We start from the raw sequence: 114,136 nt of genomic DNA on the forward strand, positions 1-114,136 counted from the left end.
CCGTTATGCCATGTTTTGTCACACGGGTTGTCTTCCTCACCATGCCGCCGCGATCAAGGATGACAGCGGCATGGCGTTCTTCCCATGCCATCCACTGTGCTATTCCCTTCGCATCGACCGCATCCTGCTCCGCTTTTGACAGGCGTCGAAAGGATGCGAGGTCTTCAGGCTTCATCGTATACACGGCAAGAAATTTCGGCACCGGTATTCCTCCCTGAACTTTAAACGCCTTCAGTCTAGCTTTGATGCGCGGGAAATAACACCGCGTCGATCCTGACGAAGCCATGCCGCACCGCGTGCCTTCGCATTGGGGCTCCGGCTTGATCGAGCGACGAACAACAAATTCCAGCAGTAATTCCCGGATCGGGCAAAGGCCTTGAGGACTTCAGACAGGGAAGCAGCTGCCCCATTCGCCGTCGGAAACTCCCGCCTCCCCTCGCCGGTCCGCCTTGGCGGTGCGATGATCTGTTGACAAGCTGACGCCGCCATTTCGCTCGACGCGCACCCTGCTATTCTTCCGGCGTGCCATCAGAGCGGCCTGTATGAGATTCCGATCCGCAAACGCAGCGCAGTTCTGGTTCGGCAGAGCCTTTCGGTGGCTCCGATTGGAATTTGTAACCGGGGCATATTTGTTGGCAGTTCTTTTGATTTTGAGTCGAAGTCAGAAATATCAAACACTGTGCATATCGCGAGTTTCGCATCGATATTTCATGCCTATGGGATTCCTGATTTTGGCAAATCATGATTCTCTGTTGAGATGCCGAAGAGAACGCTTCCCTCGCCCAAGCATGCTGATACGCTTTCACTGAATGCGTTGCGCAGTCTGGTCACAGGTCTGGTTGAGAAAGCAGAACATGCAGAGGCTCGGCTTGAGAGACTGGAAGCTGAGAATGCAGCACTCCGTAAGGAGAATGCCGAGCTTCGTCTGGAAAACACCCAGCTTAAAGTCGAGAATCAACTGCTTCGCGATGAAATTGCGCGGCTGAAAAACCTGCCACCACGACCACCGTTCAAACCGTCAGGCATGGACAAGGCCACAGACGCGAAGGCGCAGGATAAACAGCCAAGCAAAAAGAAACCACGTGGACCAAAACGGGATGTCGAACGCGTTGACCGTGATGTTGTTCTTCATGCCAATGCTCCGGCTGGATCACGCTTTAAAGGTTACAAAAGCTGTTACGTTCGGGATGTGGTTTTGCGCGCTGAGATTATTCATTACCGGCGCGAATGTTGGGTGACACCGGACGGTAAAACAATTCTTGCGCCGCTGCCTACAGGAATCGTCGGAGGTTACGGACCTAATCTGCGGCGGCTCTGTTTCATGCTGCACGCACAGGGCCAGGTGACGATGGAACGACTATCGACGCTGTTGAACGATATCGGCGTGGACATCTCGAAACGACAGGTTGTTCGTCTGCTGACAAAGAAGATGGATGGGTTTGTGGCTGAAGATGCGGCAGTTCTATATGCTGGTCTGGTGTCAGCCGCCTATGTGACGGTCGACGACACCGGTGCCCGACATGCCCGCGATAGCTTCTATACTACTCATATCGGCAACGCGCATTTTAGCGTCTTTCGAACCACAAAGACGAAATCACGGCTGAACTTTCTCGCTCTGCTACGCGGTAATTACCGGGATTATGTTCTCAACGATGCGGCTTTTGATTATTTGCTGGCCCGTAACACCGATCCTGCAATCATAGCGCTCTTGCGAACCCGCAAACCACAGCACTTTCCCAATCAGGTGCCGTTTCTTGAGCATCTGCTCAGCAACGGCGTTGATATCTTCGACAAAGATGTACTTCGAATTGTCAGCGAAGCTGGTCTATGGGGAGCTATCCGATATCACGGGCTTATGGGCAATACGGTGATTGTCTCTGACGATGCGGGGCAGTTCCGGGTGGGAGACCATGCCCTGTGCTGGGTGCATGCTGAACGCTTGTTGCACAAGCTGATGCCAGCAAAACCACAGCAGATGGAACATGTCGAAATGCTGCGCAAACTCATCTGGCTCTTTTACAAGCTTTTGAAAGACTTTGCCCGAAGTCCCAGCCGACGTGCAGCTCAGGCCCTTGAAGTCAGGTTCGATCGGATCTTTTCCATCCGCACCGGATATACTGATCTGGATAAGCTTCTGGCACGCTTACTGCGTCGTAAACAGGAATTGCTGAAAGTTCTCGAACGACCAGAAATCCCGTTGCACACCAATGCTTCCGAGAATGATCTGCGCAGCTGCGTCACTAAACGAAAAATCTCCGGCGGCACCATGAGCCGGGATGGACGTATCGCCCGCGATACCATGCTGGGTCTTATGAAGACCTGCAAGAAACTCGGGCTTTCCTTCTGGCACTACCTCGGCGACCGGCTTGGCGTGCCCACTCAACGGCCAACGACCCCGGAGCTTGCAGCTCTCATTATCGCAAAAGCCTGATCCTACTTACTTACGACGGCCAGGCTTTGAGAATGGGACCACCTGCCCTGCTCTTGTTGGTGCTTTACCATAATATGACCGCCCGTTAAGCTCAGTAACGACGGTGAAACATTCCACTGTTTGTCGTCATCCGTGTGCACCGTCACTGTCTTGCGATTGCGACGAATAACAAAGCCTCGAACCATCGTACCATCTGGCCCTTCAAACATCACGCCACTGCCGAGCTTGATCTCCTGCAGCACAGCGGCTGTCTTTTGTTGATGGAGAAACTGCAATCGCTCAACGATGCGACGGTTCAGTGCCGTCAACATGTCTTCATCCAAACTATCAATATCGAGCTCTATCATCCGCGCCTTCTTCAAAATGCAATTGTAAGCAATCTTCTGTCAAAGACCGGATTATGATAGATTGCGATACTGCGTGCAATTGCCCGGTAAAATGGCACTGCCACCATACCTGCCCCGCTTACCTGGAATTTCTATCGGCATTGGAAGGCTTTTCAAAAGCTAACCTATTTAATATATTATACAAATATCGATATACGAAACCGAATATAGCTCTTGCTTTCGTTACTGTGACGTTAACCATACGGGTTTCTAACATCTGATAAGTACAGCTTATCGGAGGTTATTTGTACGAGGCACTTGTACGCGCTGTAAAACAATGGTATCAATGGCGTACGACCAATTTCGGAGGTCCCGATGCCCCAGACAAGCTACAAGATCAGCGAAGCCCGCAAGAATTTCGCCGAAGTCCTCGATCGCGCCAACCAGGGCGAAGAGATCGTCATCATGCGTGGCAACGAAGTTTACGCCCGCATCGGTCCAGCAGCGGACGGTGGCAAGCGCCCTTTTGGCCTGTTGCGCCATCGTGGCCTGCCCGACAACCTGTTCGATACAGTTGATGCAGAGCAGGCGGCGATCGATGCCGGAGACTGGAATGATGATACCGGCGTCTGGCAAGGCAAATCCAACAATAGCGAAAACACGCAATGAAAATCCTGCTCGACAGCCACGCCGTCTACTGGTGGACAATCGGTAGTGATCGCCTGTCCACGAAGGCACGATCGCTGATCGAGGACAAGGCAAATGCTATCCTCGTCAGTGCGGTCACGTTCTATGAGCTGGACAACAAGATGCGCCTGAACAAGCTTGATCTCAAGCCCCAGGAACTGCGGGCAGCCGTCACGGAAAGCGGCCTGCAAACACTAGCCATCACCGATCTGCATGCCGAACTTGCAGCAAATTTTGATTGGGAACATCGCGATCCGTGGGACCGGATTCTTGCCGCTCAGGCGCGGCTTGAGCACTGCACTTTCATCTCGACGGATCTGGCGTTCGACGCGATTCTGCATGAGCGCGTCTGGTAAGGGCAGTGGTGGTGAAGGTATTCGTGGACATTGCCGAGGCAGCGGAGCGATTTGACGAACTGATTGACTTCGTTTTGCGCGATGACGAGGTTGTCATCTGTCGAGCTGACGATCCTATTGCCGCGATCGTGCCAATTTCGCAGAACGGCCAGGGCACATGGGATGAAGTCTGGGCGCTGGCGCTTAAGGGAAGGCCTGCAAACACGCACCAGACTTCGAACCACGATGAACTATATGACGAGAACGGACTGCCGAAATGAGCAGCTCGTCGTCAGGTTCGATTGAAAAACGCACCGAGACTTTAGATACGATAGGGCGTCACGACACGAAAGTGTTGGATCTGTCCGACTTTTGAGAACGTATGGTGATCACGCTGCGAGGATAGATGTTTCGCGCCGCAATGGCCTGAGATCAACGCCGTCTGTTGGGGTCCAGATGTAATCGCCGGTGAGACTGATGTGCTGCCAGCCGAGTGGGGTAATGTGTTTGATGATGTCAAGCGGCGTGGGAATGCCCTCGCGGTTGAGCTCGGCGAACGCCGGTTCGAGATAGAGTGTGTTCCAGTAGACGATGGCGTTGATTAGCAGGTTCAGTCCAGATGCTCGGTAGAACTGGCTCTCGAAAGTCCGGTCGCGCAATTCTCCGAGGCGATTGAAGAACAGTGCGCGGGCCAAGGTGTTCTGGGATTCGCTCTTGTTGAGGCCGGCCGTCGCGTTCCTGCGCATTTCGGGGTTCTGCCACCACTGGGGCAGAAAGATGGACCGATTGATGCGACCGAGATCGCGTAGCGCCAACGCCAGTCCGTTCTGGCGTGGGAATGCGGACAGCTTTGCCAACAGGGTCGAAGGCCGAACCTGCCCGGAACGGATCGTCGTGACCAGCCGCAGGATGTCGTTCCAGTTTGCCTTGATCCGCTCGACGTTGATGTGCTCGCCAACGAGCGGCGCCAGGTTTTCGGGAGGCGCGTCGCCCGGGAAGAGATAGAGCTTGCGATCCTTGAGACCGCGCAGCCGAGGCACAATCTGGAAACCAACGAGATGGCAAAGGGCGAAGCTCATATCGCTTACCCCCCGGTATCGACATAGTGGGTTTCGATGGCGAGATCGCTGCCATGATAGAGCAGTCCATCGAGGACATAGATGGCTTCGCTCGCATTGGCATTCATGGCGATGATGTAGAAAGCGCCGTACTGGTCAGAGGTGAACCGGTAGAATTTGGCGCCGGGGTTGGGACCATAGCGGCCGTTGAGGTCGCCGATCGCCTCGGCGTGTCCGCCCGCCGGAAAATACTGGCCATCGGAGGATGACGTTGTTCCATCGCCCCACAAGCTTGCCAGAGGCAATTGCCTCTGGGCGTTGACGAGAATGGCGTGCGCGGCCGTGTAACCTTCCTCGCGAATATGCCAGTCGTGCGCCCAGGCGAGTTGGCGCATCGTAATGCCGGGGGAAACGTCCGCCATTCTCGTGAGACCGAGATTGATGCCGTCCGCCAGGATGGCGGTGAGGAGCGCAAGCTTGTTGTCGGCCGTCCGACCGCTGCGCAAATGGGTAAAGGCGTTCGAAAATTCCGTTCGGGCGTCAACCTCGAGCAAAAGGTCAGTGATGCGGATCGCAGGCAGACGGCTTTCCACCTTTAGCTTCAGCGACTTGGCGATATCCGGAAACATAGCCTTGTGCGGCGTGACGCTAAACCCCGCCCCGGTCAGTTCTACATCGTCGAGCTCGCCGGCTGCGGCCAGACGCGAGAGGTCAGCCAGTCCATCGTTCAGCAGCTGGCGCTGTTGGCGAAGATAAGTCTCGACATCGGTATCAACGGCGATTGGAAGCGCTCCTTCCTCACGCATCAGCTCGAATGTCGGCGTGGGAATGAGAAAGCTTTCGAAAGACTGGAAGCGTTTGGCTCCTTCCACCCAGATATCGCCCGCATCGAGCCGGCGCTTCAATTCGCTGAAAAGGCAAAGCTCATAAGCCCTGCGATCAATCTTTCCATCTTTGAGTATGAGAGGCATCCAGCCCTTCGGCGCAAAGGAGATCGGTGCCTTGTCGGGTATGGTCCTTTTGCCCGTACGATATAGACCCGCGACCACGGATAGCGCCCGCAAGAGGTTCGCCGCCACTGCGTGACCGCGGAACACGAGAGTGGAGAGAAACTGTGGCGCCAGTTTCCTGATCGTCGGATAGCGCTGGAGCATTTCGATTTTACCGTCGATAACATCCGGCGCGATCAGCGTATCAACCGCCTGGACACTGGTTGCAAAAGCTGGCCATTGGATGACCAGATCAAGCGCTTTGGCCATGTCCTCACCCTTCTCTCTGGCCTTGATGATCGCATGGCAGACTTTTGAAACGTCCTTCAACGGCGTCTGCACTTCCCGAACGGATCGGGTGACGCGAGCAGCCGCCTGGTTATTGGCTCGCCGCGTCAGGATGCCCATGAGTTTCTTGAACATGTCGATCGCGCAATCGGTGAGATGGCGGGAAAGGTGGAGCACTGTTGCAGCCAGGACAGCATGTCGGCGTTCGGTGTTAAGGTCGCGCAGATGCTGCGCGCTCATTCGCGTCCCCTCTGCAGCAAATTCGTCAAAGACCTTGGCCGGAATTCGATCCATCAACGTCGTCGGCAGGTTCAGAGACCGGAGAAAACGAATGCGCTCGGCAATTCTGTCGAGGTTGACGGCGGCTGGCGACAATGCCGGCGTTCTCGCCCAGGCAAGAATGGTCACGCTTGTCCCCTCACGCGGATCGAGAAGCTTGTCCAGATCGAGCTTTTGGCCTTCTGAGATCCCGCCGGCCAAGGCCCGATGAGCAATACGAATGCCGCGCCTGATTGCCACATGAATGATGGCTTCGAGCGCTGGCCGCGCTGGCAAAAGAATTCTCCTGCTGCGTCGCAGTTCTTCCACGACCATATCCGCCAATACATCGGCCTGGCGCAGGGTTTGCGCGGCAGGTGTCAGCCAGCCTGTGAGTGCCCGCACGTCCGAAGGCACAAACGGACGCATCTGCATTCTGTAGAAAAGCAGGGCCAGATGCTCGCGCCGCGTCTGTGGGCGCTCGAAATAACGATCGATCTCATGGTGATCGACGCCGATCTGCCGCGCCAGAAATCGTAAGACGCCAGCCGGCAGGACCTCGCCATCCGCAAGCGGTCGGCCAGGGTATCGTAGCGTGGCCAGAACACAGGCGAGGCCCAGTCTGTTCGAGGCCTTGTTCTGTCGCATGATCAGGTCGAGATCCGATCGATCCAGCGTGTAATGTTTGGCGATCTCCCTTTCGTTATCCGGGATGATCGTCGCCTGTTGCCACCATGCCTCGCTCAGTAATGCTCTTCGCGCCATTCTCTGATCTTCCCGTTTCGCCGCGGAGAGTGCAGCGAAACGGAAAATGCGTGTCCGACAAACGAACGTTTCGCGGCATCCACAGTTCTTGTCCGCAAACCTTGTCATGAAACGGCAAATCGGACAATGTCCGAATTCAACGGAAAAACGGACAAACCACGTCTCATGACCTCTATCGGCTATGCAAGGGTCTCCACCGGCGAGCAGGACACCGCCCTGCAACTCGACGCTTTGCGCAAAGCAGGTTGTGAAAGGCTGTTCGAGGATAAGGCATCCGGCGTGAAGACTGACCGCCCCGGATTGGCTGAGGCGATCCGCTACGTTCGCGACGGCGACACGCTCACAGTCTGGAAGCTCGACCGCCTCGGCCGGTCGATGAAGCACCTCATCGAGATCATCACCGAACTGGAGGCCAAAGGCGTCGGCTTCCGATCCATCACCGAAAACATCGACACCACGACATCCGGCGGTCGCCTGGTCTTCCACCTGTTCGGCGCGCTGGCACAGTTCGAGCGCGATCTGATCCGGGAACGAACACGTGCCGGTCTGCAAGCCGCAGAGGAACGCGGCCGACGCGGTGGCCGACAAGTCGTCGTAACCCCGGACAAACTTGCCAAAGCCCGCCAGCATCTGGCGGCCGGTTTGAACGTCCGGGAAGCCGCGGCCCGCGTGAAAATAGGGAAAACCGCCCTCTACGAAGCTCTCAAGGCCGAAAAAGCAACGACAACCACGGTCAAACCAACCTGAGTTCCGGATACGTTCTTAAAAGTCGGACAGATTCGCCACTTTCGTGTCGTGACGCCTTGCTGTGAACAGCGATTTTTCCGAAACATTGCGTAACTTCCGCAAGGAAGGCGAATATCTGGTCGTGGATGGCACGGCAACTCAATACACCCTCCGCGACGGTGATCAGTGGATCTGCATCTTCAACCTTAGAAAGCTGGATTTTGGCGCACCCGATCCCGACATCATGGGTCCTGCGCCTGATCAAGTGGCAACCAAGCGGAGAAGGAGCGGCAACTGATGAAACAGTCTCCCGAACTGGAAGCACTGGCGTCTGCAGATGACGCCGGAGTCAGCAACAAGAATGCAAAGCGGAATCAGACGGCTGCGATGGCGGTATTTCTGCTTGCAGGTGTAGCTATGGCTTATTTTGTTCTCAAACAACCTTCGCAGAAGCCGCGCGATCTCGTGCGCGGTGACGAGGAGTTCAGCACCACGTCGTTCAGACCGCCGTCTTTCGTGCGCGACCAGGATCAGCCTCCTGCTGCGCCCGAACCCAACATCATCAATATCCCGCCGCCTCCACCGCCACCGGAGCCGGAGAAAGTCGACACCACGACATTTAATGTCCCTCCCCCGCCCCCGCCGACAGTCGCGGTGAAGGAACCCGATCAGGCACCCACGCCGGAGATCGTTGAAGAATTTCCAGACCGGTTCAAATCCAAACTTATTCAGATGGATCAAGCGCGATCAGGCGGAGCAAATGGGGGACTTGGTGGCGATAGTGGCGAAGGAACACCGACTGTTGCTGGCGAAGACAGAAACAGCAAGTTTCTGGCGACGGCCTCGGCAATGGCCGACCGTAATGCCAAGGCTACGAAAATCAAGCGCATCGATGCAGTTGTGCCGGAAGGAACGATGATACCCGGTATCCTCGAAACATCGATCGTAAGCGATCTGCCGGGCCAGGTTCGCGCAATCACCTCTGAAGACGTCTACAGTTTTGATGGTCGTCGCATTCTGATTCCGACCGGCACCCGCCTCATTGGTGAATATCAAAGCGACGTCATGACAGGCCAGACCCGCGTTTTCGTAGTCTGGACCCGCTTGCTTAGGGATGATGGTGTAAGCGTACGACTGAATTCCATGGGAACTGACAGCCTTGGCCGATCGGGTCTGACCGGTATCGTCGATAAAAAATGGCGTGAACGGTTCGGGGCTTCCATCATGTTGTCCATGGTCGGCGCCGGCGCAAGCTATCTGACAGGTTTCGGCAGCGGTGAAGCCTTCGGTCGTAACAACGATGATGCGAAACGGAGTGAAGAACTAGCCCGCGAGACGATCGCCGACACTTTCTCCCAAATGGCAAATACCGCACTGAGCGAGAACTTGCGCATCAAGCCGACAATCAGCGTCCATCAAGGCGAACGCATTTTCATATTTGTGCGTCAGGACCTCGATTTTTCGGCCATGTACGACGATCCCGTAACAGAAGCGATGAAGGAAATTCAACGTGAACGCAGGGGCAAATAGTGCGGCAGCAGCCACACAAAGCAGATATTACTTTTTAGATCGAGCACTTGAGCCACTGCGGCCATTTCTCAACGATCCAAAGGTCGTGGAAATAGCCGTCAACAAACCAGGTCACGTCTATATCGAGCGACTTGGTGCCGATCACATGGAGTTCCGCGAGGTTCATGCGCTTTCATCGGCGGAGATTCAGAATATCGGTGAGCGCGTTGCGGGTGCGACTGATCAGTTTATCAGTAAATCCGCGCCAATCCTGAGCGCAGCGCTTCCGACTGGCGAGCGCATTCAGGTGGTTCTTCCACCTGCTGCACCGGATGGCGGCTCGATATCGATCCGCAAGCAGGTCGTTAGCAATTTCAGCTTGGAAGAATACAGGGATAGCGGTTCGCTGGACAAGGTTTCCGTGGCTGTTGGTGGGCTTAGTGATATTGACCGACTGCTGATCGAGCATCTGAAGCAAAACAGAATTTTCGATTTTCTCAACACGGCCATTACGCAACGGGTTTCGATCCTGATTAGCGGCGGTACATCATCGGGAAAGACTACCTTTCTGAATGCCTGCCTGAAATCTGTCCATCCAAAGGAACGAATTATCACGCTGGAAGACACCCGCGAGCTGTTACCGCCCCAGGAGAACCGCGTTCATCTGGTAGCCTCGAAAGGCGGACAGGGCACGGCTGACGTTACAATTCAGCACTTGCTTGAATCGTCCCTTCGTATGCGTCCTGACCGGTTATTCGTTGGCGAGATCCGTGGTGCTGAAGCGTTTTCATTTCTTCGCGCCATCAACACCGGTCATCCAGGTTCTATGTCGACCGTTCATGCCGATACTCCGCAAGGAGCATACGAACAGCTCGCCATGATGATGCAACAAGCCGGGCTATCGGGCGGCTACTCGAAGCATGACCTCATGTCGTACATTCGAATGGTCATCCCCATTGTCATCCAGTTGCGCCGAGACGGCGGAAAACGAGGCGTATCGGAGATATTTTTTGCGCGAAACGAGGAGCCATGAGCAAGGGATACAAAGCGGTTTATCTAATATTCTGTGCTGGCATCGCATTCTTGGTCTGGACCTCGGCTTACGGAGTCGTACTCGGAGTCATTTATCAAGACAGCCGAATTTTGAATATTACCATCACCGAGAATCCTTTTGCTCCGCTTCAGCAAGTCTGGGCCTATGCGTCCAACTCAACTCTGCAGCGCATTGCCATCGGGGCCCTATTGCCTGCCATCGCAGCCGCGGTCTTTGCGGGCTATCTTGGTCTCAGAAGCTACGAAAACCCCTTGGGCGATGCAGCTTTTCAAGACGTCATGGGCCTTCGTCGCGGCAAGTGGTTCCGCAAGAAAGGGCATATATTCGGTCGGTTCGGCCGAAATGTGCTGCGAGCGGCCGACAGTCGCCATCATCTGATTATCGGCCCTACACGATCGGGAAAAGGAGCGGGTTATGTCATTCCAAACGCTCTCATGCATGAAGGGTCAATGATCGTATCCGACTTGAAGGGCGAAATTTTCAAAGCGACAGCAGGGTATCGCAAGAAGAACGGTAGCCAGGTTTTCCTCTTCGCCCCCGGCTCTGAAACGACAAATCGATATAACCCTCTCGATTTTGTGCGCCCCGAGCGCGGTAATCGCACCACGGATATACAAAATATCGCCAGCATTCTCGTGCCTGAGAATCTAGGCTCTGAAAATTCAGTCTGGCAGGGCTTGGCACAACAAGTCGTAGCCGGGATTATCAGCTATGTTCTGGAGAGCCCCTATTATCACGGACGGCGCAACCTCGGCGAAGTCGTTTCCTTCGTGAACAGTGGTGTTGATCTTCAGGCGCAGATCAAGTTCATCAAGGAAAAAGAGCCTAACCTTTCAAAATATACGGTCGAAAGCTTTAACGCATTTCTTGCTTTGTCAGAGCGGGCGGCAGCATCTGCGCTACTGGATATCCAGAACGCGTTTAGACCCTTCCGAAATGAACGTATTGTAGCCGCGACAGAAATAACCGACATGGATATTAGCGCCATGAAACGGCGGTCTATCTCGATTTATCTCGCACCAAATATTACCGATATAACGATCCTGCGCCCACTTCTCACTTTGTTCGTGCAGCAGGTCATGAACATTCTGACACTCGAACACGATCCCAATTCCCTTCCCGTTTATTTTTTGCTGGATGAATTTCGACAGCTTAAAAAGATGGATGAGATTATGACGAAGCTTCCCTATGTTGCTGGTTATAATATCAAGCTAGCTATCATTATTCAGGATCTCAAAAATCTAGACGAGATTTATGGGGAAACTTCGCGACACTCCCTTCTCGGCAACTGTGGTTATCAACTTGTGCTAGGTGCCAACGATCAGGCCACAGCGGAATATGCATCGCGTGCACTTGGAAAAAGAACTATCCGCTACAAGTCGGAATCCCGCACGATCGAGATTCTGGGTTTACCTCGGCGAACAAAAGTTGAGCAAATCCGCGAACGCGATCTAATGATGGCCCAAGAGGTGCGGCAAATGCCAGAAAACAAGATGATCTTGCTCGTTGAAGGACAACGACCGATCTATGGCGACAAGCTGCGATTTTTCAACACCATGCCCTTCAAGGCCGCTGAAGCTTATTCGCAATCGCATGTTCCTGATGTGCCGACGATTGAATATCTACCTCATAGGGCAGTTCCAGCACTGACGAGCGAATACGCGAGTGATGGGCAACAGGCCGTTGAGCAGACAATTAGCCCCCTGCCCGCCCGTCCTGAAAAGCATGAGGAACCTCTGCATAAATCGGGCCCAAACAATTCTCCGTCAATTCCTAACGCTGATGACAGGAAAAAAACAAATAGCAGGACGGTCAATCTGAACGTCAAATTAGCTTCAACAGGGAGTGACACGAAGTCGGCAGCTCCTCCCACTGACATCCATGATCGGATTGAAGAAGTCGAAGCGCAGCTTAAACCGAGCGCAGAACGATTATTGAAGGCTGTGAACGAAAAAGTCGAAGCCTCGGGCGCATCGCCTCGAAAGCGGAAAAGTTATCTAGACATATTCAATGCTACTGTGCCAGACCCGGAAGATATTGGGCTGATAACCAATGTCACATTGTGAAAATAACTGCGGCACTCGAAAGAGGTGTTGAGTGAGACTCAGCAATCGCGCCGAGCTCAGCAGCACAATTGGGTATAACTTGCCTCGACGCTTCTGACCGGCCAAATTGAAAAAGCTGCCACTCAATAGGTCGCCGAATTCCGGCAGCTTTGCGCCTTCATTGCAGCCGTTTACGCAAACCTTATCCTAGTTCGAAAGTAGACGTTGCCGACCTTCTCGGTGCTTGTCGGCTTGCGTTCTCAAGTCGATTTGTTGCACTTTGCGCTTGTGCTCGCCGAATTCGGGTTCTTGCTTAGGTGTGCCGACGAGGGAGGTCGGTGTGTACGTTTAACTGCACAAGATCTGCGTACCCGCCGCTCCGCACGCAATGAGAAACTGTTTCCAGCTCCTACATTCGTCGACTTCCCTACCGACGAAACTTAGGCTTCCAGCTGTCGATCAGATCCGCTTCTTCCTGTTCGTCAGAAGGCTCGTCTTCCCGGCCGATATGCGGCGAACTGAGAATGGTGAGCACCTTTCCATAATTACCCAGACCGATGGATTCGGCAGAAACAAAAGCCTTCTGCGTGCCACCAAACCAATCGCGGATATCGATCTCATCTTCGATCACCCCACCCGCACGAACGCGACCGACATCGGCCGCGAGACGTGAAGTGGGTGTTCCAACCGGCACAGGTGAATCCTTATGCACCCAGTCGAGCTTAGGCAGCGATTTCATCGCGTCAGATCGGAAGCAATAGTCAACTGTGGTCCCCGTACTCAGGATCACTGCCACGGCGGCATCACTCAACTCTGCGACGCGAATTGCAGTGGCTGTGAGGGACGTGTCACACAGCTCGGCCATCTCTCTGATAACAGAAAGGTCTGGAACGCGATCGGCAAGCGCCTTCTTAAATGGTTTCCGCGGCATCAACAGGCCGGCTGCGAAATGGTCGGCTTCCAGCTCGTAGGAATTCTCCGTGACGAATCCTGCTCGCGAGACATGCACGCCATCGACCGGCAAGACATGATCGATATGTCCGGGCAAAAAGTAGTGGCCCAGCTCGTGGCTGACGGAAAAGCGCTGAAAGCCTGGCGACGCGATACTGGTGGCATACATGATGCCAAAGGTGTTGCCGTAGCGGTGCAGCATGCCGGACACGCCTTCAACTTCTGGCGGCTTCCCCTGAACAATGATGTCGCGGCTCTCGGCAATGGCGAATGGGTCGACCGGCAACGTGTCGATTCCTTCGTCGGTCAGAAACTGTTCCGCACCCTGCTTTGCCAACAAAAGGCGGAATTTACCCACCGCTATTCCCCTTTTTAGCGTTGCGATCGGCAAGCACTTTCAGGAAATCGCGCGCGATCTCGCGATCGTTTGCACTTAGCTTACCGACATCCCGGAAAAGCGGATCGCCGGCTTCTGCAAGGCCGGGCTCCTCAACGCGGCCGAGCAGAAAATCAGTGGTCATATCGAGCGCGTTCGCCAGCCTGCGCAGCGTATCGAAGGACGGCTTGCGCGTGCCCGTCTCGAAATGCGCGATCGAACTGGGCGGCATGCCGGCTTCGGTGGCGAGGTCACTCTGGCTCCAGCCGCGGATTTCGCGCGCACGGCGCAATCGCTGTTGAAATATCACTGAGGGCGGCTGTGCATCGGCCATGTCGACTCCGGCATGTTGTACTTGACGATCTTTTATTGATCGCTTATATCTCGACATATATAACATGGCGAACTCGACATGGAAAGGAAAACTGACAAATGAGCCTGCTCCACGTCGATCACGCCGACCTGGTCCGCTTCGCTGCCGAGAAGGTGAATCTACCGAAAGAGCAGGCGGACGAGTATCGCGCCCAAGCGCGCCGACTACGCGAAAAGCTGGAAGGCTACTTACAAGAACACCCGGATTTCACGCTACGGAAAATGCTGCTTTCCGGCAGTCTTGCCAAAGGAACCGCCCTGCGGTCACTAAACGACATTGACGTGGCCTGCTATATCAGTGGCGCCAACGCGCCGCAGGATGTGCAGGCGCTGCTTCAATATCTCGCCGAACGCCTGCGTAAGGCGTTTCCGAATTTCAGTCCCGATCAGGTTCAGCCACAGACCTACAGTGTGACAGTTTCGTTTCGCGGCTCAGGCCTCGACGTCGATGTCGTACCGATCCTCTACGACGGCGACCTGCGATGGTATGGGAATCTCGTTAGTCAGGAAGATGGCAGCTTCCTGAAAACGAGCATCCCACTGCATCTGGAATTTGCACGCAAACGGAAGGCAGCCCAACAAACACATTTTGCCCAGGTGGTGCGGCTCGTCAAATTCTGGACTCGCGTTATGAAGCGCGAGCGCGACGGCTTCCGCTTCAAGTCCTTTATGGTCGAGTTAATCCTCGCCCACCTGCAGGATAAAGGTGCGGATTTCTCAAACTACCCAGAGGCACTGCAGCAATTTTTCACCTACATTGCGACCAGCAACTTCCGCGAACAGATCCTATTTTCTGACTACTATCCTGCATATACCGTCGGCACATTTTCTGAGCCGATGAAAATCATCGACCCCGTTAACGCGCAGAACAATGTCAGCCGCCTCTACACGGTGAAGAATATCGAGATGATCGTCGAGGCCGCACTGGACGCGGGCGACGCCATTGATGCGGCGCTGGCAGCGCCGACCAAGGGCGAGACGGTCTACTACTGGCAAAAAGTCTTCGGCACAGCTTTTCAGGTATGATCTAATGACTCAGAGCTTTACCTACACCGACACCACCATCTTTACCGTTACCCACGCGCAGCATATCGCTGCCAAGGTCGCGACCGATTTGAAGCGCGTGCAGCGCTTCTACAATCACCCGACCGACGAACGGATCGGCAATTATGAGCGCGAATTGATCGCGATGCTGAAAGGCAAATACGTCGAAACTGTCACCTACGGTTTCCGGCGTAACGAGCAGTGGATCGAACCGACCCTGCGCTACACTGCGCAGGAATTGTCCGGCACAGGCCATAGCGATGATGATCCCGGAAAGATCAAGCCTGGCGCGAGTGTAGTCGGGGCGAGCTTCTATTCGTATATGACCTATACTCCCGCCTATTACGCGCTGACCCAAGCTGAGCGTGATACGCTCGGCAAGACGCTGCCCTTCACGCGCGGTGACGCGCCGGAGCCCGGCGTATCGGGCTATTTCAGTAGCGACCAAATGTACTCAGCCGGTGGCCGCGCGCTGAACCGGTCTACTGTGAGGTCCTGACATGAACGCGATGAAACCGACCGAAAGCGTTTTCGAGCGCCGCATCAGCTACCCGGATTTTGCCGCACGCGATCGACTGGCTCGGTTGGTCGGTCTCGACGATCAGATCTCTCGGATAACGAAGGTACTGGGTTTGCTGGTCAACCCTACCAGCCTTGAGACATGGGCGAAAAAGAATCATCCGCAGATGAAGACGCTGCTGACCTCCGTCTTGCGGAGGCCGCCGCTCGTCGTGCTTGCCGGTGACGTCGGCTCGGGGAAGACCGAACTCGCCGAGACGGTTGGTGATGCTGTCGCGAGACAGGAGGATATCGAGATATCGCTGTTGCCACTCAGCTTGTCGGCGCGAGGGCAGGGGCGCGTGGGTGAAATGACGCAGCTGGTGACGACCGCCTTCGACTACACGATTTCTGAGGCAACTAAGCTGAAGGGCGCAAATGGGCGGGCGCGTGGAGGTGTCATCTTGCTGGTCGACGAAGCCGATGCGCTCGCGCAGTCGCGCGAGAACGCCCAGATGCACCATGAAGATCGCGCCGGCGTAAATGCGTTCATTCGTGGTATCGATCGGATCGCAAACGCTGCGCTCCCCGCCGCCGTCATCATGTGCACTAATCGCCTCAGTGCGCTCGATCCGGCGATTAAGCGCCGCGCCGCGGATATCCTGTCTTTCGCGCGCCCAAACCCTGAGCAGCGTCAGGCGCTGCTCAGTCATGCCCTGTCGGAGATAGGCTTCTCCGCTTCGGATATCGGCAAATTGGTGCAGGCGACCGGACCAAGGAAGGACAGCCCCCACGGCTTTACCTTCTCGGACATCATGCAGCGTCTGTTGCCGACGATTGTTCTCGACGCCTATCCGCGACACGCAATCGCACCAGCCCGCGCCATCGAGATCGCAATGCACATGGTCGAGACACCACCTTTTCAAGATGGAGCAACGTCATGACAGAATGGTCATTGCCCCGTCTTCTCGAAGGTCTACATACCGACATGCAGGAACGCTTAAACAAAGCGCGAAATCTGATGGGGCACCCCGTTGCTAAGGGTGACGCTAGTGAGACAGCCTGGCTGACGATGCTCCAAAACTATCTACCGAAGCGGTATCAAGCCGAGACGGCTTTCGTCGTCGATAGCACAGATCACTTCAGCCAGCAGATCGACATTGTTATTTTTGACCGCCAGTACTCGCCTTTCATCTTCCTATTTGAGGGAAGCAAGATCGTTCCAGCAGAGGCGGTTTATGCTGTCTTCGAAGCGAAGCAATCGATCAATGCGGATCAGGTCGAATATGCTCAAACAAAGGTCGAATCGGTCCGCAAGTTGCATCGTACCAGCCTGCCGATCCCGCACGCAGGCGGAGTGTATCCGCCAAAGCCACCGGTGCCCATCATCGGCGGGCTGCTGACCTTCGAGTCCGATTGGAAACCTCCGCTCGGCGAACCTCTTCAGGCAGCCTTGTATAAAGGCGCGGGAAACCGGCGGCTCAATATGGGTTGCGTCGCTGCACACGGCAATTTCGTCTATCAGCCAACACCCGGCGAATACGAAATTCAGCCGGAGAACCGGCCGGCGACGGCATTCCTGTTCGAATTGATCGCGCAGCTGCAGTTTAGCGGTACCGTACCCATGATTGACATTCGGGCATATGCTGAGTGGCTCGCCAAGTAGTCGCCGAAGTTTAGCATCATCCCAACCATTTCATCGATCAAGCGATTTGGTCGGACGGAGAACGTCACCTTACCGCCTGACGATCGCCAGAATCAGACAGGCCGTTCTCGGCCCCGACTCCGTCGTGCATCTCATCCAGAATGAACGGCGAGTTGCGGGTGGGAACGGAGCCCTTCGTAACGACCTCTAGAGGGCCGAAAGCACTCATTCGAAACGTGGTGAAATTGCAGAATTAGAGAATGTCGCTCGACTTTGGCCGGTCCATGCGTTTTCCGTGACCGTCTAGAACCTACGTCGATATGCGACAGCGATCTGACCTTTGAACTTCTCGCTTGTAATTGTGTACCACTATAACTTACCAAGTCACACGCGAGGAAGGATGACATGGCATCATACTCATTCTTATGGTTAAGAGTATGCGGCATTCTAACTTGTCAATTGACAATTTAATATGGCGGAGTATATATTTTGCCTAGAAAGAGGCACACGTCGAAGGAAATAGAAGGCGTCCTCCAGGAGCTCGAAAAGCTCGGGTGGAACCTGATCGAGGGAAAAGGGCATTGTTGGGGTATCCTGCGTTGCCCTGCCAATGATCAGGATTGTCGCTGTGGCGAGTTTTGCCAGATGTCGGTCTGGTCGACACCCAAAAACCCTCAGCAACATGCTAAGAAGCTCCGCCAGAAAGCCCTTGCTTGCGTGCAACTAAAGAAAAATGACGAAGGAAATGTCGATGGCTGAGGAATTCGAATTCGAATTAGTTTTCGCGCTCCCTGACGGGGAACACGATCCATTTGTGTTGTCCGATGCCATCTTCGAAGCTGGCTTCGAAGACGCCCTGGTGGGCACTGGTACACCCGGCTTGCTCGGTGTCGAGTTAGAAGCGGAAGGCGATGACGCTGAGAACGTAATTCTTAATGCAGCACGGGCGCTGATCAAAGCGCTTCCCGAAGGCACGACCCTTCACGAGGTTCGACCTGACCTGGTAAGCCTGGCTGACGTCGCTGAGAAGCTTGAAGTGCAGCGGCAGGCGCTCCAGCAACGAAAAATGCCTCTTCCTGTCGCAGGCGGACTCTACCGGATCGATGAGATCGTTAAGGTTGTGACAGAAGCATCTAAGCCTCAGGAGGGCCGTCGGCGCCCGCGTTTCAATATAGCCGCCGCATCAAAGTGGTTTCGCGCTGGCGACGCGGCGCGGCGGGTGAATGCCCTCCTGACTATGAAAGAGATCGACCCTTTAACGATCGAGTTGAGGCCACGTCAGGAACGCTAGGGGAGCTCCACAGTCCACCGCCTACAGCGGCCAGCTATAGGGTCGTCATTTATGCATTAGATATATTAAAGACATTGAGTTTTACACTCGGGCATCGGATTCGACTTAGCCCGTTTATTCCCGCCCCATAATGTAGTTTGCTCCTGTAACTGACCCCATACCCGTTTAAATCTCAATCCCACTTCAAACTTTCCGAGCAGCAAAAGCGCCCGACAGATATTTAATATATATTGCCTTCAAAACGGCAAAAAGCTCGCAATGTAAGCGATCACATCCGTTGCCCATGCGACGGCCGCGTTGAACCAGTCCCGAATGATAGTCGCGATGTACACGATCGCAACCAGTCCCAGGACGAGCCAGAACAGAACCGCAAAGAATTTTGCAAAAGCATCGTCGGCCTTCGGATCGGGAGGTGAATTATAGATGTAATCGTGTCGCATCGTCATCTAACGCTCGTGTTCGTCGCGTTCCTTCTTTTGTTCTTGCTCTAGTTCCTGCAATCGTGGAACCTGTTGTTGAGGAGGATCTGTACGGGCAGTCTCTCCGTCCCGAACGACGGCCTTTGTTTCCATATTCGCCCGATTATCGAGTTGTTTGGAACCTTCAACTTTCTCGTCGGTCCGATCCCGTTCTTCAAGCAAGTTCGCTTCCCATGCCCGGCGATCAACCATTTGATCGACGCGATGCTTCTGTCCGTCGATCTCCTGTATGACGGTTTTCATGACGCGTTCCGTACCAGTGGACCGCAAATGAATTTCATCGCCGATATCAGCGCCGGCGCGATGCAACGCATCGGGTAATCCGACACCCCAGACCGTGCGATTGCCATTGGCGGTTTCAATAACGACGAACGGCGAAGGCTCGTTCTTTTCATTATCCTGATAGGGTTTCTCGCCTGTCTCGACGAGGATACCCTGAACACCCTCCTTATAGTCGACGGTTTTGATGTGCGGCGTTCCGGAATTATCTGCATTCTGTTGCTCTTTATCGACCTTGCTCGACTGATCCGAACCTGCAGATTGCTCCTGATCCCGGTGAACCGCATCAAGTGCCCTTCCCTCGATCGGAACAATTTCATTACGCAAATAGGACTGCTCCCGGCGAGCCAAATCTTGCCAATCCAGTTCAGTCGGCTGATAGCCCTTGACCGAAATTCCGTGCGCCTGGCCCTCCAGCCAAGTTTCACGGCGGAACTCCTTGCTCCCCGTTATCTCGATGCTCGTCCAGCCTCGATGCGCTGCTGTTTCGATCATCAATCGAACGCCCTGAGCATCGAACGATTTTGCGCGCAGCTTCTCTCCATTGTCCTGGAACACTTCGCGCTCACCCTTTGAATCGGCAAAGACTCGCTGCGTCCCCCCGTGATCCTCACGAATATAATATCGGCTCGTGATTTCACTCGGGAATGAACGATCCATTTCGGCCTGATAAGATGCTGCCGCCGCTTTCTCCTCGTCATCCATGCTCGAACGAGGTTCGTTGGCAAAATCTGCAGATGGCCGACCCGGCTCTGCTTCCGCGACAACATGCGCTGGCTTTGCAATTTCGGAATCGGGTTCCCGAGCAATCTGCATCGACGAGCTATCCTGCTCGCTTTCACGCGATGGGGTTTCGACGCTCAATCCACGCTGTTCCGTCAATTCCATATGCTCGCGCATTAGATTGACATGCTCGCGCGTATACTGCGCTACCTGATCCAGATCGGCTTTCTCCTCCGGTCCGAGATTGCGGCCAAGCCGGAACAAAGCTGTTTCAACTTCTTTCTCATATGCCTCAAAATCGCTTCTCGACATTTCGCGCACTTTGTCACCCTCCAATATGATGTTTTGCAACTTTACCAAATTGATGCGGTAATGTGACCCGAAATCTGCATGAACGATGTTAGAAGTTTTAGCTTCAGATTGAAGCGAACTGGTTGATATAACTATATCTCTTTGTTGCATGGCATACGCCGCAATCTGACGATCGCCGCTCGCCATTGCTACTTTCTCCCATCCCTGTGTTACCTTTATGGTATATTCACGGCTTCGGATGCTTCGAGCCATGCTACGCCGACCTGAGCGCTTTGCGTCATAGCGCGACTGAGCCGCCTCGCTTGTCCCTTCATGTTGCGTTCTTCCATCCCGACTAACCGGCCGAACCTGATTGCGCGTGTAGGCTGGAGCATTTGCGAACTCGCGCCTGTCGGTCATTTCCATTGCGATACCGTGTTCGCGCGCCTTTTCGGCCATAAGCTCGCGCCACTGACGAAAAACCTGTGGCGAGGTTTCCACCCGATCACCGGCATCCGAACGCATAGCGATAATGGCATGAGCATGTATATGCGGTCGCTTTCCGCCCTGCCCCATCTCCTTCGGGTCGCTGAACGGATCATGCATCGCAAATATGTAGCGATGCCCTTCGAACTGCGCGGCCAGAAAATCCCGAACAGCGCATTCGAAAGCCTGAACATTGGTGCCAGCTTTGGCAGACATGATGAGATGCATCACATCCCTGCCCTTACGGCTATGCAATTCCCGACGCCACTGCTTTTGCACCAGGTCGCCGGCGGAACGCGCATCTGAGACAACGCGCCCCTTATGATCACGAACGTCGCCCTTATGATCCTCGACCAGACTTCTCAGCTTGGCGGCGCCATATTCAACGCCATTTCCATACCCGGTAAAACGGAACCGCGCCCTCTCGAGCTCGGACGCTGCGCTTTCGTTGTAACGCCTCTGAATAATGTCCGCCGCCTTCGTGTCGCCGGTCAACCGCTCCCCTTCCATGCTGCGCAACACCAACACCCCGTCAACGTCTAAAACGCCATGCGATGGCTGCGAAACAGCATAAGCAAAGCTGCGATGACCGAATGCGCTTGCCAGACTATCCCGCACGAGTTGGTGCAAAGCTTCTTCTGTTGCGAAACCGACAGCTTCGATCGTCACCCGGAACGTTCCAATATCCCTGCTCTCGGCACGATTTTGAAACAATGGTTCCCAATCTCCACGCAACTGGGCAAGTTCCTCGCGACCCTGAAGGCGCTCACCGTTTTCCTTTTCGACGCGTATTTCCCCGCTTCGCGAAACGTAATTGACCATCGCACCGAACCGCGCACCGCCACCGTACGACGCCATTTTCACCACCGCCGGTTGACTACCCGCTGCGACTGCGGCCAAACGTGTTTCCATCGGTCTGGGGGCGGCAATCGGCTTGTTTGCCGCACTATGAACGCTCGCCAGCGCTCTTGATGTTCGCGCCCGCGTTTTGGGCACTGAGACACCGCTTGCTGCTGCGCCACCGCCTGCGATCTGTAATTCGCGCAACCTCCGGCGCATTTCTTCCTCGGCGCTTCCTGCAGCACTCGAACCAAGTGAAAGCTCATGCAGCAACGCCGCTCGGCGATGCTCCCACTCACTCTCAAAAGCCCCGAGAAAAAATTCCATGGTCGCTAGTCCTTGCTGCGGTTCCTATACCCTGACCGCTTGGTAACGCGTCTCAGTTCACTGAGAACCGCAACCTGCATCTTTTGTACGTCACCCACCACCATGCAGATTTCGCCATCTGAAACCGATTTGCCGCTATTCAGCGCTCGAGCGACCTGATTGAGATTGATGCCAATCATGCGCATATCCTCAAGCAGGAGAGACAAAAGCGCCCTGTCTTCGTCGTTGAAGATCGGTTTTATCCCGGCGCCTTGCAGCAAAACGGCCTTGAAAAATGCGCTCATCGTCATGTCGGCCGCCTTTGCGGCTGCGTCGATCGCGTCATATTCGTCCGCCGAAACACGGCTATGAATGGTTTGCGGCTTGGGTTTTGCGACCCTTATATCCTCTGAAATTGCTTCATTCATAGGCGTTGTTAGCTCCAATTCAGCGCAGCAATCGACAATCACGGACGTGTTTCGCGATTGGTCAGAAAAAAATGTAGCACATTTTTCCGTATCCTGCCTAACCAATTACGAGCAGAACCATTTAATATTCGTCTAATATGGCCTCGCTCCGCTCACCCCTTACGCCGAGGCTACGCCCCGGCGCTTCAAAGGAACTACGCTCACCAGGGTTCACCTCCAGACCGCCTTAATCGCCTTTTTGTACCCCTCGTACTCGCCAGCAAGGGACGCTACGCTCTTCGCCCTTGCCGGACTGCGTGCGAGCGGTACAGACGGCTCTTGCGCGGCTCCGGGGTTCACACTCGATTGGGAGAAACATGTTCCCAAACTCTAGTCATTGAGTGATGTGATTATTTGATGTGAACACATGGTGTGTCACATGCTTCAATGAGTGTTGTCACATCGTGTGAAACTACCTTAACTTGACATATACTCTCGCGCCGTGTGGGCAGCATTTGCCGACGCTTCGGGCAATAAATCGACACAAAGAAAACCAGCATTATCCAGGTACAGGAGGGCCAACGTGACACTTCGAATATCTTCGGTAAGCGGCAAAGGTGGAGCGGGGAAAACGACCGCAGTCATTTTGACTGCCGGTGAACTCGCACTGCAGAATCGACGGGTATTGCTAATTGATGCCGATCCACGACAAAACTTGGCCGAGTGGTGGAAGCGGTGCGAGGCAAAGGATAATGTACCGGGGTCGATTTCACTGGCGACGGCACTTCGTCAAAACAATATAGAGAAGTTAATGGCGTCTCAGGAGAAAAACTATGACGCCATACTAATCGACGCCCCGGGCGTCGATAGTGTAGTGATGGATACGATAATCGACCATTCAGATATCGTCATCACACCCATTCAGCCCGCCCAAGACGAGATTAAAGCAGTTGGTGAAGCAGCGGAGGCAATTGCGACACGAACGGACCTTCTTGATCGTACTATCCCTCAAGCAGTTCTGCGAACACGCATCACTATCGTTCGGCACCTCGAAGAATACCGGATCATTCGCCCTTTCGTCCAAAATTTGAGCGAACATGGCTACAATTCCGTGCTGCTCGATACCGAGCTGATCGAGCGAAACTGCTATCGTGAAATCCGCAGCGGCCTCGGGACACTACAAATGCTGGAACCGAGTGAACCGGTTCTCAAGGCCAGAGCGGAGGTTAATGCATTCGTCGAGGAGTTGGAGCAACTTAAAAAGACGAATGAAGCGGGGAGTATCAATGGCTAAGGCAAAAATCTCTCTTTCTGATTTCCCTGTCGCAGAACGTCGAAAACGTTCTGTTGATCCGGATAAAGTCACGACCTCTCCCCCGCCGATTTCCCGCGCGCAAGAAGACGACGCTGGAAAAGTTGGAATTGAATCGGCGTCCGCGACATCAAGTCAGAAAAAGCAGGATAGACCTCTCGAGACAACACCGGAACAACACCGGGCGAGTGCTGTTGAAAATGCGAACCGTCGGGAAGACTCCCGTAACCGGCTGCGTGAGCTTCGCAAAGCCCGTGAACGTGAAAGCAAGCATTTCGTCAACGTCTCGCTTGATTATGAAACGAAACGTCGTCTTGAGAACGCAGCACACGACAACGGTCTCAAAATGACAGTCATACTCCGCGATGCGATTGATCAATATCTTAAAGATAACGGATACTGAGCGTGATCAGTCAAAGTTTTCTCGTTGGGATAGCGGTCGGAATTGCCATTGGAATCTATATCGCATCATCGCTAAACACCAAACCAGATGTTCACAATGACGAACAGACGGTCGCTCGCGTGGCAAAACAAAGCGACGATGCCATTTGGCCTGATGACGAAACAGCCAGGACGGAGTTATTTCGATTGTCGAACTGGAATTACGCCGATTACGGCCGTTCTTCCAAAGTGTCAGTCCTGCGTTGCATTCCAATCAAAGAGCAGACTGTTGCATGCGAATTGTCTGCATCGCTAAGCTGGCTGAATGAGCCCAAAGCTATCGAAGCCGTCTTCGAGGGGGTGGCCAATGATTGGCGCCTTGTGGCGGTGAAATCCAGATAACCGATGTGACGACGATCGGCATTGGAATCCCAAACGCTAGCGCCGAATGCGCCCTCCTCCTTCATTTCAATATAAAACGCGCGCTGAAAACAGGCGAACACGAACTCTGAAGTGCTGCTATTTCTGAAAAATATGGTAATGATCGCCGTTGTGGCACGGCAGGTAAAAGGGGTTTCCGCGTGAGTAGTGAGGCATTGGATTTCGCTAGTGAACATTCTTTGGAAAAAACCAATGATCCTGAGATTGATAAGCCGGTCTTTAGGCGTCCGGGCTTCAGCGGAATAAGCACGTTTGAAGAAATCGATCAGCGGCTTGCGAAATACCTTCGCGACGCACGTGAAAAAGCGGGCCTCAAACAAGCCGATTTTGCACCACTCATGGGACTGTCTACGCCAGTTTATGGTCGTTATGAGCGGGCGTTTTCAAAACTCCACGTCACTCGCATGGTGCATATTTGCGAAGTGCTGAACGTCATGCCCATCGACATGCTTTACGAGGCAGCGCCTCATTTGTGGGGCAAAAGTGAGGAGGAAGCCAAGGATCGCGTAGAACTTGCGAAACTCGTGGCAAATCTCCCGCACAGCACTACGCGTGACTTGCTTTCGTTGGTTAAAAAAATGGCAGAATTACAAAGCCAGGTCGACGCCAAACCGCAAAGCACGGATCCAGTTAAATAGTCGAAGCTATCAATGGCAATTGCGAATAGCCGCCAATTGCTCGAATTGCGCGATCTAAATTCCAATCGTGCTCCTCGGTTCGGTATTGTATTTCAATACTTAATATGGCACTATTTATCGCACCAAATTGGATACGGAATTTGTTATGCAACGTGTAGAAGCAAATATAGCAGTCAGTGTTTCGGACCTCAAAAAGAGTCCGTCCGCAGTAATGGACGAGGCTAAGGGGGAGGCTGTCGCCGTTCTTAATCATAATCGAATTATGGCTTCTGACGTCTATGAAGACATGCTCGAGAAGCTGGACGATATTCGCCTTACTGAGATAATCAGGAAACGAGCCGACGAAAAAGGAATTTCGGTCGATATCGATGCCTTATAAGCTTGAATTCTTGCCCTCGGCACTCAAAGAATGGAATAAACTCGGCTCAACAATCCAAGAGCAATTAAAGAAAAAACTGCGTGAACGTTTGGAAACGCCGCGGGTCGTTAGCGCCTCACTTCACGGTATGCCTGACCATTACAAGATAAAATTACGTCAATTAGGCTATCGGCTGGTTTATTCCGTCAACGACGACACTGTAACGGTGTTGGTCGTGGCAGTTGGAAAACGTGAGCGTGGAGATGTTTATAATACCGCTCGCTCCAGAACACAGTAGTATCTCATAATCTTGTTATTTCTGTCAGATCCGATGCGGCAGAAAAGGCCTGTTTGACATGGAGGTCGCTTACGCGACCTCCGATCCGTGTATCGATGTAAGCCCATGCAGATAATCGGCAACCGCCTGAGCTTTGGCTGCAGCGGTGATAATGACGCGTTTATCAGCCTTCAGGACGGCCAGTTATCCGCAGCAACCCATAATGCGAAGGAAGGCGGCCAGATTGCCTAAAGTTCGGGGTTTCGGGCCACCTTCCTCCGCATTATTTCAGAGCGTGTCGAGCCAGGCGAGAACGCTCGTATCGCGTTTCCACGAGGGCTGGCGGGTGGGTGTTTCGGGAGCACCGACCTTTTCCAATGCCTTGCGCTTTGTTTCGAGGTTGGCTCTGGCGTAGTGGTTGGTTGTGTCGAGGCTCACATGACCGAGCCAGCTACGGATGACCGTGACGTCGACGCCCGCCGATATGAGATGCACGGCGGTTGCATGCCGGAAGGCGTGGGGCGTCACATGCTTGTCGCGCAGGGTTGGTGAGGTTTCGGCCGCTGCCTTCACATAGGCGGCAAGCTTGAACCGGACCCCCGATGCGCTGAGCGGTTCGCCATAGCGGTTAACGAACAGCCTCTGGTTTGGCGCCCGTGGTTGCCGTTCGAGCAGCTTCTGCAACAATATCACGGTTTCCGGCCAGAGCGGGCAGATGCGTTCTTTTCGACCCTTTCCGGTGAGGCGCACGCAGCTCGGACTGTCGAACCGGACCGCATCGGGGCACAGATCGAGCGCTTCCTGTATTCGCGCGCCGCTGTTGTAGAGGAACGAGAGCAAGGCGTGGTCGCGCATACCTTCGAGTGTCGAACGATCAGGCTGAGCCAGGATAGCCGTCACTTCCGCCGGGTCCAGATAGCAGGGTTCCGACACCGGACCGCGCTTAATCGGGATGTTGAGGATTTCGACGCACTGGGCGATCGATCCGGGATCCTTGGTTGCAACGAAGTTGAAGAAGCTGCGTATCGCTGCAAGCCGGCAGTTTCGCGTGCCGATCTTGCCGCCGCGTTCGTGTTCGGCGTGACCGAGGAACGCAATGACCTCTCCGGCGGTTAGATCCGCCAGCGTGATCATCGCCACCTTCTTGCCTGAGCGCTTTGCGACGAACCGGAGGAAGAGTCGCCAGGCATCGCGATACGACCGGACCGTATGGATGGAGGCATTGCGCTGCTCGACCAGCCACTCGTAGAAGAACGCGCGCATCAGCCACGGGAACTGATTGTTCTTGCTCATGCCCGCACCTCCTGCCCGATATTGAGGCATGGCGCGCCCAGCACGCGGAACCGCTCATTGGCGTGATGCAGCAAGTCCTGCGTGACGGTGATGTAGACCAGGGTCGAGTTGATGTCCCGATGGCCGAGATAGGTCGCAAGGAACGGCAGACGATCCTGCGGATTGATGCCTGCCTCGTACCATTCGAGGATCCGGTTCACGACCATCGAATGCCGCAGATCGTGCAGGCGAGGTCCAGTTCGCCCCCGAGGCGGCTTCAGCCCGGCGCGGCGTATGACGTCAACCAGCAGCCAGGCGACGGCCTGCTTCGTATAGCGGTCACCACGCTGTTCGTGCCAGAACAGGCCGGAGCGCGGATCAAGGAACCCACCGGCGCGGCGTCGCGCTTCCGTATATGATCGAAGTTCTACCATCACACTGTCGGGCAGCGGCAGTATCCTGGTCTTGTAGAACTTGGTTTGGCGGATCGTGATCGTGCCGCCTTGGAAGTCCACGTCACCAAGATCGAGGCGAGCCAGTTCGCTTCGCCGCAGACCGGCGCAATAGGCGAGCAGCAGCATGGTGTAGATGCTCGACGGACGAAGCGGCGATCGAGGTGAAGGGTAAGAGCGGGCGATGTCGAGCATACGCAGCACATCGGACGGTGTGTAAATATGCGGTTTTCGCCAATGTCTGGCCACTTCCTTTTCTGGGCGCGGATCAGGTCGGCGGGGCGGGATCGATGGGTCCTGATGGCGCAGGATTTTCGTGAGGACCCGTCGGAGCTTTTCGCACTCGTTGGGATGATTGCGCGTCGTTTTCGCCGCGGACCAGTGTTCAAGCATCACCTCGAGCGGCTGGTCCTGAAGCTCCGGGTTTAGCTGAAGAAAGCGGTCGAGCCGCCATAGCCGCATCGCTTGCGCAGTGTATTTGTAACCCCGGTTGCGCATCAATGTGACGTGCTCAGCCATCATGTTGCCCAGCACACTGCCGAATGGCCTGGGTCGGTATAGTTCGGCAAGCGCGCGATCCGGATCGCTGGAGGCCAGCGCGCGCCACACCGGCTTGCACTGTTTGATATTGCAAGCCTCACGCAGACTGGCGACGGGATTGCGTTCGATCGCTCCGGTTTCTTCAAGGTGATCGAGGAAACGGTCGATAATCCGGGTGCGGTGCAGCCGTGTCGTCGAGGCCCACCGGCCAGGCGACACATGCAACCATGCCACCAGCATGTCCTTGTCGAGCTTGCCGTGGCGTTCGGCGACATCCTGGAAGATGTTGAGCGCCTGCTTGTAGTAGATGGGGCTCTGCGTGGTGCGCAGGTTGAGGCCTGCAATGTACCGCGCGATCAGCTTGCGATCAGGGTCGGGCCAGTTCGTCATGACCGCACCTCCCGTCCCGGCACGTCGAGCGCGATGGCCCGAAGGTCCTCGGTGGCGAGCTTCAGATAGGGAGCTGTGGACTCCGTAGAGCGATGCCCGAGCAGATCGCCGATCACCTTCTGCGGCACGGCGGCGCGCAGCATTTCGACGGCGCGTGCATGGCGGAAGATATGGGAGCCGCTTTTACCAGCCGGCGTGATCCCGGCAGTCGTAAGCCGCCGCCGCACCATATTGGCCAGCATGCCGAGCTTACGATAAGGCGCGCGTGTTCGGACAAAGATCTCGCGAGCATTTGTGACAGGCCGCCCCGTCTGCAGATAGGCGAGCACGGCCTCACCCACCGGCGCCATCAATGGCAGGAATGAGTTGGCCCGGGTCTTGGTGTGCCTGATGCGGATCACTTCCGCCCGCCAGTCGATATCCTCGATCCGCAGGTTGCAGATTTCGCCCGATCTCAAGCCATAGGTCGCCAGCAATTGCAGGATGGCATGATCCCGCAGGCCCGTCGGCGTCTTATCCTCCCCCGAGGACTGCAAAACCGCCGTGACCTGATCGGGCGTAAGGATCGATGGCACCCCTTCATACGCATAGAGCAAGGGGGCGATGACATGCGGCGATAAATCGATGGCGACGCGCCCTGTTCGATGGAGATAGCGCAGCATCGAGCGAAGGCGCTCCGCCACATCCTTCACAGACCGGCGCGTCTGATGAGGGCTGCGCGTGTCCATGTAACGGTCGATGTCGCTGACGGTCATTGCCATCAGGCTGTCGGGACCGTGCCGATCGAGCTGCCAGACCAGAAAGTTACGGCCCTCCCACATCAGCGCGTCGATGCTGGCCGTAGCAAGGCCTCGTTCTTCGCGCAGCCAGGTCTCGTACTCGTCGCAGATGGCAAAGCGCAGTGCGTCGGCCGCGCAGGTCGCTTTCGGCGGGGACGGCCATTGGCCCTGTGCAAGCCGCAGCAAGGCATGGATTCCGGAGCGCGGGATAGAGTGCCAGTATGGCCCCGGAGATCGACCATGGCGCTTCCGGAACAGCGCTACCGCATGATGCAGGTAATGAACCACCTGCGTCTCGGTCACCTCCACAACATCGATGTTCTGCTGTGCAAGGTATTCGACGAACCCGCGCGCATAGGCGCAGTAGTTGCCGATCACCACCGGGCTGTATCGTTGGTTGGTCAGTACAATTCTGAGCTCGGCGATGAGCTCGTAATCAGCATTCAACATTATTGATTCCTCTGCTTGTCAAAACGACAGCAAAGGTCCGGCACAAAATAATGCTGAGCAAATCCCGCTCGCGGAAGCTGGAACCCCGCGGATTTCCAGCGGTGCGGCCGCCTTCCTTCGCATTATGGGCTGCTGCGGATAACTCAAGTTATGCTCACCTCGTCATAACTTCAGCCAATTTTCGATATAAGCGGCTGTGTTTTCGCCAGGATCATGAGCCACGCCCAGGTCAGCGCAAAGGAATGCTGCGGACAGTTCGGCGACGAGTTCTTCGACCGCGTAAGCGTTGGTGCCGAAGCGGCCAGACAGATCGCGATCAAGGCGATGTTTTGCGCCCGACCAGTGACCAATTTCGTGCAGAAGTGACGAATAAAGGTGGACGTCGCTTAGAAAACGCTCGCGGTCGGGCATGAGAATGTCGTCAGGTCCAGGACGATAGCAAGCCTTCGTGCCGCCATAGTGAACGACAGCCCCGGTCTTGCGAACAAAGGTGTCGACGGTTTCGTTGCGCGGCACCGGCGCCGTCGGCATCAGTTCAGCTGGGCTGTAATAGTCGGCAGGCAGGTTCTCGATCTGCTCTACGTTGAATACCGTGTATCCCTTGAGATAAGAGATTGAACGGTCGTCTTCGGCGTCCTGATCCTTGCGCGTAAAGGTGCCATATTTGACGACGAGCGATCCGCGTTCGCCCTTCCGGACCTGACCGCCGAGATCCTTTGCCTGACGATAGGTCATCCAGGTGGTCTCCTCGTAGCCGTTCATCTGCGACGCGATCCAGAGCATGAGAACATTGATGCCGCGATAGGCTTCACCACTGGATCGGCGCGGGATGATGGTGGTCGGGCGGGTATTTCCGCGCCAAGGCCGCACCCAGGGTTTGGTGCCCGCTTCCAGCTGCTCGATGATGAGGTCTGTGATGCGCTGATAGGTGTCGCTGACGTTGTTCATGGCCGTCTCCATTCGTTGGTTGACGGCAAGAAACGGAGATAGCCGAGACGAGCCCATGCACCCTTTGGGCCGCAACAGGAGTGGAGGACCGCGAAGCGGTTGCATGGGGGAGTGGCTATCGCAGCTTGTCCGTCAATCAGCCAACGAGTGGGGCGGGCTAAATGTCACTCACCGAAGTTAACAGACTGGCTCTCTGCGCAGAGGGTTGCACCTCTTATCGTTCGCGGTCGTCGGAATCCCGCTCGGGCTGCTTTTGCGCCGACAGCTCCGCAAGCCGGGATGGGTCCGCGGCTATTTTCTGCTCTGGCGACATTCGCTCGACGGTGGGATTATCTGCATTTCTGACCTGATCCGGGCGCGACAGGCGGGAGAAGTCAGAACGTGCCGTAAATGTGATTTCGGAATCGTCATCGGGCAACCGCTCTGGAAGGTCGGCGCGATCGACGGCGACAATCCCGTGGTCGGTAACAAGGCTGGCTACACGTATATCGTGCCCGAGAACCTGACCTGAAATCTGTTCGCCCGGCCTGGCGGTGCGCACGTTGTGCTCGAAAGCATTCTCACCGCGCATTTCCAAATCGACGAACGCAGCTCTTATGGCTTCCTGCCGGTTTGGATCGATCGCGTCTTCAAAGATATGTTTCATCGCCGGACTGGAGCGCTCGTTGGTCGTCGCGATCGATGCGTCGATCATACGCGGCTTGGTAATGACCGTGAAGTCAACCTCATGACCATATTCGCGACCGATGGATGCTAGCAGTGCCTCCTGGGCCCGTCCGTTGCCTTCTCGAAACGGGTGCACGTAATTCAACTCTGCCAAGACTTTTCCAGCGATTTCGGCGAACTGTTCGCCCGACGATCCACGCACTATCTCGGGATTCCTGATGGGTCTAAAGGCTTCGTCCAAGCCCATCTCGATACGTGAACCGTGCAGGAACGAGGTTCCGCCTTTCGACAGATTACCAATCGGCTCCACTCTCTGGCCGTCAACGACCGGGCTTTCATCGCGGGTATGACCGGCCCATTCATAAATGTCTTGGAAAATATGACCATGAATGGCCTTCAGATGTTGCGCGTCGAAAGTCCCTTTCGGGCCGTCTCCTTCGGCAATTTCAGCCATCCGGAAAGCTGCCGCGCGATATTCTTCGACGCGTAGTTCCTTATGCGACTGGATCCCAAGTTTGTTGCGCAGCACATCCCTGCGGTCCGGATCGCCCGATGTGTTCGGATATGTATAGGAACCGTTGGATTCCGTTTCAGCCATGGCGAAAACCAATAAAAAGCCGCCTGCCCTGGGCAGGCGGCATCAAACTAAAAATATTGAGGTTGAACTACTGTGGTTTGCGGACTACGCGATCTCTGTATTCGTCGCGCGTGATATCGCCGGCGACATAGGCCGCTGTTGCCTCTTCCAACAGTGGATCGTGGATATAGCCCTGTCGCATATTTGCGGCGCGCGCCTGATCCGTAGCCTTTTTGCGCCTGGCAACAGCTTCCGGAGATCGATCCGGACGGGGGGCATGCACGTTCATCTTCAAAACTCCTGTTGCAATTAACGCTAGCACAAAAGGCGACCAAAATCCAGAAAACAAAGGGATTTTCGGCACTTTCGGTGTAGTGCGCCCGGCACTCAGCCGGGCGCTGTTGCGCTATCAATTGCGCGGTTCCCATTCGAGAACGGCCTGAAGGCTTGGGTCGTCCTGTCCGCCGAAGCGACCGAGGTTGGCGTTGTAATTCAAGCGGCGGATCGAGAGATTGCGCTTAAAGCCTTCGCCGTCGGCCTTTGCCTTTCTCCAGATCCCGCCAACTTCGATATTGAAGCCACGTGGGGATTTGGCGAAAACGCGGTGCGTAGGAGCGTCAGGGTTTTCCGAATTGAAAGGCACGACCTCAATGTCGATGTCGTCAGTTAGGGTCGAGATGCGGCCTTTGCCGGAAGCGGTGTCGAGGTCTTCGCTAGAGAACTGGATGAAGTTGGTGATTTCGTTGGCCATGGTATTCACTCCTCTATGTGGTTGCGATGATTGTTCACTGGCACGGCGGTAAGCGGTGTTGCACCCTTGGGCTTGAGCGCAGCGGAGGAAGCCGAGGGCCGAAAATTTGTCGCGCGAGGAGCCGCAGGCGGGGAAATTTTTCAGGCTTCCGGCTTTGCGGCAACCGCGTCGACGTGCGAACGAGCGTCAAAAGCAACCGAATTAGAGGCGTGCTCTATGCGCCAATATGGCAATTCGTCTCGGCGGCACAGACCGTTTGTATGGTACCGAAATTGTCACGCATGATAGCCGTATATAGCGCATTTTCAACAGAAATCGTGTAATCTTGCCAAGTTTAGATAACCGGATCGGTTCTCTACGTTGATCATCCTATAATGCCAATATGGCTGTGCACTGGCGGACTTAGCTGGAGGCATGGGCCCGTCGATAGAGATGCGGGCTCTCTATGTCCTCCGCCCAGATTAAAAGCAACCGCTCGCGTGCTACATTCTCAGCATACCCATATTCGACAATGTCGAGGCTGTGGTTTCGCGGCAAATAGCGTAACATCGCTTCAGCCTGATCGGCGAGCAACCAGGCTGCATGACCACGTCTTGCCGCTCAAAAAGCTGCTCTCCTCCTTTTGGCAAGCGTCGATTGCGGCCATAAGGCCACCGCTGCGGCGAAAACGTAGCGAAAGATCATTGCATTCCTTCCATTCCATGACGGGCAGCAAGCCCGAAAACCGAGCGCGCAAGATGCAGTTCGCCGGCGGCTGCGCGCGCTGTCATGGCGCGCAAATAGCCGCCCGGCGATTTCACTTGCCTCTCCGTCGAACTTCTGCAGCGTGATCGCGATGGCAATAGCGGCGGCCTGTTCTCCCATCTGATCGACAGCGCGGCAGCGCGCATCTTCGGAAATGCCCGCCATGCGGCAAATTTGCGGGGCGAGCCGGGCCAATTCAGTCCAGGTGCGAGGGCGCGATACTCCGTAAGTCGTCAGTGCCGGTATTGCCCGTAACAGATCTTGAAGGGCCACTAACGCTTGTGGGGAGTAGTGCGGTTGATTGACCTGGCTCGAATTGCGCTCCAAGCTTTTCTCTAGAGCTTTCTACCGGCGAAGCCGGTTTTAGGGAAACTGAGTTGTTCGGCGTATGCCGAACGCATTTCATCTTTACGATATTCAAGGGAATAGGGGTTTGTAATCTGTTTGTGCATGTCGTTTTCGACATATTGGCGTGTCGAATCTTCGTTTCTTGCGGAAGGCTGCTCACCGTGAGGCAGCTGCATTACCTTCTCGATGATCCATTCAATTAAGCCTGTTGCGCGTCGGAGAACGCTGCTGGATGCCTTGGTCGCGATGCCTACGGCATCGAGAACACGCGCGAAACGCTGCTCGATCATGGCGCGCAGACGGGCGGGCAGTTCCTCCATAGAGGCGAGTGCGTAACGCAGATTGCGAACAGCACCGCGATAGCGGCGCAGGTTCGCATTGTGTGCTTTCTTTTCCGCCTTTGCATGCCGTACCATTCCACTGAGTTCCACGAAGCGGGCAATGAGAACGCGCAGATCAATACCGCAAGCGTCGGCAATACTGTCGTCCCCATCACGCACCGGATAGCGTTTATAGTTGCCGCTATCTTGCATGGTAATAACACCGGCATCAAACAGCCGGGACAACACACGGCTGACACGTCCCTCGGATCGCCCGATTTCGAACGCAAGCGCAGCGTTGGATTTGAACACGATCGGTCGGCCACCTTTGTCATAGCTGTCTGCTGGAGCCGTATTGATCAGTACAACAAGCAAGTGCGCCTCTGTGCCGTTGATGAGGCCAAGGCAAGGGAGTGACTGCGCAAGTCCGATCAGTTGGCCGCGTGTCACCGTTCCAATTTCCGCAGTCTGAGCCAGCCGCCGAAACTCGGTTCGTTGTGATGTCTGTTTGCGGCCGACCCGCCGCACAGGCTGTAGGGCTTCCCCCATACTCCTCGTCTCCTCTTAGGGACCAGGCAAAGCTTTCCCGTTCGCCGAAAAGCGTTTTGTATTGACTTTGGAAGTTGGGAGTGCGACTTTATTTTTACGGAATATTTGAAATTTGCACCCCGCTTCCGGATTTTTTCGGGAGCGGTTTTTCTTTTAAGGTCCGGACAGAAATCTCCTTGAAAAGGTCAAGCATTACTTCGGCATCATGTTACCGATTTGGTATCGTCAGACAACCCTAAATTTCTCGTTCATTCTTCCTCAACGGCATTCAAAGGCCTTAGCAGCTGATAACTGGCATCTAACCCCGGTTTCAATATTACCATTTAGGGTATCTATTGGAACGTAGCGGTCAAGAAAATTGCCATCATTTGAATGAGGCCTCCGGCAACCCTACAGCGCAAATTAAAAGCGCGGGTGCCTCCGGCCTGCTCCCTTCGCTACGCTCTCTTCGCAAATAAAGTCCTCGCATTGGAACTACCGCGTAGGCGATTCATTATTTCCGGCTAAAACACATATCGATGCTATACGTGCATCATCGTTGGGCTACATTTCTGCAGGTCAATCGCAAAGCTGCACCGGTCATCCATCACCCACGGTTGTCACCGGTAGCAAAACTCTCAATGTTGTGAGCCGCTCGATATTCTGTGCGGCTAGAGCAGGTGTTCATGACATTGTCTGGCTTGCCACACCAGTTTTGACGTCGGTTCGACTTGATTCATCTAGTCGACGGCTGTAGGATTAAATCCTACAAAGGAGGTATGCACCATGCGCCGCTCCACACAACAATTCAGCATTACCCTGCCCAATGAAATGGCCGAAACGGTCAGGGCCAAAGTTGCAGCAGGCGAGTATGCCACCGAAAGCGAGGTGTTCCGTGACGGCCTGCGCGCACTTGCAGCCCGCGACAAGGCCGTCGAGGCCTGGCTGCGCAACGAAGTCGTTTCGGCTGCCGCCGCCCTTGACGCCGATCCGGGCCGAGCACTTAGTTCTGTGCAACTGCGCGCCCAGCTAGCTGCCAGGCGCACCAGCAGGAAAACCGTCAGCCCGTGAAACGCTTCGCTGTCGAATATGCCCCCGAGGCCCTTGATCAATTGGCGGTCATAGAATCCTATATCGCAGAGGCGGGTTCGCCGGAAGCTGGCGAACGTTTTGTTGATGAAATCGTTTCCCATTGCGACGCTCTGGAAAGTTTCCCCGAGCGTGGTGCAGCGCGTGACGACCTGCTGCCAGGCTTGCGCACGCTCGGTTTCCGCCGTCGTGTCTTGATCGCCTACACGACTGATCGCACAAATCAGATAGTTCGCATTCTTGGTATTTACTATGGTGGTCAGGATTACGAAGGTCGGCTTGTCGGCCAACAATCTGATTAAAACCAATTATTCAACAAAAGCCGACGAGTATCGATTTTCGCAGAGCACTAACCTCCTTTAGTCCCAAGCAAAGATGGTAGGTTTAGTGCTGATCTGAAAAGCAGCGCTCATCGCTTCACACACCATTCCTGCCCGGCAGGAACTGACCCTTAGGTTTTATCGTGCACTCGTTGGCCTTATATTGGGTAACCAGTGTTCTCGATCAGAAACGGACCCCTGCCCGAACATTGTGTGGTATGTCCCGGCGGTCCGGGAAGAGCGTCGGGGATTTAGATGATGTGGACGATGACCATGAACGTCGCAACACAGCACATGCACACCATAATGACGTATCGTACAGAAAACAGGTCGCTGAACCAATCGTTGAAACGATGATCCTGTGCTGATTTCGACCGTTCCGTCGTCAGACGGTGACAGGCTGTAAAACAGTGAACAGCGCCCCACCGTCGCGGTCCAGATCCTGAATATCCAGGAGAAGCAAGCCTCCGGATTCAGGCACGGCAAGTTCTGTCTTTGTGGCATTCATTGCCGCTGCAACGGCCTTTTTGTTTCCCCACACTTTTCCACGCCTGGTCACATGCGGACCATCTTCAGGGTTAGCGATGCTGAATTCAACGCCGCCCACATCAACGCCGTCGCAGATGAGATTTCCCGTTCCATGCAACAATGTAACAGCCATCGCTATTCCCTGTGTCTTAATCAAAATCATCCGAAGCTTGTCAGTTTTCAGAACCATCCTGCTTCGCTTTCAACCGCTCATTCAATAGGAGCTTGAGCCGGGCATTTTCCGCTTCCAGCTCTTCCAGTTCTTCGTCTGTCACCGGTCCGTCTTCAGTCTGGGGGCCTGGCTTTCTCACGCGCCGTTGCTTTTGCGGTGATTTGAGAACGGGAGGCGAGGCTAGAATTTCATCTATCCCCTCCTCTTTCCGCTCGGGCCCCACAACAACTGGCGCTTCTTGAGGGACCTTCGGCTCTTCAGCGGACGATAACACCTCAGAAGAAGCGACGGGCTCGACCTTTGGGGCTGCTGCCTTGCCATTTCTTTCATCGGGATCTTTGGTCGTAACTTTGATGGATAGTCGCGTTGGCAATATAGGTTCAGGCTGCTCAGAGCTTTCGTCAGCTGCAGGTCCAATATCAGGCAATTCATCCGGCAAAGTCGACTTCTTCCGCGATCGCCAGTTCTTCAACCTCGCAACGAGACGTTCCCCCAGTGACTTCATCGTGATCGACCTCCCTATACCTGCCGCAACAGTATGCAGAAATGTTGTCAGCTTAAGCCCGACAACTCAATAGTTTTGGCGACCACAGCCGTTACACATGTCACCAGAACGCATGAACAGATCAGTTATCGAGGACGGCAGGACAGTCTTGGCGACCGTTTCTCTACTGCTGTTCCAATCGTCGGAGCATTTTGAGCAACTGTCTGTTCTCCATGCGCAAACTGGCGGCCAGTTCACGTTTCAGATCGGCATTCTCTATTTCAAGAGCTGACAATTCAGCCTGAATATCGGGCTCGGCTGCGATTCGACTTACCGCTTCTCGTTTAACCGGGACTGATTTTTTCTTACGACGTGGAACAGACGGCTTTTTCTCACTGACAACAGGATTTCCCGCCATGTTTGCCGTTTGCAGCTCTTCCATTGCAAGGGGTGCTTCTTCCGGTTTCGAGGCGTCCATGTTGGAAAGTTCTGGCTCGGTCAGAGCCTCTTCAACTTGCTCGATGACCGGCTCAGCATGCGCCACAACTTTTGTAGTGGCGTTCTCAGTTCTGCGCTCGATCAGCTTGGATAGATCAGGCTGGGCCCGAACCTCCACTGGAGATTGGGGCGCATCGGCCTCCACTTGCCGGGCAATCGACTTCAGATCCAGATTTCCCCACAAAGATGACGAGCCCTTGCGAGTACGCTTGTTCTTATATTCAACGACAATATTACGGTTTGGATTTTTCATCCGTGAGTAGCTTTCCAGAGGAGATTTGAAGGTACGCTCCGCGCGTCTCAAAGGGCTTTTAGCAGTAGCTACAAATTATGCGGCGGATTTTCAACACTTAACAGAATCTCCGACCTGATCGATATGTCCTGAAAGCAAGTCTATCTCATCTTGAACACATGATGTACACGGCCTTATTGTTACATCAACCATTGACCTGTATTTTTGACGCCTAAATGAATTTCCAAACATCGATCTGGAGAAGCATAACATGGCAGACGAAACCATTGCAGCAGTAAACGAGACACCAGTTGAGGTGAGAAGCGCTGAGCCTGTGGGTGCCACGAAGAAAACCCGTGCACCACGCAAAAAAGCTGAGCCTAGGCCCGCAAAGGCGGCTACAGCACCTGCCGCTAAAACCACGAGGGCCGCATCCAGACCAGTGAAAGCAGCCAAAGCTGCTTCAAAAGCAGAACCCACTACAACACCACTGGTAGAGAACAAGCGCAACAAGTACACGCCGGCCCAGCGCGCCTCCATCCTTGCTTCTATCGAAAAAGCAACAAAAGATGGCAAGACCACTCTCAAGGCTGCATTGCAGCAGACTAAAGTGAGTGAGCAGACCTACTATAACTGGAAGAACGCTGCTGCAAAGACAGCGCCCGGGCCATCAACAGGGTCGTCGAGCGATGATCTTTCCAGCTTGGTTTCACTGGAAGCAGAGAACCTCAAGCTACGCCAAGAACTTGCTGCAAAGCTGCGTGCTGAGAATGAAGAGTTGCGTAGACGTCTGGGTCGAACCTGAGGCGAATTGCTCCGCAGCATCTGCACCAGGGTGCTGTCAAAACAGATGACTTCCCACGTGTAAGTCATCTGTTTGTCTTTCGATGATGAAAATTCGAAGCCTTTGTTCTCTCCTTCCAATGGCTCTCTACTAAGGCCAAGAGTGAGGATTACCATTCCGCACAACTTTTGGCCTGGATTAGTGCATGACGACCACCAAGCCTCACGGGCAGGATTATGCTGACTGCCAATACCAAGATGGAGTCACATCATGATTTTGGATTCCGCTCAAGCCCAGGCGCTCTACAAGGCGATACAAGACCTGAATGAAGGGGGCGGCCAGCTACTTAACGCTTCCTTTGACGCATTCGTCCTCGGTGAGGCAATCATTGATGTTTGCACCCACACTGATGATCGCATCGAACTGCGATCTGACGGCAATGTAACTGAAGTACACGACGACCTATCCGCTTTCGCAGCTGCCTATCGTTTGCAAGCACTGTGATTGCTCAAGCGAAGGATGACATTGCGTTTGATTTCAGTTTTCTATCTATGAAATCTTCGTACGGTCTGATCGACTGAGACTTAACAGAAGACAATTGAATAATGCGCTTAACCCATAGACCGGGTCATCGCCCAATGACGTGCTTTTTTGCTATTTCCAAGGCGTTCCGCGCATTGTTCTCAGCGGTCTCCTCGGTCGGCGCGACAGATTGGATTGTGAGCCTGTCTCCGCCCTCTACGACAAAAATATTCACCCCCTTCAGGCCACCGACGTTCGGAATGCGGATAAGTCGTCCAACTGCAGGGGAGACATCGATTTTCTCGATTTTAAACCCGATTTCTTCGGAACTGACGTCCAACTCTTTGAGATAACCTTCGTCGGTTCTGTTTTCCTGTCCCTGCTCGTCGACATGGCGATCGATAGCGATCATCAAATGTTGATCGTCATCTGTTCCGCAGCAGGACATCCGAAAGTTAGTCGGTTCTTCCGCATGATGCGCAGAGGCATCGAAAATCGACCAGAACTCCTGCTTGATGGGCGTGAGCTCGTGGATTTTAAAACCGTCGGCCCACACGGGGACATTAATTCCGGCAAGTGCAATCGCGATGACGACCGCTATGAAAGATCTATTTTTCATTCAGGGCACCATTACATTAAGTTAAGCACGACCACAGTGAATCTGGACCGCTACGCTTGATAAAATAGTCAAAACTTGCGTCATGATAGCGTTCGTGCAGCCAAATCAGTTCAGTCACAGTGGCCCGGCACAGGACAGTTCGACGCAACCGCGCTTGCAGCTTCTCTACCAAATTCAAGGGTAATCTGTAGTCCTTGGTTTTCTCCTTCAGGATAAAGTCGAATAATCCAAGGAGCGATGGGTGCCCCTTCCCTGACAAGAAGAAACCACAGGCTGCCAAAAGAACCTTTCGCATCTCACACCATCGGTTTCGTCGTTAGCGTGAAACGATTGGGACTTACTGGGAAAGGCGCCTGCTCTGCATCAATATATGGTAAATCAGGCTGCTTTCAGTTCATGGATGGCTAAAAGCTGATCCTGAATAGCTACCGCCTCTGTTTTAAGGTCGTAACCTGACTGCAAATTCATCCAGAATTCGGGCGTGGTGCGGAAGAACTTCGCAAGGCGCAGAGCCGTGTCAGGTGTAACGGCAGTCTGTTCTGTCGCCAGACGCTCAATGCGAGTGCGAGGAACATTCAGATTCCTGGCAAGCGCGCCTGCACTCATCCCGAGCGGGATGAGATATTCTTCCCGAAGGATTTCGCCGGGATGGACCGGGGGGAGTTTACTGGTCATGGCTTCTTCCTTTCAGTGATAGTCAACAATTTCGATTTGTTCAGCGCCAGCATCGGTCCAAATGAAACAGATGCGCCACTGATCGTTGATGCGGATCGAGTGCTGCCCTTTACGGTCCCCCTTCAGAGCTTCCAGCCTGTTACCGGGAGGAGAGCGAAGATCATCGAGAATTACAGCACTATCGATCATGGTAAGTTTACGAACGGTTGTTCTTATCAAATCTGCCGGAAACCCCTTTGGCGCTTTGCCGCCTGCAACGGCTCTGGTTCTGGCGTCTTTGTAGGAACGGATCATATGTTACTCCTGCGGCTTGTATCATATCCTGATACAGCCAGGAGTCAATAGTTTTGTATCATATTGCGATACACCGCAGGGCTGAATGCCGAAAGTAAGGCTTTATCTCGACAGCCCCTGAAAATTTTGCTTTGATCCTTTGAGGGATTGGGGGATCCAAATTGTCGAAGGCAACCAACTGGATATTAGGGGCAGCTGCCCTATTCATTCTCGCGAAGGTTTTCGGGAGTGACACGCCGGCCCCAGTATCGCCACTAGATGCAGTTCAACCAAAAACTTCAATCCCGGCAACCGAGCAGGCTCCGCAGCCTCTAGGCTTCATGCAGGCAACGACTCACCGACAGACAAACCAGCCGCCGCCATTGGCTGACCAGCATCCTTTCATCGGAAAATGGCTATATTCGACCGCCAGGGTAAACATGAGAACCGAGGCGTCGTTAACTGCACGCGTCAGTACGGTTATCGGGAAAGGTAAAAGGGTGAACGTTGTGAACTACCGTTCCGGATGGTTCAGCGTCACTTATGCCAATCGAACGGGATGGATTTCCGAGCGATACCTGGCCGAAAATCCGCCGCCTTTACCTCAAAACCCAGTTTCCGCCCCTCGAATAATGGCGCCGCCTGCCGCAAATCGGGCGGTTTCGGCGCATCAATCAGGTCAACCTATTCGGTCTCCATATGTTGGCACGTGTGATTGCCCATATGACGTCATGCGGAATGGCCGTTCGTGTGGGGGACGGAGCGCTTATAGTCGCCCAGGTGGGCGTAGCCCTGTGTGCTATCGCTAACGAAATTGCCATCAACTGGTTCGGCCTGGCGCAAATGTGCCAACTCACGACAGGTGGAGATTAATATTAAAGGTCAAAATGGGAGAATCCCGTCAGAGAATAATCGCGATAATCGTCAAACCCGGAGTCAAGGTAGCTTTCATTCTGTGAAAGCTTATTGTCATCGTATCTACACCGGCACGTGGGAACGAAGGTAAATCAAGATCCCCATTGGTCGTCTTTTCCGACATTACAGTGGAGGACTATATTGGGTTAATCACCGCACTCATCAGTTGGCTATGTGGGTCTTGCGCAAGTCAATTGGACGTTTATTTTCCGATTGCCAACCAAACTTGCCTCGCTCACAAGAACGAGCGTCTTCACCGCATCCTTGTTGATTGGAATAATGCCTTGCTGCAGCATTTCTTGCACACGCTCTATAGTGACGCTGCTTGTGTAGATCGCCCGAGCCGAGAAGCATCCGCAGTCGCCAATTGGCCTATGCAATAGAAAATGGGTTTTCACCGTAATGGCATTCGCTTTTAAAACAGCGTTCTCGCCTGTGACCGTCACACACTCGGCCAGCTTGTTTTCAAAGTCGACACCGCCGAGATCCTCTGCTCCGGCCACTCCGCAAAACGTTGCTGTTAGAACTACGCCGTAGATTAACCTGAACATCAATGGGTCCTTCTTTAGAGCCTGAATCATAATGAACGTAACGATATCAGGCTCTTGCGATCCTTCGCGTGAGGAAGCGGATATTTGCGATGTAGATCCACGCTTCAGAGGAAGCGATGGTTTTCTCGAAGTCCTTGGCCAGTCTGCGACACCGTCCCAGCCATGCAAATGTGCGCTCGACAACCCATCGACGCGGGAGTAGTTCGAAACCTTCAGCGCGATCAGACCGCTTGACGATTTCCAGTGTAAACTTCCCGATCTTTTCCAGCCTGCCTTTGAGCTTTGGTCCTGCGTATCCGCCGTCAGCAAAGATATGCCGCAACCACGGCCAACGTTTGAGAATGGTTTTCAAGACATCCGGCGCACCGTCTCTGTCCTGAATGCCCGCAGAATGGATCACGAGACCAACCATCAGGCCGAGAGTATCAACCACAATATGACGTTTGCGACCGTTGATCTTCTTCCCCGCATCAAAACCTCGTATTCCGCCGCTTTCCGTGGTTTTCACCGACTGGCTATCGATCACACCAGCCGTGGGGCTGGGCTGCTTGTCAGCTTGTTCACGCGCAATCATCACAAGCGTGTTGTTGATGGTCCGCAGCATGCCATCATCTCTCCAGCGGTAGAAATATTTCTACACCGTGGAGAATGGTGGGAATTCAGTAGGCAAAAGCCGCCACGCACCACCCGAAGAAGCTATATAAAGAAGCGCGTTCACCACTTCTCGCAGGTTTGTCTTTCGAGGGCGACCGAGAGGTCGTGGCAAAGGCATCAGCGGTTCGAGCACAGACCATTCCGCATCCGTTAAATCGCTTGCATAACGCGAATTGCGACGCTCATACTGTCGCCGAGCGGTTTCTGTCCAGGCCATCGTGATCTCCATCGTATGTCAGAAATCCGATTGAATTATAACCTCCTGAAATCGCTCAACCCTTTTTGGAACAGGCTCTTAACGTGGTGGCAACTGTTTGAGACAACTGAGAATATCCGTGTCACAAACTTGAACTTGGGAGCGTGTTGCTGGATCATCCAGCCAGCGGTGGTATGCGCTGCGGATCTCCACGTCCTTGTAATTGTAGGTTCTCGCTTTCTTACTGACACGGCTCGCTGTGAGCGCTTTCGATGTTATAGCCATATGGGAAGCAAGTTCATTGAACTGCCAGACTTTCCAGTCTTTCTGCCGCTCTAGGACCCGTACATGATAATAGGGATCATCTGGGCGCTCTGGTTGAACCTTGTAAACATCGGCCCACCGCACCCATTTCGGTGAAACGGACAAGATGATTGTTTCCTGATACTCCTGGGCCAATACCGGGACGGATGTCAGAACTCCGAGGGCTGTCAAAAGCAGGATGGGGGTCAACGGTTTTGACATTCACGCATTCTCTCTGATGACCTGGCTTTCATTAGCGCCTAACCCAAGGTGACACGGGTTATTACGCTCTACATTATCTTTTTGTTGGCACGGATCCATAATTATCCCGCAACCAGATTTCCGTGTGCTTTCATTCCTGAAAACAACAGTTGGCTGATTGAAAAGGTCCCTCCTCTCGCCTTCTCCGTCAAAGATCGCAGATATCCGCCTGGCGAATTGATCGAGGCCAGTTTCTGGAGAATCCAGGCGATGGCCGTCGATGCGGATTCTGCCCCCATGAAATGGACTGCTTCCTGATAGGCCGAGCGACTGATGCCAAGAAAGCCGGAAACAATTCGTGACGCATCAAGAAGTTCCCGCCATGTGCCGATCCCGTTTATCCCGTATTCGCGGATATCCGGGCATGTTCGAAGCACTTGATCGAGAGAGATTGAAGGAGAAGCCCGAACTTGATCTTCTCTTTCGAGGCTCACAGCAACAAAGCTTTCCGAAGAAGGCTCTTTCAAATCAATCATTTTACCATTTTGAAATTCAAAAAGGGATTCTGGCAGGGATTCAATATGCTGCCGCTCAAACTGAGCGACGCTGCCGCTCAATTCCGGAACAATGCCTTTTGTTTTCAAGGCATTATCCAATTCACCACGAATGGCTTCAAGATTAGCGCTGACAGTGGCCAGTTGGGCGAGAGATGCGCGGCGAGGAATAGCGTCGACGACCTCACGGAAGCGAACGAACACTTCTTCCAGACTCTCACAAAGCTTGCCAGTTTCTTCGGCCGCTTCGGCAAAAATCGACGCGATATCTCTTCGCAAGACCGATACTTCGTCGCGAAGACGCTTCAGTGCTTTTTGTTCGGCGAGAATTTTCTCTGCATTTGCTGCAATTTCTGACACACGATCAAGCAATGGCGCAAAGGAAAATCCAAAAGCAAGCTCGACCTGCCCTTCCCTGTCCTTGTGAGCATAGCGTTTACGTGTCGGACTATCCTTGCGTTCAATGATCCTCGCTGCGACCAGGAATGCGAGATGTCGGCGAAGCGTGGACTCTGGCATACCATGAGCCCGGAGTGAAAGCTGGCGATTGGACGGAAAAACGACGAGGCCGTTTTTCTCACTCAGTTCATCTTCAGGCAGAAATGACAAAAGCGAGCTGAGCACTGCAAGGCAACGATCATTCAGCTTAAGCGCTGATTTGGCCACACAGAGCTGTTTGTAGATTACCCAACGGTTTACGCCCCTCCTCTGCCCTTTCTGTAGCTCAGGATTTTGGGTAAACATCTTCATTCGCCCACACTGTGTGGGCGTGATTGTCTCCAGAATTTGCATTTCCTCTCACCTTTCGAAAGGCAAAAGAAATCCACCCGCCAAAATGACGCTTATGACTCTTGACACCGATTCGGGGAAATGCGATTCTCAGTCTGCTAGAACTTTGAGAGAGGCTTCCACTACGGTAACGTTTGGGGGCCTTTTTCTTTTGCTAGAATCTCCTAGTTGCGTTGTTTTGTTACTTTGTATTCGTCGTATAAGCGTTTCATATTGTCTGAAATCCACTCACCGAAGGCCTTTCCTTCGATCTCCGAGAATTCGACCGCGTACACTTTAGACTTTGACTTGGCGACTACTCGTAATTGAGAGTCATCGGAACACCATCCCTCGGCTACTGAATTGGGTACTACTTTGTTCGCTTGCTTGAGCGAAGAAAAGATAGCCTCAAAGCGTTCTGTACTATTTAGGTTCAGAAAGGATTCGGATTTTATAACGGTTTCGAGAGAATTAAGCTTGTTACCTAGTAGTGTAGCCAGCGAATCCCATTTCGGTCGTCCAATACCTGGCGCCGCACCAATAGCCTGTATAAGCTCATCCGGTAACTTTCGAGCCAAAGCAATCATCTCGGATAAAACGCCTCTGGACGAGGTTCCAAATGTAGCCATGATTACGGCTCTGCTTGTCCCTCGGTCTTCCAAGCGTCGAGCGAACAGTGCTTTCTCAATGAAAGTGAGATCTTTGCGTTCAAGGTTTTCGTTGCCCTGCGCAATAATCAATTCGTCGTCGGACAATTCTCGAACGAAGGTTTTGACCTTCAGGCCAAGTTGTTTGAGAGCAGCGACGCGCCTATGCCCGTACGCGAGTTGATACCGACCGGACTGATCGGGCTTCGGTCGGACGAGCACAGGCACGGCTTGGCCGTTCTCCCGGATACTAATCAATAGAGCATCAAAATCAGTACCCGAATAATCATCAAGGCGATCCTTTACAAAGGACGCATCAATGAGATGTGCATCGAGCTCAACTATGGACTCACCATCAGCTAGTGTTTTGCGGAGCTCCTCCGCTTCGTTAGAAAGACCGGTGATCGCATCATTCATACTTTGTAATGCGCCCGAAGATACCTGTGGCCGCTTGGGTGTGTTCTCAGCTGAGAACTCGTGGTTGGAAGTGATTGGAGTTAAAAAATCTCGTAAAGCATCACGACGTTTGTTCATTTTCTACCCCATGCATCTCTAACGAGCTCTTCGAGTTCATGATTGACTGCGTCGAGAGCTTCGATCGCTCGATCATACGTCTGCCGATGAAAGTTTTCTCTGCCGACTTCGTAAAGAGTCTGCTTCGTAATGCCCGCGTCTGATATCGCGGCGGATTTGACCATGGAATTGGTCAAGACTCTATCTCCGAACAGACCCTTGAGGAGGCCCGCGATCTGTGACTGAGAGCCGTCGTTAGGTTCGTAGCGTGTTAGCACGTAGCGAAACCAATCATAGTTGGCATTGCCGCCTGCCCTTTCGACGACATCAAAAAGCCCCGCGGTCATGTGCAAGAACTGGCTCATAGATGCTACATCCAGCATTTGTGGATGTATTGTAACAAGTACAGAAGTTGCTGCGCAGAGTGCTGACAGGGTCAGGTAGCCGAGGGATGGTGGGCAATCGAGAACCACGATGTCGTAGTCGTCTTCTACGCTTTTCAGCGCTGAAGCTACTCGTGTAAAAAACAATTTGTCAGTTGATCGCGATGATGAAGTCAAGGCTCGGGGTGTTTCGTGTTCGAATTCCTGCAGTTCGAGATTACCGGGTACGATGTCGAGGCCACTAAAATATGTAGTTCGGATGATGCTTTTTAGTGACCGTTGAGCTTCGTCATATCGGATTGCACCGTAAAGTGTCTCGTTAGGTTCGAGGTCGAATTCTGGTTGTATTCCGAATAAAGCAGACAGCGATGCCTGAGGGTCGAGATCTGCGGCGAGGACACGATAACCGCGAAGCGCAAAGTACTGTGCCAAATGCGCAGCCGTAGTGGTTTTGCCCGAGCCGCCCTTAAAGTTCGTAACGGCGATCACCTGAAGCCGATCGTCATTCCGGCGACGTTGATCGTAACTCTTTTTATTTTTACTAAGGTAGTTCCGGATAGAGTGGATTTGGTCCAGGGAGTAAAGGCGTCTTCCAGCTGCGTTCTTTTCAGCTTCACCGATAACACCTTCGTTTACTAGTGTGCGAAGATAGACGTCACTGATTCCAATTAGCTTTGCGGCCTCGCCTGGAGCAAATTTACGTAACTCTTTCTGTGCTGTCGGCGGGAATGCGCGAGCGCGAAGATGCTGAAGCTGAGCGCTTAGTGTGTCTGCATCCGCTTCAATAAGCCGAGTTAACGACTTTTCTACGGTTTGCTTGACATTTGTAACATTGGCGCTCTGGATCATTAAAATCGCTCAACAAGGATAATTGCAGGATTGAGCGTCAGAATGACTGTATCTAGGTGAGTCGTCAACAACTTTAAAGTTAACGATAGATTAACGCCGTTTTGTATGGACACTGAAGACAGCAGTAATGCATTGGGTCAGATTATTGTTCTGTCGCCCAGCTACCGCAGAGTGGAGTGACTTAGCCCGACATCACCAAATGTGCTGTTCTCAGCTGAGAACACAACCCCTTGAATTGCAGCTTGGGAATGAGCCATTCCAGACTGAAGTGGGGGATTAGGTGTGTATACTGACGAATAGTCAAGAACGGCTAATCACCGCCGAGACGGGGTCGCGAGTGGCGCTCATTTTCCGAACTGTCTTGTGAGATGACTCTGCCCGAGATCGACGTCAAGCTCTCCTGGAGTGAACAGGATAAGCGATCACATCGGCAGAACTACGATTACGGCGATGATCTCCAAGCCTTAGCAAGAGGCGAAAGTGGCTCTCCGCGGCGTACTCAACCCCATAATCTGAAGTTGTGATCAGCAAGATAACTGAGAAGGGCGATTGTCGCGTTTGTGGAATTATCGGAGAGACCGCGGAAAAGCGCGCCGGATGGGTTATAATGAGAACGTTTGTGCTGAGTAAAGTAGACAAGGCGCCTTACTAAGAAGGGAGCATTTCGATGGAAACGCCGCTTAGAATTAGAAACGTTCTGCTAAAAGCTTTCCTGATCAATCTGCTGTTTATCATTTTTGCGTGGTTGATGTCGCTCAGCGGCATTACAACAAGTATGATGTCCGTCTTTTTTGGATTCAGCGTCGATCAAGCCCACATGTACATGGCCAATATCATCGGGTTCTGGAAGGTTCTGAACGTCGTCTTTTTCCTGATCCCCGCAATAGCGATCCATTGGGAATATAGTGCAAAAAGATGACCATGATAAACTTGGTGACATTTTGCGACTCAGTCGCGTAAATGGATATGGACCGCAGCGTCGCCAGTCTCGTGAAGCGAATGGAGTTCGGCCCGCGGTGCTTCGCGTGGATGCTCCGCAGCGAAGAAATCGTAACTGCGCCACATGATATTTGCGTCGCTCAAAGCGAACGGCGCTTTAGGCGAACTGCGCTGTTCTCAACGTTGGACGATCGCCAGTGCGACCACTACGACAATCGTCAGAAAACCTAGGGCCCCAAGGATGAGGGTGCCGAGTGCCCTTGCGAACGCCTTCGGTGCGCTGGAAACGCCATCGTTGGCGGACCACCGTGTCAGGCATGCGAGATACCAGATGGTGGCTGCCAGGAGAACGACAGCTCCGGTTATCCGTGAGGTCTGGAATACCACGAGCGCGATTTCTACCGACAGCGCGAATGGAACAACCATATAGCACTGCCCATAAAATGCAGGACGAACCGACGAGCGCGTGATGTCCTGACCGGTTTGTTTCACGCGCTGGATGGCGAACAGCAGCGGAAACAGGCTGAAGATGACCGCCTGAAACAGAAGTCCGCTTCGTATATCCGCGAGCACGCCCGGAAGCTCTGCTTGGCTGGTGCCGAATGTCGCCTGGAGCCCGTGAGCGAGAAGAAGCGTCAGGAACAGAAAGAGAGGGGGCGAAAGAGCATCCTCGAACTGCTGGTCAGGCGGATCGGTCAGCTCCTTTTCAGCGTAGAGAGCCATCTCGACCGGACTGACGATGCATCGCCAAAGGGTTAGCGGATAGAATACAAGCCAGGACACGATCTCGTAGAGGAGGGCTTCGACCGAGCGTAGCAGGTTCATCAAATCCATGATAGCGCTCCTGGAGTTCCCACCAATCCGCTCATCTTTCCGTTCAGGTTTGCCCTTACACGCCCAATCGTCCCCTTGAGCAGTATCCCCGCGTTGGTGCCTGCGGGTAAACAAACACCGCAATTCAATTTAGCCATTGGAACAGCTATGCTGATTGGCTCCAGAAGAAAGGCGATGGCAAGAGTGCATAGCCGGCGCAGATCAATCCCCGCATATCGTCCGATTGGGTGGTATGTTTATGCGATATCTTCCTTGGGTTTACAACTCGCTGGCAGCGGGGTGTGCTTTTGACTCGGAGGAAAAACCATCGGACGAATTGTGCCACAAAACAGGGTCCGGTTAAGAAAGCTGCTAAAGGACAATTGATGACGATGTTGCGCACCATCCTGATGAGCCTTGTTGTGATACTGGCGACACCTTGCCTGGCGGACAATGTCAGGCACGAAACGGTCAAGTTTGCTGCCGGGACATCCAGTTCGACCATCAATTCGAAGTTGAAGGGTTGCGATACAGTTGAATACAAACTGGGCGCTACGGCAGGTCAGAAAATGAGCGTCCAGCTCGATTCCAGAAATTCGAGCCTCTATTTTAACATCACCGCACCAGGCGCAAACGAGGCCCTCTACAACAGTTCGATCAATGGCAACGGCACGAGCGTCACAATCCCGTCGAGCGGAAACTACGTCGTCCAGGTCTACTTGATGCGCAACGCCGCCCGGCGTGGGGAAACGGCGGAGTACGCGCTTACCCTCTACGTCGAATAAAGGGCATTCTAGTGCCGGGGACGGCACCTTCCCCACTATAACAGTTCATCGTTCGTGTTGGCCTTTGCTCCGCTGCGCCATCTGGCATTAATGTAATAGTCAGAAGCCTGAAGCAGGGAGCGATGACTGAATCCTTGGGAAAGGCCAACTGTTATCAATGCCCGCAAGGCTTCCAGAAACGCTACCGAGATAACCCGGCTCAGGCCGAAGGCAAATAGTCAGGAACATCAGGCGACTGATCGGTTGTCGTGTTAAAATGAATGGTGAGCTGACGTTGAAGTCCTTGTTTGAAATTGGGTAGTCTGTGAGAAGCCGCCCATTTACGCCGGTTGTGGAACGTAGGCGCTAGTGACGGCAGCAATAATTATGCATCTACGGGAAGGCTTCTCTGGTTGGTCGGGCCTGGGTCAGCATTATTTGGGCCAATGCCTCTGGTTCCAGTCGAGCTACGTTGTGGCCACAATCGAGAGAAAAGGTTGACCAATCCGTTTCCTCGCTCAAGCGTTGGTAAAGGTCGAGGAATGGACTTCCATCCCATCCATGTGCGCCAACGAAGACCTTACGAGGTATTTCACGCCAGCGTCCGGTTAAAGTGATTGATTGGAGAAATGTCGCGATCGGCTGTGGGCGGCATCGTGGGTCCAGATTGGAAGGCGGGGCACAATTCAGCCCGTCACCTTTTGCACCTGCGATGAACATGTCTCGAAAACGCGGTGTTGTCAGCGACCAGACCGAGTCGCCGGTTTCTGGGACATAAGCGTCAACATAGACCAGTGAGCGGATGCGCGACGGAACGGCGTCCGCTACGCCGCTCACGATCATTCCTCCGTAGGATTGCCCGACAAGGATCAAGTCGTCACTATGCGACTTCACGACATCAACGACCTCGCTTACATGAGTTTCAAGATTGGCCGATGGGGCAGGCGTATCACCGAGCCCCGAAAGTGTGATTGGCACAACCATGTGCCCGTGCCCTGCGAGGATATCTGCTACTTTCTGGTAGACCCAACCGCCCTGCCAGCCTCCGGCTATCAGAATGAAAGTGGCCATAATAATCGTTCCTATCGTTGGTGCGGTAACGAACCGAAGAATAGACCGCTTTTGCGCCTATTCCAGACATTATTGTAGCATTCTCACGCGTTTCAAAGCGGTTGTTCCGCTTATCGTGCTTTCAAAGACTGTTAAGGGGTGGGAAGCCGAAAGACAGCAATCGGAGGCAACCTTCGTAAGCGGACCAACAACTGCATGGCGGCTTTGGCAATCTCTTGGCCCAAATTGTAATCAGCCCTTGCTGTGAATCACGAAACTCGCTAGATTTTAGAAACAGGCTCAACCCAAGCCTCCCCCCTCCTTTCGGGAAAGCATTGCACATGTAGGGTATGCTAACTCATCGAACCATCTGTTCGAGCATCGCATTAGGAGGGGTTGCGGTAAGGCTCGCAATGGAGGTTGTGATGAAGCTTTCTGCACCAATATTTCAGCTCAAACGTCGAGCCAAACTTATGGCGCGCAACAGCAGTATTCCTTTGAATGAGGCTTTGGACCAAATCGCCCAAGGCGAGGGGTTCGCCAAATGGAGCCTGCTTTCAGCGGGCATGTCTTCCGGATTGCTGTCTGAGACAATCCTTTCACGCCTTGCAGATGGAGACTTGCTGCTAATCGCAGGGCGGCCCGGTCATGGTAAGACCAGACTGGGTCTTCGTCTTCTAATTGATGCTGTTCGCGATGGTCGCAAGGCCCTGATGTTTACCTTGGATTTTACAGAACAACAGGCGCGGAGGCACCTCAAATTGTTGGAGGAGACAGGAGACATTGCCAACGCTGTCGAGATTTACACAGCGGACGAGATCAGCGCCGAATACATTATCCAGCACATGTCTGGGATGGAAACCGGAACAGTCGCGGTTATCGATTATCTTCAATTGCTTGACCAGCAGCGAAGCAAACCAGTGCTTTCCGAACAGCTCCAAACTCTCGGTGAGTTCGCAAAGCGCACTGGCGTTGTCCTCAGGTTCATTTCCCAAATCGACAGGTCATTTGAAACGGGAGGCAAACGACTTCCCGACATTAGTGACGTTCGCCTACCAAATTTCGTCGATGTAGGTCTCTTTAGCAAGGCGTGCTTCCTGCACAACGGAGAAGCGCAGTTACAAGACGTCGTATGATTGCCAGCCGCGACCTCAATGGTCGCGGCCCCTTTCTTAAATGTCTGGTGTGGGCACGTCACTGCCGTCATCTATTCTGATACGAATGATCGCTTTTGACGAAACGGCAACGCCGCAGTTCCGGCCGTGATGAAGGTCGGAAACGGCCATGGATGCCAATCATGTGCCGTGTCGGCAATCTCTTGGGCGGTAATTGAAACCGGACTGTCCGCTTCGGGCCTCATAACTGCCAATTGCAATACCTCAGTGTAGCTCAGCGGAAGCTAGAAGCTCACTGAACTTGGCGTTGAACCCGTTTTGTTTGGCGCCGTATACGAACTTGGCAATCGCTCTTGCGTTGGTACCAATTATTGGTACAATCGCGTAAAGGAGTGAATATATGTCACGAAACACGTCAGTTACCCTCGGTGATCACTTCGCCAATTTCGTCGATTCACAGGTGAGGGGAGGGCGCTATGGCTCTGCCAGTGATGTTGTGCGTGCAGGATTGCGCCTTTTAGAAGAACATGAAACGCGCGTTAGGTCCTTGCAGGAGGCGCTGATTGCGGGCGAAGAGTCTGGTCAGTCGAAGCCCTTGGATCGTGAGGGCTTCCTGCAGAGAATGAAGACGAAGCATGCGCTTTGATGGGTATCAGCTTACACCGCTTGCCGAGTCCGATCTCGAAGATGTCTGGGTTTACACCTTACGCGAATGGTCATTAGAGCAAGCAAACAGCTATATCAATGACGTCATGGATGCTTTTGAAGGGTTAACGGACGGGAGCAAGCGTGGTCGGTTGACGGACATCCGACCAGGTTATCTCAAATATGCCGTCGGATCCCATGTGATCTATTTCCGGGAGCACGAGAACACGCTGCTTGTTGTGCGTATTTTGCACGGGCGTATGGATGTTGGGCGGCACATGTAAAGCATATTGTGCTGCATTATCGAAAGTTCCAATGACGGAGGATTGTCTATCACATTGATTGAAAGACGGCCTCTCGGCCGAATGATCGGTCAGGCGCTTAGCGACGAATGAGACCAAAACGGTGGGCTTCATCTAAAAGGTGACGAACGGAGGAAGGCTGCCATTTCCTCCCACCGCGCGCCGGCCGCTCTCCTATCTGATCGAGCTGGGCCGCGATATCGCGAAGCGACAAGCCGGGATCGGCGATCGCAATTGCGGCGACCAGCTTCATCAGATGATCAGACGGGATGCGGCGAGGGGATCGGGCGAGAAGCTTCTTGTCGGCGATTTTTTCGCGGACCAGACGATGCACGGCACGGCGCAACCGCTCGACGGTCCAGTCATGGCCGCGCCGATTGAGCACCTGTACGATATTCTCCCAGCTGTGGATCGGACGCATTTGTTGCACCAGAGGCAGCCAGGTCTGCGCCGAAGTGATCAGCTCATCGAGATAGCGCCTGTCACGCGCTTGCGACACTGCCCGAATTGCCTCCGGTCGGCGTTCTCTCAAGCCGGGATTCCCGGGCAACTTGCCGCGTGATTTTGCAGCCTTGATTCCCGCTTTGGTCCGTTCAGCAATCAGCGCGCGTTCGAGCTGTGCAACAGCGCCCAGCACCTGCAAAGAAAACATGCCCTGCGGCGTCGACGTGTCGATGGGGTCACGGATCGATCGAAAGTGGATGCCGCGCTGTTCGAGATCTTCGATAACCTGCAGAAGATGACTGACCGAGCGGGCAAGGCGGTCAAGACGCACCACGACGAGCACGTCGCCGGCGATGAGTTCCGAAAGCAGCCCGGTCAGGACGGGGCGGGCGCGTGAAGCCCCGGAACCCTGCTCCTGAAAGATGCGATCACAGCCAGCTGCCCGCAACTCGTCCATTTGTGCATCATGGACCGGATCGTCGGTCGAGACGCGTGCGTAACCGATGAGGCGAGCGGGACGGGGCAACGCACTGGTGGCCTGACGTTTTGACATGGCTGTTTCTCCCGCGCTTGAAGCGGCTTTGTTCAAATAAGGAATGCATGAGGAAATGGTCAGTTGCAAGCGAGTTTTACTATGCGATTTAACCGCCATCAGAAGCGATTTTAATGGGTAAACGAGGAAATCCTCATCAAAACAACCGTTGCGCGCCAGCGGCCTACCTAAGTTAAAAGGTCCAAATCTATAAACAGGGAGAGGGATGGATAAGCTGGAATGATCGCGGTAGGCGGCGAAAAGAGATAAGCCGAGAGCCTCGGTAGATACCGAGCAATCCGTAGTATGATAGCTCGTCCTTGGCGAAAAAATGAAAGGTAAGAACACTTGGCGTCCCTTGCGGACAACAGTGCTGTGAGAAGGGCTCCAAAAGAACTGTTTTCCTAAAATAGGTGCGACCGATTGGAGAAAATGTGAACTCGACGATACATTAAATCCTTAGATCGTGGCGGGAGATACGTTCCTTGATCTGCCATTTGCTTTTGCTTCAATGGCAGTGTTAATTGTCGTTCGATTGGCGTTGGGGGCATAATGCAGAATCGACAGTTTCTGTTCTCGATATTCGGGCTTGTTGTCAGTTTTCTTGTTTCGGGCTGCATGGCATCCGATGTCGGGCCAATCAATCGTTCAGCGCCTCAATTACTCGCATTCGACAATCATTTCGTGCCCGATCATGGGGATGATGGCGCAATGATAATTGGCCTGGCGTTTTCTGGCGGCGGCACGCGGGCGGCAGCTTTTGGTTATGGAGTCATGCGGGCGCTCGACGATACGATAGCGGACGAATATCCCTATGAGCGAAGCCTGGTCGATAATATCAGGATCATATCTGGCGTGTCTGGAGGCGCGGTTCTTGCAGCCTATTTCGGCATGAAAGGGCGCGATGATTATCGGGATTTTCGTGAAACGTTTCTGGTCAGGAACGCTGAAGAACGCGTGCGCACCAATGCATTGTCGCCAGCAGTCGCCATTGGCGTCCTGAATGGCGGCGCAAATGACAGATCCTCGCTTGCCCGTTGGCTCGACGACAATATTTTCCATGGTGCGACCTATTCAAAGTTTGACTGGTCCAATGCGCCATCGATCTGGATCTCTGCATCGGATATCTACAACCGGGTTCCATTTCACTTCAGCGTAGAAACCTTTGCAGCACTGTGCAGCAATCTGAAGGATGTGCGGATTGCTGACGCGGTCGCGGCGTCCGCGGCGGTTCCGGTCGTTTTCAAGCCCATTTCGGTTGCATCCAACCATGGTGCCTGCACCTATCGCCAGCCCGATTGGCTAAGCCGGGTCATGGCCGATCCCGAGGCGTCGTATAGGTTGAAGGCCTATGGGCGCGCACTGCACACTTATCGGTCGAACAATGTGAATTTCATAAAATTGCTCGATGGCGCGCTGACCGATAATCTGGGGCTTACGCCATTTGCGATGGCCAGAGCCTCGGCGCAAACGCCCTATGGGCCATTGTCGCTTGCCGATGCCGTGAAGCTGAAGACTTTTCTTTACATTGTCGTGGATGCTGGCCGTGAGATGGAATATCCATGGGTAAAGGAGCTGCAAGGGCCAGGGATTTCTGAAATCCTCGGTGCGGTTACGGATACTGCCATTTCCTCGTCGGTCAGGGAAGGGTTCGATGCGCTGAAGCTGGCGACAACGCAATGGCGCGACGAACTCATTGCATATCGGTGCGGCCTGTCTGCAGCCACAGTAGCGCGCTATCGCGGCTCGTTGAAAGGATGGAACTGCCGCGATGTCCGGTTTCATGTACAACGCCTGTCGATACAAGATCTTCCCGCTGGCATGGCTGCAAGTTTCAATGAAGTGCCAACCCGCTTCGTGCTTCCGACAGAACAGGTGGATCAGGTGATTGCCGCTGGTCGCGTGGCGTTTAAAAGAAACGCCGTCCTCCAGAACGCCATTCGCGAAGTCCAGTCCGATGCAGGCGTCAAGAAACCGGTTAGCCCGAATATGCTCCAACAAAATCTATCATCGTCTGAAACACTGGCGTCGGGGCCATTGTAGCGCCAGCACCAACCCGGTTCTCGCAATATTACCATTTATGACTGCCGATCCGAGGCCACAGAATATACCATGATCAAACTGCTTTTTATGTTTGCCTGGGCATCGCTATGCTCGATGATTGTGTTATGGGCGGCAATGGCGCTCTGGTTTCATTTGCAGGTGGGGCAGACGATCAAAATCTGTGTCATGGCCCTCATCGCGCTTGTTCTTGCAGCTTATATCTCGGTCCTGTTTTCACCGCGTTCGAGCAGCCAGTTGATAAGCTTCAGTAACGTCGCATTCATCTGCCTCGGTTCCCTCTTTCTGGTCTCCTGGTTTTCGATGAAGCCCTCGCTCACGCGGGATTGGGCGGCAGATGTCCAGCACACGGTGACAGCGGATGTTCAGGGCGACGAGGTGACATTTCACAACATTCGTGACTTCACATGGAATGACAGCCGGATATTTGTGCCGAGGTGGAAATCCGGGACGTACAGGTTGAGCGAACTCAATTCGGTGGATGTCATCTTGTCTTACTGGACGCATCCGGCGATCGCACATACATTGATTTCATTCGGCTTTGCAGATGGTCGCCATCTGGTGTTCTCAGCCGAAATCCGCAAGAAAAAAGGTCAGGAATTTTCTTCGCTGGGTGGCTTTTTCAGAAGTTTCGAATTGGCGATGATAGCGGCGGAAGAACGGGACATTGTTTATTTGAGAACCAATGCCCGCGACGAGCGCGTCTATCGATATCCGGTCGATGTTGATCAAGAGCTTATGCAGGCGATGTTGCTCAAATATATCGAAAAGGCCAACGATCTTGCCAGAAACCCGACCTTCTACAATACACTTACGTCCAATTGCACGACGGTCGTTTTCGACCTTGTTCGCCTGCTGGAGCCAGGTTTTCCATTTGATTACAGGATTTTGTTCTCCGGCTATTTGCCGGAGTTTCTTTATGACAATGGGATGCTCATGAACAGCGACCTGCCGTTCAGCGAAATCCAGCAGCGCGCCTTGATGGTGCCGGTGCGTTCGATGGAGCGCGACCAGTTTTCTACCGTCATCCGGCTGCCCGCCGGTACTTAGCCAGGTCGGATATAAGCGAGACATGTGCTAGCTTATATCCCGCTTCGTGTTTGCATATTTTTTTAGCAGACGAAGTTTGGGAAACGTCAAGAATGATTTCGGCGGATCGACCAGGGCCGATAATGCGCGCGCATAATCCAGCACCAGACCGGGCGTCCACGCCATGGATTCTGCGCGTTTGCGCATCAGTCCCGCTGCCCATAGCTCAGGATAAATGATCGCGCGCAACGCTGTCATTATTGGCCAGTTGTGGTCACGATAAACACCTTCCAGCGCTGCATCCAGAGCATCAGCGACTGCACTTGAGCAATTGCGGTTTGTGAGATTATAGGTGTTGTCTGCGCTGTAATGTTGCCAGAATGCATTCAATCGCGATGCGTCGATATTCTTGATCACCACCTGCACCGTCGATTGGCACCATTCGGCGGATTCTTCCTGATAGCTTGGCAGGAAACGTCCGGGCACATTGTTGTCTGCGGTGGCGCGTAATGTCCGGGTGAATTCGTCCGGCGATCGGTCGATCTCGACTGCAGGATAATGGCTGATATAGACGTGTGGGGCCATTTCCAGAGCCGCATGGCCTGTGGAAATGACGCCGTTTGTATCGACGGCTGCGATATATCGATTGATGGCCCTTTGATGAAGCGGGGTCATGACCTGACCTGTGGGAGTCCAGACATGGACGATCAGCTCGCTGCGATTGGCAGAATGGGCGAGGGAGCTGGAATCCGGCTTGTTCCATAAAGGATTTCTGTTGAAGATACTGCTGATCGATGCGCCTTCTTCCAGCCGTCGCACCCGTGTCGCAATGTTCAATATGCCAAGGCTGGTCAAAATCATGACGGCGCCGACATTGAAGGCAACTGTTCCGGCGTACCATGTTGGCCATGGCTGAAGCGTTGCAATGGCGATGCAAACTTCCGCAATGCCGCCCATCAGCCCCAGCCGCCAGCGGGGATAGCGGACAACCCATGCACTGCCAATGCGCACACTGCCATCCACAAGGAAGCAGAACCCCAGCACCATCGCAAGCGTGAAGTGGCTGGCGGGGGTGGCGCTGATAATCAGTAAGGCGACCGAGAACAATGCGATACCCTGCACGACACGCATTCGTCTCGCCGTTCCCTGACTGAACGCGGCAGCCAGGAGGCCGACAGCCGCCTCCGGCAGCAGGAAATAGCCAAAAAAGCGCGACGGAATGATCGTCTTTCCGTCCAGCGCATCTATAGCGATGAATGTGCCGAGGAGAAGCCAGACGCCGCCGGTAATGAGCAGTATTTTCCAGTGCCGCTGGATAATTTCGCGACCAAGGAGAATAAGAACGATGCGTATCATGCCTGGGGGTCTCCACTGGGTTTAAGCGTGCGCTTTACGATCAGGGCGAACACCATGAAAACGACGCAGACCATTCCCACAAAGGTCGGTAGGCCGTGCTGCATCACGTCCAGAAAACCGCCTGCCAGCATCGGTCCCACCAAGGCGCCACCGCCCCAGAACAGCCCCATCGCCGCATAGACGCTGATAAGGTCCGCCCCACGGAACTGCGAGCCGATTATCGCGAGCATTGTAGTATAAATGCCAACGAAAATTCCGCCCCAGATGAACAATGCCGGGTAGGCCAGCCAGCTCACCGATAGAAGCAGGGGCCAGAGAAATGCCGTTATTGCGGAAACCGCCGTTAGGGCGATCATCAATGTAACCCGGTTCATCTTGTCTGATAGCCAGCCAATGGGAAGCTGCAGCGCAATGGCACCGACCATGAGAACCGTGATCAGTTGTGCACCTTCGGTTTCGTTCCAGCCGAGCCGCATGGCATAAATGGCAAGGAAAGACAGTCCGGCTGTTTCAACTGCCGAATTGATTGCCGTTGTTCCCATGGCAATGGGCGACAGTCGCATCATACGCAAGAAATTTGAGTGTTTTTGCTGGGCCATTTCAATCTGTCGAAGTCCCGGCAGACTCATGATGACAAAGGCGAGGAGGGCGACGACCGCCCCGATTGCAAATGGCACCAACCCTTCAAACCCCGTAAACGACAGGATCAGCGGGCCGCCGGCAAAACCCAGCGAGAGCGACGCCGTATAGGTCGCCATGATGCGTCCGCGATTTTTATTGTCGCTCAGCTCGCTGGCCCAGGTTTCCGTCAATACGAACAGAATTTCGGCAGAAATTCCCAGCAGGAAACGCAACGGAAACCAGAACCAGAAACTAGGCACCATTGGAAACAGGATCAGAAGCAACGCTGATGAAAGTAGCGCGGCCATGATGAGATATTTGGGCTTGTAGCGGATAGCCAGTCCCGAAAGGAAGGGGGCTATGCACAGGACGCCGAGCGCATGCATGGCGGCATTGGCACCGACAAGCGTTTCCGTCAGCCCGCTTTTGATAAGCATATGCGCCACCAGCGGAGCCGTCAGGCTGTAAGTGAGCCCGAAAATCGACGCTGTCGCAATTATGATGGCAAGGGAAAGGAGCGAACTTTTTTCACTTGAGCGTTGTGTTTCAACGCTGTCGACTTCTGCTTCCAGTCTCAATTCTTTGCCCCAACCCAAAAGAATAGAATCGATGATACCCCATTGTCCAATACACCGCTCTTCGTAATCAATTAGTGAAGCCGAAATTGCAAAAATTCTACATAGAGGCCTCCCCGAAAAGGCTAAAACGGTTTTCGGAGAAGACTTGTGCTGAAAAGAGATTTTAAAACATTGATCTATTTCATTCAGATCGGTCGTCACACTCTGTGTAACTTCGAATAAACGCCGCGATAAACCAGAGGACCTATATCCCATTCCCTTCTAGAGAACACGGTTTATTTACGCCCTCTATATAATGAGTTGCGCCAACGTATTTTTTGGGGGGGCGTTCATGGCAACATTACTGGGGATGTCGATTTACGTATCATTCTTGGCATTTTGCTTTTTCGGGGCGCTTTTATATGCTTGTGGGTGGCTCCTTTTGGGATTGCGAGCTGCGCGTGCGTCGAAAGACCCTACTTCGGTGCCCATTGGTGCTTTTATCGGGACCATTTCCACCGCATGGGCTTTATCTCTTGGCTTCGTCGCTGCAGACGCATGGACGCTCAATTCCCGAGCCGATCTCGCGACCAGCAACGAACGATCTGCAATTTTTCGAATGCTGGGCACTGCTCATCCCACGGTGCTGAACAATGCGAGGCTTAAGAGTGCAGTAGAAACCTATCGGGCCCTGGTGGTTTCCGATGAATGGGGAACCGACGATAATATCGAACCTTCGCCGAAGGTGGAGAGGTCGCTTCTTGCCATTCGTTCCGTTGTCCAAACAGTGGCCAGTGATGGCACGCCCGCTCCGATCGTATCTCAGCTCATTCATGATTTTAACGAGCTTCAGAATGCTCGCAATGATCGCATCGCTATCGCTAACACGTCCATCGACCAGTATAAATGGTATCTTGTACTGGCGCTGACATTCCTGACTATCGCAACTATTGCCTCGACCCACGCGGATCGGGTGCGGGCTGGGAGGCATGCCTTGTTACTTTATTCGGTAACGGCTTCGATCAGCCTGTGGATTCTTGCGATCCATGCCAATCCATATATCGGCACCGAAGAACTAAACCCCACGCTATTGTTTTCAAGCCAACGTAGCTGATCGGGCACGTTCTCGAGCGGTCATCACGATGAATGACCGCTGTTAACAAGCTGCATGTGGCAGTTTATAAGTAAACGCGGTCCAGTTCATGCTTAGTGCGATCGAAGAGTTGGAGGTCCCTCCGTGAATAGTATCATAACAGCCGCGATGCGCGCCCGCTACGCCGTTTGGCGTCGTTGTAATAATCGGACGCCTGCTGCACGGAGCGATGGCGCGATTGCTCCATCGCTTCGGGGAGTGGAATGCCGCGTTTGGCAGCTTCGGTGAGATAGCCGGAGCGCAGGCCGTGGGCTGAAAATTCTTTTGCATCGAGACCTGCCATTTGCGCCCGCTGCTTGACGATCCGGTTGATGGCGCTCGGTTCCAGCGCCCGTGCCGAAACATTGCCCCAGCGATCGACTTTTCGAAACACGCTGCCCTTGTCGATTTTTGCCGCTTCCAGCCAGCGGGTCAGGGCTTCAACAGGCCGGCCAGTCAGATAGACGGTTTCATCGTGATCGGCCCCACTTGTTTTGGTGCGACCGAGATGGATGCCGAGAGAGGGGAGGGGAGAGCCGTCCTCGTCAGTGACAGGGGCTTGTTTGACCAGCTGTTCCATGCGCAAGCCGGCCACTTCGCTGCGCCGGCGTCCACCTGATCCAAAGGCCAGCATCAGGATGGCCCGGTCGCGGAGCGCGGTTAGATCCTCGCCGGAACAGGTTGCCAGCAGCTTGCCCAGAATATCGCCGGTAATGGCATTGGCACTCTTGCGGCTGCGCGGCCGGTTCAGGGCGCGCACCGCAAGCCGGATGGCCGATTTGACGGACGGCGATGAAAACGATCCTTCCAGACCGCGCCAGCGGGTCAGCGTCGACCAGTTGGCAAGCCGACGACGGACAGTGGCCGGCGCATGCGGTCCCGACACGCGCAGAAAACCTTGTTGGCGCAATTCCTCTTCCACGTCGGCCGGCATGCCGTGATCAGGTTCGATCTCGCGTTGCTGCGGCCGCCATAAATGATGGGCGATGAATTTCAGGAGCAGGGCTTCCGGCGCCGGGAAGGGGAGGGGATTGCCGGTTGCAGCCAGCGACCAGGCTTCAAGATAGGCCAGATCCGAGGTCAGCGCGCGCAGCGTGTTTTCGCCCATGCCTTCATTGACCAGGTGGCGCAGCGTCTCGATATCCTGATCGGTCAATAGCCCGGCGAGCCTGTCGCGGCGGTTCAGCGGCAGAACAGCCGCTATGGCGTCACGACACGAAAGTGGCGAATCTGTCCGACTTTTAAGAACGTATCCGGAACTCAGGTTGGTTTGACCGTGGTTGTCGTTGCTTTTTCGGCCTTGAGAGCTTCGTAGAGGGCGGTTTTCCCTATTTTCACGCGGGCCGCGGCTTCCCGGACGTTCAAACCGGCCGCCAGATGCTGGCGGGCTTTGGCAAGTTTGTCCGGGGTTACGACGACTTGTCGGCCACCGCGTCGGCCGCGTTCCTCTGCGGCTTGCAGACCGGCACGTGTTCGTTCCCGGATCAGATCGCGCTCGAACTGTGCCAGCGCGCCGAACAGGTGGAAGACCAGGCGACCGCCGGATGTCGTGGTGTCGATGTTTTCGGTGATGGATCGGAAGCCGACGCCTTTGGCCTCCAGTTCGGTGATGATCTCGATGAGGTGCTTCATCGACCGGCCGAGGCGGTCGAGCTTCCAGACTGTGAGCGTGTCGCCGTCGCGAACGTAGCGGATCGCCTCAGCCAATCCGGGGCGGTCAGTCTTCACGCCGGATGCCTTATCCTCGAACAGCCTTTCACAACCTGCTTTGCGCAAAGCGTCGAGTTGCAGGGCGGTGTCCTGCTCGCCGGTGGAGACCCTTGCATAGCCGATAGAGGTCATGAGACGTGGTTTGTCCGTTTTTCCGTTGAATTCGGACATTGTCCGATTTGCCGTTTCATGACAAGGTTTGCGGACAAGAACTGTGGATGCCGCGAAACGTTCGTTTGTCGGACACGCATTTTCCGTTTCGCTGCACTCTCCGCGGCGAAACGGGAAGATCAGAGAATGGCGCGAAGAGCATTACTGAGCGAGGCATGGTGGCAACAGGCGACGATCATCCCGGATAACGAAAGGGAGATCGCCAAACATTACACGCTGGATCGATCGGATCTCGACCTGATCATGCGACAGAACAAGGCCTCGAACAGACTGGGCCTCGCCTGTGTTCTGGCCACGCTACGATACCCTGGCCGACCGCTTGCGGATGGCGAGGTCCTGCCGGCTGGCGTCTTACGATTTCTGGCGCGGCAGATCGGCGTCGATCACCATGAGATCGATCGTTATTTCGAGCGCCCACAGACGCGGCGCGAGCATCTGGCCCTGCTTTTCTACAGAATGCAGATGCGTCCGTTTGTGCCTTCGGACGTGCGGGCACTCACAGGCTGGCTGACACCTGCCGCGCAAACCCTGCGCCAGGCCGATGTATTGGCGGATATGGTCGTGGAAGAACTGCGACGCAGGAGAATTCTTTTGCCAGCGCGGCCAGCGCTCGAAGCCATCATTCATGTGGCAATCAGGCGCGGCATTCGTATTGCTCATCGGGCCTTGGCCGGCGGGATCTCAGAAGGCCAAAAGCTCGATCTGGACAAGCTTCTCGATCCGCGTGAGGGGACAAGCGTGACCATTCTTGCCTGGGCGAGAACGCCGGCATTGTCGCCAGCCGCCGTCAACCTCGACAGAATTGCCGAGCGCATTCGTTTTCTCCGGTCTCTGAACCTGCCGACGACGTTGATGGATCGAATTCCGGCCAAGGTCTTTGACGAATTTGCTGCAGAGGGGACGCGAATGAGCGCGCAGCATCTGCGCGACCTTAACACCGAACGCCGACATGCTGTCCTGGCTGCAACAGTGCTCCACCTTTCCCGCCATCTCACCGATTGCGCGATCGACATGTTCAAGAAACTCATGGGCATCCTGACGCGGCGAGCCAATAACCAGGCGGCTGCTCGCGTCACCCGATCCGTTCGGGAAGTGCAGACGCCGTTGAAGGACGTTTCAAAAGTCTGCCATGCGATCATCAAGGCCAGAGAGAAGGGTGAGGACATGGCCAAAGCGCTTGATCTGGTCATCCAATGGCCAGCTTTTGCAACCAGTGTCCAGGCGGTTGATACGCTGATCGCGCCGGATGTTATCGACGGTAAAATCGAAATGCTCCAGCGCTATCCGACGATCAGGAAACTGGCGCCACAGTTTCTCTCCACTCTCGTGTTCCGCGGTCACGCAGTGGCGGCGAACCTCTTGCGGGCGCTATCCGTGGTCGCGGGTCTATATCGTACGGGCAAAAGGACCATACCCGACAAGGCACCGATCTCCTTTGCGCCGAAGGGCTGGATGCCTCTCATACTCAAAGATGGAAAGATTGATCGCAGGGCTTATGAGCTTTGCCTTTTCAGCGAATTGAAGCGCCGGCTCGATGCGGGCGATATCTGGGTGGAAGGAGCCAAACGCTTCCAGTCTTTCGAAAGCTTTCTCATTCCCACGCCGACATTCGAGCTGATGCGTGAGGAAGGAGCGCTTCCAATCGCCGTTGATACCGATGTCGAGACTTATCTTCGCCAACAGCGCCAGCTGCTGAACGATGGACTGGCTGACCTCTCGCGTCTGGCCGCAGCCGGCGAGCTCGACGATGTAGAACTGACCGGGGCGGGGTTTAGCGTCACGCCGCACAAGGCTATGTTTCCGGATATCGCCAAGTCGCTGAAGCTAAAGGTGGAAAGCCGTCTGCCTGCGATCCGCATCACTGACCTTTTGCTCGAGGTTGACGCCCGAACGGAATTTTCGAACGCCTTTACCCATTTGCGCAGCGGTCGGACGGCCGACAACAAGCTTGCGCTCCTCACCGCCATCCTGGCGGACGGCATCAATCTCGGTCTCACGAGAATGGCGGACGTTTCCCCCGGCATTACGATGCGCCAACTCGCCTGGGCGCACGACTGGCATATTCGCGAGGAAGGTTACACGGCCGCGCACGCCATTCTCGTCAACGCCCAGAGGCAATTGCCTCTGGCAAGCTTGTGGGGCGATGGAACAACGTCATCCTCCGATGGCCAGTATTTTCCGGCGGGCGGACACGCCGAGGCGATCGGCGACCTCAACGGCCGCTATGGTCCCAACCCCGGCGCCAAATTCTACCGGTTCACCTCTGACCAGTACGGCGCTTTCTACATCATCGCCATGAATGCCAATGCGAGCGAAGCCATCTATGTCCTCGATGGACTGCTCTATCATGGCAGCGATCTCGCCATCGAAACCCACTATGTCGATACCGGCGGGGTAAGCGATATGAGCTTCGCCCTTTGCCATCTCGTTGGTTTCCAGATTGTGCCTCGGCTGCGCGGTCTCAAGGATCGCAAGCTCTATCTCTTCCCGGGCGACGCGCCTCCCGAAAACCTGGCGCCGCTCGTTGGCGAGCACATCAACGTCGAGCGGATCAAGGCAAACTGGAACGACATCCTGCGGCTGGTCACGACGATCCGTTCCGGGCAGGTTCGGCCTTCGACCCTGTTGGCAAAGCTGTCCGCATTCCCACGCCAGAACGGACTGGCGTTGGCGCTACGCGATCTCGGTCGCATCAATCGGTCCATCTTTCTGCCCCAGTGGTGGCAGAACCCCGAAATGCGCAGGAACGCGACGGCCGGCCTCAACAAGAGCGAATCCCAGAACACCTTGGCCCGCGCACTGTTCTTCAATCGCCTCGGAGAATTGCGCGACCGGACTTTCGAGAGCCAGTTCTACCGAGCATCTGGACTGAACCTGCTAATCAACGCCATCGTCTACTGGAACACACTCTATCTCGAACCGGCGTTCGCCGAGCTCAACCGCGAGGGCATTCCCACGCCGCTTGACATCATCAAACACATTACCCCACTCGGCTGGCAGCACATCAGTCTCACCGGCGATTACATCTGGACCCCAACAGACGGCGTTGATCTCAGGCCATTGCGGCGCGAAACATCTATCCTCGCAGCGTGATCACCATACGTTCTCAAAAGTCGGACAGATCCAACACTTTCGTGTCGTGACGCCATTATGCCGAATGGATAAGTGCCTTAATCCAGCAGAGCCGAGGTCCATAATCTTGAAATCTAGCTCCTATTCGACAAGTGTCGGTACCAAATCTGAAGCGGACATCGACGCTGTCAGCCCGATTGAGGCTCGATACTGGAAGGCACAGTGTTTCATTCTTATATATGGTGAGCAATCCCTTTGGGATGCGCAGCGTCGCGCAAACTTGGTGCACCTTCCCGCTCGATTTCCTCTTCGGTATAGGGATCGGCGTTCGCGTCGAACCGTTGTCAACCTTTCTGGACCTAGAGTTTGGGTCGGGCGTTGATATCCACCGGATTGTCACCGGCCAAAATTGCGTCTTCTTCCGATACGCCGCTCTTTGTAAGGGCCCCGATGAAACCACCGGCGACACCCCCGACAACTGCGCCTCTGACTGCACCGCCCCCCGCACCAGAGCGGGCATTCCTCTCGCCGTCCCGTCAGCGAAGTCGCGACATCTGTGCTCAGACCCGTTTCATCAATGAAGACGAGGCGCGCCGGATCGAGATCGAGTTGGCTGGCGAACCAGTCGTGGCGACGCTTCAAAAGGTCGGGGCGCTCCTGCTCCAATGCAGGTGCGGTCTTTTTTGAATGTCCAAGCGCGCCTTCCCAACAAGGGAATCCTTATCGCGATTCCGCGTACAACGGACGTGCCCTAGAATCCCCAAGTTCAAAGGCCGCAAAGGACAGTCGCCGGGTGCGACTGTCCTAAAGTGAAGGGCTACGTGGCTCCGTTGGTCTTCACAGAAAGCTATCAAGAATCGGCTTCCACTCGCCATTCTGATTGTCGAACTGCGGAATATGCGCGAGGCTATGAAGTAGCTTCACATCTTCGCCCAGTGTGGCCTGCCAGTCCTTGGCTTCGGTGAGGATGACGCCGATGCCGACGACCTCGCCACCCGCCTTGCGCACCAACTCGACTGATCCCTTGAGACTCGAACCCGACGCCACGACGTCGTCCACCACGACCACGCGTTTTCCCTCGAGAAGCGGGATTGCCTGACGATCGAGAAGCAAACGCTGTTCGCCCTTGGAGGTGATGGAAGAAATCGTCTGCACCAGTGCATCGCCGAGATGGATTTTCGGCGACTTCTGCAACACCACATAATCGTCGAGACCAAGCGCGCGCGACACTTCAATCGCCACCGGAATACCGAGCGTTGCAGCGCCGACGATCACATCGGGCTTCAGCGGCGCCAGCTTTTCGGCCAGCGTCTTGCCCACATGTTCGCCAAAGCGAACACCCAGATCGATGACCATCATCAGGGAAATGGCGAAGTTCGGATTGATCGGCACAATCGGCAGATCGACCTTGCGGCCTGCCACATCGACGGTCCAGACCTGTCCGTTGCCGGAGAGTTTCGTGCTGTCTTCAGTCATCGTTTTACGTCCTTGGTATTGAGCCGTGATTCGACCAGCAGGCCGACATTGCGCCAAGTGGTGCGCTTGCGCTTGGTGTCGAAGCCATAAATGGCGAGCGAAAGCGAAATGGCATGCGCCATGCGGATTGCTTGCACCAGAAGCGGAACACCGCGCGCCAGCGCAAAACGCAGGCGCATCGGGAAGGAGACGTCATCGATTTCCATGCCGCGGGCGCGCTGCGCATCCGCGATACGTTCGAAATCCTCGCGCAGCATTGGGATGATGCCAAAGGTCAGCGACAGCACTAGCGTTACCATAGGCGGCAGACGCGCAGCGCTTGCCGCTGCGAGAATGGAACCCGGCGTGATGGTTTCCATTACAAAGTAGAAGGCAGCCGTGGTCGTCACCAGTCGCGCCGCCATACCGGCGGCAATCGGCAGCGTGTCCACGAAGGCCATACCTTGCAGCACGAGATTGAGAATCCAGCTCGCCATGACGAGCAGCGTCAACAGCATCGCACCCTTGAGATAGCCACGCAGGCCCGGCACCTTGACCAGCACCAGAAAGCCGACCGTTACCAGCGCCAGCGGCACGCCATAATGCCAGCCGGGCACCAGCCAGGCTGCAAGCATAACCAGAAAAGCCGCGACGAGCTTCACGAAGAAGTTCAAATCGTAGAAGATTTTCATGCGGCTTCCCCCGTCTCGACGACGCGCGGCTTGGGCCAGCCCAGTGCGCCATAGGCATCGGAAGCCCAGGACGCGTCCACATCGCCATCGAAAGTGACATGGCCGTTATCGAGGATCATGACACGGGACGACACATCGTCCACCAGTTCCAGATCGTGCGAGATCAGCATCACGGCACGGTTTTCGCTAAGTGCGGTTTCGAGGAACAGTTCCAGCATACGGCGACCGTTGAGATCGCGCGCCAGAAGCGGCTCATCGAGAATGGCAACCGAAGCGCCCGCCGCTTCCGCACAGGCGAGACCAAGCAAGGCCTGCTGCCGCGAGGAAAGCGCAAACGGGTTGGTTTCCTCGTGACCGCCCAGACCGTATTTGTGCAGGCAAGCCGTTGCGCGGGCGGTGATGGCGTCATCCTTCGGCGCGCGGGTTGCCGCTGTGATGGCGAAGACCACCTCTTCCAGCACCGTCATGTTGAACAAAATCCGGCGCATGTTCTGTGGCAGATAAGCAACCGAACGGGCACGCTTTGCGGCAGTCCACTTGTCGGCATTCTCGCCGCCAATGGTGATTGAACCGGCCGCAATTTTCTGAAGGCCCAGAATGGACTGGAACAGCGTGGTCTTGCCCGCGCCGTTCTTGCCAATCAGACCGACGACCTCGCCCGCCCGTATCTGGAAATTCACGTTTTCAAGAACCGGCTGTCCGTCACGGCGCTGAAGCTGCGTCTTGATGCACGACACGGAAACGAGTACCTGACCATCGGCTTTGCCACCGGCAAGGCGCTTGCGCACCGCCACAGGCGGCAGAACACCCGCATCTTCCCAGGCTCCCGCATCATTGATGATGGAAGCAAGCGGCACGACGGGCGCAAGCTTGCCTTCCTTCACCAGACCGACATCGGTGACGACAGCCTGCAAGGAAGCAGGATCCTGTTCAGCAATCAGCAGGGCCGGAATTTCCGCACCGAGCCTTTTGAGAACCCGCACAAGACGCTGGCGCGCCGCCGGATCAAGACCCGTGGTCGGCTCGTCGAGGATCAGGAGCTTCGGCTCGGCAGCCAGCGCGGCGGCCATGGCCACCATGCGCCGCTCGCCGCCCGAAAGGGTCAGCACGCGACGGCCACGCAAGGCGTTCAGTTCAAGCTCGTTGAGAAGATCGTCAATCCGCGTGCGGACGGCGTCTTTGGCAAGGCCGCGATTTTCCAGCGGAAAGGCAATCAGGTCTTCGACGCTGAGATCCCAGAGCTGGTCTTCCACATTCTGCGAAACCACACCGACCGTGCTGAACAGCTCATCCTTCGATATGGAAGAGATGGGCTTGCCGTTCAGCATCACATCGCCGCCAAAAACCTGCGGGGTAATCACACGCGGTACAATGCCGGATGCAGCGTTGAGCAGCGTGGTCTTGCCACTGCCGCCCGCGCCGCAGACCAGAAGGCGTTCGCCGTCACGGATATCGAGGCTGGCCTCGGCGATTGCCAACACGGAATCGCCAAAGCCGACTTTAACATTCTGCAGTTGGAGCACTTTTCCGGGCCCGTTCTCAGAAACGCGTGAAACCGGACGGATGCGCGCCCTTGAGAATCTTCAGAGCCGGAACGACCAGCAGCGGGGTGCCGATCAGCATCGGAACGATATCGGAAAGACCGAGATACATGACGGCCCACCAGAATGGGAAAATGCCAAGATAGGCAAGGCTTGCCGAAACGGCGGCAACCATCAAGAGGCCAACAATCAGGCAGGTCGCTGCAATTTTAATCAGCGTTGCGCGATTGAAAGTCGTGGTCTTCGGATCGAACAGTATGCCGGGGATCAGGCCGGTTAGGCCAACCATGATGCCGTCGATGAGTAGCGAATGCGCAGGAATAAAGGTGCCAGCGAGTAGCGACCAAATGATTGTGCCGAGATAGCCGCAGATGAAGCCGCTCTTGCGGCCCAGCAGAATACCGACTAGCGGCGGCAGGAAAGCAAAAATGCGCCACTGGATCACACCCGGAACCAGCTGGATCGGATTGGCATAAGCCCAGAGAACGCCGGTTGCCGCAGCGGCAACGATGGAAAGAACGATCGGAAACAGTGTATTTCCGTCGTTGTGGATGGTGGTTGAGTTGGACATTGTCTTATTCCCGTAAAGTATCTCCCGTCTGCTTAAAGCAAAAGCCATGCCGCTTGGCTGTCGCAGCGGGCGAAAGAGACTTTATTGTAATGGCGTGAGGCTATCCTGTCGGCATTTCTGTAGCGATAAAGCACTTCCGGCAAAAACACCCGGCCTTCCGAAGAGTCAAGCGGAGTCACGCCTGCAAATCAAAGAGTCACATCATACTGGACTTTGCCAGAAGAAAACCACTCTCAATGGTTATCTCACCATCAGGAACAGGGTCGTTGGCGTCATCCTGGTGATCTCTGCCGTGTTGTTGTTATACGATCTAAGCTGCACAGTTGTTATGTCCGCCACTCCTCAACCTAGGCGTTTGCAATGGCTGGAAGGGCTTCTTGACAGCATGTTTGTCCATTCGCGCGGGTATGGAACACGGAACATCACTTCCACATGCTTCGCATCCGTGCGCCGACATCAATGCGGACATTGCGCGCGCTGGCTTCGCTGGCGGTTGCTGCTACTTTTGGCCAGTTCGCCGTCTCAAATAAATGAAGGAGTGTGGCGGGGATGAATCGCGTTCGCGAAGCATATACATGCCGGTCGCCCTTCGCATTTTGCCCATAGGTAAAAAAACGTTGCGGTGTAATGAGAGCAAGATTGTCGCGGGCCCGTGTCATGCCGACATAAAGCAGGCGGCGTTCCTCTTCCAGCTCGGCCGTCGTTCCCGCCCCCAGATCAGAGGGCATACAGCCGTCAACGACGTTGAGCATGTAAACGGAGCGCCATTCCTGACCTTTGGCGGAATGAATGGTGGAAAGGATGAGATAGTCCTCATCAAGAAGCGGTACGCCAGCCTGATCGCTCGTTGCATCCGGTGGATCAAGCGTAAGCTCGGTGAGAAAGCGTTCACGGTTCGGATAGCCGTTGGCGATCTGTTCGAGCTGAACCAGATCCGCCTTGCGTGTATCGTGGTCTTCATGAAGACGTTCAAGATGGGGCTCGTACCAGACGCGCGCCAGGCCGATTTCTCCTGGCCAACCGCCTTCGGCTTTTCGAAGGCTGGAGAGGAGATCAATAAAAACTGGCCAGTCGTCCCCAATTCTTGGCGGTGGCGGAATTTCTGCAAGCGACTGCAAAGGTTCCGGGTCCAGGGCAATGGTGTCAAGAATCCTGCCAGCCGTTTGCGGGCCAACGCCGGGTAGCATCTGCAAAAGGCGGAAGCCCGCAACACGGTCGCGTGGATTCTGCGCAAACCTCAATGTAGCGAGCAGGTCTTTCACATGCGCACTGTCGAGGAATTTCAGTCCGCCGAATTTCACGAAGGGGATGTTGCGACGGGTAAGTTCGACTTCCAAAGCGCCACTATGGCTCGACGTGCGAAACAGCACCGCCTGCTGTTTGAGCCTGATGCCCACCTCACGGTTCGCCAGGACCTGCTCGACAATATAGTTCGCCTGATCGCTCTCGTCCCGAACCGTTACAAGCATGGGCCGTTGCTCCGATTGACGATCGGTCCAGAGGTTCTTGGTAAACCGTTCGCGGGCGAGACTGATCACTCCATTCGCGGCAGCAAGGATGGGCTGTGTTGAACGATAATTGCGATCGAGTGTGATGACGTCGGCTGGCTTTGGAGAAAATTCCTTGGGAAAGTCGAGGATGTTGTGAATGGTTGCTGCGCGGAAGGAATAGATCGACTGCGCATCATCACCAACAACCGTCAGACCATGCCCGCTCGGTTTCAGCGCCAACAGGATCGATGCCTGAAGGCGGTTTGTGTCCTGATATTCATCAACCAGAACATGGTCGAAACGATGACCGACATCCTCGGCAAGCGCGGCATCCGACATCATCTGCGCCCAGTAAAGCAGGAGATCATCATAATCGAGCACATTTTGATGCTGTTTGGCTTCCACATAGGCGGCAAAGAGCTGTTTCAGTTGCTCTTCCCAGCCAAGGGCAAAAGGATAGGCATTCTTTAACACCACGCCGATTGTACTCTCGGAATTGACGACCCGCGAATAGATTGCGAGACAGGTGCCTTTGGTTGGAAAGCGACTTTCCATTTTCGAGAAACCCAGTTCATGACGAATGAGGTTCATGAGATCGGCGCTGTCTTCTCGGTCATGAATGGTAAAGTCGGCGCTGAGCCCGATCTGTTGGGCGTAAATACGCAAAAGACGCGCGCCCATTCCATGAAACGTTCCCGCCCAGGCCAGGGCGTCCGTCATGAAGGTCGAGTGATCGCCAAGCACTTGTTTGCAGATACGCTGGACACGCCCGGCCATTTCGGATGCCGCGCGACGCGAGAATGTCATCAACAATATCCGGCGCGGATCAGCGCCATTGACGATCAGGTGAGCGACACGATGCGCCAATGTGTTCGTCTTGCCCGATCCAGCACCCGCGATGATCAAAAGTGGACCACCAATCGCGCCATCCGGCATGGCGACGCCATGCTCAACCGCCTCGCGCTGGCGATCATTCAGTTGTTCCAGATGGGCCGCTGCCATATGTCCTCGTCACGCATGAATGGTTTTGAACACGGGACCGCGGATAATCGGCTGACATGTCCATGCGTGCTTTATTAGAGCATTCGAAACAAAAAGGGAACATACTTGCCTGCGCCCCTGGCGATGCATTCCTTGCCTCGCAATCGCTGCAGTTAAACGGTTCTGTCGCAAAATTTTGTGCTGGTTAAGTGCGCCTTATCACTGGGCACAATTATGCTGCGAGCTCTGCAAAGACCTGAAAAGGCGAATGGTTGTTGTTTGCGAATTGGCCTTTGCGGATCATATGTGCCACTTCAATGCCCGCGATTGTCGCTGATGCGCTGTGAAACGCCTTGAAGCCCATCATTGGCTTGGTGATCTTCTTGATGAACCGATGGTCTTGCTCAAGAATATTGTTGAGATATTTCACCTGAAGAATTTCAAACATCATGCCGACACCAGTGATTTTCAGGATCGTGTTTGCAGCCTGTGCACCGGCCAGGTTAGCCCCGCTTTTATCAATGACAACCTTGTGCGGAACACCATTGCTTGCGATGGCTTTTTTAAAGAAACGCCTTGCCGCACTAAGATTTCGGCGCTCAGAGAGCATAAATTCCAAGGTTTGGCCGTCACGATCAACAGCCCTATACAGATAGGTCCATTTCCCTTTGACCTTTATATAAGTCTCGTCAATACGCCATGAGCCAAGAGTTAAACGCTTACGTTTCTGTGCCTGCTCTGCAATCTGTGGAGAATATCGTACAACCCATCGGTTCAGTGTTGCATGGTCAACATCGACACCACGTTCAGCCATGATTTCCTGAAGATCGCGATAGGAAACTGGATAACGGACATAAAAGAACACAGCATAAAGAATGACACTTGTGGGGAAATGAGCTCCCTTGAAATCCACTGTCACCCGCTAAGACCTCATGCAGTTTCCCGTACTGATAATGACATAGATCACCAAAAGTGAAAAATTTGCGACACAGCCATCCTGGGCCGTTCACGTTGTTTGAGAAACCCCACGACCACGTCCAGACAAAGAATATTAAATGGACGGCAGCTATAAATCCCATTGCGGCAAGAAAACGCTTAATTGCCATGCCCTTTGTCATGATGACATCTCCCCTTAAATTTGAACTATAAAGAAGGATAGTTCAAGTTATTGTCTAACATCCTCTCACGTCGGCGGAATCGAGGCAAACTATTGCAGATAAGGCGTGCTAATTCGGCGCGGACATTTTTCGATCACTGTTCCACTGCTGCTAAGAAGGGTGCCTATATCACGGTGGCTCGACCGCCCGTTTTCGTGAACAACTTCGAACAGCCTCGGGTGAAGCCAACCTCCTTCAAGGCGGACAGCCACGAGATGTTTGTCCTGGAAATGATCGCATCCATTGACACGCAGGTCCAAAACGAACGCACAAACACCCTGAACAGGCGAGGGTCGCAAGGGCGGTCGTCCTCCGGCACTGAGCGAAGAAAAGGTCGCTCGAATGAAGCAGATGTTCAAGGATGGGGCGACACAACAACAGATCAGCGCCGAATTCAGAATTTCTCAGGCTACGGTTTCCCGTTATTTCAACGAAATCAACCTCGGCAAAGGACGTGCCCCCTCCTCCCCGTATCGGCAGGATCCGAGTGTCGTTCGCCAGAAGAGAAGAGAGTACGAACGCAAGCGTCGTCAACGCCTTAAGGAATAGCAAGCAGTCGAGGCTGGTCAAAGCTAATCTGAAGTGCTATGTATGACAAAACGATAATTTGTCATCCAAAGGAAACGGCAAGGTTATGAAACAGGAAAAGGTGGCGACTGATCAGGTTCGGCACGTCCTGGCGGCGGCTGAGAAGACTGGCCTGATCGCTGGCGACAAGAACGACCGGATCTCTGCTCGCGTGAACCATCGCCTTCTGGAGCAGGCAAAGAGGCGCACGGGCATCAAGTCGAGCACGGCGCTCGTCGAGTTCGCCCTCGCATCAATCGCGCTCGAAGACCCCTTCCCCGAGGTTTTCAAGAAGATCAAGGGCACCGTCGACCCCGATATCAAATTGGGGTTCTGATGCCGTCATTCGATATCGCCGGGGCCAAGCGATGGCTCCGGTCTTTCCCTTCCGGCAACATCTCCAGACGACCAGACAGCGAACTCCCCTTCTTCGATGGCAACAACCTGGCATCGCAAGGGCTGCTGCTCGACACCTGCGTCTACATCGATCAGATGCAGGGAAAGCTCCCTGACGAAATCGAGGAGTTCCTCTCGAAGCGACACAGCTATCATTCATCAGTCGCGGTTCAGGAGCTGGCGCACAGCATGGGTGCGCTCGATCCCAACGATCCAAGGACAGCTCACGTACAAAAGGTGATTTCTGACACCATCGAGAGCATGACCGAGCACCGGACGTCGGTTCCGGATATAGACGTCCTAGGCCGAGCCGCGATCCTGAATGGCGTGATCTGCAGACTCCAGCACTACAGCGACGACCAGAAGCGCAAATGCCTTCAGGACTGCACGCTATTCCTACAGGGCCTGAAGGGCGGGTTCGTGATCCTAACCAGGAACGTCAAGGACTTTGATATGTGCCTTCAGCTCGTTCCAGCGGGACGCGTCCTCTTTTATCGCGTGTGAAGTCGATCTCAGGGGAATGAAAATAAAGTGGGGACTATCCAGCAAGGCCGTCAATGAAGGTGCCATTTGCAGGATGATAAGAGCCATATATCGCTGCAGAAATGGCCTTTGCTTCGCTTTCAGAACCTTGCGAACCGACATCAGATTTGTCACGTCCGTAACCGAAGCCAATGCCTGCAACGAAGGATTTCGAAAAACGATAATCAACCCCGCCCGAAACGCCCATAGTCGTCGAAGAGATAGCGGTATCGTCGGAATTGAAGTCACCGAAATTCACATATCCACCGGACCAAAAAGCGATCTTGTTATTAGTGGTGGTAGGCATCCCTGTTCCGCCACGCTCTTTGAGCAATAATCCGGATGACTTATTGACCTGATAGAACGGGTCAGATTCGTTCTGTCTGTCGTTTTTCTCCGATGCAAAACCCAGCCGGACGCCGCCAAGATCGTTTTGCCTCGCCCCCTCGCCTTCGTTGTGCAGTTTTTCCATCCGACGGGCGAAGTTGCTAATCTGATCACGGGCCATACGTCGCGTCGATTGAACTTGTGCCGTCAGAAGGCCGATCACTTCCTGATCCCTGGCTATGTCCGGTCGCTCGGCAACCATAAAAGTGATCGTTCTGATTTCCGACGCGCCGGACATGTTCGACAGGGTGAATTTTACTATTGCGGGACCACTGAATCCCGTCTCCGGAATGAACGTAACTATGGTACTCGAAACTATTGCGCTACCGTGATCTGGCCCCCTGACGATAGCAGCTGACGTAAATGGACCGCCTTTGGCTCCTTCCGAGACGTCAACGGTTCCTGTCTTTCCGTGTTCAAGCATGACGGTGTGATCGACGGCTTCTGGCACTTGAGGGAAAGCGATCTCGACAGCGATAGTGGCGGCGCTTTCGCCACCAGGGCCGATGGCGCGATAAGACAACACGTCAGTTCCGTATGCGTCTTGAGCCGCGACGTATCTGAGCTGCGATCCGTTGATCGTGGCCGCACCCTTGGCAGGAGCTTTCGCGATCTCCACTGTTTCGAAATCGCCAGTTACATATTTTGCCAGATCGACAGATGCAGTTCCCCCCGAGGCCACTGATATCTTCGCATCAGCTGCCTTAGGCGCATCAGGTTTGCTGATTGTCACATTGATAGTCGCTGGCGAAGATTCTGCTCCTGCGTTCGAAGCAACGAAGGTGAAGCTATCCGCACCGAATGCCCCCGCGTTCGGGGTATAGGTGAAGAATATGAAGAGGCCTTCCAACCGCTAATGGTCAATTCTCGGCCATGGGCCGTCTTCGCTGAACTCCGGCAAACTCTTTATATGAACGAACGCGACGCAACTTATTACCGCAAGGCTTATGGCGGCATCGAGGTCAATTTCCTAAATGGTTATAAGCCCGCCGCCGATGAGATGATACTGCCAGAAAATGTGTATAAATTCTCCGGATGTAGCATCGCTGAAACTCGCGCAGAAGGGGGTGCGGATAAAAACTTGGACTGGTTTTACGTCACAAAGCCAAGACTGTTTCGATATTCGATTGGGCTTCGAGCGCCAAGCGATATCTTGATCCGTTTCTCGTTGTACCACCGAATGTAGCCATCAACTTCATTGATAAACCGCTCGAGCGTGATGTTCTTCCAATCGCTGGGATAAAAGAACTCTGTTTTTAGCCTGCCAAAGAAACCTTCGCATGCAGCGTTATCTGGGGAGCACGCCTTACGGGACATTGAGCGCACCAGTTGCGCATCACTAATCCTCGATAGCCAACCCGGCCAGCGATAGTGTGCACCGCGATCAGAATGAACAATTGGCCGATTATCTGCGTCGGTCACAGTTTCTATGGCGGCATCGAGCATCGTGTTGACCAATTCCGCATCTGGTTTCGTTCCAATCGACCAACTGATGACCAAGCCATCGAAGCAATCGATGATGGGTGAGAGATACACCTTGCCAGCCGGGATATGGAATTCAGTGATATCGGTCAGCCATTTCTCATTTGGGGCTGAGGCCTGGAAGTCGCGATTAATGAGGTTCTCAGGCGCTGGACTGATTTCTCCGAGATAAGAGCGGTATCGCCGTCGCTTTGGCGTGGCAACGATCAGGTTCTCCTGTTTCATCAAGCGCTGCACAACCTTCTCTGAGATTATAACGGATTGTTTGGCCAATGACGCCTGTAGCCTGCGGTAGCCATAGCATCGACGGTTGGCTTCGAAGATTTCGGTGATGTTCTGACGAATAGTGAGGTACTTGTCTCTCATCCTCATGCGAGTTCGATGGTAAAAATATGAGCTGCGCGCCAGTCCCAACTGAGCAAGCAGATCAGGGAGTTGATAAAGACCTTTTAGGGCGTCAACCAACAGCGTTTTCTCCCGATTACTCAGGAGTTGCAGATCGACGCCCAGGTCTTTTTTTTAGAATTTCATTCGCTTTTTTCAAAAGGTCGTGCTCAAGCTGCAGTTTCTGAATATCGTGCTGCAGTGTTTCGAGCTGGCGCTCTAATTCTTTTCGCTCTGGCGCTGGCGGTGAGTTGTTCTTGCGTTTCATGATTGCGGGAGCCTCCGGACCAAGTAACTGGTTTTTCCAGTTATACAGTGTCGGTCTGCATACGCCGAGCTTTTCGGCCAAAGCCTGTGCACTTTCTTGCCGATTATAAAGTCCGACGACGCCAGCCTTCTTCAGCGCATCAGGGTATCGTGGACGTCCAGTTCTTCCAGTGACAGCTTTGCTAGTTTCGGGAAACGCCTCACGAACCCATGCTGTCAACGTTGCACGACCGGGATAGCCCAAAGCGCGCATCGTTGCAGAAACACAACGACCATGCGTGCGGTAGTGCTCAACAGCCACTTCCTTCTGCGCCTGTGTGAACTTAGGCGCTCGGGGCGCAAATCCTAAACGCAGATCAAGATGGTGCTCATATTCCAGGTACCAGCCCTTCAAAGCATTTTTGCTTGGATAGCCCAACTGGCGAATAGCAGCTTTCGGGCGCTTGCCCAGCTTGATGTAAAGCGCAACTGCTCTCATCCGGTCTTCGTAGGAATACATGAACTACCTCCATGATAGTCCAAGTTTTCGTCCGCACCCCCGAATAGTCAATTCTCAAAGATGGATTACAATGTACGCTTCTTAGGCGTCACTGCTCGCGTTGTTATTTGACGCGTTTCCTCATATGATCGAGTTGTCTACGAGGGGCGAAATCATGGACACGCGGTCGGTTTATATAACGGTAACGCTCGTAATTCTGGCGAACGGTGGCGTCCTGACCGCCGTCTTGGGCGACCTGCCGACATCTCTTAGGCCCGCAGCTCGTATATGGCAAGTAGCTACTCTTTTGGTAGCGATTGGTTGCGTTATATTCGCTATCGAAGACCATATCCCATATAATTTAGCAACAGCAGTAGCCAATGCAGTACTATTAACTGCCCTTTGTTCATATCACGCAAGCATTCGCAAATTTCATGGCCTTAGTATTTATACTAATGCTTTTATTATTCCTGCGATTGGTACGATCCCCTATGCCTATTATCTTTTTGTTGTACCCGATATTGGTGCAAGAATTTTCATCGTTGCCTTACTCTGGGGTTTCATTACTTGTGCATCTGCCATCATATTAATGCAGAATATCAGAAATCCGGAGTATCGTTCCCGTGGCAGCCTTTCGCTGACAGTTATCTATGTAACGGTCACAATCGCGAACTTGGCGCGCACGCTCATTTACTTATTCTATGACAACCATGGGCTAAACACCGTCGCCGATAACGGACATTGGATGAATGCAATTACTCCGATGTTTCTTTGCATTATGCCCGTCATCGGCACGACCTCGTTTTTGTTGATGTGTTCCGACCAGGTGAAGAAGCGGTGGGAAGACGCTGCATCACGAGATCATCTGACAGAGCTGCCAAATCGTCGTTCGCTTATTTCTTATGGTGAGGCAAGTTTGGAAAATGCTCTTGCTGATAGTTATAACCGAGCACTCGCAATTCTGGATATCGACGAATTCAAGTGCATCAACGACGGTTACGGCCATCAGGCTGGTGATGAGGTGTTACAGGAAATCGCTGAACGTATTGTCGACGTTCTGCACCCAGAAGACTTTATCGCTCGATCCGGGGGCGAGGAATTTGTCGTCATATTCGGCGAAAAAGGCAGCATGTTACCGGAAATCTCTGCCGAAAGAGTTCGTCAAGCCGTTGCCAGTAAGACTTTTCAGATTGGCACTACTACAATTCCGGTAACGGTTTCTATTGGCGTGGTTGTGTGTCGTGCAAATGCTACCTTTTCCGAAACCCTCAGCAGGGCTGATAAAGCTCTATATGCTGCTAAGAATAAAGGGCGCAATCAGGTCGTTTTCGCCGCTTAGTTGTCACGTGTTAGATCGGTTCAATCGCCGTCTCGTCACCAGGCCAACGGCTCGAATTGATCTGGCGGTCTACCCGATACATCTGAAGATCGCCGCCCAGGTGTTGCTTCAGCAAGGCTTTCGCGTCAGCGGCAGAAGTCGAAGGGGCAATCCAATCGGCATAGGCTTCTGGTTTTAGAATGACAGGCATTCGGGTGTGGATCGACGAAATCGGTTCAACGGGCATCGCTGTAAGAAGGTTCTGTCGCAAAATTTTGTGCTGGTTAAGTGCGCCTTATCACTGGGCACAATTATGCTGCGAGCTCTGCAATGACCTGAAAAGGCGAATGGTTGTTGTTTGCGAATTGGCCTTTGCGGATCATATGTGCCACTTCAATGCCCGCGATTGTCGCTGATGCGCTGTGAAACGCCTTGAAGCCCATCATTGGCTTGGTGATCTTCTTGATGAACCGATGGTCTTGCTCAAGAATATTGTTGAGATATTTCACCTGAAGAATTTCAAACATCATGCCGACACCAGTGATTTTCAGGATCGTGTTTGCAGCCTGTGCACCGGCCAGGTTAGCCCCGCTTTTATCAATGACAACCTTGTGCGGAACACCATTGCTTGCGATGGCTTTTTTAAAGAAACGCCTTGCCGCACTAAGATTTCGGCGCTCAGAGAGCATAAATTCCAAGGTTTGGCCGTCACGATCAACAGCCCTATACAGATAGGTCCATTTCCCTTTGACCTTTATATAAGTCTCGTCATTACGCCATGAGCCAAGAGTTAAACGCTTACGTTTCTGTGCCTGCTCTGCAATCTGTGGAGAATATCGTACAACCCATCGGTTCAGTGTTGCATGGTCAACATCGACACCACGTTCAGCCATGATTTCCTGAAGATCGCGATAGGAAACTGGATAACGGACATAAAAGAACACAGCATAAAGAATGACACTTGTGGGGAAATGAGCTCCCTTGAAATCCACTGTCACCCGCTAAGACCTCATGCAGTTTCCCGTACTGATAATGACATAGATCACCAAAAGTGAAAAATTTGCGACACAGCCCTATCGCAGATCGATTGACGAAAAATCAATGTGACAACACCGCTCAGACAGATGCTGGCCGACGCGCGTCAATCAGCCGAAAAATGGCAAGAATTCCTCGAATGCTGTCGATGACGAAGAGATCGTCGCCCGCGTCAAGACATATTCTCCACGGTAACAATCGGGCGGTTACGGTCTAGACACGGTTGCCGCTGCTACCAATGCACTCTGTGACGCAAGCTTGCGCCACGCGAACAGCTGGTTGGGTGAAATGCCATAACGACGGGCGACCAGACTGACCGTCGCGTCCGTCTCGTAGGTTTTGTGGACAATCGCAAGCTGCTCCGCTGTACTCCAGCGTCGACGCCGTTCTGGGCCGGAAAGAATTTCCATCTTAATGCTATTACCAGTCATAATGTGAACAGTAGTCCTATCACTTATTTAAGTGGCAGAAACTGTCCGAGCAATTAGGGGCGATTCCAAGGTCTACGTCAAGCATGCGCCTCTCTTCCCAACGAAATACTCTTTTTCCTCGTCGTGGGCACCGGAATTCATCTCGACTCCCGTCTTGGCGGCCTACTGAAGGAAACCATCAAAGCAGATAATGGCCTGCGCTGATTTAACTTTTGACCTGACACCCATCTCTCCTCCAGTTTTCAGGGAGCAAAGCACTATCGCGCTCCACCTTCCGCAATCGCCAGCATTGCCTCCACCGCATTCTTTGACAGTGCAGGCGAGAAATAGTGTCCTTGGATAAGATCGCATCCCTGCGATGCAAGAAAATCAAGCTGCTCTTGAGTTTCTACACCCTCAGCCACGACTTTAAACGACACGCTTTTCGCTAGCTGGATAACTGCAGACGTGAGGCTGCATTGCTTTGGGTCAAGTGGGATTCCGGTAATGAAGCTACGATCGATCTTGATGTAGTCGCATGGCAGGTCTCGCAAATACGAAAGAGATGAATACCCCGTTCCAAAATCATCAATCGCAATGCCGACACCCATTTCCTTTAATTCGCTTAACAATGGGGTAACTTCCTCTTCACGTTCAATGTAGGAGGACTCGGTTAACTCTACTTCAAGTTGATGGGCAGGGAAGTTTGTTTCATTCAGTATTCTGGTCAGCGTCAAAGCGAACCGCCCAAATCTGAGCTGTTGTGCAGATACGTTCACTGAAACAGTAACGGGGATATTCCAGTTTTTCCGCCATTCCTGTCCATCCCGGCAGGCTCTCTCAAGGACATATTCCCCAAGGGGATCGATCAGACCGGTTGCCTCAGCGACAGGGATAAACTCGCTGGGCGAGATGACGCCGAGCTCAGGATCAGTCCAACGAGCGAGAGCTTCCACTCCACGCAGTTTGCGGCTAACAGTATCGAATTGTGGCTGATAATGAACGTCAAGTAGGTTGTCCGCCAGCGCGGTTTTCAACTTGAGAGCCAGTACCATCTTCCTCCGGCTCTCATCGGTCAGGCCCTCTTGATAGACAGCGATTGTGCCTCGTCTCTTGCGCTTCGCCGCGTATAATGTTGCGTTTGCTTCCAAAAATGTGTCAACATTCCTGCCTTGACGCTGGTAGCTAATACCAATGGTTGCTGTCGTGAATACTGCCAGATTATCGTCAATGCGAATGGTCTGTTCAATAGTACGCTGGATCTGTTCCAGGAGAGGTTCAACGAAGCCACGATCGTTGGAGTGAACGAGGAAGACAAATGCATCAATACCGACGTTACACAGTATATCGTTTTCTCCCATATGCGCCTCATGAAATTCATGCAATCGCTCGCCTATCACTTGAAGAACACGATCGCCTGTGCTGTGCCCGTAGCTGTCATTAATGTCTCGAAAGCGATCAAGGTCGACGGCGATGAGTGCATATGGGGAATCTCGGAGGTTATTAAGGTATTGGTCGAGAAAACGACGGTTGGGCAATCCAGTCAGTTGATCATGTAACGCAACGTACTCCAATCTTTGCCGAGCAAGCTTCTGCTCGGTTATGTCGATCAAGGAATAGACTTGCGTTCTTTGGCCGTGGATGCCTTCTTCAACAGGAGTGATGGACAGAATACCGGCGCGTTGCTGATTTTGTCCGAAGGCGACCTCGCGCCGCCACGGGCCTGCAAAATGCGATGGCAAGACGACCGGTTTGTTTGCAATCCAGAATGCTTGTTTAAGGTTAGCAATGTCGTTGTTTTCCACACTGATTCTCAACATCTTCCGGAAGGCAAAATTTGCCCTGAGAAGCGCTCCGGACTCATCAAAAATCGCCAACCCTTCGGATGAATTCTTGAACACGATATCGCCGCGGCGGACATCCTGGTCTTGTCTGTCGATTTCCTTGATTAGATTGGCGCTACTAGAGGTCAACAGACGCCAGCGAAATGTGTCGCTCTCGAGGTAATCAGTAAATACCCGTTGCTGCCAGACTATAAACAGGCCGAGTGTTAGTCCAAATGCAGTTGCCATAAAAACCTTGGCAGTGATGCCGCCGAAAACAAGCGCCAGAATGTCGGCGTTGATACCAAAAGAAATAAAGAAAAAGGCAAAGCCATCGAGAACCAATACAAGCACGAATGCTACGATATAAACGACACCGTTGACAAAGAAGGAACCCGTTTTCTTTTTAGTGAATTCGAAGATGAACAGCAAAATCAGGAGTTCGGCTATAATAAGGACGCCCCCCAGGATGATCATAGGGGTTGATAGCTTGAACATTTCAGGCGGAACATCGTGAGGATTGATAATCCCATTCGATTCCAGGAAGGAGTAAGTGAGAAAAGAAAAGATGACCTTGAAAATATCGACGACAATGACGAGCCTGACAAGATGCCGAAGGATGAAAGCGTCTCGCTCTATCCAGACGAACATCACTGAAGCCATCATGAAGGCGCCGTAACAAAGGCTGCCGCCTGAGATGTCCATACTATCAGTAATGGAAACGGAGTACACGTTTCCCATAAAGCCACCGATAAGCAGGACAAGCGCCAGGTAAACATAGAAATGGACCAGCCGCATTGGCGCGGGTAAAGTTGTGAAGTAAAGTGGGAAAAAAGATAGTACGATGAATTGCAATGTGAGCAGGAGAAGCATGATATATTCGTCCGGTTCATCTATCCTTGTACGGGGAAATTTTAAATCACAATTCTTTCTGTCGAGTATATAAGAAAAGAGTAATAAACAAAATGGGTCGCTTGTCTGACATAAACATGGCCTGACTTCATCGTGAAGCTCGGGAGATATGTTGGATTGATAGCATTGGTCCTGAAAATCTGAACATCCAGGTTTAAACCGCCCTGACTTTGACGGTCGCTCGCAACGTTTTGGGAATCAGATTCCATAACAAGAGATGCAACGAACAAATTCTGCCCTGACGTGCGCGCCCTGGCCGCTCGAATGACGAGAGAACACGAAGGGGATATTCGTCATTGTGAGTTGCCATTCCTCGATGGCTATCAAGATCGGCTACTCTGCGCATGTGTTCACTGATCGGGTGAAGAAGATCGAGGTGGACAACGACTTCATCAAGATGCCTGACATCACTGGCCGAGGGCCGCTTGCGGGGTAATCGCGCCGCCAGCAGCGCACCCTGCAGCCGACACCATCAGCGGATCGCTTCATAAGAAACCACAACGCCACGTTCAAGCATCACTTCCTCAACTTCACGCAAACTGAGATTGAAGCGGAAATACAGCCAGATCGCACGAGCCACGAGAAAGATTGGAAAGCGATGATTTTTATACCTCAGGGCCTGCTTATTCATAAAACTCAAATACCGCATCACGTAGACGATTAATCAATGTGACAGCGCCAGATACAGCGCTTTCAATACGATGAGCTGGTCTGGACTAAGCGGCTTGTATAGCATGACGCGATTCCAAATAAATGGCCATCCCGAACAAATTGCGATAAATACTTAGGTTCCATCAAGGGAGGGGAAAATGGCCATCAGCAATCTTGAGAAAGAAATCGATGTAATTCTAGGTAAGATCCGCGATTCAAATCTGCGACTTGCCACGGGCAGGCTCCTAGTTCACTTTGTCGGTGAGATAAAAAGCCTTCAGACTTCGATTGAAGAATTGAGAACCGAGCTTCGTCAATTTAAAGAACAGAAATAACGTTGGCCCCGACATTGTTTCCAACGTCGAGGCTTACACACCGTTCCCGATTGTTGTTATCGAAGCTCGGCGCTTCTACGAACATAGCACACGGAAAGTTCACGACAAGGTTCCAATAAAGATGCATTATCGGTGTTGTCACGTTAAGTTTCTCTGGCCGGAAAGGCCAGGGGCTCGTAGATATTCAGGCGAAACAGGCCGCAATTTTCCATGCATCGAAAGCTTCGAGGCGATGGTAGCGAATTGTGTGTGCGGCTCGGCGACGAGATGGAACAGAGAAACAATTGCGGGTCGCTGAGTGCATGGAGACGAACCGTTGCAACGCTCCAGGTGACCGATGACCTTGCATGGTTCGCTCCCGTTTCCTAAACGGCAGATGGCTATTTTCGGCCCGATTATTGAGGCCCTTGTGCGACCAATGGTCAAGGCCGGGTGCCACTTCTGCCTTTGCTGCACCGTAGGAGCGGAGCTTATCGGTGATGATCCGTTTGGGAGCAAAGCCATAGCGCTTCATTAACGCCACAAGCAATCGCTTTGCCGCCCTTTTATCACGCCGCTTCTGCAAGATTTCTTCGAGAACGGAGCCATGTTGATCCACCGCACGCCAAAGCCAGAATTTTTCTCCAGCGCATTTGACGACCACTTCGTCCAAATACCAAACATCGCCGGGGCGCGCCTGACGCCGCCGCAAGTTGCGTGTGATCTGGGGGCCGAACTTGGCGATCCAACGACGAACTGTCTCGTATGATACGTCGATTCCACGCTCAAGCAGCATTTCTTCAACTTCACGCAGACTAAGGTTGAACCGCAGATAAAGCCACACCGCATGAGCAACGATCTGTGGCGGAAAACGGTGACGCTTGAAGATGATATCTGATGTCTGCATCGCCAAAATTTACGCCCAAACCGTCAGGCAGGCAACTGCAGCCCAGTTAACGTGACAACACCCACGAAGACAGCAATTTCACCAGATGAAATCAATGATCGTCTTCAAGAGGTCGAAGCGCAGCTTAAACCAAGTGCAAAGCGATTATTGCAGGCTGTTAATGAGAAAGTCGAAGCCTCGGGCGCATCGCCTCGCAAGCGGAAAAGTTATCTCGACATATTCAACGCTACTGTCCCGGACCCGGAGGATGTTGGACTGATGAGCAATGTCACATTGCGAAAATAACCGCGGCGCGCAGGAGGCCGGCTGGTGTCTGCAAACCGCGCGAGAACTGTCGATGATGAGCTCATTTTTTGTGCCATTGCCGCGTAGAATGGATATTTGCAGGCCATGCTGGTGGAGAACTAAGGTTGACTTGTGACATGAGCCCTGCTTACTCTGTAGCGACGGACGATTGAAGGAATGGTTTGAATTTGTCTGAATTTACTCAATTATGTTGATTAAATGATGGCACGTTCAAACTTGATAATGGTTTAAGACTCGTTTATTATACTCAGTATGGCTGAGCAAAACACCTCATTGTTAAACCGACTCGAGAGAGACCTGCCAGAAGGGTTGGTCGTGGACGCTGCCTGGCTGCAAGAGCGCGGCATCGCCAGTAACCTGCGCGCTTACTACGTTAAGAACGGCTGGCTGGAACAGCCGGTACGTAGCGTCTATAAAAAACCGCGCGGCACGCTGAGTTGGCAGCAAGTCATCATATCGCTCCAGACCCTGCTTTCACGAGCGCCGCTCTATGTCGGCGGACGCACGGCGTTAGAATTACAGGGCTTTGCGCATTACCTCGCTCACGAGACCAGGATTGTTCATCTCTACGGACCGGAAAAGCCGCCTGCATGGCTGAACAAACTGCAACTGCCCCAGCGCTTTGTCTATCACAACAGCGCTACCTTGTTTCGCAATGAACCAACCACACAAGGGCTTGGCAGCCTCGCTTGGGGGCAGTGGGACTGGCCCATGACGCTTTCGCAGGCTGAGCGAGCTTATCTCGAAATGCTCGATGAACTGCCGCGCCATGAGAGTTTCCATCAGGCCGATATGATTATGCAAAGTGCCGCAAATTTCAGCCCGAGGCGGCTGCAAAAACTGCTCCTGGATTGCGACAGCGTGAAGGTCAAACGTCTGTTTTTTTATTTCGCAGATCGTCATGGCCATGCGTGGCTCAAGCGACTGGACAAAACCACAATCGATCTCGGGAAGGGTAAGCGCATGCTTGTGCCCGGTGGCAAGCTTGATCCGGTCTATCACATCACCGTACCGAGGGACTTCGATGGCATTTCGTGATCAGTACCAGGGCCAAGTCAGGCTGCTTATGCGTCTGATTCCTATTGTGGCGCGCGAAACCTGTTTTGCTCTCAAGGGTGGAACCGCGATTAATCTCTTTATACGCAATCTGCCGCGCCTCTCCGTTGACATCGACCTCATGTATTTGCCCATCAACGACAGGCCGGAGGCGTTGGCGGACATTGACGCAGCCATGAAGCGGATCAAAACGTCAACTTTAGCGGAAGTACCCGGTGCTCGCGTCGCCGAAAACGTCCACGATAGCGCGATCTTGCGGCTTCTTGTCATGGCCGAGGGAACACAAGTGAAGATTGAAGTCTCCCCTGTCTTGCGCGGCGTAGTGCACGAGCCTTCTGTGATCCCTGTCACCGAGGCGGTCGAAGAGGTCTTCGGTTTTGCCGAAACCAGCGTCGTGTCCTTTGAAGACCTGTTTGCAGGAAAATTGGTTGCTGCGCTTGATCGCCAGCATCCACGTGATCTCTTCGATGTGCGCGGTTTGTTCGCCGATGAAGGGCTGAGCGACGAGTTGCGCGAAGTTTTTCTTGTTTATCTCCTCAGCCACAATCGTCCCATGGGCGAGGTGCTTTCGGGCCGGGTCAAAGACCTCGCGAATGAATACCGCAATGGTTTCGAAGGCATGACCGAGGAGGTGGTTCACATTGAAGAACTGATCGAAGCGCAGCAGCAGATGATTGAGGAACTGATCGGCGGTATGCCGGATGAGCACCGCGAATTTCTGATCGGATTCGAGCGTGGTGAACCGGATTGGTCCTTGCTGAAGATCGGCCATGTTGCAGAGCTTCCGGCAATCCGCTGGCGGCAGCGAAATCTCGACAAACTCAAACCTGTTCAGCGCTCCGCCCTGGTCGAATTGCTGCGATCTTCCCTTGATCGGCGTGCACAAAAATAGCTGTTCCGCAGCATAAACCTTAAATGCAGCCGGAGCTTTAAAGGCTGAGAATGCGCGCGGCCAGCTTTGTTTCAGGTATCGAAGCAGAGCGTCATCGACCTTGATTGTGGCCTGCAGCACTGGGCCAGTGCTGCAAAAAGGAACAACCCACTAATAGATTTTTTGTTGATCCCGTCTTTTGGAGAGACCGCAACGCTGATTTGTCGTCGGGCTAGCATCCAGAACGGTCCGCATTGCGCCTCATTTCGGTCATTAAACCCGAATCGGGAACTCCCAAAAGCAGACGCGCATCTTATAACCATTATAATAGTTAGGAGGAAATTTAAACCTGCTAGGCGCCCCAAATACCGATTGCCCGTTAAAGCACTCTGCAGCCGCCGAGCGTGCGCCTTAGCCTCAGGGGGCGAGGAGCAGGCAAAGATTAGAGTAGAAACGGCGGCGTTGTCTCAACAATATTCGCTGATTGGCAGGTTACCGGCCTAATGACGTGACGCATTTGCATGCAATATTTTGGTGATCAAATCGGGCGAGGTTCGGCTCTCATAATGGAAATAAATATACCCGTCTGCCAATCATCGATGTAACCTCTAAAATAAAGAATGCCAGATCTGAATTTTCAGGATATTGTTCGGCTCAACTGGATTGTTGCCGTTCGGCTTCTCCTGCGCCCCCCCTTGATGGGCTGTTCGCCAATAACTGACTTTTTGTCGGTGACGTCGCAATCGTCTGACGTTCCGACTCGAAGGGAATGTCGTCTGCACGGTGGCGAAGAGGAACGATTGATAGCGATGCTTCGCTCTCGGCGACGCGTTCCTCGATCGCCAAGAATCAGATCCTGCAGTGACCAGGCGGACACTCGCTGTGGTATCGTAGCGAGCCGACCAGATTTTGTAAATTCAGCGGCACACGTCTGAACATCCGCGGACAGTGGCTACGCGGGGCAGATCGTGAACCGCATATTTTTGGAGGTGCACGTCACAAACTGCCTTTGTGGATCGTCATAGGGATGTAACGCTCACTATAGGATACGACTATGACGAATAAGCCCGTAAATCATTACAAGACTGTGCCCAATGTCTTCGTTGCGCTGGAAAAAGTGCACGTTGCTATCGATGAACATGGTCTGGACCGGATGTTACACCATCTCGTCCAGCTCCGTGCATCCCAGCTTAACGGCTGTGCTTATTGCGTGAAGATGCACACGAAGGAAGCCAGAGACGACGGCGAGACCAATGAACGGCTTGATCGCTTGGTGGTTTGGGATCATGTGAGCGACTTTTCCGCCAAGGAACGCGCCGCTCTTGCATGGACGGAAGCGCTGACCCAGATCGAGCGCAAGACCGACTATGGCGCGCTGCGCGCCGAACTGCGCGCGCACTTCAGCGATGCCGAGATCAGCGCGCTCACGACCACTGTTGCGATGATCAATCTGTGGAATCGCATTCAAGTGTCTGCGCACTGACATGGGGGACGCCGCAGACATTTTCGAGACCCGGCGGCCGTTTCTGACTGGTTTGGCTTACCGTATTCTCGGCTCATTCGCGGAAGCTGAAGATGCTGTTCAGGACACATGGCTGAAGTGGCGAAGCGCTGAGCACGGGGCTGTTTCCGATCCCGCGGCTTGGCTGACGACCGCCTGTACGCGCCGTTGCATCGATATGCTGCGCTCGGCGCGCCGCACGCGGATTGAATATGTAGGCGCGTGGCTGCCGGAGCCAATCCAGACGATGACCGAGGAAACGCCGGAAAGCGTAGTGGAACTGTCCGCATCACTCTCTCTCGCCTTCCTGCTCATGCTGGAGCGTCTCGCCCCAAAGGAACGGGCGGCTTTTCTCCTGCGCGAGATCTTCGACCAGTCCTACGAGGATGTCGCCGCTACGCTAGGCGTCCGGGAGGCGGCCTGCCGCAAGCTGGTTTCACGCGCGCGCAGTCGTGTCGGGCGTGCAGAACCGGGTGCGACCGTGCCAAAGGAGCGACAGGACGAACTGCTCGCAGCTTTTCAGACAGCGGTCACGACTGGAATGACCACAGAACTCGCGGCGCTGATGGCAGAGGACATCGAGCTTCGGGCCGATGGCGGCGGCAAGGCCCCAACCTTGCTCATGCCCCTGTTCGGCAAGACGGACGTGCTCAATTTCCTGGGCGAAGCCCTTCATGGCTACTGGCAGGGTTACAGATGGCAGCCCGCCGACATCAACAGTAACCGTGGAGCGCTTGTCTTCGACGGTGCGAACATCGCCGCATCTGTCAGCCTCGCCTGCGACGCGCGAGGTTCACTGAAAGGCGTCTACATCATGCGCAATCCCGACAAACTCGCGCGTCTCGGCGACGCAGAAAAGACTCTTCAATGACGAGGACGGACACGATTTCAACCGCGCCAGGCTGGGGCGATCTGCTTTCCGGCGGCAACCTGATCCGCTCCCTCGCGTTGAGCGGCGGGGTCGCCCTTCATGCGGTCAACCTCTACATTTCGACAACGATCCTGCCGTCCATCGTCCGCGAGATCGGCGGATTGGACTACTACGCCTGGAACACGACGCTGTTTGTCATCGCGTCGATCCTAGGCGCAGCGCTATCCTCTCCGCTCCTTGTCCGCGGAGGGCCGAGGGGCAGCTATCTCGTGGCCACGGTCATCTTTATTGGCGGTACGCTGGTATGCGCTACTGCCAGCACGATGGAAATCATGCTGGTCGGGCGGTTCATCCAGGGCTTCGGTGGCGGCGTATTGCTGGCGCTGGCCTATGCCATGGTCCGCCGGGTTTTCGCGGAACCGCTGTGGCCCCGCGCATTGGCGCTTCTGTCCAGCATGTGGGGCATTGCAACCCTTCTCGGTCCAGCGGTCGGTGGAATCTTCGCCGAGATCGGCCTGTGGCGCGGCGCATTCTTCTTCCTGGTTCCGCTTGCGGGGATCGTTGCTCTCGCGGCAGTCCTCGTCCTACCGGCACGCGAGGAGGGATCGGGTGAGATGGAGCCGCTGCCTGTCGTGCAGCTTGCTCTGCTGACGCTCGCCGTCTTTGCCGCGTCCTGGGGCGGCGTCGGCGCCGGGATATCGTCAACGGCTGGCGCAATGACGGTGGCTCTGGTTCTGGTCGCACTTATGGTCGTGGCCGAGCGTCGGGCGAAGCACAGACTGCTCCCGGCCGGCACGCTCACACTACCCACAGCGCTCGGCAGCCTCTACGCTGCGTCCGCGCTTCTGGCTGTCACGGTCACCTGCACCGAGATCTTCCTGCCGCTCTTCCTGCAGGAGTTGCATGGCAGCTCGCCTCTTCAAGCCGGCTACATCGCCGCCGTTATGTCAGCGGGTTGGACTGCGGCGGCAATCTATGGGTCCGGGCTTCAGGGTAATCGCCGCATCAGGGCGGTGCACGCAGGGCCGGTTCTATCTCTTGTCTCCATGGGTGTGCTCGGTGTCGTCATACCCTGGCCGAGTGTGGACAGCGATTGGCTTCCGCTCACCCTCATCTGTGCAGCTCTGGTGATCGGCGGAGTAGGCGTCGGCCTTTCCTATCCGCATCTGTCGACTGCTGTGCTGCAGGTGGCGCCAGAGGGCGAGGAAGATAATGCGGCCTCTTCCATCATGACGGTGCAGCTTTGCGCCACGGCATTCGGAGCGGCCTTCGCGGGACTGGTGGTCAATCTTGCGGGGGCGAGCGGCGATGGTGAGGGCATGGACACGGCCAATGCGGCCAGGTGGCTCTGCATCGCCATGGCGGTGGCTCCGGCGCTCTGCCTTGTCGTCATGAATAGTGCGTCGTTCAGGCAGGCAACTGACAGGTGTCGGTAAGACCTGCTGGAGAACGCGCCTGTGCGCACGTGAGTTGCGAAAACGTTCCAACAACTCATTTGAAGCGCGTTCAAGCAACCAGGGAGACATATCTATGCAGTTGGAAGAAGTGGCTTTCCTGAAGCCAGATACAGACCTGCTCAATCGCCTGCTGCCGGTCGCACGAGGCGTATTTACCGACACTTTCTCGCAGCGCTACGAGCCAGCCGCGTTCGAGCGTTTTTGTGAGGAAGTGTATCGTCCCGGCGGAACCATGTCGCGGGACTTCAACGCGCCTGGCGTGCGCTGGCTGGTGGGGGTGGCCGCAGGTCAGCCGATCGGCTATGCGAAACTGACCCCGCTCCGCGCGCCTGCCGTTAATCCGGATCCGACAGCGTTGGAGCTGCAGCAACTTTACGTCGTGCGGCAGTGGCATGGTACCGGCGTTGCTGATCGCCTCACGAGTTGGGCTCTCGAAACCGCAGCTACCGAGAATGCACGCGAAGTTTACCTGACGGTCTTTGATCACAACGAGCGTGCCAAGCGATTCTACGCTCGTTACGGCTTTGAAGAGGTAGGACGATGCACGTTTCAGCTCGGCGATCGTGTGGACGACGATCGAATTTGGCGTGTGCGCTTGCCCCGATAGCCTATCGGGTTGCTGTGTCCTTAAAGTCTCTTTGAACGACCGCTAAGTGGGAGCGATAGCCGTGCCCCCCTGCTCAGCATGGAGAGTTAGTCAGATGGCATTTACTCAACCAATCAAGGATGTTGCCGCGTTGACCGACTTCGGGCGGCAGCAGCTTTCCGAACATTTCTTTATGCGCGAGATGTTGTATTCGGAGGTCGGTAATTTTTACGGAATTCCGAATGTTCCCGACGATCCTGAGCTTGCCTTGCAGGTGGGGCGTGCGGTCGCAACGCTGCTGCTGGAGCCGCTAAAACGCGCGTTCGGCCATGTGTCGGTGCGCAGCGGTTACCGCTCTCCAACCATGAATGCCTTCTGTAACGAACGTTTTCGAGCGGGAGACACCGCCTGCTGGTGTACAGACAATGATCTGAATGCTGCACGCCACATTTGGGACCGGCACGACAGCGATGGGCATCTTGGCGGAACCGTAACCGTTTTCATCCCGGCCTATCTCGAATTTTACAGGAAAACCGAAGACTACCGACCTCTCGCGTGGTGGATTCGCGATCACATAGACGACTATGCCGAGCTGTTCTTCTTTAAGAACCTCTGCGCGTTCAACATCCGTTGGTATGAAGGGGCTTCGGACAAGGCGATCTGGCATCTCGATCCGCCAACGCGCACTATACTGACCAAACGGGGTATCGACGGGTTTGATGGAGACCACAGTCGGTTCTACCGCTCAATCCTCGACACGCGTGAATAGGAACACTTTCGTATCATTGCGTATCGTTGTCAGGGGAGCGGATCAGCGTGCGCTGTATGCGCTACCTGTTTTCCCGACTGGTGCAGAAGTTCGATTATTACGAATCGCGTAATAATGAAGTGCCAACTTTGGGCGTTCTGTCTGAATATCGTCCGTAGCACCCTGCGACTGCGGATCGGGAATGGACCCGGACGACACTCGCAGGAGCGCAGAATGAAGCTTTATCACCATCCGCTGTCGGGCCATTCTCACCGGGCACGGCTCTTCCTTTCGCTGCTCGGCCTGTCTCATGACCTGGTCGAAGTCGATCTCAAGTCGGGCGCACACAAGAAGACGGACTTCCTCGAAATGAACCCGTTCGGCCAAGTCCCCGTCCTTGATGACGATGGTGTCTTCATTTCCGATTCCAACGCGATCCTGGTCTATCTTGCCAGGAAGGCCGCCCGCACCGATTGGCTGCCGGAAGATGCGAAGGGTGCCGCCGCCGTCCAGCGCTGGCTGTCGGTTGCCGCCGGCGAAATCGCCTATGGCCCGGCCGCCGCGCGACTGATCACGGTCTTCGGCGCCAAGTTCAATCCGGAAGAAGTCATCAATCGCGCGCACACGGTACTGGGCAGAATGGAAAGCCAGCTCACCGGTCGCGACTGGCTGGTTGGCGACCGCCCGACGATCGCAGACGTCGCCATCTACAGCTATGTGGCACGCGCTCCCGAAGGAAACGTCGATCTTTCGGACTACCCGGCCGTCGGCGCCTTCCTCCGCCGTGTGGAAGCGCTGCCGGGTTTTGTGGATTTCGTCCGCATGCCGGTCGGCCTCGCAGCAGCCTGAACGCGATCGGAGCGCGCCTGCCCGCGCGCTCTGCCACTCCTGGAGGGCGGGACATGCGCGACAAGACACTGCCGACATGGCACGAAGGCGAAAGGCTCCTTCAGGAGAAGGTGGGCGTCGTCGAACGCATGGCCGACGTTGGGCAGCGCGTCGTCCGCGACTACATGCCCGACCAGCATCGCGACTTCTACGCCCATCTCCCCTTGATCGTGCTCGGCAGCGTCGATTCCGGGGATGACGCATGGGCGACCTTCGTCGAGGGCCGTCCCGGCTTCATGTCCTCTCCTTCGCCGGCCGTGCTCGACATTGCGGCGCCGACGGACGCAACCGACCCTGCCAGCGGGGGCATCGCGGACGGCAAGCCGGTCGGTCTGCTCGGCATCGAAATGCATACCCGTCGGCGCAATCGCATGAACGGGTTCGTTTCCGCGATGGAGGACGGCTTTCGCGTCAATGTCGACCAGAGCTTCGGAAACTGTCCACGCTATATCCAACTGCGTGATTTCGCATTCACTCGCGAACCCGGGCAGGCATTCTCGGGCACCATAGAGAACCTTCCCGAATTCGACGGCCCGGCCCGTGCCATGATCAGAAGCGCCGACACCTTCTTCGTCGCATCCTATGTCGACCGCGAAGACAGGCGGCAGGTGGATGTCTCCCATCGTGGCGGAAATGCCGGTTTCGTCCGTGTCGGGGATGACGGGACGCTGACGATCCCGGACTTCGACGGCAACCTGTTCTTCGCGACGCTCGGCAACATCCTGCTGAACGGCAAGGCGGGGCTGCTTTTCGTGGACTTCACGACAGGCGATATGCTGCAAACGACCGGTGACGCCGAGGTCATTCTGGACTCCCCCGAGATCGCTGCCTTTCAGGGGGCCGAACGACTCTGGGCGTTCAAGCCCCGGCGGATCGTCCGCCGCGCCAATGCCCTGGCTCTGCGTTGGGGCTTCCAAAAGGACGGTTGGTCCCCAAGTACCCTGATGACGGGCAACTGGGCGCAGGCTGCCGACCGGCTGCGCGCGGCTGAACTTGCCAGACAGTGGCGCCCGCTGACTGTTACCAGGATCGTCAAGGAAAGCGAAACGATCCGCTCGTTCCACCTGCAGCCAGGCGATGACGCGGGACTTCTGCCGCATGCCGCCGGGCAACACCTGCCGATTCGCGTGACGCCGCCAGGCCGCGAAAAGCCCGTGATCCGCACCTACTCGCTTTCCGTCGCGCCCTCGGACGGCATCTACCGCATAAGTGTCAAGCGGAACGGACTGGTATCGCAGTTTCTGCATGACAGCGTTGCCGTCGGCGACATAATCGAGGCGCGAGCACCCGCCGGCGGCTTCACCATCGACGCCGGGGCGACACGCCCGGCCGTGCTCGTTGCCGGCGGCGTCGGGATTACGCCACTGCTCGCGATGCTCCGTCACATTGTCTACGAAGGGCTTCGCACGCAGCGCGTTCGTCCCGTCACGCTGTTCCATGCCGCGCGTTCAAAGGCCGAGCGTCCCTTCGAAAAGGAAATAGCCGAACTTGCCGACGCGACGAAAGGCGTGATGCGCGTTGTTCGGGTCCTGAGCGACACCGACGGCGCCGAAATGGGCATCGACTACGATACCGTCGGCAGGATCGACATGGCGCTGCTGACCCGCCACTTGCCGTTCAACGACTACGACTTCTATCTCTGCGGCCCGCCGCAGTTCACCCAGGCGCTTTACGACGGGCTTCGGGGCTACAATATCGCTGACGACCGCATTCATGCCGAGACGTTCGGCCCCTCGTCCCTGAAGAGAGACTCTGACTCGGCCGCGCCTGTGCCGGTTCCGGCCCGCCCACCGCCATCAACCCGACCCGTGCCTGTCGTGTTCACGAACTCGCTGAAGGAGGCGCGCTGGATGCCCGATTCCGGCTCGCTGCTGGAACTGGCGGAAGCGCGCGGCCTCGAACCCGAGTTCAGTTGCCGCGCGGGAACCTGCGGCACATGCCGCACCAAGCTGATCAAGGGCAAGGTAACCTATGTGAAGGAGCCGACCGCGGCGATCGACGAAGGCGAGATCCTGCTCTGCTGCGCCGTCCCTGCAGACCAGAACCGGGGCGGTATCCAGCTTGCTGTCTGAGGGCGGGACTGCTCCACATTCCCGACCTCGATCTTCAGCTTCAGACCGCCTTGACTGTGAACATATGAGAACGTCGTTTCGACAACCAGAGGAGCCAAAAGATGTCTCGTCCCCCCCTTCCCCCTTTCACGGAGCAAAGCGCCGTCGAAAAGGTCCGCCTTGCGGAAGATGGCTGGAATACCCGCGATCCCGCGAAAGTCGCTCTCGCCTATACCTTGGACACGCGGTGGCGCAACCGCGTTGAATTCGTTACAAACCGTGCCGAAGCCGAAGCCTTCCTGACCCGCAAGTGGAATAAGGAACTGGAGTACCGCCTGATCAAGGAGCTCTGGGCCTTCACAGGAAACCGGATCGCAGTGCGCTACGCCTATGAGTATTGCGATGACAGCGGTCAATGGTTCCGCGCCTATGGCAACGAGAACTGGGAATTCGCCGAGGACGGCCTGATGCGAACCCGCCATGCCAGCATCAACGAACGTCCGATCACTGAAGCCGAGCGCAGGTTTCGCTGGCCGCTTGGCCGCCGGCCAGACGGTCACCCTGACCTGAGCGACTTCGGCTTTTAAGGCAATTTCAGCAAAAGTGCGAAGCGGTTTAGTGTCCGAGAATCGCATTAATATAAGAGTTAGCGTGTTTCGCGATCCAAAGAAAAGCGGAAATGCTCTGGATCACGGTCCACGTTTGGGAGAAATCGACCATGACCGGGTTCAAGCTGGACGAGCGCATCCGACTGTCAGTGGAACTCGCGCTCACTGCGACGAGCAACAACTCTCTCTTGCTTCGGAAACAGGAAGCATCCGCACGCGCCATCGGCATGAAGGGAGCAGAGATAGACGTCGCGCGAAGGGGGTTCAGCTTCGATCTCAAGACATCGATGGCGATAGCCCTGGCGCTGGCGGTCTGTGAAGAAAACCGTCAGCGTGCTCTTCGCACAGGACTGTGCGCGCGAAGCTGCGCGGAAATCGAGACGATGGCCGCGGCATTCCGGCAGTCGAGCTCCTGATCCACAGTCGGTTTCTCATGAAGACTTGCTTCCTTGCCTACGACATCCCTACAATCGTCTCCAGCGACGGGAGGTAAGCAGTTGGATCGTTGGCAAGCAATGCGGATATTCGTGAAGGTCGCCGAAACCGAGAGTTTTGCAGAAACTGCCCGCCACTTGAATATGAGTGCGCCTGCAGTGACACGCGCCGTCGCTTCGCTCGAGGATCTCATCGGAGCGCGTCTGTTCGTACGAACGACGCGCTCGGTAAAGATGACCGAGGCAGGGTCACGCTATTTCGAGGATTGCCGCCGGATTCTTGCGGACATCGCTGAAGCAGAGGCCGCAGCGGGAGGCTCCGATGCCACGCCGACGGGAACGCTTTCCCTGACCGCTTCAGTGTTGTTTGGCCAAATGCATGTGCTTCCGATCGTGATGCAATATCTCGACGCTTATCCCGCAATGAAGGCCAAGACCCTTTTCGTTGATCGCCCCGTCAACATCGTCGATGAAGGGATCGATGTAGCCGTCCGTATCGGTCGTCTCCCGGACTCGGGTCTTTCGTCCATAAAGGTCGGCACTGTCCGGCGTGTTATCTGCGGATCGCCGGACTATTTCGAGCGTTATGGCATTCCGAATACACCAGCGGACCTCAAGGATCACCGCATCGCCGTCTCGACAGGCGCCTGGGCCTCGCCTGAATGGCGGTTCGCCAACGAACAGCGCGTGACAATCGACGCCACCCTCCAATGCAATACCAACGAAGCGGCGATCACGTTCGCGCGACAAGGCCGGGGGCTGACGAGAGTTCTCCACTACCAGATCGGACCGGCACTTATGGCAGGAGATCTGCAGATCATACTCAGCGAGTATGAAGAGCCGCCGATGCCCATCCATATCCTGCATCCAGAGGGCAGGTCCGCCTCCGCCAAGGTTCGCGCGTTCGTGGGTATCGCTAAAGCAGTCCTTCGTGAGAACCGTTTCCTCAACTGAATCCTCTTGCGAAGACTTCAGTCCGTGACCTCTCAGGCTTGAGCCGACCTAGCGGGTGCGACGGCACGACAATCTGCATCTGTGACGTCAGGTTTGTTTCCGAAACCAGTCCAGCAGCGTCGTGAGCCGTTCTTTTGCCGGATGGCTCGTGAGGAAAACCGCCCAGTAGGTTGGCCCCGGCAAGGCGATGTCCGACAGCCGCAGGAGCGCGCCTGTCTTCAATTGATCTCCGACGAGATGTTCCGAGGCGAGCACGGCTCCCTGGCCCGCCAGAGCGGCGTCCAAAGCGTGGACTTCTTCGGAAAATGTCTGGCTGGGTTTTGGTAAAGCGCCGTCTGCCCGTGCATGGGCCTGCCACCGCTCCCAGTTCGGCGCATTAGCCGCTCCCGATCTCCAGCGATAGTGCAGTAACGGGAGGGCGAGGACTTGATCCGGCGAAAGCAGCTCTGTGCCCGACAGCAGCCCGGAAGCGCAAACGGGTATGAGGCGGTCTGGAAATAGCCGATGCCATTCGGCATCCGTGCCGGGACGCTCGGCATAGCGTATCGCCATGTCGATGCCCGACGCATGCAAGTCCGCAACGCGGTCATCCGCCTCGATGGCGACGCTCAATCCTGTCTGCTCGCGCAGTCGCGGGAGACGAGGCATCAACCACCTGCTGGCAAAAGCCATGGTGACGGAAAGGCGCAGCGGGCCATCCTGACGGTCTGACAACTGCTCAATGGAGGTTGCGATGCGATCGAGGGAATCCCTGAGCACCGGAAACAGTTGTTCGCCCGCAGGTGTAAGGCGCACCGGGCGCGGATAGCGCCGAAATAGCTCGACGCCGAGAATCTCCTCCAGTTGTCGCACCTGATGGCTGATAGCCGTCGGTGTCAGATGCAGCTCCTCGGCCGCAGCTGAGAAATGCAGATGCCGGGCCGCTGCCTCGAAGGCTCGCAGGCCGTGGAGCGGTGGAAGCTTTCGCAACTATAGACCTCCCGAGGCTGATCATTGTCCATGATGAATCTGATTCATCCAACCCCTGAGATATACGCTTTGGCCAGCGTTTTCCACGCCTGATAATTCCAACGGCAGACCCAACCATCAATGAAAGGAAAAATCGATGAGCTGGCTTTATCTTGGAGCTGCCGTAATCTTTGAAATCGCCGTCGCGATCAGTGCCGGGAAGGCGAAAGGTTTCACGCATATCGGGTGGACCGCCGTAACTCTCGTCAGCGGCGCAATCGCCACCTTCTTCCTCAGTCTCGCGCTGCTCACCTTCGATGTTGGCGTTGGTTACGCCATCTGGACCTCGGTCGCGGGCGTCGGCATTGTCATCCTTGGCGCGCTGTTCTTCGGCCAGCAACTGAACGTGAAGAAGCTGCTTGGGATCGCCCTCGTCATCGGCGGGGTCGTCGGCCTGCGCCTTAGCGGCACGGCATAACGCTCAATTTTCCTCCATCAATCACTCCCAATCTGAAAGGAAACCGAAATGACAAATGCAATCGAACAACCGCAAAGCAGCGGACGCGCCTGGGCCATGTTGATGCTCGCGAGTGCCTTCGAGATTGGCTATGCGATCAGCGTCGGAGGCAGCCAGGCCTTCACGGTGCTGGGCTGGTCAATCGCCGCACTGCTTCTCTTCCTGCTGACGCTCTATTTCCTCAGCGCTGCGCTGCGGACCATCGACGTCGGAATCGGCTACGCTGTATGGGCAGGCATCGGATCTGTCGGCGCGGCCGCGGCAGGCACCGTCCTTCTCGACCAGCCCCTGACGCTGATGCAGGCATTCTGGCTCGCGGTGATCATCGCCGGCGTCGTCTGGTTGAAGCTCTCCGACAGTCCGAAGCTCCAGGGGGCATCCTGATGGTCGCCGGCGCTTCATCCCGCCTGACGCAGCTCATGGAGGAGGCCGTCGCCTTCTCCATCGAGCATGTCCACGAAGGCGGCATTCCATTCACCGCCTTCGTCGTCGACCGCCACGGCCATATCCTCGGGCGCGGGGTCAACCGTGTGCGGGCCCATCACGATCCCACCGCTCATGCCGAGGTCGAGGCGATACGTGATGCCTGCCGCACGCACGGCACGACCCATCTGAGCGGAGCGACCTTGCTCGCATCGGGAGAGCCCTGCGCGATGTGCTACATCAGCGCGCGCAGTGCAGGCATTTCGCAAGTCTTCTTTGCTGTCGACCGTGACGAGGCCGCTGCGCATGGCTTCGATTATCGCGGCAGCTATCGTCTTTTCGCCGATGACCCTCAAACATGGCAATCGCCTAACGTGAGCAAGCTTGCTGTATCGACGGGATTGAAGCCTTTTCTGGCGTTTCATCCCGAACGGCGGGCTCTATAGGATCGCGCCTTTGCGAACTCAGCCTTCGGACGAAACCTCTGATCCTGACAGCAAGAGACGTTCCCATCGCCTGGTATTGGCAGCTATTCCTCACAACGCTTTGCCTTGTCTTGCGGCCGGGCGTAGTCGGCGAGTCGCTTTTCGTCTTAAGACAGACGACAAGGCCGCAGCGGCGGCGGCCTTGTCCCGATCAGTCATCCCTTTTTCAAACGCTGCATGCCTGCGGCTAGCGTCCAAAGCGCGCGATTAAGGCCGACATTCTGATCAATGCCATTTATGGATCGCGCTTGCGTGCGGCGAATGCGACCATCCGACGCCAGCCGCCGCCCCAGCAAACCGCCTCGGACAAGATTCTCCCGAATGACGTTGAAAGCCGTCCAGGGGTCTTGATGGTTATCCTCGCGGCGGCGCGGGACAATGATCCGATCGGGCCTGATGGGGCTTTCTCCGCTCACTATGCTGGCGCGAGCTTGAGCGCCACGATGCCGACAACGATCAGCGCAACGCCGCCGAGCCGCATCAGGTTGATCGTCTCGCCGAACAGCGCGATGCCGAGCAGCACCGTTCCGGCTGCGCCGATGCCGGTCCATATCGCATAGGCGGTGCCGACCGGCAGAACCTCCAGCACCCGGCCGAGCAGATAGACGAAGGCGGCGAGTAACGCGAGAGACAGGATCGTCCAGCCGGGGCGTGTGTAGCCTTCGGCATATTTCATCGAGATCGCCCAGGCCACGTCGAGAAAGCCGGCGATGATCAGCAGCAGCCATGCAAGACCCTGGCTCATCATTGCATCGCCAGCGGTTCTGCCATCACGACGCCACCTTCATGCCTTCGGCGTGCATCGCCTCCCGTACGGCGGGACGTTCCCCGACCCGAGCCTGGAAATTGCGCAGATGCGGGAAGGCGGCAAGATCGACCTTGGCGAAATCCGACCATCCGACAATCGTGAACAAGTAGGCGTCGGCGGCGGTGAAGGTTTCGCCGAGCAGGAAGGGGCCGGCTGCCGCCAGATGACGCTCAACATGGGCCAGCCGCTGGGCAATCTTGGCACGCGCGACCTTCTGCGCCTGCACGCCATATTCCGGGTGGAACAGCCACGGGCTGAACATCTTGTGGAGTTCGGTGGCGATGAAATTAAGCCAGGATTGCAGCGCCACGCGCTCCGACGTGCCAGCGGCGGGGGCGAGCCCGGAGCCGGGCCTGAGGTCGGCGAGATATTGGACGATTGCGACGCCCTCCGTCAGCACCGAACCGTCGTCGAGGACCAGCGCCGGCACGTAGCCGCTCGGGTTCACGGCCGTATAGTCGTCACCATTTCCAGTGACATGCGGCGATTTCCTGATGTCCACACGCTCCAGATCGAGCGGGACACTGGCTTCGCACGCCACGATATGCGGCGAGAGCGAGCAGGTGCCGGTGGCGTAGTAGAGTTTCATGGTCCAATCTCCTGAAGCTTGTAGCCTGATGTCGAAGCCAATCTAGCGCCAGCGGAAGCGCAAGGCTCATTGGCATTTCGCCAGCGGCGCTTGCGTGACTGCAAGCGAAGAAGATGCTATTCCTGTCAGCATGGACGATTGGAACGAAGTCAGGCTCGTGCTGGCGGTTCAGCGCGCCGGCAGCCTGACGGCGGCGGCGCTAGCGCTCAGCATCGACCACTCCACCGCCTTCCGCCGCCTGAAAGCGCTGGAGGAACGGCTCGGCGTGCGGCTGTTCGAGCGGCTTCCGGCCGGCGCTTATCAGACGACCGAGGCAGGCGCGCGCATGGCTGCCGGCGCCGAGCGCATGGAGGACGAGGCGCTGGCGCTCGACCGAGACATCTCGGGCCGTGATCGTCGTCTGTGCGGACGCCTGAAGGTCACGTCATCCGAGACGCTGGCCTACAGCCGATTGACAACGCATCTCGCTGCGTTCCGGCACGCCCATCCCGGCATCGTCGTGGAACTTGCGATCGACAATCGCGTGCTCAGCCTTTCGCGCCGCGAGGCCGACATCGCGTTGCGGCCGATCCGTCCGAAGGAAGGCGATCTCTGGGGGCGCAAGCTGTCGCGCATCGCCTGGGCGCTCTATGCCAACGCGACCTATCTCGACGCCAACGGTGGCCCGCTCTCAACCGCCAGCGACGTGGATCGCCATGCACTTATCGGCTGGGAGGAACCTGCCTCGGGCATCGCCGCGGCCGACTGGCTTTCGCAGGCAGCCCCCTCGGAGGCGTTCGTTTATCGCACGAACAGCCTTGTCAACCAGCTCGTCGCAGCGAAGGCCGGCATCGGACTGGCGCTGCTGCCCTGTTATCTCGGCGACAGCGAGGCCGGTGTGACAAGAGCCGTGCCGGAGCCGGTCGCCGAATTGAGCGGCGAACTCTGGATCGTCACCCATGCCGATCTCAAGGGGACGGCGCGCGTGCGGGCCTTCTTCGATCTCGTCGGCGAAGGGTTGGCGCGCGAGCGGGAATTGTTTGAGGGTGCGGCCAACTCGTATGCAATGGGCCGCGCTATCGCTACCTGATGTCCTGGAAACGGCAGAATTCCGATCGGTCCCGACGTATATGATCGTACTGCCGATGTCTGGTGCCCTGTCTTCAGGCAGAGCGTGGAGCGGTTGGCATCGCTAGCCGCATGAGCGCTGAAACAAAGACGAACGCCCCCGCCGGAGCGGAGGCCGTGCGCATACATTGGATCAGGATGTGTGAGAGCCTTAAAATGGAGGTCCTTAAGCACCCTGATCACCATATTCCTGGCTGGTCAGCAGATCGGCAAGTTTCTGCGCTGCGGGCCCAAGTGCCTCGTCCCGACGGTGGGCGACATAAGCGCTGGATGTAATCTCCCCATTGCGGCCCATGGCGCTAACATTGAGGCGCACGAGCGTTCCCTGTTCCAAATCCCTCTCAACGAGCCAATGGGGGAGCCGCCCCCAGCCTGCTCCCCCCAGGATGAGATGGTGCTTGGTATCCTGCGTGTTGACGCGACAGGTCTGTGAAGAAACCACTCCGAAATCCCGGCCCGCCGATATGTCGGACGGGTCGGTCAGAACGATCTGGAGATGATCGGCAACATCCATCAGCTCCAGTGGTTGGTCCGCATGGCGGTGGGCCAGCGGATGGTTTGAAGCGACGACCGCGACCTGGCTGATGGCTATCAGCGGCTCGAACTTGATGCGGGGGTCGCGGAAATCTTCACCGACCATCACAGCAAGCGCACAACGGCTCTTCCTGAGCGCATCAAGCGGACCGCCCATAGCCTCCGACCAGACGCGGACGGCAACGGCAGGGTAATCGTGTCGCATCCGTGAGATCGCGCGTGCGACCTCCTGCATGGGAAAGAGTGTATCGACGGAAATCGCGAGTTCCGTTTCGACACCATGCGCAAAACCGCGCGCCTGGGCGCGCAATACGTCCACGCGCAGAATGATGTCGCGTGCGTTGCCGAGCAATACCTGCCCCTGCAGTGTCAAGGCCGGCTTGTAGCCGGAACGGTCGAATAGTTCCACGCCAAGTGCGGCCTCAAGGTTGGCGATGGTGGCGCTGACGCCCGACTGGACGCGTGAAAGCTTCTGGGCTGCGGAGCGGAAGCTGCCGCTGTCGGCAATCGTTACGAAAGTCCGGATCTGATCGAGCGTAAGGGCATCCAGCATGATCTATTCTCATGATCGTCTATATCATTTTTATATCACTTATTTCGCTCATCCATTTGATGCAACCTTCCGCTCAATGAAATCAACGCGAGGGTCAACGAGATGACGAAGGTGCTGGTGCTTTACTATTCCTCTTATGGTCACGTCGAGACGATGGCTTCGGCCGTGGCGGATGGCGCGCGTGAGGCGGGTGCGGCGGTGGCGATCAGGCGGGTGCCTGAGCTTGTTCCCGAAGCGGTTGCTGCAAAGTCCGGATACAAGGTCGACCAGTCCGCGCCCGTCGCAACGGTGGCCGAACTCGCGGATTACGACGCTATCATCATTGGAACGCCGACCCGCTTCGGCAATATGGCGTCCCAGATGAAGAACTTTCTCGACCAGACCGGCGGGCTGTGGTTCGAGGACAAGCTTGTCGGAAAAGTGGGCAGCGTCTTCACCTCAACCGGCAGCCAGCATGGCGGGCAGGAAACAACGATTCTGTCCACCCAGACCGTTCTGTTCCACCTCGGCATGATCATTGTCGGCTTGCCCTACAGCTTCAAGGGCCAGATGCGGATGGACGAAATCACCGGCTGCTCGCCCTATGGCGCATCGACGCTCGCCGATGATGGACAGGGAGGGCACCGCGAGGTCAGTGAAAACGAGCTGGAGGGCGCACGGTTCCAGGGACGGCATGTGGCCGAGATCACTGCAGCCCTCGTGGCCGGCCGGGCGGCAAGGGGCTCGTGATGGACACGCCATCAACAACGAAAGCAGTGTCCACGCACTGGACCGCCGTGTTCGTCATCGTTGGCAGCGGGATTGCAGCCGCCTTGCAGGTTGGCAAGGTGGCGATTGCGGCACCCCTGTTGCAGAGCGATTTTGGAATCGGGATGACAGCGATCGGCTGGCTGACTGGAATATTTGCGCTGATCGGCCTTGTCGGCGGCATTCCGACCGGGGCGTTTGTCGCACGTTTCGGTGCGCGGCGCATCCTCATCATCGGGCTTTTGGTCACGACAGCCGGCGCGGCCCTTGGCGCGGCGATACCGGGACTGCCCAGCCTGTTTTGTGGCCGCATTATCGAAGGGGCGGGTTTCCTACTGGTGACGGTCGCTGCGCCCTCATTGCTCCAGGAGGTTACGCGACCAGCTGATCGTGATCTGGCCTTCGCCCTCTGGAGCTGCTTCATGCCGGTCGGCATGGCGGTGGCGATGCTGGTGGGGCCGTTCTTCGAGGACTGGCAGAGGATGTGGTGGGCAAGCGGGGCGCTGGCGCTGGCCATCTGCATCGCTGTTCCACTTGTCATTTCCGCTGGCGGGCAAGGCCAGTTCATGTCCTGGAACGGCTTGCGCCGCGACAGCATGACCGTGGCACGCGACCGTAGCGCTGTGGGGCTGGCGATCACCATTGCGCTCTACAGCATGATGTTCTTCGCGGTCTTCAGCTTCCTGCCGGTGCTGCTGATGGAGCGGTTACAGGTGACGCACCAGACGGCCGGACTGCTCAGTGCACTGGCCTCGGCCGTGAACGTCATCGGCAATCTGACGGCAGGCCTGCTCCTCTCCAGGGGCTTTAGCCGCCCGGCGCTCCTGATCGCGGCATGCCTCGTCATGGGACTGGCCAGCTTCGGGATCTTTCTCCCTGTGCTGCCGGACGGTGCGGCCTTCGGCCTGTGCCTGTTGTTCTCGACTGTTGGCGGTGTGATCCCGGCGATCCTGCTGTCCTCCGCGCCACTCGTGGCGCCAGCGGCAGGGTTGGTTCCGGTCGTTCTGGGTCTGATCATTCAAGGCAGCAATCTCGGTCAGATTCTTGGCCCGACAGCCATCGGCGGCGCACTGGATCGGTTCGGCTGGTATTCAGCCGCCTACATCGTGGCGGGCACGGCGGTGATTGCCGTGCTCGTGGTGGCCTCGACGCTCAGGCGGGTCGGGGCACAGCGGGTAAGCTTCGGGATGGGAGAGCACTGATGAGCATCGAATTCAACCACACGATCCTGGCGACGCAAGACGCACACGGCTCTGCCCTGTTTCTGGCTGAAATGCTTGGGCTCCAGCCGCCGCGCAGATGGGGGCCATTCTGGATGGTCACCACCGACAATGGCGTCAACCTCGACTATATGGATGTGGGCCATGCCGTCGTTCCGCAGCATTACGCGTTCCTCGTCGATGACACGAGTTTCGACGCTTTGCATGACCGGCTCGACAAGCGGAGCTTGCCTTACTGGGCCGATCCCCAACGGCGGAAGCCGGGGATGAACAACCACGATGGCGGCCACGGGCTCTATTTCAACGATCTCAACGGGCATCTGCTCGAAGTGATAACCCGTCCCTACGGTAGCGGCGGCTGGAACCCATGACCGATGATCGCGGAAAGCCTCTCTCGCAGAGGCCGAAAGTTCGGCAGATCCTGGAAACCGCCATCTACGTGCAGGACGTCGCGCGCGCTGCGCAGTTTTATGACCGCGTTTTCGGCTTTCCCGATCTGGTGTGCAACGAACGCGTCGTCGCCTATGACGCCGGGAACGCAACTGTTCTGCTGCTGTTCAAGCGCGGCGCAACGCTCGTTGACCTGGTACTGCCGGGTGGGACCATTCCCTATCACGACGGCACCGGACCGTCCCATTTTTGCTTTGCCATCGACCCGGATGCATTGCCCGGCTGGGAAAACCATCTGGAGGCGCAGGGCATCGTGATCGAAGCGCGGATGCACTGGGAACTGGGCGGAACCAGTATCTACTTTCGTGATCCCGACGATCACCTGATCGAACTGGGGACGCCGGGTATCTGGCGAACCTTCTAGAACAAGAACCAAAGAGATAAGGACAGTGCCATGAAGGCCCGTTTCGACTTTCCCGCTATTGCGCCTGACGCCTATGAGGCGGTGGCCGATCTCGACACCTATGTGCGCAAAGCGTCCGGGATTGAGCCTCGGCTTCTGCACCTGCTCAAGTTGCGGGCCTCACAGATGAACGGCTGCGCCTATTGCGTTGATATGCACGTCAGGGAGGCGCGTCGCGATGGGTTGAGCGAGCAGTGGATCAACCTGATAGGCGTCTGGCGGGACTCGCCCGTCTTCGATGCTCGTGAGCGGGCGGTGCTTGGCTGGACCGAGGCGCTGACAAACGTTGCACAGACACACGCGCCGGACACCGACTTTCAGCCGCTCCAGGCCTTTTTCACGGAGGCGGAGATCACCCGCATCAGCGTTGCAATCGGGACGATCAATGTCTGGAATCGCCTCTGTGTCGGCTTCAGGTCGCAGCATCCGGTGGATGCAAGCTGAGCGAACGCGGCTGCTGTGTGACGCTCTGCGCGAGCTGTCCGGCCAGTCAAACCAAAATGAAAAAGAAAATGACATGACCAATAGCCCGCACATCACACGCTTGATCGGCGAAGCCGAGCGCACCTTGCAGGCCTTGTTGCAGCGTCAGCTTGAGAAGGCAGGTATGAGCTTTCCGGAGTGGGTTGCGCTGACAGTCCTGTCTGGCAATTAGGTGGTTTGTGCTGACAGCTAATGAAGCACCTTCCGATACGCGCCGTCCTGAACCATAGGCACGGCTAGCGCCGCCTGATGCTTGGGACAAGTTGTCGCATCAAGGAGACGCGTTACTTCCTCACGGCACAAATCATCCACGGACGCGGTATGCGTTGGGCCTCGTGCCCGAAGTGACTCAGGTTCATGTCATCGATCAGATGTTGACGAAGCGGGCTGATCGCGGGCGAATTTAGTTGGTTTTGCATGGTCAGGCTCATGGTTGAAGAAGCCAGTCATTCTCTGCTCGCTCCGGGCGACACTCAATGCTGAGCACAATGGTCGCTCTGTGCCTTTACCTCAGTCGCACGCGCCTTCCCGCGAAGCGGGTTCGTTCGCCGGCACCAAGTCGGCCGTCCGTCGCATCAAAAGTGAACGGCAAGTTTCCAAGGAGGCGCGGAAGCAAATCGGGAATTCGGTGTCATCCATGAATGCAGAGAATGAGCACAGCCTTAATGGACCGCCGCTTCGAAGGAAAAACATTCAGAAACAATTGCCGTTACTGTGAAGGATGAGCTTCGGCTGTCATGTCAACACCGAGCGCACGCATCACCGCCAGTGTTGTCCCCAAAGTCGGGTTTCCGCGTCCGCTGAACGAGCGATAAAGCTGTTCCCGGGATAGACCGGGTTTGCGGGAAATTTCAGTCATGCCCTTGGCGCGGGCGACGACGCCAAGCGCCTTGGCAACATAGGCCGCATCTCCCGTTTCAAAAGCATCTGCCATAAAAGCTGCGATTTCCTCATCATCGACCAGTGCAGCCGCTGGATCATAGGTGGTTACTTTTTCAGTCATCCTGTTCACTCCATTCATTTGCGAGCTTCCTGGCAGCATTCTCACCGCAACACATTGGGTCGCAAAAAGAGCCCGACTAAAGATGAAAAATCTTTGCCGTCAGAACTGCAGAAATCCTCCAAGGAAACTGATCATATCGGTTATCCATGCAACGGCTGCATTGAACCAGTCTCTCACGACAGTAGCAACGTACACGATCGCAACCAGTCCCATGACGAGCCAGAACAGAACCGCAAAGAATTTTGCAAAAGCTTCTTCGGTCTTCGGATCGGGAGGTGAATTACAGATGTAATCGTGTCGCATCATCCTCTAACGCTCGTGTTCGCCGCGTTCCTTCTTTTGCTGCTGCTCTTGTTCTAGTTCCTGCAATCGCGGAATCTGCTGTTGCGGCGGATCTGTACGGGTTGTCTCTCCGTCCCGAACGACGGCCTTTGTTTCCATATTCGCACGATTATCGAGCTGTTTGGCACCTTCAACTTTTCCATCTGTCCGATCCCGCTCTTCAAGCACGTTCGCTTCCCAAGCCCGGCGATCGACCATTTGTTCGACACGCTGCTTCTGACCGTCGACGTCCTGTATGACGGTTTTTAAAACGCGTTCCGTCCCAGTGGACCGCAAATGAATTTCATCACCGATATCAGCGCCGGCGCGATGCAACGCATCGGGTAATCCGACACCCCAGACCGTGCGATTACCATTGGCGGTTTCGATAACGACGAACGGCGAAGGCTCGTTCTTTTCATTATTCTGATAGGGCTTCTCTCCTGTCTCGACGAGGATACCCTGAACACCCTCTTTATAGTCGTTGGTTTTGGTGTGCGGCGTTCCGGAATTATCTGCATTCTGTTGCTCTTTATCGACCTTGCTCGACTGATCCGAACCTGCAGATTGCTCCTGATCCCGGTGAACCGCATCAAGTGCCCTTCCCTCGATCGGAACAATTTCATTACGCAAATAGGACTGCTCCCGGCGAGCCAAATCTTGCCAATCCAGTTCAGTCGGCTGATAGCCCTTGACCGAAATTCCGTGCGCCTGGCCCTCCAGCCAAGTTTCACGGCGGAACTCCTTGCTCCCCGTTATCTCGATGCTCGTCCAGCCTCGATGCGCTGCTGTTTCGATCATCAATCGAACGCCCTGAGCATCGAACGATTTTGCGCGCAGCTTCTCTCCATTGTCCTGGAACACTTCGCGCTCACCCTTTGAATCGGCAAAGACTCGCTGCGTCCCCCCGTGATCCTCACGAATATAATATCGGCTCGTGATTTCACTCGGGAATGAACGATCCATTTCGGCCTGATAAGATGCTGCCGCCGCTTTCTCCTCGTCATCCATGCTCGAACGAGGTTCGTTGGCAAAATCTGCAGATGGCCGACCCGGCTCTGCTTCCGCGACAACATGCGCTGGCTTTGCAATTTCGGAATCGGGTTCCCGAGCAATCTGCATCGACGAGCTATCCTGCTCGCTTTCACGCGATGGGGTTTCGACGCTCAATCCACGCTGTTCCGTCAATTCCATATGCTCGCGCATTAGATTGACATGCTCGCGCGTATACTGCGCTACCTGATCCAGATCGGCTTTCTCCTCCGGTCCGAGATTGCGGCCAAGCCGGAACAAAGCTGTTTCAACTTCTTTCTCATATGCCTCAAAATCGCTTCTCGACATTTCGCGCACTTTGTCACCCTCCAATATGATGTTTTGCAACTTTACCAAATTGATGCGGTAATGTGACCCGAAATCTGCATGAACGATGTTAGAAGTTTTAGCTTCAGATTGAAGCGAACTGGTTGATATAACTATATCTCTTTGTTGCATGGCATACGCCGCAATCTGACGATCGCCGCTCGCCATTGCTACTTTCTCCCATCCCTGTGTTACCTTTATGGTATATTCACGGCTTCGGATGCTTCGAGCCATGCTACGCCGACCTGAGCGCTTTGCGTCATAGCGCGACTGAGCCGCCTCGCTTGTCCCTTCATGTTGCGTTCTTCCATCCCGACTAACCGGCCGAACCTGATTGCGCGTGTAGGCTGGAGCATTTGCGAACTCGCGCCTGTCGGTCATTTCCATTGCGATACCGTGTTCGCGCGCCTTTTCGGCCATAAGCTCGCGCCACTGACGAAAAACCTGTGGCGAGGTTTCCACCCGATCACCGGCATCCGAACGCATAGCGATAATGGCATGAGCATGTATATGCGGTCGCTTTCCGCCCTGCCCCATCTCCTTCGGGTCGCTGAACGGATCATGCATCGCAAATATGTAGCGATGCCCTTCGAACTGCGCGGCCAGAAAATCCCGAACAGCGCATTCGAAAGCCTGAACATTGGTGCCAGCTTTGGCAGACATGATGAGATGCATCACATCCCTGCCCTTACGGCTATGCAATTCCCGACGCCACTGCTTTTGCACCAGGTCGCCGGCGGAACGCGCATCTGAGACAACGCGCCCCTTATGATCACGAACGTCGCCCTTATGATCCTCGACCAGACTTCTCAGCTTGGCGGCGCCATATTCAACGCCATTTCCATACCCGGTAAAACGGAACCGCGCCCTCTCGAGCTCGGACGCTGCGCTTTCGTTGTAACGCCTCTGAATAATGTCCGCCGCCTTCGTGTCGCCGGTCAACCGCTCCCCTTCCATGCTGCGCAACACCAACACCCCGTCAACGTCTAAAACGCCATGCGATGGCTGCGAAACAGCATAAGCAAAGCTGCGATGACCGAATGCGCTTGCCAGACTATCCCGCACGAGTTGGTGCAAAGCTTCTTCTGTTGCGAAACCGACAGCTTCGATCGTCACCCGGAACGTTCCAATATCCCTGCTCTCGGCACGATTTTGAAACAATGGTTCCCAATCTCCACGCAACTGGGCAAGTTCCTCGCGACCCTGAAGGCGCTCACCGTTTTCCTTTTCGACGCGTATTTCCCCGCTTCGCGAAACGTAATTGACCATCGCACCGAACCGCGCACCGCCACCGTACGACGCCATTTTCACCACCGCCGGTTGACTACCCGCTGCGACTGCGGCCAAACGTGTTTCCATCGGTCTGGGGGCGGCAATCGGCTTGTTTGCCGCACTATGAACGCTCGCCAGCGCTCTTGATGTTCGCGCCCGCGTTTTGGGCACTGAGACACCGCTTGCTGCTGCGCCACCGCCTGCGATCTGTAATTCGCGCAACCTCCGGCGCATTTCTTCCTCGGCGCTTCCTGCAGCACTCGAACCAAGTGAAAGCTCATGCAGCAACGCCGCTCGGCGATGCTCCCACTCACTCTCAAAAGCCCCGAGAAAAAATTCCATGGTCGCTAGTCCTTGCTGCGGTTCCTATACCCTGACCGCTTGGTAACGCGTCTCAGTTCACTGAGAACCGCAACCTGCATCTTTTGTACGTCACCCACCACCATGCAGATTTCGCCATCTGAAACCGATTTGCCGCTATTCAGCGCTCGAGCGACCTGATTGAGATTGATGCCAATCATGCGCATATCCTCAAGCAGGAGAGACAAAAGCGCCCTGTCTTCGTCGTTGAAGATCGGTTTTATCCCGGCGCCTTGCAGCAAAACGGCCTTGAAAAATGCGCTCATCGTCATGTCGGCCGCCTTTGCGGCTGCGTCGATCGCGTCATATTCGTCCGCCGAAACACGGCTATGAATGGTTTGCGGCTTGGGTTTTGCGACCCTTATATCCTCTGAAATTGCTTCATTCATAGGCGTTGTTAGCTCCAATTCAGCGCAGCAATCGACAATCACGGACGTGTTTCGCGATTGGTCAGAAAAAAATGTAGCACATTTTTCCGTATCCTGCCTAACCAATTACGAGCAGAACCATTTAATATTCGTCTAATATGGCCTCGCTCCGCTCACCCCTTACGCCGAGGCTACGCCCCGGCGCTTCAAAGGAACTACGCTCACCAGGGTTCACCTCCAGACCGCCTTAATCGCCTTTTTGTACCCCTCGTACTCGCCAGCAAGGGACGCTACGCTCTTCGCCCTTGCCGGACTGCGTGCGAGCGGTACAGACGGCTCTTGCGCGGCTCCGGGGTTCACACTCGATTGGGAGAAACATGTTCCCAAACTCTAGTCATTGAGTGATGTGATTATTTGATGTGAACACATGGTGTGTCACATGCTTCAATGAGTGTTGTCACATCGTGTGAAACTACCTTAACTTGACATATACTCTCGCGCCGTGTGGGCAGCATTTGCCGACGCTTCGGGCAATAAATCGACACAAACAAAACCAGCATTATCCAGGTACAGGAGGGCCAGCGTGACACTTCGAATCTCTTCAGTAAGCGGCAAAGGTGGAGCGGGGAAGACGACCGCAGTCATTTTGACTGCAGGTGAACTCGCACTCAAAAATCGACGAGTATTGCTAATTGATGCCGATCCACGACAGAACTTAGCCGAATGGTGGAAGCGGTGCGAGGCCAAGGACAATGTACCGGCGTCGATTTCACTGGCGACGGCACTTCGTCAGAACAATATAGAGAAGTTAATGGCGTCACAGGAGGCCAACTATGACGCCATTTTGATCGACGCGCCGGGCGTCGATAGTGTTGTGATGGATATGATAATCGACCATTCAGATATCGTCATCACGCCCATTCAGCCCGCCCAGGATGAGATTAAAGCAGTTGGTGAAGCAGCGGAGGCAATTGCGACGCGAACGGACGTTCTTGACCGTAGTATCCCTCAAGCAGTTCTGCGAACGCGCATCACTATTGTCAATCGGCATCTCGAAGAATACCGGATCATTCGCCCTTTCGTCCAAAATTTGAGCGAACACGGATACAATTCCGTACTTCTCGATACGGAATTGATCGAACGAAATTGCTATCGAGAAATCCGCAGCGGTCTTGGCACACTACAAATGCTCGAACCGAGTGAACCGGTTCTCAAGGCCAGAGCGGAGGTGAATGCATTCGTCGAGGAGTTGGAGCAACTTAAAAAGGAACACCGCGGGGAGACTATCAATGGCTAAGGGAAAAATCTCTCTTTCTGATTTCCCTGTCGCGGAACGTCGAAAACGTTCTGTTGATCTGGATAAAGACACTGCCGCCCCGCCTATTTCTCACGTGCAAGAAGAAGGCGCTGCAAACGTTGGAAATGAATCGGCGTTCATGACATCAAGGCAGAAAAAGCAGGATAAATCTCTCGAGACAACGCCGGAACAACACCGCGCAAGTGCAATTGAAAATGCGAACCGTCGAGAACACTCCCGTAACCGACTGCGCGAGCTTCGTAAATCCCGAGAACGCGAAAGCAAACATTTCGTCAATGTTTCGCTTGATTATGAAACCAAACGTCGTCTTGAGAACGCTGCTCATGACAATGGCCTCAAAATGACGGTCATTCTTCGTGATGCCATTGATCAATATCTTAAAGATAATGGATACTGACCGTGTTCGGCCGTAGTTTTCTCGTCGGGATAGCGCTCGGAATTGCCATTGGAATCTATATTGCTCCATCGCTACACACCAAACCAGATATTCACAATGACGAACCGACGATCGCTCGTGTGGCAAAGCAAAGCTACGATGCCATCTGGCCTGATGACGAAACAGCCAAGAAAGAGCTATTTCGATTATCGAACTGGAATTACGCCGGATACGGCCATTCTTCCAAAGTGTCAGTGCTACGTTGTATTCTAATCAAAGAGCAGACCGCTGCATGCGAATTGTCTGCATCGCTAAGCTGGCTGAACGAGACCAAAGTTATCGAAGCAGTCTTCGAGGGCGCGGCCAATGATTGGCGCCTTGTGGCGGTGAAATCCAGATAACCGAAGTGACAACGTCGGCATTGGAAGCCCCAAACAACATAACGCCGAAATCGCTCTCCTGCTTCATTTCAATATAAACGCGCGTTGAAACAAGCGAACACCACCTCTGGAGTGCTGCAATTTTCAGAAAATGTGATAATGATCGCTGTTGTGGCACGGCAGGCAAAAGGGGTTTCCGCGTGAATCGTGAGGCATTGGATTTCGCTAATGATCATTCTTTGGAAAAAACCAATGATCCCGAGATCGATAAGCCGGTCTTTAGGCGTCCGGGCTTTAATGGAATAAGTACGTTTGAAGAAATCGATCAACGGCTTGCGAAATACCTACGTGATGCACGCGATAGCGC

At 54.9% G+C, this 114,136-nt stretch carries 112 protein-coding genes and 12 pseudogenes (1 of these 124 cut by a window edge); 65 read left to right on the plus strand and 59 right to left on the minus strand.

Annotated elements, in window-relative coordinates; all coding sequences use genetic code 11:
• Positions 1-202: pseudogene (locus MKS82_RS00005) on the minus strand (hypothetical protein); the annotation flags it as partial.
• Between the two features lie 555 nt (positions 203-757).
• On the opposite strand from MKS82_RS00005, the gene MKS82_RS00010 reads away from it, so the two are divergent.
• A complete protein-coding gene (locus MKS82_RS00010; RefSeq protein ID WP_240578209.1) occupies positions 758-2,431 on the plus strand; it encodes an IS66 family transposase in 1,674 nt (557 codons plus the stop codon).
• Between the two features lie 6 nt (positions 2,432-2,437).
• Here the strand turns inward: MKS82_RS00010 and MKS82_RS00015 are convergent.
• Positions 2,438-2,778, minus strand: a pseudogene (locus tag MKS82_RS00015) (hypothetical protein).
• A gap of 354 nt (positions 2,779-3,132) precedes the next feature.
• Between MKS82_RS00015 and MKS82_RS00020 the strand changes: the two are divergent.
• Genes MKS82_RS00020 through MKS82_RS00030 form a run of 3 tightly spaced genes read left to right on the plus strand, consistent with a single transcriptional unit; the run spans position 3,133 to position 4,060 of the window.
• Complete coding sequence (locus tag MKS82_RS00020; RefSeq protein WP_024897005.1) at positions 3,133-3,426, plus strand: type II toxin-antitoxin system Phd/YefM family antitoxin; 294 nt, start codon at positions 3,133-3,135, stop codon at positions 3,424-3,426.
• Positions 3,423-3,800, plus strand: coding sequence for a type II toxin-antitoxin system VapC family toxin (locus MKS82_RS00025; protein WP_006469785.1), 378 nt, complete (start codon positions 3,423-3,425; stop codon positions 3,798-3,800). Before MKS82_RS00020 ends, MKS82_RS00025 begins: the two co-directional genes overlap by 4 nt.
• A gap of 11 nt (positions 3,801-3,811) precedes the next feature.
• Positions 3,812-4,060, plus strand: coding sequence for a type II toxin-antitoxin system Phd/YefM family antitoxin (locus MKS82_RS00030; protein ID WP_235894976.1), 249 nt, complete (start codon positions 3,812-3,814; stop codon positions 4,058-4,060).
• A 108-nt stretch (positions 4,061-4,168) separates the two neighbouring features.
• On the opposite strand, the pseudogene MKS82_RS00040 reads toward MKS82_RS00030, so the two are convergent.
• Positions 4,169-7,137 (minus strand): annotated as a pseudogene (locus MKS82_RS00040) (Tn3 family transposase).
• Positions 7,138-7,302: 165 nt separating this feature from the next.
• On the opposite strand from MKS82_RS00040, the gene MKS82_RS00045 reads away from it, so the two are divergent.
• From MKS82_RS00045 to MKS82_RS00065, 5 genes and pseudogenes are all read left to right on the plus strand, one after another.
• Complete coding sequence (locus MKS82_RS00045; protein WP_109614887.1) at positions 7,303-7,884, plus strand: recombinase family protein; 582 nt, start codon at positions 7,303-7,305, stop codon at positions 7,882-7,884.
• Between the two features lie 58 nt (positions 7,885-7,942).
• Positions 7,943-8,161: pseudogene (locus MKS82_RS00050) on the plus strand (conjugal transfer protein TrbG); the annotation flags it as partial.
• On the plus strand, positions 8,161-9,393 hold the full coding sequence (virB10, locus tag MKS82_RS00055) for a type IV secretion system protein VirB10 (protein WP_240578212.1): 1,233 nt from the start codon (positions 8,161-8,163) through the stop codon (positions 9,391-9,393). The pseudogene MKS82_RS00050 and the gene virB10, both read left to right, overlap by 1 nt.
• The gene (gene virB11, locus MKS82_RS00060; RefSeq protein ID WP_240578213.1) at positions 9,374-10,405 is read left to right on the plus strand and encodes a P-type DNA transfer ATPase VirB11; all 1,032 of its coding nucleotides are present in this window, start codon (positions 9,374-9,376) and stop codon (positions 10,403-10,405) included. Before virB10 ends, virB11 begins: the two co-directional genes overlap by 20 nt.
• Positions 10,402-12,492, plus strand: a complete 2,091-nt coding sequence (locus MKS82_RS00065; protein WP_240578214.1) for a type IV secretory system conjugative DNA transfer family protein — start codon at positions 10,402-10,404, stop codon at positions 12,490-12,492. The genes virB11 and MKS82_RS00065 overlap by 4 nt, the downstream gene beginning before the upstream one ends.
• Before the next feature lie 406 nt (positions 12,493-12,898).
• Here the strand turns inward: MKS82_RS00065 and MKS82_RS00070 are convergent, their stop codons facing one another.
• Both MKS82_RS00070 and MKS82_RS00075 read right to left on the minus strand, forming a co-directional pair.
• Positions 12,899-13,780 carry an ImmA/IrrE family metallo-endopeptidase gene (locus MKS82_RS00070; RefSeq protein WP_240578215.1) on the minus strand — a complete coding sequence of 294 codons (882 nt, stop codon included), beginning with the start codon at positions 13,778-13,780 and terminating at the stop codon, positions 12,899-12,901.
• Positions 13,773-14,132, minus strand: coding sequence for a helix-turn-helix domain-containing protein (locus MKS82_RS00075; RefSeq protein WP_240578216.1), 360 nt, complete (start codon positions 14,130-14,132; stop codon positions 13,773-13,775). The genes MKS82_RS00070 and MKS82_RS00075 overlap by 8 nt, the downstream gene beginning before the upstream one ends.
• Positions 14,133-14,230: 98 nt before the next feature.
• Between MKS82_RS00075 and MKS82_RS00080 the strand changes: the two genes are divergently transcribed.
• From MKS82_RS00080 to MKS82_RS00100, 5 genes are all read left to right on the plus strand, one after another.
• A complete protein-coding gene (locus tag MKS82_RS00080) occupies positions 14,231-15,196 on the plus strand; it encodes a CBASS oligonucleotide cyclase (protein ID WP_140905780.1) in 966 nt (321 codons plus the stop codon).
• Between the two features lie 4 nt (positions 15,197-15,200).
• Complete coding sequence (locus MKS82_RS00085; RefSeq protein ID WP_140905779.1) at positions 15,201-15,713, plus strand: HORMA-1 domain-containing protein; 513 nt, start codon at positions 15,201-15,203, stop codon at positions 15,711-15,713.
• A gap of 1 nt (position 15,714) precedes the next feature.
• Positions 15,715-16,656 carry an AAA family ATPase gene (locus tag MKS82_RS00090; protein WP_140905778.1) on the plus strand — a complete coding sequence of 314 codons (942 nt, stop codon included), beginning with the start codon at positions 15,715-15,717 and terminating at the stop codon, positions 16,654-16,656.
• Positions 16,653-17,378 carry a DUF6602 domain-containing protein gene (locus MKS82_RS00095; RefSeq protein WP_140905777.1) on the plus strand — a complete coding sequence of 242 codons (726 nt, stop codon included), beginning with the start codon at positions 16,653-16,655 and terminating at the stop codon, positions 17,376-17,378. The genes MKS82_RS00090 and MKS82_RS00095 overlap by 4 nt, the downstream gene beginning before the upstream one ends.
• A 730-nt stretch (positions 17,379-18,108) precedes the next feature.
• Entirely contained in the window at positions 18,109-18,648 is a 540-nt protein-coding gene (locus MKS82_RS00100) for a hypothetical protein (RefSeq protein ID WP_240578217.1), read from the plus strand.
• Between the two features lie 236 nt (positions 18,649-18,884).
• Here MKS82_RS00100 and MKS82_RS00105 read toward each other — a convergent pair whose 3' ends face one another.
• The 3 genes from MKS82_RS00105 to MKS82_RS00115 are packed head-to-tail and all read right to left on the minus strand — an operon-like array spanning position 18,885 to position 22,480.
• Entirely contained in the window at positions 18,885-19,094 is a 210-nt protein-coding gene (locus MKS82_RS00105) for a hypothetical protein (protein WP_240578218.1), read from the minus strand.
• Positions 19,095-22,073, minus strand: a complete 2,979-nt coding sequence (locus MKS82_RS00110; RefSeq protein ID WP_240578219.1) for an LPD7 domain-containing protein — start codon at positions 22,071-22,073, stop codon at positions 19,095-19,097.
• Positions 22,074-22,078: 5 nt separating this feature from the next.
• Complete coding sequence (locus MKS82_RS00115) at positions 22,079-22,480, minus strand: plasmid mobilization protein (RefSeq protein ID WP_181394333.1); 402 nt, start codon at positions 22,478-22,480, stop codon at positions 22,079-22,081.
• 562 nt (positions 22,481-23,042) lie between these two features.
• Between MKS82_RS00115 and MKS82_RS00120 the strand changes: the two genes are divergently transcribed.
• The 6 genes from MKS82_RS00120 (at position 23,043) to MKS82_RS00145 (ending at position 25,887) form a co-directional block, all read left to right on the plus strand.
• Positions 23,043-23,753, plus strand: a complete 711-nt coding sequence (locus MKS82_RS00120; RefSeq protein WP_240578220.1) for a ParA family protein — start codon at positions 23,043-23,045, stop codon at positions 23,751-23,753.
• On the plus strand, positions 23,746-24,174 hold the full coding sequence (locus tag MKS82_RS00125) for a hypothetical protein (protein ID WP_240578221.1): 429 nt from the start codon (positions 23,746-23,748) through the stop codon (positions 24,172-24,174). The genes MKS82_RS00120 and MKS82_RS00125 overlap by 8 nt, the downstream gene beginning before the upstream one ends.
• 2 nt (positions 24,175-24,176) lie before the next feature.
• Complete coding sequence (locus tag MKS82_RS00130; protein ID WP_240578222.1) at positions 24,177-24,554, plus strand: hypothetical protein; 378 nt, start codon at positions 24,177-24,179, stop codon at positions 24,552-24,554.
• 179 nt (positions 24,555-24,733) lie between these two features.
• Positions 24,734-25,231, plus strand: a complete 498-nt coding sequence (locus MKS82_RS00135; protein WP_240578223.1) for a helix-turn-helix domain-containing protein — start codon at positions 24,734-24,736, stop codon at positions 25,229-25,231.
• A 145-nt stretch (positions 25,232-25,376) separates the two neighbouring features.
• Complete coding sequence (locus MKS82_RS00140; protein WP_240578224.1) at positions 25,377-25,610, plus strand: antitoxin; 234 nt, start codon at positions 25,377-25,379, stop codon at positions 25,608-25,610.
• Positions 25,600-25,887, plus strand: coding sequence for a type II toxin-antitoxin system RelE family toxin (locus MKS82_RS00145; RefSeq protein WP_165902970.1), 288 nt, complete (start codon positions 25,600-25,602; stop codon positions 25,885-25,887). The genes MKS82_RS00140 and MKS82_RS00145 overlap by 11 nt, the downstream gene beginning before the upstream one ends.
• Positions 25,888-25,956: 69 nt before the next feature.
• On the opposite strand, the pseudogene MKS82_RS29600 reads toward MKS82_RS00145, so the two are convergent.
• From MKS82_RS29600 to repC (MKS82_RS00185), 9 genes and pseudogenes are all read right to left on the minus strand, one after another.
• A pseudogene (locus MKS82_RS29600) lies at positions 25,957-26,070 on the minus strand (antirestriction protein); the annotation flags it as partial.
• An 84-nt stretch (positions 26,071-26,154) separates the two neighbouring features.
• Entirely contained in the window at positions 26,155-27,159 is a 1,005-nt protein-coding gene (locus tag MKS82_RS00150) for a site-specific integrase (protein ID WP_125302977.1), read from the minus strand.
• Entirely contained in the window at positions 27,156-28,520 is a 1,365-nt protein-coding gene (locus MKS82_RS00155) for a tyrosine-type recombinase/integrase (RefSeq protein WP_125302979.1), read from the minus strand. The genes MKS82_RS00150 and MKS82_RS00155 overlap by 4 nt, the downstream gene beginning before the upstream one ends.
• Positions 28,517-29,749 carry a site-specific integrase gene (locus tag MKS82_RS00160; RefSeq protein WP_125302982.1) on the minus strand — a complete coding sequence of 411 codons (1,233 nt, stop codon included), beginning with the start codon at positions 29,747-29,749 and terminating at the stop codon, positions 28,517-28,519. Before MKS82_RS00160 ends, MKS82_RS00155 begins: the two co-directional genes overlap by 4 nt.
• A gap of 165 nt (positions 29,750-29,914) precedes the next feature.
• Positions 29,915-30,697: pseudogene (locus MKS82_RS00165) on the minus strand (ArdC family protein); the annotation flags it as partial.
• A 214-nt stretch (positions 30,698-30,911) separates the two neighbouring features.
• On the minus strand, positions 30,912-31,961 hold the full coding sequence (locus MKS82_RS00170; protein WP_240578225.1) for a Fic/DOC family protein: 1,050 nt from the start codon (positions 31,959-31,961) through the stop codon (positions 30,912-30,914).
• Between the two features lie 67 nt (positions 31,962-32,028).
• On the minus strand, positions 32,029-32,229 hold the full coding sequence (locus tag MKS82_RS00175) for an antitoxin VbhA family protein (RefSeq protein ID WP_128095055.1): 201 nt from the start codon (positions 32,227-32,229) through the stop codon (positions 32,029-32,031).
• Positions 32,230-32,349: 120 nt separating this feature from the next.
• On the minus strand, positions 32,350-32,691 hold the full coding sequence (locus MKS82_RS00180; RefSeq protein ID WP_240578226.1) for a DUF736 family protein: 342 nt from the start codon (positions 32,689-32,691) through the stop codon (positions 32,350-32,352).
• A 680-nt stretch (positions 32,692-33,371) separates the two neighbouring features.
• A pseudogene (repC, locus tag MKS82_RS00185) lies at positions 33,372-34,652 on the minus strand (plasmid replication protein RepC).
• Between the two features lie 765 nt (positions 34,653-35,417).
• Here repC (MKS82_RS00185) and MKS82_RS00190 point away from each other — a divergent pair.
• Together MKS82_RS00190 and MKS82_RS00195 are read left to right on the plus strand one after the other, a co-directional pair.
• Positions 35,418-35,702 carry a ribbon-helix-helix domain-containing protein gene (locus MKS82_RS00190; RefSeq protein ID WP_109989492.1) on the plus strand — a complete coding sequence of 95 codons (285 nt, stop codon included), beginning with the start codon at positions 35,418-35,420 and terminating at the stop codon, positions 35,700-35,702.
• Positions 35,699-36,022: a type II toxin-antitoxin system RelE/ParE family toxin gene (locus MKS82_RS00195; RefSeq protein ID WP_109989491.1), complete on the plus strand. Its 324-nt coding sequence runs from the start codon at positions 35,699-35,701 to the stop codon at positions 36,020-36,022. Before MKS82_RS00190 ends, MKS82_RS00195 begins: the two co-directional genes overlap by 4 nt.
• Positions 36,023-36,425: 403 nt before the next feature.
• Here the strand turns inward: MKS82_RS00195 and MKS82_RS00200 are convergent, their stop codons facing one another.
• The 3 genes from MKS82_RS00200 to MKS82_RS00210 form a co-directional block, all read right to left on the minus strand.
• A complete protein-coding gene (locus MKS82_RS00200; protein WP_235914824.1) occupies positions 36,426-36,758 on the minus strand; it encodes a hypothetical protein in 333 nt (110 codons plus the stop codon).
• Positions 36,742-37,245: a hypothetical protein gene (locus MKS82_RS00205; protein ID WP_109989490.1), complete on the minus strand. Its 504-nt coding sequence runs from the start codon at positions 37,243-37,245 to the stop codon at positions 36,742-36,744. Before MKS82_RS00205 ends, MKS82_RS00200 begins: the two co-directional genes overlap by 17 nt.
• 163 nt (positions 37,246-37,408) lie before the next feature.
• On the minus strand, positions 37,409-37,975 hold the full coding sequence (locus MKS82_RS00210) for a hypothetical protein (protein ID WP_109989489.1): 567 nt from the start codon (positions 37,973-37,975) through the stop codon (positions 37,409-37,411).
• A 250-nt stretch (positions 37,976-38,225) separates the two neighbouring features.
• Here MKS82_RS00210 and MKS82_RS00215 point away from each other — a divergent pair, with 250 nt between their 5' ends.
• Together MKS82_RS00215 and MKS82_RS00220 are read left to right on the plus strand one after the other, a co-directional pair.
• Positions 38,226-38,759 (plus strand): transposase, encoded by a 534-nt coding sequence (locus MKS82_RS00215; RefSeq protein ID WP_109989488.1) that lies wholly within the window; start codon positions 38,226-38,228, stop codon positions 38,757-38,759.
• A gap of 249 nt (positions 38,760-39,008) precedes the next feature.
• A complete protein-coding gene (locus tag MKS82_RS00220; RefSeq protein ID WP_240578227.1) occupies positions 39,009-39,242 on the plus strand; it encodes a hypothetical protein in 234 nt (77 codons plus the stop codon).
• 124 nt (positions 39,243-39,366) lie between these two features.
• Here MKS82_RS00220 and MKS82_RS00225 read toward each other — a convergent pair whose 3' ends face one another.
• From MKS82_RS00225 to MKS82_RS00235, 3 genes are all read right to left on the minus strand, one after another.
• Positions 39,367-39,879, minus strand: coding sequence for a hypothetical protein (locus tag MKS82_RS00225; RefSeq protein WP_109989487.1), 513 nt, complete (start codon positions 39,877-39,879; stop codon positions 39,367-39,369).
• Positions 39,880-40,257: 378 nt separating this feature from the next.
• Positions 40,258-40,554 (minus strand): HigA family addiction module antitoxin, encoded by a 297-nt coding sequence (locus MKS82_RS00230; RefSeq protein WP_109989486.1) that lies wholly within the window; start codon positions 40,552-40,554, stop codon positions 40,258-40,260.
• A gap of 12 nt (positions 40,555-40,566) precedes the next feature.
• Positions 40,567-40,848 (minus strand): type II toxin-antitoxin system RelE/ParE family toxin, encoded by a 282-nt coding sequence (locus tag MKS82_RS00235; protein ID WP_109989485.1) that lies wholly within the window; start codon positions 40,846-40,848, stop codon positions 40,567-40,569.
• A gap of 419 nt (positions 40,849-41,267) precedes the next feature.
• Between MKS82_RS00235 and MKS82_RS00240 the strand changes: the two genes are divergently transcribed.
• Complete coding sequence (locus tag MKS82_RS00240; protein ID WP_235969191.1) at positions 41,268-41,636, plus strand: SH3 domain-containing protein; 369 nt, start codon at positions 41,268-41,270, stop codon at positions 41,634-41,636.
• A 276-nt stretch (positions 41,637-41,912) separates the two neighbouring features.
• Here the strand turns inward: MKS82_RS00240 and MKS82_RS00245 are convergent, their stop codons facing one another.
• The 6 genes and pseudogenes from MKS82_RS00245 to repA form a co-directional block, all read right to left on the minus strand.
• On the minus strand, positions 41,913-42,293 hold the full coding sequence (locus MKS82_RS00245; RefSeq protein WP_109989501.1) for a DUF2195 family protein: 381 nt from the start codon (positions 42,291-42,293) through the stop codon (positions 41,913-41,915).
• A gap of 46 nt (positions 42,294-42,339) precedes the next feature.
• Positions 42,340-43,164 (minus strand): annotated as a pseudogene (locus tag MKS82_RS00250) (IS5 family transposase).
• A 78-nt stretch (positions 43,165-43,242) separates the two neighbouring features.
• Positions 43,243-43,668 carry a DUF5086 domain-containing protein gene (locus MKS82_RS00255; protein WP_109989483.1) on the minus strand — a complete coding sequence of 142 codons (426 nt, stop codon included), beginning with the start codon at positions 43,666-43,668 and terminating at the stop codon, positions 43,243-43,245.
• 101 nt (positions 43,669-43,769) lie between these two features.
• Positions 43,770-44,993 carry a plasmid replication protein RepC gene (gene repC / locus MKS82_RS00260; protein ID WP_109989482.1) on the minus strand — a complete coding sequence of 408 codons (1,224 nt, stop codon included), beginning with the start codon at positions 44,991-44,993 and terminating at the stop codon, positions 43,770-43,772.
• 161 nt (positions 44,994-45,154) lie between these two features.
• Positions 45,155-46,150 (minus strand): plasmid partitioning protein RepB, encoded by a 996-nt coding sequence (gene repB / locus MKS82_RS00265; protein WP_109989481.1) that lies wholly within the window; start codon positions 46,148-46,150, stop codon positions 45,155-45,157.
• Positions 46,147-47,361: a plasmid partitioning protein RepA gene (gene repA, locus MKS82_RS00270; protein ID WP_109989480.1), complete on the minus strand. Its 1,215-nt coding sequence runs from the start codon at positions 47,359-47,361 to the stop codon at positions 46,147-46,149. Before repA ends, repB begins: the two co-directional genes overlap by 4 nt.
• 667 nt (positions 47,362-48,028) lie before the next feature.
• On the opposite strand from repA, the gene MKS82_RS00275 reads away from it, so the two are divergent.
• Positions 48,029-48,280 (plus strand): hypothetical protein, encoded by a 252-nt coding sequence (locus MKS82_RS00275; RefSeq protein ID WP_240578228.1) that lies wholly within the window; start codon positions 48,029-48,031, stop codon positions 48,278-48,280.
• Positions 48,281-48,477: 197 nt separating this feature from the next.
• On the opposite strand, the gene MKS82_RS00280 is transcribed toward MKS82_RS00275, so the two are convergent.
• Positions 48,478-49,134 carry a hypothetical protein gene (locus MKS82_RS00280; RefSeq protein WP_240578229.1) on the minus strand — a complete coding sequence of 219 codons (657 nt, stop codon included), beginning with the start codon at positions 49,132-49,134 and terminating at the stop codon, positions 48,478-48,480.
• Positions 49,135-49,499: 365 nt separating this feature from the next.
• Between MKS82_RS00280 and MKS82_RS00285 the strand changes: the two genes are divergently transcribed.
• Positions 49,500-49,898 carry a hypothetical protein gene (locus MKS82_RS00285; protein ID WP_240578230.1) on the plus strand — a complete coding sequence of 133 codons (399 nt, stop codon included), beginning with the start codon at positions 49,500-49,502 and terminating at the stop codon, positions 49,896-49,898.
• A 372-nt stretch (positions 49,899-50,270) separates the two neighbouring features.
• Here the strand turns inward: MKS82_RS00285 and MKS82_RS00290 are convergent, their stop codons facing one another.
• Positions 50,271-50,948 (minus strand): alpha/beta fold hydrolase, encoded by a 678-nt coding sequence (locus MKS82_RS00290; protein ID WP_125302462.1) that lies wholly within the window; start codon positions 50,946-50,948, stop codon positions 50,271-50,273.
• Positions 50,949-51,352: 404 nt separating this feature from the next.
• On the opposite strand from MKS82_RS00290, the gene MKS82_RS00295 reads away from it, so the two are divergent.
• The 3 genes from MKS82_RS00295 to MKS82_RS00305 all read left to right on the plus strand — a co-directional run bounded on the left by MKS82_RS00295 (position 51,353) and on the right by MKS82_RS00305 (position 52,971).
• Positions 51,353-52,063: a DNA helicase gene (locus tag MKS82_RS00295; RefSeq protein WP_240578231.1), complete on the plus strand. Its 711-nt coding sequence runs from the start codon at positions 51,353-51,355 to the stop codon at positions 52,061-52,063.
• Between the two features lie 379 nt (positions 52,064-52,442).
• The gene (locus MKS82_RS00300; RefSeq protein WP_109366597.1) at positions 52,443-52,688 is read left to right on the plus strand and encodes a type II toxin-antitoxin system ParD family antitoxin; all 246 of its coding nucleotides are present in this window, start codon (positions 52,443-52,445) and stop codon (positions 52,686-52,688) included.
• Positions 52,678-52,971 carry a type II toxin-antitoxin system RelE/ParE family toxin gene (locus tag MKS82_RS00305; protein ID WP_240578232.1) on the plus strand — a complete coding sequence of 98 codons (294 nt, stop codon included), beginning with the start codon at positions 52,678-52,680 and terminating at the stop codon, positions 52,969-52,971. The genes MKS82_RS00300 and MKS82_RS00305 overlap by 11 nt, the downstream gene beginning before the upstream one ends.
• A gap of 97 nt (positions 52,972-53,068) precedes the next feature.
• Here MKS82_RS00305 and MKS82_RS00310 read toward each other — a convergent pair whose 3' ends face one another.
• Positions 53,069-53,986 carry a recombinase family protein gene (locus MKS82_RS00310; RefSeq protein ID WP_240578233.1) on the minus strand — a complete coding sequence of 306 codons (918 nt, stop codon included), beginning with the start codon at positions 53,984-53,986 and terminating at the stop codon, positions 53,069-53,071.
• A 531-nt stretch (positions 53,987-54,517) separates the two neighbouring features.
• Here MKS82_RS00310 and MKS82_RS00315 point away from each other — a divergent pair.
• Both MKS82_RS00315 and MKS82_RS00320 read left to right on the plus strand, forming a co-directional pair.
• The gene (locus MKS82_RS00315; protein ID WP_112585045.1) at positions 54,518-56,008 is read left to right on the plus strand and encodes a patatin-like phospholipase family protein; all 1,491 of its coding nucleotides are present in this window, start codon (positions 54,518-54,520) and stop codon (positions 56,006-56,008) included.
• Positions 56,009-56,077: 69 nt separating this feature from the next.
• Entirely contained in the window at positions 56,078-57,076 is a 999-nt protein-coding gene (locus MKS82_RS00320; protein ID WP_112585043.1) for an Lnb N-terminal periplasmic domain-containing protein, read from the plus strand.
• Positions 57,077-57,103: 27 nt separating this feature from the next.
• Here the strand turns inward: MKS82_RS00320 and MKS82_RS00325 are convergent, their stop codons facing one another.
• Both MKS82_RS00325 and MKS82_RS00330 read right to left on the minus strand, forming a co-directional pair.
• Positions 57,104-58,411 carry an HdeD family acid-resistance protein gene (locus tag MKS82_RS00325; RefSeq protein ID WP_240578234.1) on the minus strand — a complete coding sequence of 436 codons (1,308 nt, stop codon included), beginning with the start codon at positions 58,409-58,411 and terminating at the stop codon, positions 57,104-57,106.
• On the minus strand, positions 58,408-59,610 hold the full coding sequence (locus tag MKS82_RS00330; protein ID WP_235913302.1) for an MFS transporter: 1,203 nt from the start codon (positions 59,608-59,610) through the stop codon (positions 58,408-58,410). The genes MKS82_RS00325 and MKS82_RS00330 overlap by 4 nt, the downstream gene beginning before the upstream one ends.
• Positions 59,611-59,941: 331 nt before the next feature.
• Here MKS82_RS00330 and MKS82_RS00335 point away from each other — a divergent pair, with 331 nt between their 5' ends.
• Entirely contained in the window at positions 59,942-60,703 is a 762-nt protein-coding gene (locus MKS82_RS00335) for a bestrophin-like domain (protein WP_112585133.1), read from the plus strand.
• Between the two features lie 133 nt (positions 60,704-60,836).
• On the opposite strand, the gene MKS82_RS00340 is transcribed toward MKS82_RS00335, so the two are convergent.
• Both MKS82_RS00340 and MKS82_RS00345 read right to left on the minus strand, forming a co-directional pair.
• Complete coding sequence (locus tag MKS82_RS00340; protein ID WP_240578242.1) at positions 60,837-61,985, minus strand: site-specific integrase; 1,149 nt, start codon at positions 61,983-61,985, stop codon at positions 60,837-60,839.
• Positions 61,982-62,563, minus strand: coding sequence for a recombinase family protein (locus MKS82_RS00345; RefSeq protein WP_109614887.1), 582 nt, complete (start codon positions 62,561-62,563; stop codon positions 61,982-61,984). Before MKS82_RS00345 ends, MKS82_RS00340 begins: the two co-directional genes overlap by 4 nt.
• Before the next feature lie 165 nt (positions 62,564-62,728).
• Here MKS82_RS00345 and MKS82_RS00350 point away from each other — a divergent pair, with 165 nt between their 5' ends.
• Entirely contained in the window at positions 62,729-65,695 is a 2,967-nt protein-coding gene (locus MKS82_RS00350; protein ID WP_109614870.1) for a Tn3 family transposase, read from the plus strand.
• Positions 65,696-66,202: 507 nt separating this feature from the next.
• Here the strand turns inward: MKS82_RS00350 and MKS82_RS00355 are convergent.
• The 7 genes and pseudogenes from MKS82_RS00355 to MKS82_RS00385 form a co-directional block, all read right to left on the minus strand.
• Positions 66,203-66,358, minus strand: a pseudogene (locus tag MKS82_RS00355) (IS630 family transposase); the annotation flags it as partial.
• A gap of 153 nt (positions 66,359-66,511) precedes the next feature.
• Complete coding sequence (locus MKS82_RS00360) at positions 66,512-67,150, minus strand: phosphoribosyltransferase family protein (protein WP_109989880.1); 639 nt, start codon at positions 67,148-67,150, stop codon at positions 66,512-66,514.
• The gene (locus MKS82_RS00365; protein ID WP_240578235.1) at positions 67,147-67,821 is read right to left on the minus strand and encodes an energy-coupling factor transporter transmembrane component T family protein; all 675 of its coding nucleotides are present in this window, start codon (positions 67,819-67,821) and stop codon (positions 67,147-67,149) included. The genes MKS82_RS00360 and MKS82_RS00365 overlap by 4 nt, the downstream gene beginning before the upstream one ends.
• Positions 67,818-69,344 (minus strand): ABC transporter ATP-binding protein, encoded by a 1,527-nt coding sequence (locus MKS82_RS00370; RefSeq protein ID WP_109989878.1) that lies wholly within the window; start codon positions 69,342-69,344, stop codon positions 67,818-67,820. Before MKS82_RS00370 ends, MKS82_RS00365 begins: the two co-directional genes overlap by 4 nt.
• Positions 69,345-69,360: 16 nt before the next feature.
• Positions 69,361-69,933 carry an aminotriazole resistance protein gene (locus MKS82_RS00375; protein WP_021586547.1) on the minus strand — a complete coding sequence of 191 codons (573 nt, stop codon included), beginning with the start codon at positions 69,931-69,933 and terminating at the stop codon, positions 69,361-69,363.
• Between the two features lie 422 nt (positions 69,934-70,355).
• The gene (locus tag MKS82_RS00380) at positions 70,356-72,425 is read right to left on the minus strand and encodes an ATP-dependent helicase (RefSeq protein ID WP_109989877.1); all 2,070 of its coding nucleotides are present in this window, start codon (positions 72,423-72,425) and stop codon (positions 70,356-70,358) included.
• Between the two features lie 211 nt (positions 72,426-72,636).
• Positions 72,637-73,323 (minus strand): IS6 family transposase, encoded by a 687-nt coding sequence (locus MKS82_RS00385; protein ID WP_024899860.1) that lies wholly within the window; start codon positions 73,321-73,323, stop codon positions 72,637-72,639.
• Between the two features lie 553 nt (positions 73,324-73,876).
• Here MKS82_RS00385 and MKS82_RS00390 point away from each other — a divergent pair.
• The 3 genes and pseudogenes from MKS82_RS00390 to MKS82_RS00400 all read left to right on the plus strand — a co-directional run.
• A pseudogene (locus MKS82_RS00390) lies at positions 73,877-74,110 on the plus strand (helix-turn-helix domain-containing protein); the annotation flags it as partial.
• A gap of 85 nt (positions 74,111-74,195) precedes the next feature.
• Positions 74,196-74,465 (plus strand): hypothetical protein, encoded by a 270-nt coding sequence (locus tag MKS82_RS00395; protein WP_021587185.1) that lies wholly within the window; start codon positions 74,196-74,198, stop codon positions 74,463-74,465.
• Positions 74,465-75,028, plus strand: coding sequence for a type II toxin-antitoxin system VapC family toxin (locus MKS82_RS00400; protein ID WP_021587184.1), 564 nt, complete (start codon positions 74,465-74,467; stop codon positions 75,026-75,028). Before MKS82_RS00395 ends, MKS82_RS00400 begins: the two co-directional genes overlap by 1 nt.
• A 34-nt stretch (positions 75,029-75,062) precedes the next feature.
• Here the strand turns inward: MKS82_RS00400 and MKS82_RS00405 are convergent, their stop codons facing one another.
• Positions 75,063-76,283 carry an Ig-like domain-containing protein gene (locus tag MKS82_RS00405; protein WP_276313223.1) on the minus strand — a complete coding sequence of 407 codons (1,221 nt, stop codon included), beginning with the start codon at positions 76,281-76,283 and terminating at the stop codon, positions 75,063-75,065.
• Between the two features lie 242 nt (positions 76,284-76,525).
• A protein-coding gene (locus MKS82_RS00410) for an IS3 family transposase (RefSeq protein ID WP_109989892.1) occupies positions 76,526-78,065 on the minus strand; the annotation gives its coding sequence in 2 pieces (ribosomal slippage) (positions 76,526-77,434 and positions 77,436-78,065; 1,539 coding nt in all).
• A 154-nt stretch (positions 78,066-78,219) separates the two neighbouring features.
• Between MKS82_RS00410 and MKS82_RS00415 the strand changes: the two genes are divergently transcribed.
• Positions 78,220-79,383 carry a GGDEF domain-containing protein gene (locus MKS82_RS00415; protein ID WP_021587181.1) on the plus strand — a complete coding sequence of 388 codons (1,164 nt, stop codon included), beginning with the start codon at positions 78,220-78,222 and terminating at the stop codon, positions 79,381-79,383.
• 10 nt (positions 79,384-79,393) lie between these two features.
• Here MKS82_RS00415 and MKS82_RS00420 read toward each other — a convergent pair whose 3' ends face one another.
• The 5 genes and pseudogenes from MKS82_RS00420 to MKS82_RS00440 form a co-directional block, all read right to left on the minus strand.
• Positions 79,394-79,633 (minus strand): SOS response-associated peptidase family protein, encoded by a 240-nt coding sequence (locus MKS82_RS00420; RefSeq protein WP_276313224.1) that lies wholly within the window; start codon positions 79,631-79,633, stop codon positions 79,394-79,396.
• A 40-nt stretch (positions 79,634-79,673) separates the two neighbouring features.
• The gene (locus MKS82_RS00425; protein WP_240578238.1) at positions 79,674-80,360 is read right to left on the minus strand and encodes an IS6 family transposase; all 687 of its coding nucleotides are present in this window, start codon (positions 80,358-80,360) and stop codon (positions 79,674-79,676) included.
• A gap of 261 nt (positions 80,361-80,621) precedes the next feature.
• Positions 80,622-80,828, minus strand: a pseudogene (locus MKS82_RS00430) (transposase); the annotation flags it as partial.
• Between the two features lie 257 nt (positions 80,829-81,085).
• Entirely contained in the window at positions 81,086-83,503 is a 2,418-nt protein-coding gene (locus MKS82_RS00435; RefSeq protein ID WP_240578239.1) for a putative bifunctional diguanylate cyclase/phosphodiesterase, read from the minus strand.
• Positions 83,504-83,915: 412 nt separating this feature from the next.
• Positions 83,916-84,173 (minus strand): annotated as a pseudogene (locus MKS82_RS00440) (IS6 family transposase); the annotation flags it as partial.
• A 178-nt stretch (positions 84,174-84,351) separates the two neighbouring features.
• Here MKS82_RS00440 and MKS82_RS00445 point away from each other — a divergent pair.
• On the plus strand, positions 84,352-84,528 hold the full coding sequence (locus MKS82_RS00445) for a hypothetical protein (RefSeq protein WP_181394359.1): 177 nt from the start codon (positions 84,352-84,354) through the stop codon (positions 84,526-84,528).
• A gap of 184 nt (positions 84,529-84,712) precedes the next feature.
• On the opposite strand, the gene MKS82_RS00450 is transcribed toward MKS82_RS00445, so the two are convergent.
• Positions 84,713-85,414 carry an IS6 family transposase gene (locus MKS82_RS00450; protein ID WP_109365644.1) on the minus strand — a complete coding sequence of 234 codons (702 nt, stop codon included), beginning with the start codon at positions 85,412-85,414 and terminating at the stop codon, positions 84,713-84,715.
• A gap of 558 nt (positions 85,415-85,972) precedes the next feature.
• Here MKS82_RS00450 and MKS82_RS00455 point away from each other — a divergent pair.
• The 12 genes from MKS82_RS00455 to MKS82_RS00510 all read left to right on the plus strand — a co-directional run bounded on the left by MKS82_RS00455 (position 85,973) and on the right by MKS82_RS00510 (position 97,745).
• Positions 85,973-86,758, plus strand: a complete 786-nt coding sequence (locus MKS82_RS00455; protein ID WP_109989427.1) for a type IV toxin-antitoxin system AbiEi family antitoxin domain-containing protein — start codon at positions 85,973-85,975, stop codon at positions 86,756-86,758.
• On the plus strand, positions 86,745-87,668 hold the full coding sequence (locus tag MKS82_RS00460) for a nucleotidyl transferase AbiEii/AbiGii toxin family protein (RefSeq protein ID WP_240578243.1): 924 nt from the start codon (positions 86,745-86,747) through the stop codon (positions 87,666-87,668). The genes MKS82_RS00455 and MKS82_RS00460 overlap by 14 nt, the downstream gene beginning before the upstream one ends.
• A gap of 1,033 nt (positions 87,669-88,701) precedes the next feature.
• Positions 88,702-89,130, plus strand: a complete 429-nt coding sequence (locus MKS82_RS00465) for a carboxymuconolactone decarboxylase family protein (protein WP_109989429.1) — start codon at positions 88,702-88,704, stop codon at positions 89,128-89,130.
• Position 89,131: 1 nt separating this feature from the next.
• Positions 89,132-90,019, plus strand: a complete 888-nt coding sequence (sigJ, locus tag MKS82_RS00470) for an RNA polymerase sigma factor SigJ (protein ID WP_109989430.1) — start codon at positions 89,132-89,134, stop codon at positions 90,017-90,019.
• A complete protein-coding gene (locus MKS82_RS00475; RefSeq protein WP_109989431.1) occupies positions 90,016-91,455 on the plus strand; it encodes an MFS transporter in 1,440 nt (479 codons plus the stop codon). Before sigJ ends, MKS82_RS00475 begins: the two co-directional genes overlap by 4 nt.
• A 94-nt stretch (positions 91,456-91,549) precedes the next feature.
• The gene (locus MKS82_RS00480; RefSeq protein WP_109989432.1) at positions 91,550-92,083 is read left to right on the plus strand and encodes a GNAT family N-acetyltransferase; all 534 of its coding nucleotides are present in this window, start codon (positions 91,550-91,552) and stop codon (positions 92,081-92,083) included.
• Positions 92,084-92,177: 94 nt separating this feature from the next.
• Positions 92,178-92,831 carry a hypothetical protein gene (locus MKS82_RS00485; RefSeq protein ID WP_109989433.1) on the plus strand — a complete coding sequence of 218 codons (654 nt, stop codon included), beginning with the start codon at positions 92,178-92,180 and terminating at the stop codon, positions 92,829-92,831.
• Between the two features lie 213 nt (positions 92,832-93,044).
• Positions 93,045-93,659, plus strand: a complete 615-nt coding sequence (locus tag MKS82_RS00490; protein ID WP_139976365.1) for a glutathione S-transferase family protein — start codon at positions 93,045-93,047, stop codon at positions 93,657-93,659.
• A 53-nt stretch (positions 93,660-93,712) separates the two neighbouring features.
• Positions 93,713-95,770, plus strand: a complete 2,058-nt coding sequence (locus MKS82_RS00495; protein WP_109989435.1) for a 2Fe-2S iron-sulfur cluster-binding protein — start codon at positions 93,713-93,715, stop codon at positions 95,768-95,770.
• Between the two features lie 101 nt (positions 95,771-95,871).
• Complete coding sequence (locus MKS82_RS00500; protein ID WP_109989436.1) at positions 95,872-96,336, plus strand: nuclear transport factor 2 family protein; 465 nt, start codon at positions 95,872-95,874, stop codon at positions 96,334-96,336.
• A 92-nt stretch (positions 96,337-96,428) separates the two neighbouring features.
• A complete protein-coding gene (locus MKS82_RS00505; protein WP_240578240.1) occupies positions 96,429-96,773 on the plus strand; it encodes a hypothetical protein in 345 nt (114 codons plus the stop codon).
• A gap of 81 nt (positions 96,774-96,854) precedes the next feature.
• Complete coding sequence (locus tag MKS82_RS00510; protein ID WP_109989437.1) at positions 96,855-97,745, plus strand: LysR family transcriptional regulator; 891 nt, start codon at positions 96,855-96,857, stop codon at positions 97,743-97,745.
• Positions 97,746-97,832: 87 nt separating this feature from the next.
• Here the strand turns inward: MKS82_RS00510 and MKS82_RS00515 are convergent, their stop codons facing one another.
• Positions 97,833-98,714: a LysR substrate-binding domain-containing protein gene (locus MKS82_RS00515; RefSeq protein WP_109989438.1), complete on the minus strand. Its 882-nt coding sequence runs from the start codon at positions 98,712-98,714 to the stop codon at positions 97,833-97,835.
• Positions 98,715-98,850: 136 nt separating this feature from the next.
• Between MKS82_RS00515 and MKS82_RS00520 the strand changes: the two genes are divergently transcribed.
• The 3 genes from MKS82_RS00520 to MKS82_RS00530 are packed head-to-tail and all read left to right on the plus strand — an operon-like array spanning position 98,851 to position 100,079.
• Positions 98,851-99,171, plus strand: a complete 321-nt coding sequence (locus MKS82_RS00520) for a DMT family transporter (protein ID WP_109989439.1) — start codon at positions 98,851-98,853, stop codon at positions 99,169-99,171.
• Between the two features lie 48 nt (positions 99,172-99,219).
• Positions 99,220-99,594 carry a DMT family transporter gene (locus MKS82_RS00525; protein ID WP_109989440.1) on the plus strand — a complete coding sequence of 125 codons (375 nt, stop codon included), beginning with the start codon at positions 99,220-99,222 and terminating at the stop codon, positions 99,592-99,594.
• A complete protein-coding gene (locus MKS82_RS00530; RefSeq protein ID WP_109989441.1) occupies positions 99,594-100,079 on the plus strand; it encodes a nucleoside deaminase in 486 nt (161 codons plus the stop codon). The genes MKS82_RS00525 and MKS82_RS00530 overlap by 1 nt, the downstream gene beginning before the upstream one ends.
• Positions 100,080-100,533: 454 nt before the next feature.
• On the opposite strand, the gene MKS82_RS00535 is transcribed toward MKS82_RS00530, so the two are convergent.
• Both MKS82_RS00535 and gstA read right to left on the minus strand, forming a co-directional pair.
• The gene (locus MKS82_RS00535; RefSeq protein ID WP_207590848.1) at positions 100,534-100,863 is read right to left on the minus strand and encodes a DMT family transporter; all 330 of its coding nucleotides are present in this window, start codon (positions 100,861-100,863) and stop codon (positions 100,534-100,536) included.
• A gap of 25 nt (positions 100,864-100,888) precedes the next feature.
• Positions 100,889-101,515, minus strand: a complete 627-nt coding sequence (gene gstA, locus MKS82_RS00540; RefSeq protein WP_109989443.1) for a glutathione transferase GstA — start codon at positions 101,513-101,515, stop codon at positions 100,889-100,891.
• 94 nt (positions 101,516-101,609) lie between these two features.
• Between gstA and MKS82_RS00545 the strand changes: the two genes are divergently transcribed.
• Positions 101,610-102,584, plus strand: coding sequence for a LysR family transcriptional regulator (locus MKS82_RS00545; protein ID WP_240578241.1), 975 nt, complete (start codon positions 101,610-101,612; stop codon positions 102,582-102,584).
• 204 nt (positions 102,585-102,788) lie between these two features.
• Here the strand turns inward: MKS82_RS00545 and MKS82_RS00550 are convergent, their stop codons facing one another.
• On the minus strand, positions 102,789-103,709 hold the full coding sequence (locus MKS82_RS00550; RefSeq protein ID WP_109989444.1) for a LysR family transcriptional regulator: 921 nt from the start codon (positions 103,707-103,709) through the stop codon (positions 102,789-102,791).
• 102 nt (positions 103,710-103,811) lie between these two features.
• Between MKS82_RS00550 and wrbA the strand changes: the two genes are divergently transcribed.
• The 6 genes from wrbA to MKS82_RS00580 all read left to right on the plus strand — a co-directional run bounded on the left by wrbA (position 103,812) and on the right by MKS82_RS00580 (position 107,184).
• Positions 103,812-104,438 (plus strand): NAD(P)H:quinone oxidoreductase, encoded by a 627-nt coding sequence (gene wrbA / locus MKS82_RS00555; protein WP_109989445.1) that lies wholly within the window; start codon positions 103,812-103,814, stop codon positions 104,436-104,438.
• Positions 104,438-105,658 (plus strand): MFS transporter, encoded by a 1,221-nt coding sequence (locus tag MKS82_RS00560; protein WP_109989446.1) that lies wholly within the window; start codon positions 104,438-104,440, stop codon positions 105,656-105,658. Before wrbA ends, MKS82_RS00560 begins: the two co-directional genes overlap by 1 nt.
• Positions 105,658-106,047: a VOC family protein gene (locus MKS82_RS00565; RefSeq protein WP_109989447.1), complete on the plus strand. Its 390-nt coding sequence runs from the start codon at positions 105,658-105,660 to the stop codon at positions 106,045-106,047. The genes MKS82_RS00560 and MKS82_RS00565 overlap by 1 nt, the downstream gene beginning before the upstream one ends.
• Positions 106,044-106,490, plus strand: coding sequence for a VOC family protein (locus MKS82_RS00570; protein ID WP_109989448.1), 447 nt, complete (start codon positions 106,044-106,046; stop codon positions 106,488-106,490). Before MKS82_RS00565 ends, MKS82_RS00570 begins: the two co-directional genes overlap by 4 nt.
• A gap of 30 nt (positions 106,491-106,520) precedes the next feature.
• Positions 106,521-106,973: a carboxymuconolactone decarboxylase family protein gene (locus MKS82_RS00575; protein WP_109989449.1), complete on the plus strand. Its 453-nt coding sequence runs from the start codon at positions 106,521-106,523 to the stop codon at positions 106,971-106,973.
• A 73-nt stretch (positions 106,974-107,046) separates the two neighbouring features.
• Entirely contained in the window at positions 107,047-107,184 is a 138-nt protein-coding gene (locus MKS82_RS00580) for a hypothetical protein (protein ID WP_180350246.1), read from the plus strand.
• A 537-nt stretch (positions 107,185-107,721) separates the two neighbouring features.
• Here the strand turns inward: MKS82_RS00580 and MKS82_RS00585 are convergent.
• The 4 genes from MKS82_RS00585 to MKS82_RS00600 all read right to left on the minus strand — a co-directional run bounded on the left by MKS82_RS00585 (position 107,722) and on the right by MKS82_RS00600 (position 111,716).
• Positions 107,722-108,015 (minus strand): addiction module antidote protein, encoded by a 294-nt coding sequence (locus MKS82_RS00585; protein ID WP_109989451.1) that lies wholly within the window; start codon positions 108,013-108,015, stop codon positions 107,722-107,724.
• Positions 108,016-108,114: 99 nt separating this feature from the next.
• A complete protein-coding gene (locus MKS82_RS00590) occupies positions 108,115-108,321 on the minus strand; it encodes a hypothetical protein (RefSeq protein ID WP_109989452.1) in 207 nt (68 codons plus the stop codon).
• Positions 108,322-108,324: 3 nt separating this feature from the next.
• Positions 108,325-111,309 (minus strand): LPD7 domain-containing protein, encoded by a 2,985-nt coding sequence (locus tag MKS82_RS00595; protein WP_109989453.1) that lies wholly within the window; start codon positions 111,307-111,309, stop codon positions 108,325-108,327.
• Positions 111,310-111,314: 5 nt separating this feature from the next.
• Positions 111,315-111,716, minus strand: coding sequence for a plasmid mobilization protein (locus MKS82_RS00600; RefSeq protein ID WP_181394333.1), 402 nt, complete (start codon positions 111,714-111,716; stop codon positions 111,315-111,317).
• 562 nt (positions 111,717-112,278) lie between these two features.
• Here MKS82_RS00600 and MKS82_RS00605 point away from each other — a divergent pair.
• The 4 genes from MKS82_RS00605 to MKS82_RS00620 form a co-directional block, all read left to right on the plus strand.
• Positions 112,279-112,992 (plus strand): ParA family protein, encoded by a 714-nt coding sequence (locus MKS82_RS00605; protein WP_109989455.1) that lies wholly within the window; start codon positions 112,279-112,281, stop codon positions 112,990-112,992.
• Positions 112,985-113,410: a hypothetical protein gene (locus MKS82_RS00610; RefSeq protein WP_109989456.1), complete on the plus strand. Its 426-nt coding sequence runs from the start codon at positions 112,985-112,987 to the stop codon at positions 113,408-113,410. Before MKS82_RS00605 ends, MKS82_RS00610 begins: the two co-directional genes overlap by 8 nt.
• Before the next feature lie 2 nt (positions 113,411-113,412).
• A complete protein-coding gene (locus tag MKS82_RS00615) occupies positions 113,413-113,790 on the plus strand; it encodes a hypothetical protein (protein WP_109989457.1) in 378 nt (125 codons plus the stop codon).
• Positions 113,791-113,969: 179 nt separating this feature from the next.
• Positions 113,970-114,136, plus strand: partial view of a helix-turn-helix domain-containing protein gene (locus MKS82_RS00620; protein WP_109989458.1) — the 5' portion only. It continues 331 nt past the right edge of the window; only the first 167 of its 498 coding nucleotides appear in the window; its start codon is at positions 113,970-113,972; the stop codon falls past the right edge of the window.

Origin of the sequence: Ochrobactrum sp. A-1 (assembly GCF_022488005.1) — a bacterium.
GTDB lineage: Bacteria > Pseudomonadota > Alphaproteobacteria > Rhizobiales > Rhizobiaceae > Brucella.

Coding starts and splice junctions, on each gene's coding strand:
- MKS82_RS00010 (WP_240578209.1), top strand. CDS start 758: ATGCCGAAGAGAACGCTTCCCTCGCCCAAGCATGCTGATACGCTTTCA.
- MKS82_RS00020 (WP_024897005.1), top strand. CDS start 3,133: ATGCCCCAGACAAGCTACAAGATCAGCGAAGCCCGCAAGAATTTCGCC.
- MKS82_RS00025 (WP_006469785.1), top strand. CDS start 3,423: ATGAAAATCCTGCTCGACAGCCACGCCGTCTACTGGTGGACAATCGGT.
- MKS82_RS00045 (WP_109614887.1), top strand. CDS start 7,303: ATGACCTCTATCGGCTATGCAAGGGTCTCCACCGGCGAGCAGGACACC.
- virB10 (WP_240578212.1), top strand. CDS start 8,161: ATGAAACAGTCTCCCGAACTGGAAGCACTGGCGTCTGCAGATGACGCC.
- MKS82_RS00065 (WP_240578214.1), top strand. CDS start 10,402: ATGAGCAAGGGATACAAAGCGGTTTATCTAATATTCTGTGCTGGCATC.
- MKS82_RS00075 (WP_240578216.1), bottom strand. CDS start 14,132: ATGGCCGATGCACAGCCGCCCTCAGTGATATTTCAACAGCGATTGCGC.
- MKS82_RS00080 (WP_140905780.1), top strand. CDS start 14,231: ATGAGCCTGCTCCACGTCGATCACGCCGACCTGGTCCGCTTCGCTGCC.
- MKS82_RS00085 (WP_140905779.1), top strand. CDS start 15,201: ATGACTCAGAGCTTTACCTACACCGACACCACCATCTTTACCGTTACC.
- MKS82_RS00090 (WP_140905778.1), top strand. CDS start 15,715: ATGAACGCGATGAAACCGACCGAAAGCGTTTTCGAGCGCCGCATCAGC.
- MKS82_RS00095 (WP_140905777.1), top strand. CDS start 16,653: ATGACAGAATGGTCATTGCCCCGTCTTCTCGAAGGTCTACATACCGAC.
- MKS82_RS00100 (WP_240578217.1), top strand. CDS start 18,109: ATGGCTGAGGAATTCGAATTCGAATTAGTTTTCGCGCTCCCTGACGGG.
- MKS82_RS00105 (WP_240578218.1), bottom strand. CDS start 19,094: ATGACGATGCGACACGATTACATCTATAATTCACCTCCCGATCCGAAG.
- MKS82_RS00110 (WP_240578219.1), bottom strand. CDS start 22,073: ATGGAATTTTTTCTCGGGGCTTTTGAGAGTGAGTGGGAGCATCGCCGA.
- MKS82_RS00115 (WP_181394333.1), bottom strand. CDS start 22,480: ATGAATGAAGCAATTTCAGAGGATATAAGGGTCGCAAAACCCAAGCCG.
- MKS82_RS00125 (WP_240578221.1), top strand. CDS start 23,746: ATGGCTAAGGCAAAAATCTCTCTTTCTGATTTCCCTGTCGCAGAACGT.
- MKS82_RS00140 (WP_240578224.1), top strand. CDS start 25,377: ATGCAACGTGTAGAAGCAAATATAGCAGTCAGTGTTTCGGACCTCAAA.
- MKS82_RS00145 (WP_165902970.1), top strand. CDS start 25,600: ATGCCTTATAAGCTTGAATTCTTGCCCTCGGCACTCAAAGAATGGAAT.
- MKS82_RS00150 (WP_125302977.1), bottom strand. CDS start 27,159: ATGAGCAAGAACAATCAGTTCCCGTGGCTGATGCGCGCGTTCTTCTAC.
- MKS82_RS00155 (WP_125302979.1), bottom strand. CDS start 28,520: ATGACGAACTGGCCCGACCCTGATCGCAAGCTGATCGCGCGGTACATT.
- MKS82_RS00160 (WP_125302982.1), bottom strand. CDS start 29,749: ATGTTGAATGCTGATTACGAGCTCATCGCCGAGCTCAGAATTGTACTG.
- MKS82_RS00170 (WP_240578225.1), bottom strand. CDS start 31,961: ATGGCTGAAACGGAATCCAACGGTTCCTATACATATCCGAACACATCG.
- MKS82_RS00175 (WP_128095055.1), bottom strand. CDS start 32,229: ATGAACGTGCATGCCCCCCGTCCGGATCGATCTCCGGAAGCTGTTGCC.
- MKS82_RS00180 (WP_240578226.1), bottom strand. CDS start 32,691: ATGGCCAACGAAATCACCAACTTCATCCAGTTCTCTAGCGAAGACCTC.
- MKS82_RS00190 (WP_109989492.1), top strand. CDS start 35,418: ATGCGCCGCTCCACACAACAATTCAGCATTACCCTGCCCAATGAAATG.
- MKS82_RS00200 (WP_235914824.1), bottom strand. CDS start 36,758: ATGGTTCTGAAAACTGACAAGCTTCGGATGATTTTGATTAAGACACAG.
- MKS82_RS00205 (WP_109989490.1), bottom strand. CDS start 37,245: ATGAAGTCACTGGGGGAACGTCTCGTTGCGAGGTTGAAGAACTGGCGA.
- MKS82_RS00210 (WP_109989489.1), bottom strand. CDS start 37,975: ATGAAAAATCCAAACCGTAATATTGTCGTTGAATATAAGAACAAGCGT.
- MKS82_RS00215 (WP_109989488.1), top strand. CDS start 38,226: ATGGCAGACGAAACCATTGCAGCAGTAAACGAGACACCAGTTGAGGTG.
- MKS82_RS00220 (WP_240578227.1), top strand. CDS start 39,009: ATGATTTTGGATTCCGCTCAAGCCCAGGCGCTCTACAAGGCGATACAA.
- MKS82_RS00225 (WP_109989487.1), bottom strand. CDS start 39,879: ATGAAAAATAGATCTTTCATAGCGGTCGTCATCGCGATTGCACTTGCC.
- MKS82_RS00230 (WP_109989486.1), bottom strand. CDS start 40,554: ATGACCAGTAAACTCCCCCCGGTCCATCCCGGCGAAATCCTTCGGGAA.
- MKS82_RS00235 (WP_109989485.1), bottom strand. CDS start 40,848: ATGATCCGTTCCTACAAAGACGCCAGAACCAGAGCCGTTGCAGGCGGC.
- MKS82_RS00240 (WP_235969191.1), top strand. CDS start 41,268: ATGAGAACCGAGGCGTCGTTAACTGCACGCGTCAGTACGGTTATCGGG.
- MKS82_RS00245 (WP_109989501.1), bottom strand. CDS start 42,293: ATGTTCAGGTTAATCTACGGCGTAGTTCTAACAGCAACGTTTTGCGGA.
- MKS82_RS00255 (WP_109989483.1), bottom strand. CDS start 43,668: ATGTCAAAACCGTTGACCCCCATCCTGCTTTTGACAGCCCTCGGAGTT.
- repC (WP_109989482.1), bottom strand. CDS start 44,993: ATGCAAATTCTGGAGACAATCACGCCCACACAGTGTGGGCGAATGAAG.
- repB (WP_109989481.1), bottom strand. CDS start 46,150: ATGAACAAACGTCGTGATGCTTTACGAGATTTTTTAACTCCAATCACT.
- repA (WP_109989480.1), bottom strand. CDS start 47,361: ATGATCCAGAGCGCCAATGTTACAAATGTCAAGCAAACCGTAGAAAAG.
- MKS82_RS00275 (WP_240578228.1), top strand. CDS start 48,029: ATGGAAACGCCGCTTAGAATTAGAAACGTTCTGCTAAAAGCTTTCCTG.
- MKS82_RS00280 (WP_240578229.1), bottom strand. CDS start 49,134: ATGGATTTGATGAACCTGCTACGCTCGGTCGAAGCCCTCCTCTACGAG.
- MKS82_RS00285 (WP_240578230.1), top strand. CDS start 49,500: ATGACGATGTTGCGCACCATCCTGATGAGCCTTGTTGTGATACTGGCG.
- MKS82_RS00290 (WP_125302462.1), bottom strand. CDS start 50,948: ATGGCCACTTTCATTCTGATAGCCGGAGGCTGGCAGGGCGGTTGGGTC.
- MKS82_RS00295 (WP_240578231.1), top strand. CDS start 51,353: ATGAAGCTTTCTGCACCAATATTTCAGCTCAAACGTCGAGCCAAACTT.
- MKS82_RS00300 (WP_109366597.1), top strand. CDS start 52,443: ATGTCACGAAACACGTCAGTTACCCTCGGTGATCACTTCGCCAATTTC.
- MKS82_RS00305 (WP_240578232.1), top strand. CDS start 52,678: ATGCGCTTTGATGGGTATCAGCTTACACCGCTTGCCGAGTCCGATCTC.
- MKS82_RS00310 (WP_240578233.1), bottom strand. CDS start 53,986: ATGTCAAAACGTCAGGCCACCAGTGCGTTGCCCCGTCCCGCTCGCCTC.
- MKS82_RS00315 (WP_112585045.1), top strand. CDS start 54,518: ATGCAGAATCGACAGTTTCTGTTCTCGATATTCGGGCTTGTTGTCAGT.
- MKS82_RS00320 (WP_112585043.1), top strand. CDS start 56,078: ATGATCAAACTGCTTTTTATGTTTGCCTGGGCATCGCTATGCTCGATG.
- MKS82_RS00325 (WP_240578234.1), bottom strand. CDS start 58,411: ATGATACGCATCGTTCTTATTCTCCTTGGTCGCGAAATTATCCAGCGG.
- MKS82_RS00335 (WP_112585133.1), top strand. CDS start 59,942: ATGGCAACATTACTGGGGATGTCGATTTACGTATCATTCTTGGCATTT.
- MKS82_RS00345 (WP_109614887.1), bottom strand. CDS start 62,563: ATGACCTCTATCGGCTATGCAAGGGTCTCCACCGGCGAGCAGGACACC.
- MKS82_RS00350 (WP_109614870.1), top strand. CDS start 62,729: ATGGCGCGAAGAGCATTACTGAGCGAGGCATGGTGGCAACAGGCGACG.
- MKS82_RS00360 (WP_109989880.1), bottom strand. CDS start 67,150: ATGACTGAAGACAGCACGAAACTCTCCGGCAACGGACAGGTCTGGACC.
- MKS82_RS00365 (WP_240578235.1), bottom strand. CDS start 67,821: ATGAAAATCTTCTACGATTTGAACTTCTTCGTGAAGCTCGTCGCGGCT.
- MKS82_RS00375 (WP_021586547.1), bottom strand. CDS start 69,933: ATGTCCAACTCAACCACCATCCACAACGACGGAAATACACTGTTTCCG.
- MKS82_RS00380 (WP_109989877.1), bottom strand. CDS start 72,425: ATGGCAGCGGCCCATCTGGAACAACTGAATGATCGCCAGCGCGAGGCG.
- MKS82_RS00395 (WP_021587185.1), top strand. CDS start 74,196: ATGAAACAGGAAAAGGTGGCGACTGATCAGGTTCGGCACGTCCTGGCG.
- MKS82_RS00400 (WP_021587184.1), top strand. CDS start 74,465: ATGCCGTCATTCGATATCGCCGGGGCCAAGCGATGGCTCCGGTCTTTC.
- MKS82_RS00415 (WP_021587181.1), top strand. CDS start 78,220: ATGGACACGCGGTCGGTTTATATAACGGTAACGCTCGTAATTCTGGCG.
- MKS82_RS00435 (WP_240578239.1), bottom strand. CDS start 83,503: ATGCTTCTCCTGCTCACATTGCAATTCATCGTACTATCTTTTTTCCCA.
- MKS82_RS00445 (WP_181394359.1), top strand. CDS start 84,352: ATGGCCATCAGCAATCTTGAGAAAGAAATCGATGTAATTCTAGGTAAG.
- MKS82_RS00450 (WP_109365644.1), bottom strand. CDS start 85,414: ATGCAGACATCAGATATCATCTTCAAGCGTCACCGTTTTCCGCCACAG.
- MKS82_RS00455 (WP_109989427.1), top strand. CDS start 85,973: ATGGCTGAGCAAAACACCTCATTGTTAAACCGACTCGAGAGAGACCTG.
- MKS82_RS00460 (WP_240578243.1), top strand. CDS start 86,745: ATGGCATTTCGTGATCAGTACCAGGGCCAAGTCAGGCTGCTTATGCGT.
- MKS82_RS00465 (WP_109989429.1), top strand. CDS start 88,702: ATGACGAATAAGCCCGTAAATCATTACAAGACTGTGCCCAATGTCTTC.
- sigJ (WP_109989430.1), top strand. CDS start 89,132: ATGGGGGACGCCGCAGACATTTTCGAGACCCGGCGGCCGTTTCTGACT.
- MKS82_RS00475 (WP_109989431.1), top strand. CDS start 90,016: ATGACGAGGACGGACACGATTTCAACCGCGCCAGGCTGGGGCGATCTG.
- MKS82_RS00480 (WP_109989432.1), top strand. CDS start 91,550: ATGCAGTTGGAAGAAGTGGCTTTCCTGAAGCCAGATACAGACCTGCTC.
- MKS82_RS00485 (WP_109989433.1), top strand. CDS start 92,178: ATGGCATTTACTCAACCAATCAAGGATGTTGCCGCGTTGACCGACTTC.
- MKS82_RS00490 (WP_139976365.1), top strand. CDS start 93,045: ATGAAGCTTTATCACCATCCGCTGTCGGGCCATTCTCACCGGGCACGG.
- MKS82_RS00495 (WP_109989435.1), top strand. CDS start 93,713: ATGCGCGACAAGACACTGCCGACATGGCACGAAGGCGAAAGGCTCCTT.
- MKS82_RS00500 (WP_109989436.1), top strand. CDS start 95,872: ATGTCTCGTCCCCCCCTTCCCCCTTTCACGGAGCAAAGCGCCGTCGAA.
- MKS82_RS00505 (WP_240578240.1), top strand. CDS start 96,429: ATGCTCTGGATCACGGTCCACGTTTGGGAGAAATCGACCATGACCGGG.
- MKS82_RS00520 (WP_109989439.1), top strand. CDS start 98,851: ATGAGCTGGCTTTATCTTGGAGCTGCCGTAATCTTTGAAATCGCCGTC.
- MKS82_RS00525 (WP_109989440.1), top strand. CDS start 99,220: ATGACAAATGCAATCGAACAACCGCAAAGCAGCGGACGCGCCTGGGCC.
- MKS82_RS00530 (WP_109989441.1), top strand. CDS start 99,594: ATGGTCGCCGGCGCTTCATCCCGCCTGACGCAGCTCATGGAGGAGGCC.
- MKS82_RS00535 (WP_207590848.1), bottom strand. CDS start 100,863: ATGAGCCAGGGTCTTGCATGGCTGCTGCTGATCATCGCCGGCTTTCTC.
- gstA (WP_109989443.1), bottom strand. CDS start 101,515: ATGAAACTCTACTACGCCACCGGCACCTGCTCGCTCTCGCCGCATATC.
- MKS82_RS00550 (WP_109989444.1), bottom strand. CDS start 103,709: ATGCTGGATGCCCTTACGCTCGATCAGATCCGGACTTTCGTAACGATT.
- wrbA (WP_109989445.1), top strand. CDS start 103,812: ATGACGAAGGTGCTGGTGCTTTACTATTCCTCTTATGGTCACGTCGAG.
- MKS82_RS00560 (WP_109989446.1), top strand. CDS start 104,438: ATGGACACGCCATCAACAACGAAAGCAGTGTCCACGCACTGGACCGCC.
- MKS82_RS00565 (WP_109989447.1), top strand. CDS start 105,658: ATGAGCATCGAATTCAACCACACGATCCTGGCGACGCAAGACGCACAC.
- MKS82_RS00570 (WP_109989448.1), top strand. CDS start 106,044: ATGACCGATGATCGCGGAAAGCCTCTCTCGCAGAGGCCGAAAGTTCGG.
- MKS82_RS00575 (WP_109989449.1), top strand. CDS start 106,521: ATGAAGGCCCGTTTCGACTTTCCCGCTATTGCGCCTGACGCCTATGAG.
- MKS82_RS00580 (WP_180350246.1), top strand. CDS start 107,047: ATGACCAATAGCCCGCACATCACACGCTTGATCGGCGAAGCCGAGCGC.
- MKS82_RS00585 (WP_109989451.1), bottom strand. CDS start 108,015: ATGACTGAAAAAGTAACCACCTATGATCCAGCGGCTGCACTGGTCGAT.
- MKS82_RS00590 (WP_109989452.1), bottom strand. CDS start 108,321: ATGATGCGACACGATTACATCTGTAATTCACCTCCCGATCCGAAGACC.
- MKS82_RS00595 (WP_109989453.1), bottom strand. CDS start 111,309: ATGGAATTTTTTCTCGGGGCTTTTGAGAGTGAGTGGGAGCATCGCCGA.
- MKS82_RS00600 (WP_181394333.1), bottom strand. CDS start 111,716: ATGAATGAAGCAATTTCAGAGGATATAAGGGTCGCAAAACCCAAGCCG.
- MKS82_RS00610 (WP_109989456.1), top strand. CDS start 112,985: ATGGCTAAGGGAAAAATCTCTCTTTCTGATTTCCCTGTCGCGGAACGT.